Here is a 115343-nt window from a genome sequence, read left to right as displayed (position 1 = left end):
CAGCGCGGTCAGATACCACGCCATGTCTGTGAGGGCCGGCGCTCCGGGGAGGCTTCGCCGGTCGATCGTCGGGATGAAGGAACAGTGCGATCGGCCCGCATGAAAAAGTAGTTGGCCGCCGGTTTCCGCAGTGGAGTGATAGACACAGATGCCGACCTGGTGGTCAATGTTTTCCGGTGAATCCACCGCGGTCAGGATCTCGGCTGCCCGGTCCGCCGAAGCCGACTTCCAGTCGAACAGGCCGTCGCTGTCGACCATGTACGAAACGCCGAGCGGTTCCTCCAGCGACCACCCGTCACCGGTCAGAGCCCGCACCACGGCGCCTACGGTGACGGCACCTGCAAACACGAGATCGATGTCGGCGGTCCTGGACAATGTGGGCACTCTCCCCAGGCTGCTGCGCCTCATCGATGTGACATTGAGCGGCAAGCGTGGCTTCATCCCGTACTGCGAGCCTCCATGAGTCGCCGCTGCACATCCGACACCAGGTGCTGGAGTCGTCCCGGCCGCACGCCCTCGCGCTCCATCCACTCGTCGAAGCGCGGACGCAGATGCCGAACCATGCCCGCTCCATGGCGACGCAGCACTGAACGGCGGATCGAAATCTCTTCCTGAAACTCCCTCCGGAGAACATCGGTCCAGCCCTGGTCCCGGTCAGCCTGCCCCAAAGGAGCCTTGAGAGTGGCCACCGCCTCATCGAGGACCGCAAGCAAGTCCATGACTCCTCCAAGAGATCACAACGCGTGCCCCAGCGCAGGAGAGTACCTTCATTCGCCGCATCGACCTCGGCGGCACCGAGGGGAGACCCGAAGACGTCCCCGGCGCCGCCGTGCCCGCGTCTATGTCGTCTTCGACGGACGCCCCACCCCCGACGTCTTCGACCCACTGCCCGCGAGGAGTTCGCCACTGTGATCCTCGCGCGGGTCGCGGCCGACACCTGGCAGTGCTTCGCCCCGATAGCCGTCCCCGCCCCGAAGTGCGGCGCGCACAAGGGCGCGTCCAGGTCCGCGCAGAAGGCCTACCGCAGCCGTGCGCCTTCATCCGCGCGGTTTCGCTCTCCTACGCCACCTTGTGCGGCACCCACACGGTGGCGTGGAAAGGGCCGTGGGCAGTGAACGGGTCAGCGGACGGAAGTGCCGCGCTGCCTGCGACGACGCCGTGGCAGTTGACCTGCGTCGCGGAGGAGTTGGTGCCGCCGAGGGAGGGCAGGTAGGTGAAGTCGCCGTTGTCGACGCGGGCGACGAAGGCGAAGGAGTTGGGGGCGAAGTTGTCACCGACCATGGTGTTCCCGGTGATCTGCTTGACCTCGGTGGCACCTCGCCCTATCCGCTGAAGCGATGGCCGGAGGCGCTTCCTGTACGGGAAGCGCCTCCGGCCATCGCTTTACGCGTCCCGCAGATCCGCGACGTACGGCTGATGCGACAGCAGTCCGCCGTCGACGCGCAGGGTGTGCCCGGTGATGAAGGCGGACTCGTCGGAGGCGAGGAACACGACCGCCGAGGCGACGTCCTCGGGAAGTCCCAGGCGCGGGGTGAGGTGATGACGCAGCATCGCCTCCCGGATCGCCCCGTGCGCCGAGCCGGAGCTCGCCGGCGTGACGATGAACCCCGGTGCGATGGCGTTGCAGCGCACGCCCTGTTTGCCGTACTGGGTGGCGACGTACTGCGTGAGGTTGATGAGGGCGGCTTTGGAGGCGCCGTACGCCGGGTTGCGCAGATCGCCCGCGAGGCCGGCCCCGGACGAGGTGTTGATCACCGAGCCGCCGCCTCGCGCGATCATGTGCGGTACGGCGGCCTGGATGGCGACCATGGTCCCGCGCAGGTTGATGCGCATCGTGTCGTCCCAGACCGCCGGGTCGGCGTCCAGGACGGCGAGGTCCTGGCGGGCGGCGAGGTGGGTGGCCGCCGCGTTGTTGTGCAGGACGTCGAGGCCGCCGTACGTCTCGACGGCCGTGGCCACCATGGCCCGTACGCTCGCCACGTCACCCAGGTCGACCGGGATCGCCGTCGCGGAGCCCCCGGCGGCGCGGATCTCCTCCGTCACCGCCTTGGCGCCGTCGAGGTTCAGGTCGGCGACCACCGTGTGCGCACCCTCGGCCGCCAGGCGGCGGGCGGTGGCCGCGCCGATGCCGGACGCGGCTCCGGTGACTATCGCGATCTTGTCGTCGAGTCGCCCCATGGCCGAACTACCTTTTCTGGTCGGTGAGTTGACTGCCGACGATCGACACGAAGGAGACGCATTCGCCGGGGCCGCCGCCGAGGTTGTGTGTCAGGGCGAGCGAGCGCCCCTCGGCCACGGACTTGGCGGTCCGCTCGGGCGGTGCCTCGCCGCGCAGTTGGAGCCAGGCCTCGAACATCATGCGCAGGCCCGAGGCGCCTATGGGGTGGCCGAAGGCCTTCAGACCGCCGTCCGGATTGACCGGCAGCGAGCCGTCCAGGTCGAACGCCCCGCTGGTGACGTCCTTCCAGCCCTGCCCGCGCTCGGAGAAGCCCAGGTCCTCCATGAGCACCAACTCGGTTGGCGTGAAGCAGTCGTGGACCTCGGCCAGGGCCAGTTCGGTGCGCGGGTCCGTGATGCCCGCCTGGCGGTAGGCCTCCTGGGCGGAGGCGACGACCTCGGGGAAGGTGGTGAAGTCGTACGCCGGGTCCAGGAGTCCGTCCGCCGGACCGGCGACGAAGGACAGCGCCTTCACGAAGATCGGCTTGTCGGTGTACTTGTAGGCGTCCTCGGCGCGTACGACGATCGCCGCCGCCGAGCCGTCCGACACTCCCGAGCAGTCGAACACGCCTAGCATGCCCGCGACGATCGGCGCGGACCGGATGCGCTCCGGCGACACTTCCTTGCGGAACTGGGCGCGGGGGTTGCGGGCCCCGTTTACGTGGTTCTTCCAGGCGATGCGGGTGATGACGTCCTTCATCTCCGCCTCCGCGAGGCCGTACTTGGCGGCGTAGGCGGGGGCGAGGAGGGAGAAGTTTGCGGGGGCGGTGATCTCGCCGCGGCTGTCGTCGCCCGCGCCCGGTATGACGGTGCCGGACAGCCCGGACATGCCGGAGTCCTTCAGTTTCTCCACGCCGACCGCCATGGCCACGTCGTATGCGCCGGAGGCGACGGCGTAGCAGGCGTTGCGCAGGGCCTCGGAGCCGGTCGCGCACATGTTCTCGACGCGGGTGACCGGCTTGTTGGGGAGGTGGAGAGCCCGGCTCAGGGTCAGCCCGGACACACCGGAGGCCTGGGTGCCGAACCAGTACGCGTCGATGTCGTCGAGGGTGATGCCGGCCGAGGTGACCGCCTCGCCGACTGCGTCGATCAGGAGGTCGTCGGCCGATCGGGTCCAGTGCTCGCCGAAGGGCGTGCAGCCCATGCCGACGATCGCGACCCGGTCCCGGATTCCGTGTGAGCTCATCCGCTTGTCCCCTCGGTCTGGCCGGTGTCGCCCGCGCGCACCGGCCGGGCCTTCCAGAAGTAGTTGTGGATGCCGGCGGCGGTGACCGTGCGGCGGAACGTCATCTCCACCCGGGCGCCTATGACGGCGTCCGCCTCCGTCGCGTCGGTGAGCTGGCAGCGGAACCGGCCGCCGTCGTCGTAGTCGACGACCACTACCAGCATCGGCGGGCTCGGCGTGTGGGCCAGCCGGTCGACGGTGAACGTGGCGACCGTGCCGCGTACGTGTTCCATCGGCTCGTCGGTCATGGCGTCGATGCTCCGGCAGGAGGTGCACACCCGGTCGGGCGGCAGATGCCGGGTGCCGCACTTCTCGCAACGGGAGGCGACGAAGCCGTACTTCCAGGCGGTGCGGCGGTGGGCGGGCGGTGCGTAGGGCGGCTCGGGGTCCGGGCGGCGGGGTGGTTCGCGGTTGAGAAGGCCGCGCCAGGTGAGGTAGGTGGCGTACGGGACGGGGGCGCTGCCCGCGGCGATCTGTGCGGCGACCGGGCGGGCGCTGCGGTGTGCCGGGAGTGCGTCGGTGGCGCGCAGCAGGAGGACTCCGGCGCCGTCGCCGAGCACGACCAGCGCGATGAGCTCGCCGGGCCGGGCCCGGTCGAGGACGTCGGCGAGGAGCAGGCCGGGCTGGGCGGTGCCGGCGTTGCCGATCGTCGCGGCGAGGTCCGGGGTCACCGCCTCGGGCCGTACGCCCGCTGTACGGCGTACCGCCGCGCACGCGCGTGCGTGCAGACCCGAGACCACGAAGTGGTCGATCGCTGCGATGTCGAGGGCGGCGTGGTCGAGGGCCGCGGTGAGCGCCTTGTCGGCCAGGGACACGTAGATCTCCTCGGCGAACCGCTCCTCCCAGACCCGGGAGGTGGGTGCACCCGGCAGGCGCCAGCGGTCGAGGAGTTCGTCGCTGACCGTGTCGTGGGCGAGCAGTTCCGCGATGACGGGTGCCCCGTTGCGGTGCCCGCCGAAGACGAACGCCGCCGCGCCGTCGCCGCCCGTGGTCTCGTCGTTGCCGCCGGGCAGGCCGGTGCGCAGGTCGGACAGGACCGCGAGCGTCGGGACCGGGGAGCGGGCGGCGGTGACCAGCGCGCCGAGGCCGGAGCGGACGGAACCGGCCATGTCGGCGGCGAGGACGTGCTCGTCCAGGCCGAGAGCCGCGTGGACGGCGGTCGCGTTCGTCTTGTCGAGGTAGGCGGGTGCGGCGGTGGCCAGGAAGAGCTGGCCGATGCGAGGGCGCAGGCCGCCGCGGGCGAGGGCCACGCGGGACGCCTCGACGGCCAGGGAGGTGGTGTCCTCGTCGTAGCTGGCGACCGCGCGGGTTCCCTTGCCCCCTCCGGTGCCGAGTACGGCGGCCACGTCCGCCCGGGCGAGGCGGTGGTACGGCACGTAGGCGCCGTAGGCGATCAGTCCGGCCATGTCAGCGTCCTCCAGGAGCGTCGGTGATGTCGGTCGGCCTTTCGAAGACGGCGGCCAGGCCCTGGCCGCCGCCGAGGCACATGGTCTCCAGGCCGTAGCGGGCCTGGCGTCGGTCCAGTTCGCGCAGCAGGGTGGCGAGGATGCGGCCGCCGGTGGCGCCGACGGGGTGGCCCAGCGAGATGCCGGAGCCGTTGACGTTGAACCGCTCGAAGTCGGTCTCGGTCAGGCCCCATTCGCGGGTGCAGGCCAGTACCTGGGCGGCGAAGGCCTCGTTGAGTTCGATCAGGTCGATGTCGGCGAGCTTCAGCCCGGCCCGCTCCAGGGCCCTGGCTGTGGCGGGCACCGGGCCGATGCCCATCGTCTCGGGCGGCACGCCGACGACGGCCCAGGAGACCAGGCGGCCCAGCGGGCGCAGCCCGAGTTCGGCGGCGCGTTCGGGGTGGGTCACGATGCAGAGGGCGGCGCCGTCGTTTTGTCCGCTGGCGTTGCCCGCCGTGACGGTCGCGTCCGGGTCCTGGCGACCGAGGACGGGACGTAGCTTTCCCAGTTTCTCCAACGAGGAGTCGGGGCGCGGGTGTTCGTCGGTGTCGACGACGCTCTCGCCCTTCCGCGTGCGTACGGTGACGGGCACGATCTCGTCGGCGAACCGGCCCTCCCGCTGGGCCGCGAGGGCCTTCTCGTGCGAGCGCAGAGCGAGTCGGTCCTGCTCCTCGCGGGGGATGGCGTACGCCCGGCGCAGGTTCTCGGCGGTCTCCAACATGCCCCCGGCGACGGGGTGGTTGACGCCTCCGGACGTGACGCGCCCGCGTGCCAGCCGGTCGTGCAGCGTGGTACCGGCGCCTCGCACTCCCCAGCGCACGTCGGTCGTATAGAACTCGGCCTGGCTCATGGACTCGACGCCCCCGGCCAGGACGAGGTCGCTCGCGCCGGTCTGCACCTGCATCGCCGCGGTGATGATCGCCTGGAGTCCCGAGCCGCAACGGCGGTCGATCTGGAGTCCCGGCACCTCCACGGGCAGTCCGGCGTCCAGGGCAGCGACGCGGCCGATGGCGGGGGCCTCGCCGTTGGGGTAGCACTGGCCCAGGAGTATGTCGTCGACCGCGGCGGGCGGTATTCCGGTTCTGTCCAGTACGGCGCGTACGAGCGTGGCGGCGAGCTCGGTCGCCGGCACATCGCGGAAGACGCCTCCGTAGCCACCGACGGGTGTACGCACGGGTTCGCAGATCACCGCGTCACGCAGGAGGGCGGGCATCAGGCTTGCCTTTCGTGAGGGGTCACATGTACCGGCCGCCGGTCACCTCGACCACGGCTCCGGTGACATAGCTGGCCAGGTCGGAGGCGAGGAAGAGGACCACCTGGGCGACCTCGGCGGGCTCGCCCGCGCGCCCCAGGGGGATCTCCGCGAGCTTGGCGTCCCAGGCGGCCGGGGGCATCGCCTCGGTCATGGCGGTGCGGATCAGGCCGGGCTGTACGGCGTTGACGCGGATGCCCGCCTTCGCGAGCTCCTTGGCCGAGGCCTTGGTGAGGCCGACGAGTCCGGCCTTGGCGGCGCTGTAGTTCGTCTGGCCGAAGTTGCCGACCTTGCCGGCGATGGAGGAGATGTTGACGATGCTGCCGCCGTGTCCGTGCGCGCGCATCGCCTCGGCGGCGTACCGGGTGCCGTTCCAGGCGCCGGTGAGATGGACGTCGACGACGGCACGGAAGTCGGCGAGGGCCATCTTGCGCAGGGTCGCGTCCCGGGTGATCCCGGCGTTGTTGACCATGACGCCGACCGGTCCGAAGGTGTCGGTGCAGTGGGCGACGAGGGCGGCGACCTCGTCCTCGTCGGTGACGTCGCAGCGCAGCGAGGTGGCGGCCACGCCAGTCCTGGCGAGGTGTTCGGCAGCCTGAGCCGCCGCGTCCTCGTTGATGTCGCCGAGCACGATTGACGCACCCTCGGCGCCCAGGACGCCGGCGATCTCGAAGCCGATGCCCTGTGCGCCACCGGTGATCACCGCGGCCCGGCCGTCCAGCAGTCCCATGTCAGCCCGCCCCTGGCTCGACGCTATTCCTCTCAAATAGATAACCTATTATGCTGAAACAATCAATACAGCGATGAGCTGTGTGAGCGGGGCCGGACGAGGAGAGAAGCCAGGTGGACATCAGTTATCCCCCGGAGGCCGAGGCGTTCCGCACCGAGGTCAGGGAGTTCCTCACCGAGACGCTGCCGCCGGACTGGAAGGGCATCGGCGCCCTCGACGAGGAGACGGCCTGGGCCTTCGCCCGGGACTGGCGCCGACTGCTCGCCGAGCGCCGGTACCTCTCCCTCACCTGGCCCGAGCAGTACGGCGGACGCGGCCTGTCCAAGCTCCATCAGGTCGTCCTGATGGAGGAACTCGCTCTGGCCGGTGTGCCGTTCGGGCTCCCGCAGGACACCTTCGGCGTGAAGATGCTGGCGAACACGCTGCTGCGGTGGGGCACGGAGGAGCAGAAGGCCCACTTCCTGCCCCGCATCCTCAGCGGTGAGGACACCTGGTGCCAGGGCTACTCGGAGCCGGACGCCGGTTCGGACCTGGCGTCGCTCACGACGCGTGCCGTACGGGACGGCGAGCAGTGGGTGATCGACGGCCAGAAGGTGTGGACCTCCGGCGCCCACCACAGCGACTGGATCTTCGTCCTGGCCCGTACGAACCGGGACGCGTCCAGGCACAGCGGTATTTCCTTCCTCCTCGTCCCGCTCGACCAGCCCGGCGTCGAGGTGCGGCCGTTCCGCATGATGAGCGGGCAACTGCACTTCAACGAGGTGTTCTTCAGCGGCGCCCGCACCCGCGCCGACCTCGTCGTCGGCGGAGTCGACAACGGCTGGACCGTCGCCCAGAGCCTGCTGGGTGTGGAGCGCGGGGAGGAGGCGGCGACGAATCCCGTCCTCTTCAAGGCGGAGGTCGAACGTCTCGTCGAGTTGGCCCGTCTGTACGGCAAGGACAACGACCCCGTCATCCGGCAGCGGATCGCCTGGTGCTGGTCCAAGGTCGAGATCATGCGCTACCTCGGCTACCGGATCCTCACCGGCTGGCTCAAGGGCGCCGAGCCGGGCCCCGAGTCGTCGATCGCCAAGCTGTTCTGGAGCGAGTACCACACCAAGGTCACCGACCTGGCGATGGACATCATGGGCCTGCACGGCCAGGTACCGGTCGGCAGGCCGCCCCTGCGCACCTACCGGACCGACGACCCGGGCGCCGCGAACTCCTCGGCGTCCTGGTCGACGACGTACCTCATCGCGCGCTCGGGCACCATCTACGCGGGGACCTCACAGGTGCAGCGGAACATCCTCGCGGAGAAGGTGCTGGGGCTGCCGCGCGAGCCGAGAGCCTGATCAACGGTCGCCGGCCACCGGTCGCCGTCAGCGCAGGGCCCCCTTGGTCGCGTCGGCGATGAACCCGCGTGCGAAGAAGGTGAACACCAGCACCAGCGGGATGACCGACAGCAGAACCCCTGCCATCACCATGCTGTAGTCGGTGGAGTGGCCGGCGTACAGCTGGGCCAGCGCCACCTGGAGGGTGAGGCGGTCGGGGTTCACCAGCATCACGAGCGGCAGGATGTAGTCGTTCCACGCGGCGATGAAGGTGTAGATGCCGAGGAACGCCAGGGCCGGGCGCACGCACGGCAGCACCACGTGCCAGTACAGCCGGAAGAAGCCGGCGCCCTCGATGCGGGCGGCGTCCAGCAGTTCGTCGGGGACGCTGGTGGTGGTGTACTGACGCATCCAGAAGATGCCGAAGGCGTTGGCGGCGGCCGGCACGATGAGCGCCTTGAGGGTGCCCAGCCAGCCCAGCTGCACCATGATCTCGTACTGCGGGATGATCGCCAGCTGGGTCGGCAGGAGGTACATCGACAGCAGCACGCCGAAGAAGAACTTCTTGCCGGGGAAGTCGTACTTGGCGAAGGCGAAGGCGGCCAGCGAGTCGAAGAACAGCACCAGGAGCGTCGTACAGACCGCGACGACCACCGTGTTGAACAGCGACCCGAAGAAGTCCATCCTGTCGAACAGGTGCTGGATGTTGGTCACCAGATTTCCGCCGAACCACAGCTTCGGCGGATAGCTGTAGATGTCCTGCGAGGTGTTCGTCGCCATGACGACGATCCAGTAGAACGGGAACACCGAGATGACCACGCCGAACATCAGGATGACATGGACGCTCAGCCCCCGGACGCGCTTGCGGTTCATGCCGTTCATGGCCGTCGCTCCTTACGCTGCACCAGACGCCAGTTGACGAGGACGATGAGCAGGATCAGCAGGAAGAAGGCCCAGACGATGGCGGCCCCGTAGCCGAAGTCGTTGTTGTCGAAGGCCTGGTGGTAGAAGTACAGCAACGTGGTCAGACCGGCCTGGCCCGGTCCGCCGGAGTTGGGGTTGGTGGCCGCCTCGCTGCCGAACAGCACCTGTGGTTCGGTGAAGCTCTGCAGACCGGTGACGGTGGAGACCACCACGGTGAACAGGATGATGGGCCGCAGCAGCGGGATCGTGATCGAGAAGAAGATCCGGGCCGGGCCGGCCCCGTCCATCCGGGCCGCCTCGTAGACCTCCGAGGGGATCGCCTGGAGGCCGGCCAGGTAGATGATCGCGTTGTAGCCGGTCCACTGCCAGGTCATCAACGCGGCGATCACCAGCTTGATCGTCCACTCGTTGCTCATCCACGGCACGGCCGACACGTGCAGCGACCTCAGGATGGCGTTGATCAGGCCGAAGTTGTTGCTGAAGATCGCGCCGAAGAAGATCGCGATGGCCACCAGCGAGGTGATGCTGGGGATGAAGAGGGCGACCCGGTAGAAGGCCGTGAGGCGCTTGGTGGAGTTCACCAGCACCGCGAGCACCAGCGCGAGGCAGAGCATGGGCACCGTGGACAGCACCCAGATGACCAGCGTGTTGCGGATGGACATCCAGAAGATCGGGTCGTCCCAGAGGAAGCGGAACTGCTGGAATCCGACGAAGTGCATGTCCCCGATGCCGTCCCACTTCTGGAACGCCAGGTACACGGTGTAGATCACCGGGAAGAGCATGAAGACCGAGAAGATCAAGTAATAGGGCGAGATGGCCAGGTACTGCGGCCAGTGCCTGGCGACCCGCCGTCGCGGCCCGGGCCGGGTCCCGGCCGACACCGGCCGGATCCGGCGGCCGGGCCGGCCCGGACCGCCGCGCGGGAGGTCCGGAGCCGGTCGGCGGGCGAGGCCGGTGTCGGGTCCGGAGGTCGGGCCGGTGGGCGCCGGGCCGGCTACCGGGGTTGACGACATGTCACTTCACTCCCTGGCGCTCGGCGATCTGCTTGGCCTGGCTCACCGCGTCCCTCCAGGCCTCGTCGGGGTCCTTGCCCTTGGCCTCGATGCTGGTCAGCTCACTGAAGAAGGGCGCGGAGACCGCCGCGTCGGCCGGCGCCTCGTAGGCCGTGGGGATCTTCTCGGCCGCCGGACCGAAGATCTCGATGGTCTTCTGGCCGCCGAAGAAGGCGTCGCCGCCGGTCAGCGCGGGCAGCTTGTACGCGGCCGGGGCGGTCGGGAACAGCGCGGCGTCGGTGAAGCCGCGGGCCTGGTTCTCCGGGCTGAGGATCCAGCTGATGATTTTGAAGGCCTCTTCGGGGTTGCCGCTGGTCGCGGGGATCGCCAGGAAGGACCCGCCGAGGTTGGACGGCCCTCCCGGCAGGCTCGCCACCCGCCAGTTGCCCTTGGTGCCCGGGGCGGCGTTGCTGATGTCCAGCGCGTGCCAGGCGGCGCCGATCTCGGTGCCCAGAGCGCCGTTGCTGATCGCGGCATTCCACGTGTTGTCGTTGATCTTGGCGTCGATGCCGAGGGTGTAGGGCTTCACGGCGGTGGTCCAGGCGGTGCGGATGTGGTCCTGGTCGCCGATGAACTTGTTGTCCTCGTCGATGAACCGCTGGGTGCCCTGGCCGATCATCATCGAGAAGACCGAGCCGATGTTGTTGATCAGGAAGGTCTTCGGGACCGCCTTGTGCAGTTCGACGCCCGCCTTGAAGTAGTCGTCCCACGTGGACAGTTCGGAGGAGACCTTGGCCGGGTCGGTGGGCAGCCCCGCCTTCGCGAAGAGGTCCTCGCGGTAGAAGGTGGCGCAGGGGCCGATGTCGATCGGGAAGCCGATGAGCTTGCCGTCCTGCGTGGTGGCCTGCTTCAGCTTCCACGACAGGTACTGCGGGACCAGTTTGTCCGCGCCGACGGTCTTCAGGTCGACGAAGCGGTCGGCGTTCGGCAGGAAGGAGGCGATGTCCTCGCCCTTGACACCGGTGATGTCCGGCGCGGACTGAGCGGCCCTGAGGCCGGTGAGCAGCTTGGTCTTGAAGTCGCCGCCGACCGTGGAGGTCTTGAGGCTGATGTCGGAGAAGTGCTTCTTGGCGTCCGCGACGACCTTGTCGCTCAGGCCGCCCGACCAGTACCAGAGGGCCAGGTTCTTGCTGTCCTTGCTGCCGCTCGATCCGGAGCCGCCGCCGCACGCAGCGGTGGCGCCGCCCGCGGCGGCCGTCAGTACGGCGGCCTGAAGGAATCGTCTGCGGGAAAGGTCCACGTTCTTCTCCTGGATTTCGGTGGGTTCGGCGTGTCCGGCATGTCCGGCAGGACCTGCGAGTCGTGGGCCGCGGCGGGGGCGCGGCAGAAGGCCGGGTGGCTGAAGAGCATCGGCGTGGGTGGGTAACCCTTCAGCCACCCGGGGTGTGCGACCTGGTCCTCTCAGACGGTGCCGACGCGTCCGTGACGGCGGTATATGCCGTACGTCCGCTTCGGCCGACCGGAGTGGGGTCCGGACCTGGGCTCCGAATTACGCAAGAGAGTGCACCCGGTGCGCGGGTTTGACAAGGGTCAAGCGAGTATCGAGACATTCATGCGCGACTTTGCTTGAGTTTGGAGAGTTCGCGAGTATGGTCTGCGCATGCTCCCTGACCGAAGACATCAGCTGATCCTGCGCTCCCTGCGCACGGACGGGCCCACGTCGGTGGTCGCCCTGGCCGAGAAGGTCGGGGCGAGTGAGGCCACGATCCGGCGCGACCTCGCACAACTGGAGGACGAGGGACTGCTCAAGAGGGTCTACGGCGGTGCCGCCCCCGTCGTGGGCGAGGACGACCCGTTCGCCGACGTGGCGGGCATCCGGGTCGAGGCGAAGGACGCCCTGGCCGCCTGGTGCGCAAACCTCGTCAGGGACGGCGAGACCGTGCTGCTCGACATCGGCACCACCGCTCACCGGGTGGCCCGCCAACTGCACGGCCGGTCCCTGACCGTGATCACCAGCAACCTGGCCGTCTACGAGGAACTCCAGGACGACAAGGACGTCCAGCTGATCCTGCTGGGCGGCGTGGTGCGGCGCGACTACCGTTCGCTGGTCGGTTTCCTCACCGAGGACAACCTGCGCCAGGTCCACGCCGACCGGCTGTTCCTCGGCACCAGCGGGGTCCGCCCCGACGGGCAGGTGCTGGACACCACCGCCGTCGAGGTGCCCGTCAAACGGGCGATGATCGCCGCCAGCGCCCAGGTGGTCCTGGTCGCGGACGCCGGAAAGTTTCCCGGCACCGGTATGGCCCGGGTGTGCGGTCCGGAGGAGCTCGACATCGTGGTGACCAACGCCCCGGGGGACGAGAAGACCTGCAATCGGCTGCGCGAGGCCGGAGTTGAGGTGATCGAAGTATGAGACTCACGATCCTGTCACTACTACTTCAGCCGCGAGTCGGTGCGCTCCGCGGGAGCCGCCGAGCAGACTCGGGGCGCCTTCCTCCACTCCCAGCAACAGCGTTTCTACGACTCCCTGGACGCCGCCGACGCCGCCCGGCCGGCACCTCGCGTCGCCTGGAACGCCTGGGACGCCACCCGGCTGGAGCGCGAGGTCACCTACATGGCCGAGAACCGCGACGCGGTCGGCCTGGGGGAACGTGACTCCTGCGATCTGGAGTCCGGCGGCTACGAGCAGGTGACCCTCACCCTGATGCGGGTCATCGCCCTGGACGAGCAAGCCACCCTCATCCTCAATGTCCGCAATCGCGGCAGGATCCCCGTCCTGGACGACGACGCCGTCATCGAGGTCCTGCCACGTGGACGGCAACGACGCCCACTCCATCGCCGGAGCCCCGCTGCCGGAGCACGGCACGGGTCTGGTGTGCTCGGTCAAGGCCGTCGAACGCGCGGTGATCCGGGCGGCCACCACCAGCGATCGCGCGCATGCCGTCAGGGCCCTGATCATCCACCCCCTGATCGACTCGTACGCCGTCGCGAGGCGTCTGCTGGACGCCTACCAGGGGCACTTCCCCGAGCTCGCCTTACCTGGGCCGCTGACGTTCGAGGGTCTCGAGCGGCGGGACCGGACGTGGCCCGGTCCCCGGGCGCCAGCCCGCGTCGAGCTTGCGCAGGCCCACCCCGTCCGGTGCCCAGATGTGGCAGCTGTTCAGCACGCCCGCGGTGGGGCTCGGGCCGACGGAGGGGTCACCCGCGTCACGGCGTCGTACGTAGGCGGAAAGGGACGCCTGCACGACCGCGGGGCCGAGCACCCGAGCCAGTTCGTACAGGTGGGTGCACCCGGAGATGCCCCGGAACCGCTCCTGGATCGCCCGGTTGTACCCGGCGGCGACGCCGAGACCGACCAGACCGTCGAAGACCGGTGTGATGAGCGGGCACTCGGCGTGCGGAAAGCGCCGCATGTCCGCTTCGGCGGCCACGATCACCATGTCCGAGAGGCGGACGCGCACCGCGAGCACCATCCGGTGCACGACGGCGGCCGACGGCTCGGCCCACGGGCGCTCGTCGCGCAGCTCCGCCTCGACCGAGATCTCGTCGCCGCCTTTCTCCGCGTAGGCGGTGACGGCGACGGTACGGCGGTGCAGTGGGAGTTCGGTGCGGGTCATGACGAGGTCTCCTCCAGCTCCGACAATTCCTCGCCGAGACCCGCGAACTCCGGCTGCCGGCGCTCGACGAAGCTGAGTACGCCCTCGCGGTAGTCGGGGGCGCGTTTCGCCGTGGCCAGGAGGGCGGCGGCGTGGTCGCGGCTCTCGGTGAAGGTCCTGGCCTGGTCGTCGGCGAGCTGCCGTTTGACGAGAGACATCGCGTACGGGCTGGCCGTGCGGGCCAGTTCGGTCGCGTACGCGAGCGCCGCCGGGAGGAGTTCCTCCGGCTCGGCCAGGCGGTTGACCAGGCCCATCGCCAGGGCCTCCGTGCCGGTGATCCGGCGTGAGGACAGCAGCAGATCGGCGGCGTTGCCGTAGCCGACCAGCCGGGGCAGGATCCAGGACACACCGTCCTCGGCGACCAGGCCACGTGCACTGAAAGCGGCGGCGAACTTGGCGCCCGGCACAGCGAACCGGACGTCGCACATCAGCGCCTGGTTGAACCCGATGCCCGCGCAGGCGCCGTTGACGGCCGCTACGACGGGCTTCGGGAAGGACATGGGACGGGTGCGCGGCGGCAGTCGGTCCGTCGGCCACGGGCGGGCGCCGGAGGACGCCCCGTCCAGCACGCTCATGTCCATCCCCGGACAGAAGCTGCGTCCGGCGCCGGTGAGCACCACGGCCCGGACCTGTGGGTCCTTCTCGGCCCGGTCGAACAGCTCGTTGTAGAGCAGTTCCATCTCCAGCGTCCAGGCGTTGTGCCGCTCGGGCCGGTTCAGCGTGAGCAGCATGACCCCGTCGTCGGTGAGCTCGGTGAGGATCACCGGGGTCGGATTCTCGGTCATCGAGGCGGCTCCCACGGGCCCGTTGGCCTTACAGCCAAGCTTTATAGCTAGATGAATCATCTATATACCACCGACGGTCCGGACACCAGACCTGTTGCCGCGAAGAGAAGATCATCCAACCCTTGACCTGGTATCCTCGATGCACTAAGACGATTCATTTTGCTATATCCCCGAGAAGGAGTTCGCATCGTGGCCGAGGCAGCCCGTGCAGCAGTAACGGCGACCGCGCCCGCCCCGTCCCGCAACCGCGTCGGACGCCAGGTGCGGGTACCGAAGACCGCCGAGCTGGTCGCCGCGCATCTGCGCCGCCAGATCGTCCGGGGCGAGCTGAACCCCGGCGACGCGCTGCCGCCGGAGTCGGGCCTGATGGAGCAGTTCGGGATCTCGCGGCCGACCCTGCGCGAAGCGTTTCGCGTACTGGAGTCGGAGTCTCTGATCACGGTGCGCCGCGGTGCCCACGGCGGCGCCCGGGTGAGCGCGCCGGACTCGGATGTCGCCGCCCGCTACGCCGGCCTGATCCTCGAGTACCGCGGCGCCACGCTCGGCGACATCTACCGCGCGGCGGCCCTCATCGAGCCGCCCTGCGCCCGCCAGCTCGCCACCAAGCACACCGCGGACGACATCACGCGACTGCGTGACGCCGTGGCCGCCGAGAAGGCCGCTCTGGACGACCCGCTCTCCCTGGTCGACGCGCAGGACGCCTTCCACGCGCTCCTGATCGAACTCACCGGCAACCAGACCCTGATCCTGTTGTGCAGCATGCTCCGCAACATCATCGACCGGGCCAACGCCGCGTACACCGTGGGCGCCACCGACGCCAAGGCCCAGAAGACCCAGGCCCTCAAGGGACACCGCGCGCACGTGCGCCTGGTCGGGCTGATCGAGTCCGGCAAGGCGGACGAGGCCGAGAAGCTCTGGCAGCGGCACATCTCCAGCGCCGACGACGTCGTCAACGCCGCCGGGCCCAAGACGGTCCTGGAGCTCATCGACTGACCCGTTCGACCCGCCTTCAGTCGTCATTCCGGGCCCACCCCTTGCCTCCTGGAAACAGTTAGATAATTATAGGAGGCGTACTGAATAGATCCTTGGGGCCCGGAGGCGACGGCCATGGCCGAACAGCGTAAACGCATCTTCGACTGCGACCAGCACATGTACGAGGAGCGGGACTCCTTCACCCGCTACCTCCCGAAGGAGTTCCTCGGTTCGGCAGTCGCACCGGTGACGCTGCCGGACGGACGGGAGGTGATCCTCGCCGGGGACCGCATCGTCGTATGCCTGGAACCGGAGTTCGGGCAGGTCTACCGTCCCGGTTCACTGAAGGAGATGCTCAAGGCGATGGCCTCGGGCAATCCGGAGGAGACCTACCAATTCGAGCCGATGCACGAGTCGTACCAGAACCGCGACGCCCGGCTGCGGGTCATGGACGAGCAGGGCCTGGACCAGACGATCATGTACCCGGGCGGCTGGGCACTGGTCGCCGAGGAGTACGTGAAGGGCGTCGAACCGCTCTACGCCAACTACCACTCGTTCAACCGGTACATGAACGAGGTGTGGGGCTTCAACCACCAGAACCGCATCTACGCCCCCGCCCTGCTCTCGCTGCGTGATCTGCCCAGCGCTGTCAAGGAGTTGGAGTACGTTCTGGAGCAGGGCGCCCGCTTCATCCTGCTGCCCACCGGACCCGTGTACGGCCGCTCGCCGGGCGACCCGTACTTCGACCCGTTCTGGAAGCTGGTCAACGAGGCCAAGGCGAGCGTTTGTTACCACATCAGCGAGTTCTACTACAACTCGCAGGTGGCACCCTCCTGGGGCTACGACCCCCACCCCATCCACTTCCGGATGTCGGCCTGGCAGTGGCAGAACACCTACGGACAGCGCCCCATCGAGGAGACGCTGTCCGCGCTGATCTTCGACAATCTCTTCGGCCGCTTCCCCGACATCAACGTCCTGGTGTCCGAGTTCGGCGCCGAGTGGGTGCCGCACTTCGTGCGCCACATGGACAAGAGCCGCGGCATGGGCCGCAACGGCCCCTGGCTCGGCGGGCAGTTGGACGAGCGCCCCAGCCAGGTCTTCCGCAAGCACATCCGCGTGGTGCCCTACCCCGAGGACGACACCGTGAGCCTCGTCAAGCGTCTCGGCTACCACGAGTCCATCGTCATGGGCTCCGACTTCCCGCACGCGGAGGGCCTGGCCGACCCGGCCGGCTTCCGCAAGCTCATCTCGGAACTCGACGAGTCCGTCCAGGACGACATCATGTACAACAACGCTCAGCAGCTGATCAGCCGCTGAGCGTCGCACCCCCGCCTGGCGGTGGGCCCGGTCAACCGACCAGGCCCGCCGCCAGGTTCGCGATGTCGGAGAGCAGGGCAGTCCCGCGCGGTGAGTGGTCGTAGCCTGCGAGCGGGTAGCCGTTACTCAGGCAGGCGAAGGACAGGCCCGACTCCGGGTCCATGAAACCCAGTTGATAGGCGGCTCCGGCGCTCCCGAAAAGGGCGGTCGAACCGGTGGACGGCAGGTTGCTGCCCGCGTCAGGTCCGGCCACGGTGACGAACAGCCCCATGCTGGTACGGCGGTTGCCGCCACCGCCGTAGATCTGCTCGCCGTACGGATGCTCCGTGAAACGGATCCGGGTGCCCTCCGCCGCCGCGCCCGGTTTCCACAGGCCCGAGTGCTCCAGCGCCTGGAAGTACAGCGCGACGTCGGCTGCGGTGGCGACCAGGGCGTGGCTGGGCTCTCCGGCCGCCAGCACCCTCGGATCGGACAGGTACCACGGCCCCCACGGATCGGGTTCCTGCTCGTCACTCGTGCGGTCGATGGCGAGCATCGGGGCGACCGTGCCGGGCTGACGGTCCACCGGGACCCCGAGCTCGATCGACGGCAGCCCCAGCGGACCCGCGACCTTCTCGTGCAGATAGTCGGCGAAGGGCAGACCCGTGCGCCGCTCGACGATCTCGGCGATCAGCCAGGCGGCCGAGGTGAGGTGGTACTGGAAGCGGCTGCCCGGCGGGTAGTCCAGCCGCCAGCGGCCGAACGCCGCGAGGCGCTGCTCGCGGTCCAGCATCTTGGGGTGGCCGAGCGGCGCGAAGGGGAAGCCGGCGGTGTGCGTGAGCACCTGCTCGACCGTCACCGTCTCCTTACCGTTCGGCGTGAACTCCGGGATGATCGCAGCGACTTGCTCGTCCACGTCCAGCAGTCCCTCGCCGATCAGCTTCCACACCACGCCCGCGACGATCGACCGTCCGACGGACTGCAGCACATAGCGGGTGTCGGGGCGTGCGTCACCGTAGGTCTCGAAAGCCAGCAGACGGCCGCCCCTCGCGACGGCGACCTGCGCGGAAGGCAGGGGGCCGTGTTCGACCTCCCGGCGGATCCGGCGCAGGAGCGTGTCGAGTCGCTCCGGATCCACTTCGTCGGCGTGGTCAGGCACTTGTTCCTCCTTCTTACGGCTCCCACAGCCGACGGCGTACGACCTTGCCGTTCGCGTTGCGCGGCAGATCGTCCACGAACCACCAGCGGACGGGGACCTTGAACCCGGACAGCCGGGCGCGGGTGTAGTGCCGGAGCGTCTCCGGCTCCGGCGGGGCGGCGGGATCGGCCGGCACGACGAAGGCGACGACCGTCTGGCCGAGTCGCTCGTCCGGAACTCCGGTGACCGCCGCGTCCGCCACACCGGGATGCGCGGCCAGGATCGTCTCCACCTCCAGCGGGTGGACGTTCTCACCACCGCGGATGATCATGTCGGTGCGTCGGCCGAGGAGATAGAGATAGCCGTCCTCCGCCATGCGCCCGAGGTCACCGCTGTGCAGCCAGCCTTCGGCGTCGATCCTGAAGAAATGGTCGGCGCGGGCATGGATCTCACCGATGCCGTCCGGGCCGGCCGCGTGGACCTTTACCTCGACGCCGGGGGCAGGCCGCCCCACCGACCGCAGCAGCTCGGTGCGTCCCGCGACCGCCTCCCGGTGGTCTTCGGGAGTGAGCACGCTGATCGGTGAGCCCTCGGTCTGGCCGAACATGTTGAGCATGCGGACGCCGGGCATCGCCTCGTACGTCCGGCGCAGGGTGCCTGGGCGGACGGGCGCGCCGCCGTACTGGAGGGTGCGCAGGGTTTCGTGGCGGGCCTGTCCGGCGGCCAGCAGGGTCTCCAGCATCGCCGGGACCATGCTGGTGTGCGTGGTCCCGAGGTCTCGCAGCAGGGCCCAGCCCTCGACGGTGAAGCGGGGCAGACCGGTGACCAGGGCGCCCGCGGCGAGGGCGACGGCGATGTTACCGAGGCCGGCGATGTGGTGGAAGGGCGCGCTCCCGCCGTAGAAGCTGTCGGGGGCGAGTGCGCACAATCGGCCGTTGACGCGTGCTCGGGCGGCCAGGCGTCGTTGGGTCATGGGGACGGGTTTGGGCAGTCCGGTGGTCCCGGAGGTGTGGAGGACCGCAGCGAGTTCATCGGGTGCTGCTGTCAACTCCCGTGTACTGCTGTGCAGTTCGGGAACCAGGGCGACCCGTCGGCCGGACAGTTCGGCGACCTGCCTGCCGAGGTCGGCGAACTCGGGCTGCGCCAGCAGGACTTGGGCGCGTGTCTCCTTGACCACCGCCGCGATCTCGTACGCAGTCATCCGGACGCCGAGCGGCGCAAGCGGATGCCCGGACCCGGCGCCGCCGATCACCAGCGCGAGCGCGTCGGCGGAGGTGGCGGCCAACGCCGGGACCGGGGTGCCGGGTTCAAGGCCGAGCGTGTCCAGCCAGTCGGCCGCGCCGGCCGCCCGGTCGAGGAGTTCGTGTCCGGTCCAGGTCAGGTCGCCGAACCGGACGGCAGGGCGGACATGGTCGTAGGCGCGGCTCACCATGGCGGTCCAGGTGGCCGCCTGCACCCCTTCCTGCGTGGCGGCCATGCGCTCAGGGCTCCAGGCGGGCTGCAGCGGTGCCGGTGACCACCTCGGCGCCGTCCTGGTTGAGGGTGCGCAGCACGAAGTGGGCGACCGGGCCCGTCGGCATGTCCTCGATCGACTCGACGGTGGCCGTGGCGGTGAGGGTGTCGCCGGGCCAGACCTGGGCCTTGAAGCGCACGCCGAAGCGGAGCAGCGACTCGGTGCCGACCCAGTCGGTGAGGACCCGGCCGGTCATGCCCATCGTCAGCATCCCGTGGGCGAAGACTCCGGGGTATCCGGCTGCCTCGACGGCGAACCTTTCGTCGGTGTGCAGCGGGTTGAAGTCTCCCGACGCGCCCGCGTACTGCACGATCCGGGTGCGCTTGAGGTCGTCCACGAGGATGCTCTCGCGGGTCTCGCCGACCTTGATGTCGTTTGTGGTCAGGCTCATCGGGCGTCGTCCTTCCGGGTGGCGGGGCCCTCGGGTACGACGGCGACGGTCTTGGCGCTGACCACCGGTTCGCCGTCCGCGTCCCGGTACTCGGTGATGCGTTCGCTGAAGAGCAGACGGCCGCTGCGGCCCTGCTTCTCCCAGCTGCGGCCGAAGGCGGAGTGCGCGTAGAGGGTCTCGCCGGCGCGCACCGGGCGGTGGTACTCGAAGTGCTGCTCGGCGTGCAGACCGCCGGCACCCTCGGCCATCTCTCCGGGACCTGCGCCGGACCCGAACCACTCCTCACCGGGCTTGGGCCTCAGGTGGTAGTCGGGGTCGTAGTGAGCGCTCGCCATGGTGAAGGTGGGCGGTGCGAGCGGGGTCTCGCCGTGATAGGCGGGGTTCTCGTCGCCGATGGCTCGGGCGAACATCATGATGTGCCCGGCCTCTACGGGGAACGGCTGCCCTGTCATGTTCGTGTGCTCCTCGGTCAGTACGGCAGGAACGCGTCGCGGGTGGCCTCGTCCGGGTCGAAGTCCGGCGGGAGTCCGTCGAACTTCGGCTCCCGCTTCTCCACGAAGCTCGCCACGCCTTCGCGGAAGTCCGGCGAGCCCGCGAAGAACTCCATGGCGGAGTAGGAGCGGGCGAGGGCGTCGGTGAAGGTGCGGTCGAGGTCGCCGTACACCTGGTGGCGTATGACGGCCATGGCGCGCGGCGAGCAGTTGCGGGCGATGTCCCGGGCGTAGGCGCGGGCGGCGTCGAGCAGGTTCTCCGGTTCCACGACGCGGCTGACGAGCCCGAGATCCTTCGCCTCGTCGGCGTCGAAGACACGGCCGGACAGCAGCAGGTCGAGCGCGTTCTCCAGGCCGATGACGCGCGGCAGCACGTACGGCAGGTTGTACTCGCCGGCCAGGCCGCGACGGGTGAAGGCGGTGGTGAAGCGGGCGCCGCGGGCGGCGAAGCGGACATCGCAGATGAGTGCCTGGACCAGGCCGATGCCCGCGCAGGCGCCGTTGACGGCGGCGATCATCGGCTTGGGCATGTCGCGCCTGCTGTACATGGGCACGCGGGCCTGGAGGTTGAGGGACTGGCCGGGCTGGGCGTTCTGCTCCAGGCGCTGGACGTCCATCCCGGGACAGAAGGCCCGGCCCGCGCCCGTGACGACCACGGCACGGACGGCCGGATCGTGCGCGGCCTCGTCCAGGAGCGCGAAGAAGCGGCGCTCCATGCAGAGGCTCCACGCGTTCTTGCGCTCGGGCCGGTTGAGGGTGACGGTGGCGACGCCGTCCTCGTCGACCTCGTACAGCACCAGGTCCAGGTCCTGTGGCGGGACCACGGGCTCTTCGGGCATCACGTCACTCCTCGTCCAGTGGTTCGATGGGGTCGCCGACGCCAGGCCGCTCCCCGGAGATGGTCACCACCACCTGCCCCCGCGCGCAGATACGGCCGTCGGTCAGCACGTCGACATCGGCGAAGTGCAGCCTGCCCCCGCGCCGCACGCAGCGTGCGTAGGCGACGGCGTTGCGGCCTCGGGCGGGCGCGAGGAACTGCACCGACATCGACACGGTGCTGAGCCGACTCCCCTTCGTGAAGTCGTGCCCGGCGATGACAGCCCCGGCGCCCGCGGTGTCGATGAGCGCCGAGACGACCCCGCCGTGGAAGACGCCCTCGTGGGCGGAGAGGGACTCTGCGTAGGGAAGCTCGATCTCGACGGCGTCCGGATCCCAGCGCGTCACTCGGATGCCGCACAGGCGGTTGAAGGCGACCCCGCGCTCCCAGCGAGCCCTGAACCACGTACGGCGTTCACGCTGCTCCTGGTCGGTGAGGGTCCTCGCCGCGACGGTCATCAGCACGCCCTCCGGTCTCGGCCTGTCAGCCGATCGATATAGTTACATGAATCAGCTAGTTGGGGCAATCATACGGACCCAACGGGAGCGGTGGATGTATTATTTATCTAACTCATTCTACTGTTCGCCGCACAGGGAGGCGCTTCGATGCCGTCGACCGCACTGGCCGGGATCCGTGTCCTCGATCTGTCCCGCATCCTCGCCGCGCCGCTGGCCACCCAGATGCTGGCCGACCTGGGCGCCGAGGTGATCAAGGTCGAGCGGCCCGGAACGGGGGACGACTCACGCACGTACGGCCCGCCCTTCGCGCCCGGGCCCGAGGGCGACCGGACGGACACCGCCGCCTTCTACCTCGCCTGCAACCGCAACAAGCAGTCGGTCACCGTCAACCACTCCACCGCCGAGGGGCAGGAACTGATCCGCGCGCTCGCCGCCCGGTCGGACGTGCTGGTCGAGAACTTCCGGGCGGGGACGCTGGCGAAGTACGGGCTCGACCAGGAGAGCCTGCGGGAGCTCAACCCGCGGCTGGTGTACCTGTCGGTGACCGGCTTCGGGCAGACCGGGCCGTACGCCGGGCGCCCGGGCTACGACGGTATCTTCCAGGCCATGTCCGGGATGATGAGCGTCTCCGGACACCCCGGGGAACCGATGAAGGTCGGCGTCAGCATGGTCGACATCCTCACGGGGCTGTACGCCTCCACAGCCGTGCTGGCGGCCCTGCGGCACCGGGACGCGACCGGCGAGGGCCAGTACATCGACCTGTCCCTGCTGGACTGCGGTCTGGCCTCGCTGTCGCACTTCGCGATGAACTACCTGGTCTCCGGCGAGGTTCCGCAGCGGCGCGGCAACGGCGGGTACGGCGGGATTCCGTCCCAGGCGTTCCAGTGCGCGGACAAGCCGATCTTCCTCGTCGCGGGCAACGACAAGCAGTTCGCGGCGTTCTGTGCGGCGGCCGGCCGCACCGACCTGCTCCAGGACCCGCGGTTCGCCACGACGTCCGCGCGGATCACGTATCGCGAGGCGATTCTGCCGGTGCTGGCGGCGGTGCTGCGCACTCGGACACGGGACGAATGGCTCGCCGTACTGGACGAACACGACGTCCCTGCGGGCCCGTTCAACGAGCTGCCCGAGGTTTTCGCCGACCCGCAGATACAGCATCGGGGGATGCTGGTCGAGGTCGAGGACCCGATGTCGGGGCGGTTGCCGATGCTCGCGAATCCGATCCGGTTGACGGGGACTCCCGTCGAGGGGTACGCCGCGCCGCCCGCGCTGGGCGAGCACACGGCCGAGGTCCTGGGCAGGCTGGCGGGGGTGACGGAGGAGCAGCTGCGGGGGTTGCGGGGGCGGGGGGTTGTGTGAGGTGGGGTGGGGCGGGATTCTCGCCCCCGCCGCCCCTACCCGTCCCATCCTGAACCTGGGGGCTGCGCCCCCAGACCCCCCTTCGCGCTGAACGCGCTCGTCCTCAAACGCCGGACGGGCTGAAAATGCGGGGGTTCGGGGGCAGCGCCCCCGAGGCCCCACACCGCCTCAGCCGAGCAGCGTTCGCCCGCCCTCCAGCATCAGTGTCGCCCCCGTCAGGTACGCCATGTCATCGCTGACGAGCGCCGCCACCGCGCGGCCGATGTCTGTCTCCGGGTCGCCCATCCGACCCAGCGGGATGCCGGCGAGCACGCTCTCGGCCTTCTCCGGGTGATCCGCGAAGAACGCCTCCGCCGCCGGGCTCAGCGCCGCCGGGCAGACGACGTTCACCCGGATCCCGTACGCCCCCCACTCCCGCGCGGCCACCTTCGTCAGCCCCCGGACCGCCTCCTTGGCCATCGCGTACGCCGCGAAGGTCACCTCGCCCTGTATCGCGGCCGACGAACCGAGGTTCACCACACTGCCGCGACTCGCCTTCAGGTGCGGCAGGGCCGCCTGCATCGCGTGGAACGCGGCCAACGGTCCACTGCGGTAGGTGAGTTCGACGTCGTCGTACGTCGTCTGTTCCAGTCGGCGCTGGACCGAGGACTGGGCGTTGTTGACGAGTACGTCCAGGCGGCCGAACTCCCGTACCGTCTCGGCCACCATGCGGTCGACGTCGTCCCGCTCCCCCACATCTCCGACAACGGTGTGCGCCCGTCCGCCGCGCTCGGTGATCTCGTCGGCCGTGTCCTTCAGCTTGTTCTCGGTGCGGCCGGTGATCACCACAAAGGCGCCCGCGGCGGCCAGCGCGAGCGCGATGCCGCGCCCCACTCCCTGCCCTCCCCCGGTGACCAGCGCCGTCTTCCCGGACAACCGTGCCATCACGTCTCCTTCCAGAAGGGTGCCCAGGAGGGGAAGGCCTCGGGCAGCGCCGGTTCTCCTGATCCCTCCCAGCTGTTGAAGCCCACCGTCTGGGGGCGCTCCGTCACGTCCGCCGCATACCAGTGCTGTTCACGGCGCCGCGAGAAGTACCACTCGCCGTCCACGCGCGCGTACTCGTCCCGGTAGCAGATCGCCATCACGATCCACCGGTCCCCCACCTCGTGCTCGGCCCTGCAGTAGACCGCGCCGGTCGCCGTTTCACGGCCGGTGAACTCGATGCGGTGACCGCAGATCTGGTGGACGGAGCGGTGGAAGCCGCGCACCAGGGGATCGATGTGCCGGCGCAGGACCTGTCGGCCGCGGCCATGACGTCCCATGTCCACGTCGGGGCGGAAGCAGCCGACCCAGGCGTCGAGATCCCTGGCATCGACGGCGAGCGCGTAGCGGATGGGCAGTTGCTGGATCGCCAGTTGCGACTCGATGCGGTCGAGGCGCTCCTCGACGGACGTCATGGGCGGGGCTCCTTCGGTAGACCGAGGAACTGCTCACCGATGATGTTGCGCTGGATCTCGCTCGACCCGCCGTAGATCGTCTCCGCGAGCGAGAGCAGGAAGGAGCGCTGCCGGGTGTCCAGGCCGTAGTTCTCGCCGACGATCTGCCCGGCGGGTCCCGCCAACTCCATGGCCAGATAGCCGAGTTGCTGGTGCCGGGTCGAGGCGTACAGCTTCGCGGTCGTGGCCTGCGCGCCCGGAGTCCGGCCGGTGGTCAGTTCGGCGAGGGTCCGCAGGTTGGTGGTGCGCATGATGCGTACGGAGATCCAGGCGTCCACGATCCGCCGGCGCAGCATGGGGTCGTCGAGCGCGCCCCGTTCCCTGGCCAGGTCGATCAGCGACTCCGCCTCCCGCTCGAAGGTGAGCTGCTGGGGAAGCAGCGTGGTGCCGCGTTCGATGCCGAGGGTGGCCATCGCGGTGCGCCAGCCCTGGCCGACCTCGCCCACGACCATGTCGGCTCCGGTGCGTGCGTCGGAGAGGAACACCTCGGCGAACTCGTCCTGGCCGGCGAGGTTGCGGATGGGGCGGATCTCCACGCCCGGCTGGTCCGTGGGCAGGAGCAGCAGGGTCAGGCCCTTGTGGCGCACGGATTGCGGGTCGGTGCGGGTGAGGACGTACAGCCAGTCCGCGTGGACGCCGAAGGAGGTCCACACCTTCTGTCCGCTGACCACCCACTCCTCACCCTCGCGTTCCGCCCGGGTGCGGACCGAGGCGAGGTCGGAGCCGGCGCCGGGTTCGCTGAAGCCCTGGCCCCAGAGTTCCCCGACGGCGAGGATCGGCGGCAGGAAGCGTTTCTTCTGTGCCTCGCTGCCCATCTGGAGCAGCATCGGGCCGAGCAGGTCGAGGGCGTTGACTGTGGCCCGGTAGGGGGCATTCGCGCGGGCGTACTCGTACTCGAAGACGATCTCCTCCAGGAGTCCGAGCCCCCTGCCCCCGTACTCCTGCGGCCAGCCGACGCCCAGCCACCGCCCGGCGGACAACTCGCAGTCCCAGGCGAGGCGGACCTCCCAGGCCGCGCCGTCGGTGGGGCCGCCCACGCCGCGGTGCTCGGCGAACTCGCCCACGAGGTGTGCGGCGAGCCAGTCCCGCAGTTCGTCGCGGAAGTCGCGTACCGCGGGCCCGAAGTCCAGTTCCATGTCTGCTTCTCCCCTTCTCTGTGGGTTCTTCTCTGTGGGGTTTCAGATGCCGAGTCGGGTGGCGAGCAGTTCCCGGTGGTACGACGGTGTGCCGAGCAGCACCTCGCAGCTCTTGGCCCGCTTGAGGTACAGGTGTGCGGGGTGCTCCCAGGTGAAGCCGATCCCGCCGTGGACCTGGATGTTGTCGCCTGCCACTCTGGTGAACGCCTCCGAGCAGAAGGTCTGTGCGAGGGCCGCCGCGACAGCGATCTCTCTCTCGTCGCCCGCGTCCAGCGCCCACAGTCCGCCGTACGCGGCCGAGCGGGCCGACTCGATCTCCATGAGCATGTCGGCGCACTTGTGCTTGATCCCCTGGAACGAGCCGATGGGCCGTCCGTACTGCTCGCGGAGCTTCGCGTACTCCACGGCTGCGTCCAGCGCTGCCGAGGCTCCCCCGACCTGTTCGGCGGCCAGCAGGACGGAGGCGGTGGCGAGGGTGCGTGCGAGGCCCGGCCATGCCGTGCCCTCGGCGCCGAGCAGACGGGCCGGGGTGCCCGCGAACTCCAGCCTGGTCTGTTTGCGGGTCTGGTCGAGAGTGGGGAGGGGGGTGCGGGTGAGGCCCGGCGCGTCGGCGGCCGCGACGGCGAAGAGGCTGATGCCGGAGGGGGTTCGGGCGGCGACCAGGAGCAGGTCGGCGAGGTGTCCGTCGGGGACGTATGTCTTCGCGCCGGTCAGCTGCCATCCGTCCGCCGTCTCGCGTGCGGTGAGCCGGATGCCCTGCTCGTCCCAGCGGCCGCTCTCCTCGGTGAGCGCGAGGGTGGCCACGGTTTCGCCCGACGTTATCCCCGGCAGCAGATCGGTACGGGCGGCCTCGTCGTCGCAGCGCAGCAGCGCCTCGGCGGCCAGGGCGACGGTGGCGAAGTACGGCCCGCACAGCAGCGCGCGGCCCGCCTCCTCGAAGACGATGCCGAGGTCGACGTAGCCGAAGCCGGAACCGCCGTACTCCTCCGGTACGGCGAGCCCCTGCAGCCCGAGTTGGCCGGCCATTCGCCGCCAGACGACGGGGTCGTGGCCCCGCTCATCGGCGGCCAGGCGGCGCACCTCCGCCTCGTCGGAGTGCTTGGCGAGGAACGACCGTACGACCTTGCGCAGTTCGTCCTGTTCCTCGCTGAAGGTGAGATCCATGCCGGGCTTCCCGTCCTCGCCGCAATGTTCCTCGGTGCGATGTTCCTCGGTGCGATGTCACGTGCGGCCTGCTTGCCGCCCACCCCTCGATACAGTTAGATAATTATAGTATCCACACTGAATGCACCAGGAGCGCGACGTGACCGATATCTACGCCCCGTTCACGAGCCTGACCTTCGAGCGGCCCGCGCCCGGCGTGCTCCGTATCGTGCTCGACGCCCCGAACCTCAACGCAGTGGACCCTCGGATGCACGGCGAACTGGCCGACATCTGGCCGGTCGTCGACCGGGACGAGCAGACCCGGGCGGTGCTGGTCCAGGGGGCGGGCAGGGCGTTCTCGGCGGGCGGCACCTTCGACTCCATCGAGGCCATGACCGAGGACTACGCGGTGCGCGCCCGGGTGATGCGCGAGGCCCGGGACATGGTCTACGGCGTGCTCAACTGTGCCAAGCCGGTGGTCTCCGCGATCCACGGCCCGGCGGTCGGTGCGGGGCTGGTCATCGGCATGCTGGCGGACATCTCCATTGCCGCCCGTACGGCGAAGATCGTCGACGGGCACACACGCCTCGGGGTCGCGGCCGGTGACCACGCCGCCATCTGCTGGCCGTTGCTGTGCGGCATGGCAAAGGCCAAGTACTACCTGCTCACCTGCGAGACGCTCACCGGCGAGGAGGCCGAGCGGATCGGGCTGGTGTCGAAGTGCGTGGACGACGAGAACGTCCACGCCGAGGCCCTGCGCGTGGCAACCGTCCTGGCGGCCGGGCCGGTCAGCGCCATCAGCTGGACCAAGCGGTCCCTCAACCACTGGTACCGCACCGCGCAGCCGATTTTCGAGGCCTCGCTCGGGCTGGAGTTCTTCGGGTTCGGGGGACATGAAGTCGTCGAGGGGCTGGCGGCTCACCGCGACAAACGCACCCCGGACTTCGAGGGCATCGCCGACAAGCACCCGCTCGACCTGTGACCACCTGTGACCACCCATGACCGCCGTACGAGAGGAACCGATCATGTCGCCGGAGCAGACCACCACTGAAGTCCGCCCGCTGGTACAGGGGTTGACCTACGAGGAGATGCCGGTGGGCCAGGTCTTCCGGACCGCCCGCCGCACGGTCACGGAGACCGATCTCGTCAACTTCGTCACCTGGGGCGGCTTCAACGAGCCCCTCTTCTGGGACTCCTCGCACGCCGCGGACGGCGGCTACACCGGGCGACTGGTCCCGGGGGCCCTGACGTACTGCATCGCCGAGGGGCTCGTCCTGCAGACGAACGTGCTGCACGGCACGGGCCTCGCCTTCCTGCACATGGAGCTCACGGTCCAGGAGCCGGTGTACGTCGGCGACACCCTGTACGCCGTTGTCGAGACCACGGACTGCCGGCCCTCCAGCAAGCCCGGCCGGGGCGTGGTGACCAGCCGGATCACCGTACGCAACCAGCGGGACGAGGACGTGCTCGTCTACACCCCGGTCCGGCTGATCCGCGGCCAGGACTACGAGGCCCCGGCGCCCTGACCCCGGGACTCGGCCGGCACCAGCCGCAGACCGGCCGCGCGGCCCGCTTCGCGTACGGCCACGTCTGCGAAGGCGCCCCGGTGCAGCCAGTCGGCGGGCATCGGGGGGCACGGCTCGGGCTCGTGGTCCGGGACCGCCATCGCGTACAGGCGGGTGTAGCGGAACTTGGCCTCCAGGTTGTCGAGGACCGACCAGTACTCGTAGCCGCACACGTCCACCCCGGCCGCGACAAGTCCCGCCAGCCAGGAGAGCCGGGCGCGCAGCAGGGCCCGGCGCCGGGTGTCGTCGCTGTGTCCTGTGCCGTCGACGAGGTCCAGGTCGCCCATGCCGTTGTCCACGACGGACAGCGGCGGCAGCAGCTCCCCGTACAGCTCGTACAGGCCGGCGACGGCGTCGGCGAGCCCTTCGGGGATGATCGGCCAGCCGAAAGCGGTGGTCTCCACGTCCTCGAAGGGGACGATCGCGAAGCCGAGGCCCACGAGGACGCGGTTGACCGCGTTGAGGGCGCTCTGGCAGTTCGCGGTCCGCAGCACGCGGGGCAGGTTCTCCGGGGCGGTGACGCGGAACGGGGTGTGCCAGGACAGGCACAGCAGGTCCTGTTCGGTGGCGATGACCTCCAGGTCACCGGGGCGTACGCAGCCGGTGGCCGCCACCGGTGAGACGTCGTCCTCGGTCACCATGTGCTCGCCGAGCAGCAGGGGGTCGAGGAAGAGGCGGTTGGTCCAGCTCTCCAGTCGCTCCAGGGCGAGGCGGTCATAGGGATCGTCGGTGGCCGCGTAGCCGCCGACGAGGGTGACCGTGGTGCCGATCCGGCCGCTTGCGCCGGAGGCCCTGAGGGCCTGGGTCGCGAGGGCGTTGGCGAGCAGGATGTGGTGGACCGCGGGCAGCCCGGCCCGGCCGGCGCCACGGCCCGGTGAGTACATTCCGGCCACGTGGTCCGCGAGCGTGGGACCGGCCAGATCGGTCGAGGTGATCCAGCGTTCCACCCGGTCACCAAAGCGCCGGCCCAGCTCGGCAGCGTACTCGGCGAAGCGTTCGGCGGTTTCGCGGGCGAGCCAGCCTCCTGCCGAGTCCAGCCATGGCGGCAGTGAGCGGTCGAAGAGAGTGAGGCTCGGACGCGTCCCGTGCGCGAGCAGCGCGTCGAGGGCGCGGTCGCAGCGGTCCAGGGCAGCCTGGTCCCAGCTGCCGGGGCCGTCGGGCTGGAGCTGCGGCCATCCGGCGACCATGCGGTGCGTGTCCGCGGCGACGCCGGTCAGTTGCCGGATGTCGTCCGTCCACTGCCGGAAGTGCCCGCCGCGCTCGGGCGGGGGCGGCGGCACAGCCGCGATGGTGTCAGCGGTGGCGACTCCCCAGTCGACACGACGGAGGGATTCATGCAGGAAACCATCACTCATGGTTACCGTCCAGCGGTGAAATGGTTTAGCGCATTCAGCTGAATGGCCGCCCGCCGGACGCTAACACTTCGAGGAAACGACGACAATGTTTCGGCCAGATATCGCCACCTACGACCCCAATGGCCGGAACTCCTCCTCTTGCCACCACGGATAGACGGGCGGCATGTCCTTGCTGACCTTCCCCGGGAAGGCAGGCGGCCGCTTGGCGAGGAACGACTCGACGCCCTCCACGGGGTCGGGGCCGCCGCCGATCTGACTCATGATCCGCGAGTCGAGCCGGTGCGCGGACATGGGGTGGGGCTCGCCGAGCATCCGCCACATCATCTGGCGGGAGAGGGCGACCGAGATCGCCGAGGTGTTCTCGGCGATCTCCCGGGCGAGCTCGTACGCGGCCGGCAACAGCTCCTCCGGCGGGTGCACGGAGCGGACCAGTCCGGCCGCCAGCGCCTCGTCGGGGCCGAAGAGGCGGCCGGTCGCCACCCATTCCATGGCCCGCTGCATGCCGACGGCCCGCGGCAGGAACCAACTCGCCGCGGACTCCGGCACGATGCCGCGCCGCGCGAAGACAAAGCCGAACTTCGCCGACGTCGACGCCAGCCGGATGTCCATGGGCAGGGTCATGCTGGCGCCGACACCCGCCGCCGGGCCGTTGATCGCCGCGATGACCGGCTTGGTGCTGGAGAAGATACGAAGCGCGACCCGGCCGCCGGTGTCCCGGTGCCTGGCGCCCGCCTTGCGGTGGTCGAAGGACGAGCCGCCGGAACTGACGTCGGCACCCGCGCAGAACCCGCGCCCGGCGCCGGTCACCACGATCACCCGTACGCTGTCGTCGGCGTCTGCCGCGTCCAGGACGTCGAGCAGGTCGGCCATCATCCGGGGACTGAAGGCGTTCAGCTTCTCGGGCCGGTTCAGTGTGACGGTGAGGATCCGGTCCGCCACCTCGGCCCGCACGGTCTCGTACTCCTGCTCCGGCATACGTGCCCTCCGTCAGCCTCGTCGCTTCTGTGACCGCTTGCCTGCTAGCGTTCCCCGCAAGCCAAATTAGTTATACCATTCAACTCTACATACTCTTTCTGGATTGCGGCGGTGGGTGTGGACATGGCGGATCTGGTGGTGACGTCCCGTGGGCCGGTCCGGCTGGTCGAGCTGAACCGGCCGGACCAGCTCAACTCGATGAGCGAGAAGCTGCATTCCGCTCTCGCGACGGTCTGGGAGGAGCTCGCCGACGACCCCGGGGCGCGGGTGGTCGTACTCACCGGGCGCGGCCGGGCGTTCAGCGCGGGGGGCAATTTCGACATCATGACCCGGGTCCAGCGCGAGAGCGCCTTCCGGCAGCAGAACGTCGACGAGGCCCGCCGGATCATCACCGGCATGGTCCGCTGCCCGCTGCCGGTGATCGCGGCGGTCAACGGGCCCGCCGTCGGCCTCGGCTGCAGCCTGGCCCTGCTCAGCGACCTCGTACTGATCGCCGACGACGCCTATGTGGCCGATCCGCACGTCCAGGTGGGGCTCGTCGCGGGCGACGGCGGCGCTCTCGTGCTGCCCCTGCTGGTCGGCCTGACCCGGGCGAAGGAGTTGCTGTTCCTCGGCGACCGGGTGAGCGCCGAGGACGCCGTCCGGCTGGGCATCGCCAACCGCGCCGTACCGAAGGACAAGCTCCTGGACGAGGCCATGGACCTCGCCGCACGGCTGGCCGCGCTGCCCGCGCAGGCGCTGCGCGAGACCAAGCGGGCGGTGAACCTGCATCTGGAGCAGGCGCTCGCGACTGTGCTGGAACCGGCCCTGCTCGCCGAGCGGGACAGCATGCGCTCACCGGACCACATCGCTCTCGTCGAGAAGATCATCGCGTCTCGCGAGAGCCGCCGAACCGGCGGGGAGGGCTGAGGTATGGACTTCGCGTTCAGCGAGGAGCAGGAGGAACTGGGGCGCACGGTACGGGCGTTCCTGGCGGCCACCTCTCCGGAGACCGAGGTCCGGCGGCTGATGGAGACTCCGGAGGGCTTCGACACGGCGTTGTGGCGCAGGATGGGCTCGGAGCTCGGTCTTCAGGGGCTGGCCGTGCCGGAGGAGTACGGCGGTGCCGGGTGCGGGCCCGTCGAAGTGGGCGTGGTCATGGAGGAGATGGGCCGTGCGCTGCTGTGCGCGCCGTTCCTGTCCTCGGCCGTGCTCGCGACGACCACGCTGCTGCGCAGCGCCGACGAGGACGCCCGCAAAAGCCTGCTGCCCGGCCTGGCCTCCGGCGAACTCGTCGGCACGCTGGCCCTGACCGAGGACTCCGCCCGCTGGGACGCGTCGGGGATCCAACTCACTGCCCGTGAAAGCAAAGGGAGTTGGCTGCTGACCGGGCACAAGCTGTTCGTCCTGGACGGTGCCACCGCCGATGTCGTCCTCACCATCGCCCGTGCCGACGACGGCATCGGCGTCTTCCGGGTGGACGGCGACGCGGCCGGCCTGACCCGCGAGCCCCTGCCCACGATGGACCCGACCCGCCGGCAGGCGCGCCTCGACTACCACGAGGTGCGGGCGACCCGGTTGCGTACGCACGCCGGCGGCTGGGAACTGGTGGCCGAGGTACTCGACCGGGCCGCCGTGGCGCTCGCCGCCGAGCAGGTCGGCGTGGCCTCGCGGGCACTCGACATGGCGGTCGAGTACGCCAAGGTGCGCCACCAGTTCGGGCGGCCCATCGGCTCCTTCCAGGCCGTGAAGCACCTCCTGGCGGACGTCCTGCTGGAGGTGGAGTCGGCACGCGCGGCCGCGCACTACGCCCTGCTCGCCGCCGAGAACGAGGACCCTGAGCTGCCCGCCGTGGCAAGCCTGGCCAAGGCGTTCTGCTCCGACGCCTGTGTGCAGGCAGCGGAGCAGAACATCCAGGTGCACGGCGGTATCGGCTTCACCTGGGAGCACCCGGCCCACCTGTATCTGAAGCGGGCCAAGACATCACAGCTGCTGTTCGGCGATCCGGCACACCACCGGGAACTGCTGGCGCGGCGCATCGGTATGAGCACAGGAGAAGGAGCGGCATGAAGGTCGACGGCAAACTCAACGTCTGGGGCACCGCCGAGGTGGTCGAGGAGGCCCGGCACCACGAGAAGGCCGGCTACGACGGTCTGTGGGCGTCGGAGTCCAAGCACGACCCCTTCCTGCCGCTGATGCTCGCGGCCGAGCACACCAACCGCCTGGAGGTCGGCACGGCCATCGCCGTGGCCTTCGCCCGCTCCCCCATGCAACTCGCGTACACCGCACACGACTTGCAGACCTACGCCGGCGGACGGTTCTCGCTGGGCCTCGGCAGTCAGATCAAACCGCACATCGAGCGGCGCTTCGACATGCCGTGGAGCCGGCCCGCGGCCCGGATGCGGGAGTACGTGAGCGCGCTGCACGCCATCTGGGCGGCCTGGAACGAGGGCGAGAGGCTCGACTTCCGGGGCGACTTCTACTCGCACACCCTGATGTCCCCGTTCTTCTCTCCCCCGCCCACGCCCGGCGGTCCGCCCAAGGTGTTCGTGGCCGCGGTCGGCCAGGCGATGACCCGGGTGGCGGGCGAGGTCGCCGACGGGCTCCTCGCGCACGGCTTCACCACCGAGCGGTACCTGCGGGAGGTCACCCTGCCGACCGTCGAGGCGGGGCTGGCCACGTCCGGCCGCACCAGGGGCGACTTCTCCGTCTCCCATCTGCTTCTGACCGCGACCGGCCGCACGGAGGAGGAGATGACCCGCGCGATCGACGGCACCCGCGCCCAGATCGCCTTCTACGGCAGCACCCCCGCCTATCGCGGGGTGCTGGAGCTGCACGGATGGGGTGAACTCGGCGACGAACTGCACGCGTTGTCGACGTCCCGGCGCGAGGACAAGTGGGAGGCGATGAGCGGGCTCGTCGACGACGAGGTGCTGCACACCTTCGCGCTCGTGGCGGAGCCGGACCGGGTCGCGGACGAGATTCGGCGCCGGTACGGGGCACTCGTCGACCGGGTGTCCTTCTACGCCGCGTACGAGATCGACGCCGAGGTGTGGGAGCCCATCGTCCGGGAGCTGCGGGACAGTTGACGGGGTGTCAGCCGAGCAGGTCCAGGACGGTGGTCATGGACCTGTTCTGCAGCAGGTAGTCCTCGGCCTCCTGGAGATGCAGGCGCCACAGTTCCTCGGCGGCCTCGGTCCGGCGTGCGGCCACCAGGTCGACGAGCGCGCCATGGGCGCGGAAACCCCGGCGGTTGGCCCGTACGTTCTCGGGGCTGCCGGCGTCGAGGTCGACGTGGGACCAGTTCGCCTGGTCGATGATGTGCCGGACCATGCCGTTGAGGACGCTGAGCGTCTCGTTGCCCGCCAGTTCGACGACGAGGGCGTGGAACTCCATGTGGGCGCGGATGAACGCCGACGGATCGTCCATGAGTGCCTCGGCCTCGGCGACGGCGGCCCGCAGCCGCTCCAGGTCCTCCTCCGTGCGCCGCTCGGCCAGCAGAGCGGCGCACGGGGCCTCGATCACCGTGCGGGCGTCGTACACGTCCTTGAGGGTCGTGCCCCGGTATTCGAGGACCACCCCGGCGTAGCGGGCCGCGACCGTGCCTTCCGGGGTCTGCACCCGTGCCCCGCCCCGGGCACCCCTGCGCACGCTGATCAGCGACTCCGACTCCAGGACACGGAACGCCTCCCTCAGCGTCGGCCGGGACACGGCGAACTCCGCCATCAGCGCGGTCTCGGCCGGCAGTGCCTCCCCCTCCGACAGTTCCCCGCGCACGATCTTGCGGCGCAGCTGTGCCGCCACCAGCTCGGCCATCTTGGGGACCCGCACCGGCGTGTTCGCCACGGCGTCCATCTCCTTCAGTCACCCGCATCCGGTACGAAGTAAGGCAATGTGATCTCGTCGGTGAGCGCCCGGAAGTCCACTCGGACCCGCAGGCCGATGGCCACCCTGTCCGGCTCGCCCGCGTCGACATGGGACAGCAGAGTGCCTCCGTCGTCCAGATCGATCACCGCCAGCGCGAACGGCGTGTCGAACCAGGGCCCCGGCGCACGGTGGACGACGGTCACCGAGTAGACGGTCCCCCGGCCCGCGCTCGGCGCATACCGCCAGTCCCTCGACATGCATCCGGGACAGGCGGGCTCGGGCACGAAGAAGCGCAGGCCGCAGGCTGGGCAGTGCGGGACGACCAGGTCGCCGCGCCGGGCCGCGTCCCAGAAGGGCTGGGACAGTTCGGTGGGGACGGGTACGGGTCGGCTCATCGCATCCTCCCGAGCACGCTCATCTCGTAGTGCTGCGCCCCGGATCCTGCGTTGCCGACGACGGCCAGCTCCGCGCCCTCGACCTGGTGCACGGCGGTGCCACGCAACTGCCGTACCGCCTCGACGACTTTCAGCGTCATCTGCTGGGTCCCGTTCCACGCGTACGCCAGACAGCCGCCGTCCGGATTGACGGGGTGCTTGCCGCCGACGGCGATGGCACCGCTCGCCGCCAGGGGTCCGCCCTCCCCTTCCCCGCACACGCCGAGAACCTCCAACTGCCGGATGATCTCGAAGGAGTTGGGGTCGTAGAGGGAGAAGACGTCCACGTCGTGCGGGCCGGCGCCGGCCATGGCGTAGGCGCGGGTCGCCGCGTCCCGGCCGAGTTGTCCGACCTCCCGGTGCAGCGCCGGGTTGGCGTACGCGGCCTGGTGGTACTCCATGCCGCCGCCGAGTACGGCGACGGGCGGGTTCGGCAGGTCCCGGGCGCGTTCGGCGGTTGTCACGACGAGGGCCGCGCCGCCCTCGCCGACGATGCAGCAGTCCAGCAGGTGGAACGGTGTGGCCACCATGCGGGAGGCAAGCACGTCGTCAGCGGTGTACGGGCCGCGCCCGAACATCATCGCCTCCGGGTTGGTGGTGCCGTTGTTGCGGATCGTGGCGGCGACCTCCGCGAGCTGGCGGGAGGTCGTCCCGTACTCGTGCATGTGCCGTGCGGCCACCAGCGCGAACTGGGCGACGACATAGCTGCCCCACACATCGGCGAACTCCAGCGGCACCCCGGCCCCGACCGGGCCGGCCCCGCGTGAGACCAGCTTGCAGCCTCCGACGACGACGGTGTCCGCGTATCCGGCGCTGATCGCGGCAGCCGCCTTCAGCAGTCCCCGGGAGCCGGCGTTGTCGAGCATCGAGTCGCTGGTCCAGCGCAGGTCGCGGCCGAGCATGCGCGCCCACGAGCTGCCCTCGCCGGGGACACCGCCCGGGCCGGGCCAGTCGACCTGGGCGCCGTCGACGTCCGCCGGGGTGAGTCCGGCGTCGGCGATCGCGCCGCTCACCGCTTCGAGGGCGAGGTCCATGGCGTTCCGGTCGGGGAGCGTCAGCGCCTGTTCGGTGGCGTGGATGCCGACGATCACGGGTTGGCGGCCGTTCACCGGGTCACCGTCCCGCGCCGAGCGTGTCGCCGCCGGGATAGCCGCCGCCGCCGAAGCGCTCGTCGAGGGCCTCGTAGTCCTTGGCGAAGTCCTTGGTGCGGGGCAGCGTCTCGACGAACTCCACCGTCTTCGGCTTCTTGTACGAGGCGATGCGCGCCCGGCAGTGCTCGATGACGTCATCGGCCGTGACCGGCTCGGCGCCTGCCTGGAGCACCACGACGGCCTTGACGTCCTGCGCCCAGCGCTCGTTGGGCACGCCGATCACGGCGGCCTCCTTCACCGCGGGGTGGGACTCGATGCAGTTCTCCACCTCGGCGGGGAAGATGTTCTCGGCCGCCGACTTGAGCATGCGGGTCGTCGTCCCGAGGAAGCTGATCGTGCCGTCGACCTCGCGCCGCCCCAGGTCGGTGGTGTGCCACCAACCGAAGCGGAAGCGCTGCTCGTTGGTCTCGGGCCGGTTCCAGTAGCCGAGGTGGACGAGGTCGCCGCGGACGCAGATCTCGCCGGCCTCGCCGGTCGCGCACTCCTCGCCGGTGCCGTCCAGGACGCGTACGGCGGTGAAGGGCCCCGGGCGTCCCGCGTTGCCGGTGCCCGTGCCGCCGTAGGCGCCGGTAACGGCGAAGCCGGTCACCTCGGTCTGCCCGTAGCCACGGCCCTCGCCGCCGCCGTTGCGGGTGAAGCGGCTGGTGTCGGTGGGGACGGTGCCCTGCCACAGGGGGGCGGCGACGCTGGCGCGCAGGTGGGAGAGGTCGTGACCCGCTTCCCTGTTGAGGGCGACGAGTTGGGCGATGGTCGGCGGCATCAGATAGGCGTGGGTGCACTGTTCCGTCGCCAGCAGCGGGAGCAGTTCCTCGGCGACGACGCGGCGGACGATCACGTTCTTGCCGCCGTGGACGAAGGCGGGGACGCCCCAGAACTGGTAGTTCCCGATGTGGAACATCGGCCCGGCGCCGAGGAAGGCGGTCTCCGTGCCGATGTCGCCCATCCAGGCGGCGCTCGCCCCCATGGCGAGCAGGTTGCGGTGGGAGAGCATCGAGCCGGACTGTCGTCCGGTGATCGCGGCGGTGTAGATGACGAGGAGGGCGGAGTCCGGGTCGACGTCGGCTGTCGGGTCGTCGGGTGAGCCGGCGGCCAGGAAGGCCTCGTACGAGTCCGCGTCCTCGCTGTCGTGCCGCAGCCACAACGCCTGGTGGTCGCTGCCCAGTTCGGCCCTGGCCTTGCCTACGGTGTCGCCGATCTCCTCGTCCTGCCAGACGACGACCTTGGGGTCGAAGTCCTCGACCGCGAAGGCCATTTCGGGGGCGGCCCAGCGCCAGTAGCCGGGGCAGACCATGGCGCCGATCTTCGCGGCGGCGCCGAGCAGTTCCCAGATCCGGAAGGAGTTCTGGCCGAGCCACAGGATGCGGTCGCCGGTGCCGACGCCCGCGTCCGTGAGGGCATGGGCGAGTCGGTTGGTGCGCTCGTCCAACTGCGGCCAGGTCAGGCGGACTTCGCCGTCGACGAGGGCGACGTGATCGAGGTAGGACCTTCGGTGCTCACGGATGAGGTCGCCGAACGTCAGGCGGCGGGCGGGATGCATGCTCTTGGCTCCAAAGGCTTTGGGCGGGCTTTGGGAGGGCTTCGGCAGGGCTTCGGAGGTGCGGTTCAGACGCGGCCGATGCCGACACCCTTGACGCTGATGAACTCGTCCAAGCCGGCCTTGCCGCCTTCCCGTCCGAACCCGCTCATCCCGACACCGCCGAAGGGCGTGGCGGGTGAAGTGATCGGATTCGGGCCTGGGTTGACGTAGACCGTCCCGGCCTTCAGTCGCGGCACCAGCCGGTTGGCGCGCGTGATGTCACGGGTCTGGACGTAGGCGGACAGGCCGTACTCGGTGTCGTTGGCGAGGGCGACGGCCTCCTCCTCCGTGTCGAACGGGGTGATGGCCAGGACCGGGCCGAAGATCTCCTGCTGGGCGAGGTCGCTGCGGTTGTCGACGTCCGCGAAGACGGTCGGGGACACGAAGTAACCGTCGGCGTCGATGCGTTCACCGCCGTACACGAGCCGTCCGGCACTGCCTTCGATCGCGTTGTCGATCATGCCCTGGACGCGGTCGCGGGCGGCTTCGTTGATGAGGGGGCCGATGTACGTCGCCGGGTCGAGCGGGTCGCCCACGGGCAGGTGTGCCACGACCCCGGCGACGCGGGTGACGACCTCGTCGTAGATCGGGCGCTCGACCAGCAGCCGTGTGGGCAGCGCGCAGCCCTGCCCGGTGTTGCTCATGGCGAAGGCCGCGCAGTAGGGGACGACGGTGTCCAGGTCGGTGTCGGCGAAGAGCAGGTTGGCGGACTTGCCGCCCAGTTCGAACACGACGGGTTTGAGGCTCAGTGCCGCGACGGCCATGATGCGGCGCGCGGTGGCGGGACCGCCGGTGAAGGAGATCTTGTCGACGCCGGGGTGGGTGACCAGGGCCGATCCGGCGTCCCCGAGTCCGGTGACGACGTTGACGACGCCCTCGGGGATGCCTGCCTCGTGGGCCAGGTCGGCGAAGAGCAGCGCGGAGAACGGCGTGGACTCGGCCGGTTTGATGACGACGGTGTTCCCGGCGGCGAGCGACGGCGGGACCTTCATCGCCAGTGACAGGGCGGGCGAGTTCCAGGTGATGATGTGGCCGATGACGCCGTACGGCTCGGCGATGGTGTACTCGACGTTCTCGTGCGGGCTGTAGGCGGCGCCGACCATGCCCTCGATCTTGTCGGCCCAGCCGGCGTAGTACTCGGTCCACTCGGCGACGTGCGGTCCGACGTTCTCGGCCCAGCCGCCGATGCAGACGCCGTTCTCCAGCGGGCAGATCGCCGCGAAGTCGGGGATGTGGTCGCGGAGGAGCTGGGCGAAGCGGGTGAGGAGCCGGCGGCGCTCGGCGGGGCGCATGGTGCCCCACACCTCGAAGGCCCGGCGTGCGGCTGCCACGGCCTGGTCCACCTCGGTGGGCCCGGCCAGCGGGATGCGCGCCTGGATCAGGCCGGTCGCCGGGTTGCGGTGCTCGTAGATTCCGCCGCTCGTGTCGGTGACGTCCTTGCCACCGATGACGAGCCGGGGCTGCGGCAAGTCGTGCTCGGCTCGCTTCTGGTGCAGCTTCACATCGACCGTGACCACGGTGCCTCCTGGAGCCCTGTACCGTCACATCCGTACAGCTTAAATAGATAACCTATTTAGCCGAACCAATCAATGCCTGTCGCAGCCCCCTGCAATGACAGCCCCCTGTCACAGCCCCAACGACCGCCCGATGATCTCCTGCATGATTTCCGAGGTCCCGCCGAACACCCGCTGCACCCGGCTGTCGCGCCAGATGCGCGCGATCTCGTACTCGTTGACATAGCCATAGCCGCCGAAGAGCTGCATACAGCGGTCGATGACCTCCCAGCCGGTCTCGGAGGTCCAGTACTTGGCCGCGGCGGCCTCCTCGGGCGTCAACTCGCCCTGGAACAGGGCCATGATGCAGCCGTCCACATAGACCCGGGCGGCGTTCAGCTTCGCCCTGATGTCGGCGAGGGCGAACCTGTTGGCCTGGAACTGCCCGATCGGCTGCCCGAAGGCGGTACGGGTCTTGGCGTACTCCAGCGCGAGTTCGTAGGCCCGCTCGGCGGCCGCCAGCGAGGAGACGGCGATGGCGAGTCGCTCGGTCGGGAGGTTGCCCATCATGTGGTAGAAACCGCGCCCCTCCTGCCCGATGAGGTTCTCGGCGGGTACGCGGACCTCGTGGAAGAAGAGTTCGGCGGTGTCCTGGGCCTTCATGCCGACCTTGTCGAGCTTGCGTCCGCGCTCGAAGCCCACGGCGTCGCGCTCGACGACGATCAGGCTGATGCCCCTGTGTCCGGCGTCCGGGTCGGTCTTGCAGGCGACGATGACCAGATCGGCCAGGATGCCGTTGGTGATGAAGGTCTTGGAGCCGTCGATCACCCACTCGTCGCCGTCCCGCCGGGCGGTGGTGCGGATGCCCTTGAGATCGGACCCGGCGGACGGCTCCGACAGTGCGAGCGCGCAGATCGTCTCGCCACTGATCACTCCGGGCAGCCAACGGGCCCTCTGCTCCGGAGTGGTGAGCGTCGCCAGATAGGGCGGGACGACGTCGTTCTGCAGCCCGAGCCCGATGCCGACCGAGCTGGTGGCCGCCATCTCCTCCGCCATGATCGCGTTGTAGCGGAAGTCCCAGATCCCCTGACCGCCGTACTCCTCGGGGAACTGCCAGCCGATGAGCCCGGCCTTGCCCGCCGCCGCCCAGGCCGCGCGGCTCACCTGTCCGTCCCGCTCCCACTCCTCGGTGTGTGGGGCACATTCCCGCAGGTAGAAGGCGCGGGCGGTCTCGCGGAAGAGGTCGTGTTCCGCGGTGAAGATCGTACGGCGCATGCTCGACTCCACTCATACATCTCGCTTATTTAGCTGAAGTAGTTATACGATAGCGCGGTATCGACGACTGGGCGAGGGAGGGCGCGTGAGCGTACGGGACAAGGTGGCACTCGTCACCGGAGCGGGACGCGGCATCGGCGAAGCGATCGCCGACGCGCTGGCCGCCGCCGGAGCCTCGGTCGCGGTCTGCGACCTGGACGCCGAGGCCGCCGGGAAGATCGCGGCCCGACTCACGGAGCGGTACGGAGTGCGCGCCGCCGGAGTCGGCGCGGACATCTCCGACGGCGCGGCCGTGCGGGCCGCCGTGGAGCGGGTGAGCGCCGAGCTCGGTCCCGTGGACGTCCTGGTCAACAACGCGGCCGTCGACGTCCTGGGCCGCTTCGTCGACAGCACCGAGGACACCTGGGACCGGATCATCGCCGTCAATCTGCGGGGCACGATCACGGTGACCCGGGCCGTGCTCGACTCGATGATCGAGCGCGGCGGCGGCCGGATCGTCCACATCGCCTCGGACGCCGGCCGGGTCGGCTCCTCCGGCGAGGTCGTGTACTCGGCGACCAAGGGCGGCGTCATCGCCTTCGGCAAGGCACTCGCCCGCGAGGTCGCCCGGCACGGCATCACCGTGAACAGCGTCTGCCCGGGGCCGACCGAGACCGCGCTGCTCGGCCAGGTCGCCGAGTACAGCCAGAAGATGTACGACGCGACCGTGCGGGCGATCCCGCTGCGCCGCGTCGCCCAGCCGGCCGAGATCGCCGGTGTGGTCGCCTTCCTCGCGTCCGACGACGCCGCCTATATGACCGGGCAGACGCTCTCGGTCAGCGGCGGACTCACGATGGTCTGAGGTGGGCACCGTGCTGCGCGTCGAACTCCGCGACAGACTCGCCGTGTTGACACTGGACAGACCCGGGCAGCTCAATGCCATCGGCTCCGAGACCGTCGAACGGCTCACCCGGGCGCTGAACGACGTCCGCGACAACGACGACGTCCGCGCCCTGGTCGTGACCGGCGCGGGCCGCGCCTTCTCCGCCGGCGCCGACCTCGGGGAGATCGAGTCGTTCACCACACCCGGGCAGTTCCGTGCCTTCGTGGGGCGGCTGACGGAGGCGTACGCGCTCCTGGAGGACTTTCCCAAGCCCTCGGTCGCGGCCGTCCACGGGTTCGCCTTCGGCGGCGGTCTGGAGCTGGCGCTCGCCTGCGATCTGCGGGTGGCGGAGCGGGGTGCCCGGCTCGGCCTGCCGGAGATGAAGCTCGGCGTTCTGCCGGGCGCGGGCGGCACACAGCGGCTGCCGCGTCTCGTACCGCCGGCGATCGCCAAGCAGATGATCCTCACCGGCGAACCGATCGGTGCCGAGCGGGCTCACGCGCTCGGGCTGGTCAATGAACTGGCCGAGCCCGGTGGGGCGTTGAGTGCCGCCGAGACCCTCGCCACCGCGCTGGCTGCCGGGGCCCCGCTCGCGCTCGCCTCGGGCAAGCGGCTGATCGACTACGGGCTCGGCATGGACTTGGAGGCGGCGATCGCGTACGAGCGCGAGACCGTCTCGGTGCTGTTCTGCACCGAGGACCGGGCCGAGGGACTGAAGGCCTTCCGGGAGCGTCGCCCCGGCGACTTCCGCGGCAGGTGACGGGTGTTCCGGCAAGGACATCGACAGGCAGCGTCAAGCATCGACAAGCAGGGAGGTGCGCCGTGCGGCCACTGGAGGGCATTGCCGTCGTCGAGTTGGGCATGTGGGTGGCGGCACCGGCCGCCGCCACCATGCTCGCGGACTGGGGCGCCGACGTGGTGAAGGTGGAGGCACCGACCGGGGATCCCAACCGGTACACGCTCAAACACGTCGGTCAGGACATCGACAGCGCGCCCCCGTTCGAGTCCGACAACCGCGGCAAGCGCGGGATCGTGCTCGATCTGCGCTCGGAGGACGGCAAGGACGTACTGGAACGGCTGCTGGCGCGCGCCGACGTGTTCGTCACCAATCTGCGCCCCGGCGCCCTGGAGCGGCTGGGTCTGGCTCCGGACGAGCTGCGTGCCCGCCATCCCCGTCTGGTCGTCGGCACGTTGACCGGCTACGGCTGGACGGGCGCCGAGCGCGACCGGGCCGGGTACGACGTCTCCGCCTTCTGGGCGCGCCCCGGAATCGCCGCCATGCTCAACCCGGCCGGCGAGCCGCCGCCGGGCATCCGTCCCGGCCTCGGCGACCGTACGGCCGCGTCCAACCTGGTGGCGGGGGTGCTGGCCGCGCTGCTGCGCCGCGAACGCACCGGCGAGGGCGGTGTGGTCGACGTGTCCCTGCTGCGTTCCGGGACGTACGCCAACGGCAACGACCTCGCGCTGCAGAACTTCTTCGGCAAGCGCGGCCGTACCCGGCACCGCACCGAACACGAGTCCCCGCTCTACAACAGCTACCGGGCCGCCGACGGCCGCTGGTTCTGGCTCGTCGGCCTGGAGGGCAACCGGCACTGGCCCGGTGTCGTCAAGGCACTCGGCCGCGAGGACCTGGCGACGGACGAGCGGTTCGCGACCGGAAAGGCCCGGCGCGGGCACGTACGCGAACTGATCGCCGAGTTCGACGAGGAGTTCGCCAAGCGGCCGCTGGACGAGTGGGCGGAGCGGTTCGACACCGAGGGCGTGTGGTGGGCGCCCGTGCAGACCCTGGCGGAGGTGGCTGCCGATCCACAGGCGGAGGCCATCGGGGCGTTCGTCGAACAGCCCGGTATGGGTGACGCTCCGCCGCTGCGGACAGTCGCAACTCCCGTCAGCTTCTGGGGAGTCGACGACAAGCCGCGCACCGGCGCGCCGACCCTCGGCGAGCACACCGACGACGTACTCCGCGAACTCGACTAGACATCCCCCTTTCCCCTTATAGGAGGCAGGACGTGGGCATCCTCGACGACAAGGTCGCCATCGTGACCGGTGGCGGCAGAGGGCTGGGCCGGGCGCACTGTCTGGCACTCGCCGAGGCGGGGGCGACCGTGGTCGTGAACGACCTCGGCTCAGGCGTGCACGGCGAGAGCACGGGCGACTCCCCCGCCGACGACGTGGTCACCGAGATCACCAAACTCGGCGGCCGTGCGGTCGCCAACCATGCCTCGGTGACGGACTGGGCGGCGACCGAGGAGATGGTGGCGGACACGGTCGCGGAGTTCGGCCGCCTCGACATCGTGGTGAACAACGCGGGCATCGTGCGCGACAGGATGCTGTTCTCGATGAGCGAGGCCGAGTTCGACGCCGTGATCGCGGTGCATCTGAAGGGCACGTTCGCGCTCACTCGGCACGCGTGCGCGTACTGGCGCGAGGCGTCGAAGCGGGGTGAGCGGGTCGCCGGCCGCGTGATCAACACGACCTCCGGGACCGGCCTGTTCGGCAACCAGGGACAGTCCAACTACGGTGCCGCGAAGGCCGGGACAGCCGGACTCACCGTCCTCACGGCACTGGAGATGCGCCGGTACGGCGTCACCGCGAACGCCATCTCACCGATCGCGGCCACCCGGATGACGGACGGTCTCGACGTCGGCGCGTCACTCCAGGCCGTCGACGGCTTCGACCCGCGCGATCCCGCCAACGCCTCCGGTGTCGTCGTCTACCTGGCCTCCGACAGCTCGGCCTGGCTGACCGGCCAGGTCCTGCGTATCGAGGGAAACAGACTGAACCGACTACAGGGCTGGACCGTCGCGGGCGTCCACACCGGCGAGTCCGGCCAGGCCCTCACCTACGACGAACTCGTCGACGCCGTACCGCAGTTGTACGGCGTGGCGCCCGCCGGCCGGGCCACGGGAGTCGGCCAGTGAAGGGCCACGACGCAGCGGCACTCGTACTGCGCGCGACGCTCGGCCCGATGCTCTTCGCCCACGGCTGGAACAAGGTCGCCGGACCGGGCGGGCTGAAGGGCACGACGGGCTGGTTCGAGGCGCTCGGTCTCCAGCCGGCCGGGGTGCACGCCCGTATGGCGGCCGGCACCGAACTGGCGGCGGGCGTGGGCATCACTCTCGGCGCGGTGGGCCCCCTGCCGGCGGCGGCGGCCGTCGGCCTGATGACGGTGGCGGCCCGCACCGACCACCGCGGCAAGGGCTTCTTCGTCTTCAAGGGCGGCTGGGAGTACGCCGGTGTCGTGGGCGGCGCGGCCGTCGCGCTGGCGGCGCTGGGCAACGGCCGGTACTCGCTCGACGGGCTGCTGCGGCGCCAACGCGCGGGTGCGGGGCCCGCGTTGCTGGCTGCGGGCCTCGGCACCGTGAGCGCGGCGGCGCTGCTGGCGATGTGCTACCGGCCGGAGGAAAAGCCGGACGAATCTCAGGACGAAGAACCCCCAACAGATCACTAAGTACAACCAGAGCTATCAGAACATCAGGGAGTCGACATGGACGCGGCTGACTTCAGCGCGGTGCTGTCCGAGGTCCGGCGCTTCGTCAGAGAGCGTGTCGTGCCGCTCGAAGCGGAGATCGACGAGAAGGACGAGATGCCCGCGGACATCCGCGAGGCGGCGAAGAAGATGGGCCTGTTCGGCTTCGCACTGCCCGAGGAGTACGGCGGGCTGGGCCTGTCGATGTACGAGGAGGCCCAGTTGATGTTCGAGCTGGGCTATACGACCCCGTCGCTGCGGTCGATGTTCGGCACCAACAACGGCATCGCGGGCCATGTCCTCATGGTCGGCGGCACCGAGGAACAGAAGGCGCAGTGGCTGCCGAGGATCGCCTCGGGCGACGTACTGGCGTCGTTCGCGCTCACCGAACCCGAGGCGGGATCCGATCCGTCGACGCTGACGACACGGGCCCATCGGGAGGGCGACGACTGGGTGATCAACGGCGCCAAGCGGTACATCACCAACGCTCCGCTCGCCGACGTCTTCATGGTCTTCGCCCGCACCAACCCGGATGCCCCGCGCACGCGCGGCATCTCCACGTTCCTGGTGCCGGCCGGCACCCCCGGTCTCACCGTGGCTCCCAAGGACCACAAGATGGGCCAGTTCGGCGCCTGGACGGCGGACGTGTACTTCGACGACGTACGGGTCCCCGCATCCGCCCTCGTCGGCGGGGACGCCGGCCTCAACCGGGGCTTCTCCACGGCGATGGGCTGCATCGCCCACGGCCGGGTGCACATCTCCGCGCTGATGGTCGGCATGGCCGAGCGCCTGGTCGACGAGTCGGTCGCCTACGCGAGCACCCGCAAGCAGTCCGGGAAGCTCATCGGCTCCTTCCAACTCGTCCAGGGCCTGATCGCCGACTCGCAGACCGACTACTACGCCGGACGCGCCACCGTGCTGGAAGCCGCCCGCGCGTTCGACGCCGGCACCGACACCAAGGTCGGGCCGTCCTGCACGAAGTACTTCGCCAGCGAGATGGTGTGGCGGGTCGCGGACCGCGCCGTGCAGATCCACGGCGGCGCGGGCTATATGCGCGGGGTCGCCGTCGAGCGCTTCTACCGCGACGCCCGGCTGTTCCGTATCTACGAGGGCACCAGCCAGGTCCAGCAGGTCATCATCGCGAAGGCGCTGCTGGGCGAGGCCGCACGCGGTTGATCGACACAAAGGTGAGCAGAAAAAGGGTGAACGCCCCGGGGAGACCGGGGCGTTCACCCTTTGTCGCGCCTGTCAGATCCCGAGCCGGTCCAGCAGCCGCTCGTGGTACACGGCCGGGCCCCCGAACAGCAGCTGCGAGGACTTGGCGCGACGGAAGTACAGATGGGCGGGGTGCTCCCAGGTGAAGCCGATGCCACCGTGGACCTGGATGTTCTCCATCGCGGCGAACATGTACGCCCGTGAGCAGCACGCATGTGCCACCGCCGCGGCGACCGGGAACTCCGCGGCGCCTTCGGCCGCCAGCCGCGCCGCCTCCCTCGACGCCGCCTCCGCAAGTTCCACCTGGACGAGCATGTCGGCGCACTTGTGCTTGACCGCCTGGAAGGAGCCGATCGGCCGCCCGAACTGGTGCCTGACACGGGCGTGTTCGGCACTCGCTTCCAGGCACCGGCGTGCCCCGCCCGCCTGCTCAGCGGCCAGCCCCACCGAGGCGATGTCGAGGACCTTGGCCATGATCCGGCCGCCCGCCCCGTCCGCGCCGACGAGTGTCGCCGGCACGGCGTCGAACGTCAGCCGGGCCATGGCGCGGGTCGCGTCCAGGGTCTCCATCGGTTCCGCCGCCAGCCCCGTGGCCTCCCGGTCCACGGCGAAGAGCGCGGGGCCGGCGACGGTACGGGCAACGACGAGGATCAGATCGGCCGTCGTACCGTCGATGACGAAGGACTTCCGGCCTCGCAGCTTCCACCCGCCGTCCCCGTCCCCGTCCGGCACGGCACGCGTAGAGACCAGGGCGGGGTCCCAGGAGCCGCTGTCCTCGGCCACGGCGAGGGCGGCCGTGGTCCGCCCGGCCGCGATACCGGGCAGATGCCGTGCGCAGGCCGCACTGTCGCCCGAGGCCAGCAGGGCCTGAGCTGCCAGGACCACGGTGGCGAAGAAGGGCGCGCACAGGAGCGCGCGGCCCATCTCCTCCAGTACGACGCCGAGTTCGACCGGTCCGAAGCCGTCGCCGCCGTACTCCTCCGGGATCGCCAGGCCCGGCAGGCGCAGCTGGTCGGCCGCCTGCGCCCACACCGCCGGGTCGAAGCGCGGTTCGCTGTCCATGAGCTTGCGCACGGCTTCCTCGGGCGACTTGGCCGCCATGAACTCCCGTACGGAGGCGCGGAGTTCGCGCAGTTCACTGTCGTCTGCGGTCATGACCGCACCTCCTTGGGCAGACCGAGGACGCGTTCCGCGAGGATGTTCTTCATGATCTCCTCGGTGCCGCCGAGGATCCGCAACGCCGGGGTGGCCAGGAGTAGTTCGGTCCAGGCGTAGGTGCCCCACTTGCCGGTGTCGGCGATGATGCGGGGTCCGAGTACGTCGGACACGAAGTGCGCCGCGCAGGTGAGGTTCTGGCCGTACATCAGCTTCGAGACGGACATCTCGGGGCCCGGCGCGGTCCCGGCGCGGAGCTTGCGCAGGGCACGGGCGTTGAGGTGCTCGGTGGCCATGGCGTCCACGAGGAGTTCGGCGAGGCGGGCGCGCAGGGCGCGGTCGTCCCAGGTCCAGGTGGCGCGCATGAGTGCGGAGAGGTGGTCCGGGGACAGGGCGGCGGCCACCGGGCCCGCGCCCTCGCTGCCGACGGTGGCGCGCTCGTTCATCAGGGTGGTCAGGGCGACCGTCCAGCCGCCGTCGACCTCGCCGAGGCGGTGGTCGTCGGGAATGCGTACGTCGGTGAGGAAGACCTCGTTGAAGTCGGCGCCGCCGGTCATCTGCCGCAGCGGCCGGACCTCGACGCCGGGGGCGTCCATGGGGACCAGGAAGGCCGTGATGCCGCGGTGCTTGGGCGCGTCCGGGTTCGTTCGGGTCAGCGCGAGGCCGATCTGACTGTGCTGGGCGACGGAGGTCCACACCTTCTGCCCGTTCAGCACCCAGTCGTCGCCCTCCCTCACCGCCCTGGTCGCCACGCTCGCCAGGTCGGAGCCCGCACCGGGCTCGCTGAACAGCTGGCAGGCGATGGCATCCCCCCGGTACATCGCGGGCAACCAGCGCTCCCTGACCTGGGGTTGGGCATGGGCCAGGATCGTCGGCCCGATCATGCCGAGGCCGATCACACTGAGCACGCCGGTGTCGGCGACGTCGTACTCAGCCTCGATGGCGTCGTAGAGCAGGTCGTGGACGGCGGTCAGGCCCCGGCCGCCGTACTCCACCGGTCCGGTGATCCAGCCGAAGCCGTTCTCGTGGCGGATGCGCTGCCACTCCCGCGCCCGCCGCACGAACTCCTGTTCCTTCTCCGGCGGAAGGCTGCTGAAGTACGCCATCGAGTCGTCGCCCTCGCCCCAGGGGCGGGCGGTGCGGTCGGGGGCCCTCGCCACGTGTGCGTCGAGGAACCGGCGCACCTCGGCGGCGAAGTCCTGCATGTCCTGGTCCATGAGCCTGTTCCCTCAGGTCGAGAGGATCGTCACCGCCGACGCGCCGGGCGCGCCGTACAGGTGGGTGAAGCCGACGCGGGGCGTGCCGGGGATCTGGCGCGTGCCCGCCGTACCCCGCAACTGGAGCACGATCTCGTGGATCTGCCGCAGCCCGGAGGCGCCGATCGGCTCCCCGTTGCCGAGCAGACCGCCGTCGGTGTTGACCGGGAGCCGGCCGCCGATCTCGGTGGCGCCCTCCGCGATGAGGCGCTCCTGCTCGCCGTCCTTGCAGAGGCCGCTCTCCGCCATGTGGATGATCTCCGACCCGGCGTCGGTGTCCTGGAGTTGGGCGACGTCGACGTCCTCAGGGCCGATGCCCGCGAGCTCGTAGGCCGCCCGGAAGGCGTCCACGGTCGGGCTCTCGACGGGCTCCCCGACGGGGAACGACGGGCTCTGCACCTCGAAGGCGCCGAGCCTGCGGCTGCGCAGGGCGGTGGCCCGGACGCGCACGGGGGTGGACGTGTACTTGTGGGCCTGGTCGGCGCGGCACATCACGACGGCCGCGGCGCCCTCGTTCGGGCCGCAGTACATGAACTGGCGCAGGGGGTAGTTGAGGACGGGGGAGGCGAGAACCTCCTCGGGCGAGAGCGGTGTACGGCGCCAGGCCTTCTCGTTGCCGGCCGCGTTGCGGAAGTTCTTCGAGGCGACGCGGGCGAGTGTCTCGTGGGAGATGCCGTGGTCGTGCATATAGCGGTTGATCTTCATGCCGAAGAAGTGGGTGGTGAGGAAGAGCCCGGTCTGCCCGTACCAGGAGGGGATGCCGGCCACGGACGGATCGGCGGCGAACGCGCCGCGCGGGTGCTTGTCGAGGCCGATCGCGATGGTCAGGTCGTGTTCGCCGGTCTCGATGGCGCGGGCGGCCAGTGCGATGGCGGTACCGGCCGTGGCGCAGCCGTTGAAGACTCCGCGCAGGGGTACGCCGGTCAGGCCCAGCCGGCCGACGATCGCGTCCGGGTTGGCGACCTCGTAGCTGCCGATGTAACCGCCCTGGATCTGCGGCCAGTTGACGCCCGCGTCGGCCATCGCGAGCCGTACCGCGTCCGCGCCCATGTCCAACGCGGGCTTGCCGGCGAACCGGCCGAAGGGATGGAGTCCCACGCCGATGATGACGGCCTCGGTCATGATGTCTCCTCCTCGACAGCTACGAAGTCGGCTGGGGCGAACGCGAACGTCATGACCTCGGTCCCGTCGTCGAGCACGGTGTAGGGCACGAGCGTCAGCCGCATGTCCTGTCCGATGCGGAGCCTGTCCGGGTCGGGCTCGGTGAGTCGGGCCTCGACCAGCAGCTCGCCGGGCAGCTCGATATATCCGACCGTGTAGGGCTCGAAGGCCACCGGCCCGTCGTACGGCGGGGACGGCGGACGGAAGTTCTGAGTCGTGTACGTCCACAGGGTGCCGTGGTCGGACAGCAGCCGTTCCTTCGACTCCGTGCTCGCGCACCGCACGCAGTCCGGGGCGGCCGGGAAGCTCACCAGGCCGCAGTCCGCGCACTCGGAGCCGATGAGGCGCGGGGGTGAGGACGGGTCGGCGGGCCAGGTGAACAGGCCCTCGGCCACTGATTTCTGAGTGATCGTCATTTCACGCGCCCTTCCGCTCACCCATCGCGTCCGCGTTCGGAGCCGCCTTGGCCACGAGGTTCGGGACGACGGAGGACAGCTCCTCCGGTGTCCACCGCGACTCGGCGCTCGCGCCGGGGCCGTTGACCCAGCCCTCCAATACGGTGATGCGGTTGCCGACGACGCCGAACACCCGGCCGGTGACCTCGCGCGAGGCGGCCGAGCCGAGCCACACCACGAGCGGCGAGATGGCCTCGGGGGTGAGGTCCTGTGCCTCGGCGGCCCGCTTCATCATCTCGATGTCCTCGGTCAGCCGGGTGAGCGCGGTCGGCGCGATGGCGTTCACCGTCACGCCGTAGCGGGCGAGTTCGGCGGCGGCGATGAGGGTGAGGCTCGCGATGCCGGCCTTGGCGGAGCCGTAGTTGGACTGTCCGGGGTTGCCGAAGATGCCGGAGGGTGAGGTCGTGTTGATGACCCGGGCGTCGTTGGCGTGACCGGACTTGGCGCGCTCCCTCCAGTACGCGGCCGCGTGGTGCAGGGTGGCGAAACCGCCCTTGAGATGGACGGCGAGCACACTGTCCCAGTCCTGCTCGGTCATCGACACGATCATCCGGTCGCGCAGGATGCCGGCGTTGTTGACCAGCACGTCCAGGCCGCCGTACGTCTCCACGGCCTGCTGGACCAGGTGACCCGCGCCCTCCCAGGTGGAGATGTCGTCCGTGTTGGCCACGGCCTCGCCGCCGGCCGCGACGATCTCGTCCACCACGCTCTGGGCGGGCCCGGCCGAGGCACCCGCCCCGTCGCGCGAGCCACCCAGGTCGTTGACCACGACCTTCGCGCCGTGCGCGGCGAACGCCAGGGCGTGCGCCCGGCCGATCCCGTTGCCGGCGCCGGTGACGACCGCTACGCGGCCGTCGACCACTCCTTCGGACATCCTCAACTCCTCGATGATGGCGGTCAGTTCGCTTCGGCGAGCAGAACCCGGGGGTTCTCGCTGCCGCAGGCGCACCGGCCGGTGATGACGCGGCCCTCAATGCCGAGTGGTGTCTCGGGCAGCGGCGAGGTGCGCCCCTCCCCCGCCGCCACGGTCAGCTGTCCGTCCCGCTCGCCGAGCCGCCATTCGGCGGCGTTGACGTGTGCGCCGGCCCGCTCGGGACACTCCAGCGCGAGGGCCGGCCCCACGGCCGAGATCAGGGCGGCGTGAACGCCCGCTCCGCGCAGGTGCGGTACGGCGGCGGGCCGGGCCAGGACGACGGACGTCGAGCGGAACATCTCGCCGATGTCTGCGCTGCCGGCCAGCCCCTCCAGGGTTTCGGCGGACAGACCGATGACCGCGTGCGGTTGGAGCTCACGGTGGAAGACGGAGGTACGGCGGTGGTCCCAGCCCATCGCCTCGGCGATGCCGTACGTCACCTTCAGGGTGCGTAGGGCGCCGATCACCGCGCGGCCCCAGAAGCCCTCGAAGCCGGAGGTGGTCAGCAGCGCCCGCTGACCGGCGGCGAGGCCGTGCTCCCGCAGGCGTTCGGTGACCCATTCGGTGTCCCGGGCGAGTTCCGCCCAGGTCAGCTCCATGTCCGTCATGCCGTCGGCGGCGGGGAAGCGCACCAGGTAGGCGAGTTCGGGTCGGTCGAGTTTCCTGGCCCGGGCCAGGGTGTCGGCGCGGGCCATCAGTTCTTCACCACCCGGGGGAACTTGGCGACGCTGGTCATGGTCTTCAACAGGTCCTCCTCGGTGCGCATGTCGAGCACCGGTTTGACGCCGGTCCGCTCGCGCACGGCTTCGCTCAGCCGCCCGGCCAGGGCGTCGACATCACCGGTGAGTGCGGGGTCGTAGCCGACGCGCAGCCGCAGTTCGTCGACCTCTCGGCCGTCCCGGACGATCTGGAACACCCCGGCCACGGTCTCCGGCTGGTCCTCCACGGCCTGCCAGACGTCCCGCAGGACCACGGAACGCCCCTGGACCAGGGTCTCGTCGCCGCGCCGCCCGGCCACCCACATCTTGGCGTGCGTACGTCCGCAGCCACAGGTGTCCCGGGAGAGGCGGACGAGGTCCTCGCTGCGGTAACGGATCAGGGGCGCCGCCCTGTTGTCCAGGTCGGTGGCGATCAGTTCGCCGAGGTCGCCCTCCGGGGCGTCGCGCCATCCGCCGTGTTCGTCGACGTCGACGCACTCGGCGAAGACGGTGTCCTCCCAGAGGTGGAAGCCGTCGTGCTCACGGCACTCCCAGGCGGTGCCGGTGTCGGCGGCGCTGGTGTACTCGTAGACGTCGATGCCCCAGTCGTCGCGGATCCGCTCGCGCATCTTCCGGCTGAGCGGCTGTCCGGCGCAGGAGGCGCCCTTGAGGGAGGAGAACGCCTCCCTCAGATCGGTCCGCTCGGCCAGGTGCTCCAACTCCACCATCTGCGGATACATCATCTGCAGATAGGCGGGCCGGTAGGTGCGCAGGGCCTCGACGACCTCGTGCATCTTCCCCATCCAGGTGTCCACCTCGATGACCACCGCGCCCAGCGCCTGATAGCCGGGGTCCATGAGGTTGCGGAACGTGCCGGGCGGGCTCAGCACCCGGTCGCCCGGCCGCAGGCCCAGCTCCCACAGGTCACGCACCTGCGCGGTCACCAGGGGCGGGGCGTCCTGCCAGATCTCGGGGAAGAACTCCGGGTCGCCGGTGGTGCCCGAGCTGGAGGAGACCGAGGTCAGTTCCTCGACCGGAACGCAGAGCAGACCGCCGAAGGGGTCGCCCGTGCGGGCCCGGTAGGCGCGCACCATGTCCTTGGTGATGAACGGCACCCGTGCCCGGAAGTCCTCCAGGGATCGGATGTCGCGCGGATGTGCCCCGTGTGCGTCCCAGAGTTCGCGGTAGAAGGCCGAGTTGCCGTAGGCGTACTCGACGAGCTCCAGGACGCGTTCCTCCTGCTGTGCCCGCAGCTGTTCGCGGGGCATGGTCTCCACCTGGGGCTCGAAGTACCTGTCACCGGGGTCCTTGTCACCCACCATGGCGCCTCCTCGCGGCTCGGTGCCCAGATCTTCCAGCTATCAGCGCAATCAGTCAACCAATTCGACGGATTCAAGACCAGGCCTCGCGATCCGTCGATCGATATAGTTAACTATTAGCACTCATTTAACCAACAGGGGGCCCAGGAGGTCGCCGTGAAGATCATTGTCTGTGTGAAGCACGTGCCCGACGCGACGGCGGACCGCACCTTCACCCAGGACGGCACCACCGACCGCGCGTCGGTCGACTCATTGCTGTCCGAACTCGACGAATACGCGGTCGAGCAGGCACTGCGGATAGCCGAGTCGGACGACGACACCGAGATCAGCTACCTCACCGTCGGCCCCGACGACGCGAAGGACGCACTGCGCAAGGCGCTGGCGATGGGCGGCGACTCGGCGATCCACGTCAACGACGACTCCATCGGAGGCAGCGACGCGTTCGGTACGTCACTGGTCCTGGCCAGGGCGATCGAGCGGCACGGCTTCGATCTCGTCCTGTGCGGGATGGCCTCGACGGACGGCACCATGGGCGTCGTACCGGCACTGCTGGCCGAGCGACTCGGCGTCCGGGCCGTCACCCACCTCGAGGAGCTCACGGTCGAGAACGGAACGGTGACGGGCCGCCGCGAGGGCGACGGCGCGACCGTACGGATCCAGGGCAACCTTCCGGCCGTCGTGTCGGTGACCGACCGCTCCGGGGACGCCCGTTACCCGTCCTTCAAGGGGATCATGGCCGCGAAGAAGAAGCCGCTGGAGACCCTCGCCCTCGCCGACCTCGGGATCGAGGCCGCGCAGGTCGGCGCGGCCGGCGCACGGTCGGCCGTGGACACCGCGACCAGGCGCCCGCCGCGCACCAAGGGCGAGATCGTCGTCGACGAGGGTTCGGCCGGCGCGGGACTGGCCGCCTTCCTCACCACCCGGAAGTTCATCTGACCGCGTCCGTCTCGAAGACCTGAAGGAGTTGCATCACCGTGGCCGAGATCCTCGTCCTCGTCGACCACGTCGACGGTGCCGTACGCAAGCCGACACTCGAACTGCTCACCCTGGCCCGCCGGTTGGGCGAGCCCTCCGCCGTCCTCCTCGGGCCGGGCGCGGACGCCGCGACCGAGGCCCTCGGCCGGTACGGCGCACAGAAGATCTACGTCGTGGACGCCCCGGAGATCGACGAGTACCTCGTCACCCCGGCCGTCGACGCCCTCACGCAGATCGCCGAGCGCACCGGTCCGGCGGCGATCCTGCTGCCGTCCGGACCGGACGGCAAGGAGATCGCCGCGCGGGTCGCGCTCCGGCTCGGCTCCGGGCTGATCACCGACGCCGTCGACGTCACCGCCGGGCCGGACGGACCGGTGACCGAGCAGTCGGCGTTCGCGGCGACGCACCAGGTCACCGCGCACGTCACCCGAGACGTGCCGGTGATCACGGTCAAGCCGAACGCCGCCGCCCCCGAACCCGCCCCGACGGACCCCGTCGTCGAGAAGCAGGACATCGCCTTCGGTCCGGCCTCCGCCGGCGTCCGGGTCCTCTCCCGCACCCCGCGCGAGCGCGGTGACCGTCCCGAGCTGACCGAGGCGGACATCGTGGTCTCCGGTGGCCGGGGCGTCAACGGGGCCGAGAACTTCGCCCTCGTCGAGCGGGTCGCCGACGCCCTGGGCGGGGCCGTCGGGGCGTCCCGTGCCGCCGTGGACGCGGGCTGGTACCCGCACAGTCATCAGGTCGGCCAGACGGGCACGCAGGTCTCCCCGCAGCTCTACCTCGCCGCCGGTATCTCCGGCGCGATCCAGCACCGGGCGGGCATGCAGACGTCCAGGACCATCGTGGCCGTCAACAAGGACCCCGACGCCCCCATCTTCGAGCTCGCCGACCACGGCGTCGTCGGGGACCTCTTCGCGGTCCTGCCCCAGCTGGTGGAGGAGATCGAGCGACGCCGGAGCTGATCTCCCGCCCGCCCGGCCTTCCCTTCGACCGTCCATACAACTAAAATCGCTAACTGATTGCATCCATTACCCCGAAGGGGCGTCATGTCGAAGATCTGGGTCAACTCGGGCGACTCCCACGTGATGGAGCCCGCCGACGTGTGGACCGAGCGGCTGCCCGCACGGCTCGGCGACCGCGCCCCGCGCAGCGAGCGCGGCGAGAAGTACGAGATGCTCTACATAGACGGCGAGCGCATCGACCGCCAGCTCGGTGACTTCATGGACGCCATGCGTCCGCCGGGCGCGTGGGATCTGAAGGTCCGTCTCAAGGACCTCGACCAGGAGGGCGTCTGGTCCCAACTGGCCTTCCCCTCCATGGGGTTCTGGCTCGTTTCGATCACCGACCGCGAGCTCGCCCGGGAGACCGTCCGGGCCTGGAACGACTGGGCGCACGAGGAGATCCTCAGCAAGAACAAGCGTGTCATCACCACCGCGTGCGTCTCGACGGCCGACATCGGCGACGCGGTCGCCGAGCTGGAGCGGGCGGCGGAGCTGGGCTTCAAGACGGTCTTCCTGCCGTGTTCGACACGGGAGGGCGAGGAGTACGCGCTCGACCGCTGGGAGCCGCTGTGGACGGCGGCCGAGCGGGCGGGCATGGTGCTCGGCTTCCACATCGGCACGGGCGGTCAGAACGTCGTGTTCCGCGGGCCCGGCGGCGCGGTCGTCAACTACATGGAGACGACCTACCCGGGGATGCGCGTGGTGTCCCACATGGTCGCGGGCGGCGCCCTGGACCGTCACCCGGACCTGAAGATCCTCATCGCGGAAGGCGGTGCGGGCTGGGTGCCGGCCATCGGCGACCGGATGGACGAGGCCTACCGCCAGCACGGCATGTTCGTGCGGCCGAAGCTGAGCCGGCTGCCCAGCGAGATCATCAGGCAGCAGGTCTACGCGTCCTTCCAGCACGACAAGAGCTCGGTGGAGATCGTCGAGTCGACCGGCTACCGGAACGTGATGTGGGGCGACGACTACCCCCACCTGGAGGGCACCTACGGCCACACCCAGGCCACGCTCCACGAGCTGTTCGACGGTGTGTCCGACGAAATCCGCGACCGCGTCACTCGCGGCACCTTCAACGAACTCTTCAACCTGCCGGAGCAGACTCCCCAGGAGGCGGCCGTCTGAGCGGCCCCGACGGCGGAACTCCGGTGACCACTCCCCCGTACCCCGAGGACCTGGAACGGCCCGGACTCGTCAGGACCGGCCGGTCGACCTTCGTCCGGCCCATCCGGCCCGCGGACGCCGACCGTCTGGTGGCGTTCGTCGGCGGTCTGTCCCGGGCCACCCTGGCCTACCGCTCGCTCGGCCCGGTGGTCCGGGCCCGCGACGACGTCATCCGGCGCGGCGCGCACGTGGACTACCTCAACGAGCTGGCGCTCGTCGCGCTGGCCGGTGACGAGATCGCCGGTCTGGTGCGCTACCTCCGCGACCCGGAGGAACCGGAGCACGCCGAGGTCACGTTCACCATCCGGGACGACCACCAGAGCGAAGGCTTCGGCCGGCTGCTCCTGGAGCACATCGCCGCTGCCGCCCGCGCCCGGGGCATCCGGGTGCTGGAGGCCGACGTGCTCGCCGACAACACCCGGATGATCAATGTGTTCCTCGGCTCCGGCTACCGGATCGAGGCCGGGCCGCCCGGTCAGATCATCCACTTCGAGATCGCCATCGACCCGCAGGCCCAGGCCGTCGCCCGGGCCGAGCGCCGCGAGCACACAGCCGTACGGAGGTCACTCAAGCCCCTGCTCGAACCGCGGTCGGTCGCCGTGATCGGCGCCAACCGCGACCCCCTGACGATCGGTCACGAGATCGTGGCCAACCTGCTGCGGGGCGGCTTCGGCGGCAGCATGTTCCCGGTCAACCCGCGGGCGGAACAGATCGCCGGGATGCGGGCGTACGCGAGCGTCCGGGACCTTCCCGAGTCGCCGGACCTGGCGCTGGTGGCCGTACGGGCCGGGGCGGTGCCCGAGGTCGTACGGGAGTGTGCGGACGCCGGCGTCAAAGCGGTGGTCGTCGTGTCTACCGGCTTCGGCGAGACCGGAGTCGAGGGGCGGGCGACCGAGTTGGAGCTGGCTCGGTTCGCCCGTGCCTCCGGGATGCGGCTGGTGGGCCCGAACTGTATGGGCGTGGTCAACACGACGCCCGCCGCGCGGCTGGCCGCGACCTTCTCGCCCGCCCTGCCGATGCCCGGCCGGGTGGCGATGTCCAGCCAGTCGGGGCCGCTCGGGCTCGCGGTGCTCGACTTCGCCAAGCGGCTGCGGCTCGGCTTCTCCGGCTTCGTTTCGGTGGGCCACGCCGTGGATGTGTCCACCAACGACCTGTTGCAGTGGTGGGAGGAGGACCCGGGGACCTCGGTGATCCTGCTGCACGTGGAGACCTTCGGCAATCCGCGCCGGTTCGCCCGCGTCGCCCGCCGGATCGCCCCGCGCAAACCGATCGTCGCCGTCCACCCGGGCCACGCGGACTCGGCGGTGAGCTCGCTGTTCGCCCAGTCCGGCGTGATCCGCACCCGCGGTCTCCAGGAACTCTTCGACGTCGCCCTGCTGCTCGCCCACCAGCCGCCCCCGCCCGGCAACCGGGTCGCGGTGATCACCAACGCGGGCGGCCCCGCCGCGCTGACGGTCGGGGCGTGCGCGGCGAGCGGACTGTGCGTACCGGTACTCGGTGAGCGCACACGGCAGACGCTCCGTACGGCGCTGGCACCGCGCGCGGACGTCGCCAACCCGGTCGACCTGACCCCGACGGCCACCGCCGCGCACTACCGGCAGGCCCTGGACGCCGTCCTGGCCGACGACGAGATCGACGCGGCCGTCGTCCTGTTCATGCCGCCGCTGGCCGACAAGCCCGACGAGGTGGCGTCGGCGATCCTCGACGCTGCCGCGGCCCGGCCCGACAAACCGGTGCTGGCCAGTTTCCTGGGCGGCGCGGGCGTCGCCGATCTCCTGCACCGGGGCGAGCTGGTGGTGCCGACGTACACGTTCCCCGAGGCGGCAGCCGTCTCGCTCGGACACGCGGCGGCGTACCAGGCCTGGCGCAGCACCCCCGCGGGCGTCGTACCGGACCTCGCGGGTATCGACACCGAGCGCGCCCGGTCGCTGATCGCCGCCGGCGCTCCCGGCCCGGTCCCGGCAGCGGTCGCCGCCGAACTCCTGGCGTCGTACGGAATCGCCGTACACGACCCCGACCCGCACACCGATTCGCACACCGGCCCGGACGCGTTCCTCTCCGTCCGCGCCGACCCGGTCTTCGGCCCGGTGATCGCCTTCGGTCTCACCGGGGACTACGCCGACCTCATGGCGGACGTCGCGCACCGCGTCACCCCGCTCAGCGACCGCGATGCCCGGGAGATGGTCCGCTCGTTGCGGGCGGCCCCGCTGCTGGACGGCCGGGCGGGCGGCCGGGGAGTGGATCTGGCGGCGCTGGAGGAGACCGTCCTGCGGATCTCCGCGATGGTCGAGGACCTGCCCGAGATCGAGGCGCTGGAACTTCGCCCGGTACGGCTGCTGCCGCCGGGGGACGGAGTGGCCGTCGCCCACGCGACGGTCCGACTGACCGACAACACCAAGGGAGGTGGCCGCTCGTGAGAGTCGGCATCTACTTCGACCTGCGCAATCCCCCGCCGTGGCGGCAGAGTTGGTCGCGGCTGTACGGCTTCACCCTGGAGATGTGCGAGGAGGCGGACCGGCTGGGCCTCGACTCGGTCTGGTTCTCCGAACACCACGGCTTCGAGGACGGCTATCTCCCCCAGCCGCTCACCATGGCCGCCGCGGTCGCGGCCCGCACCCGCCGGGTGCGTCTGGGTACGGCTGTCATCCCCGCACCGCTGCACGCGGCCCCCGAGATCGCCGAACAGGCCGCGATCGTGGACATCATCAGCGACGGCCGGCTCGACCTGGGTCTCGGCACCGGCTACCGGGTCCCGGAGTACCAGCTGTACGGCGGCGACCTCACCAGGCGCTACTCCACCACCGACCAGCGGGTACGGGAGATCCGGGGCCTGTGGGCGGAGTCCCTGGTCACCCCGGGCCCGGTCCAGGACCCGCTGCCGATCTGGCTCGGCTACCAGGGGCCGCAGGGCGCCCGGCGGGCAGGGCGGCTCGGCACCGGACTGCTGTCGCTCAACCCCGCGCTCCTCGATCCGTACCGCGAGGGCCTCGCCGAGAGCGGGTACGACGCGTCGACGGCCCGGATGCAGGGCTCGTTCACCACGTTCGTCACCGAGGACCCGGACGGCGACTGGCCGGTGGTCCGCAAGCATCTGTCGTACCAGTGGGACAGCTACCGCCGATACATGGTGGAGGGCACGGACCAGCCGGCGCCCCGCCCGATCGACCCCGAGAAGTGGCGGGAGCGCGGTCTGGAAGCGACCGGCGTCGGCCAGTTCCTCTACGGCACCCCACAGAGCGTCGCGGACGCCATCAGGAAGTACGTGAGCGGGCTACCCGTCGAGGGCGTGTTCCTGTGGGCGTCCCTGGCCGGCATGCCCGAGGAGATGATCGCCCGCCAAGTGCAGCTGATCGCGGGGAAGTTGCGTCCGCTGCTCGCCGACGTCTGAACAGATTCCACAGATTCCGAGGAGCACATCATGTCGACTGCGGGAACCGGCGAGACCGGAGTGACGGCACCGAACGGGCACTGGGCGGGCACCGGAATGCCGGAGCCGCCCCGAACCGCCGGGGGCGTGACCCTCTGCGGTGGGTGCCGCGTCCTCGGGGCCTGCCGACTGGGGGTGGAGCGCGAACGGCTCGGCGAAGACGGCGTGGCGTGGTTCGAGCTGAGCTGCCCGCGCTCCCACGAGGGCGGGCCCGACGTCGCGCACGGCGGCTGGACGGCGGCCGTCCTGGACGACTGCCTCGGCCATCTCCCGCTGCTGCACGGCGTGATGAGCGTGACGGCCGAACTGACGGTGAGCTTCCTGAAGCCGGTGCCGGTGGAACGGCCGCTGGAGCTACGGGTGTGGGCCGACCGGCGGGAAGGCTCGCGCTGGTACATCACGGGCGAGATGACCCTCTCGCCGGGCGGGGCCGTATTGGCCCGTGCCTCCGGAATCTGGGTGACCCGCGACCAGAGCCACTACGCGCGGCACGCGAAGTGGCTGGCTGGTCAGGTCGGGGACACCGAAGGCAAGTAATGAGGAACCGAAGGTCAGTAGGACCGCAGCCCCATGCTTCGCGCGATCCCGTTGCGCTGGATCTGGCTGGTCCCCCCGGAGATCGTGGCCACGATCGACTCGCGGTAGCGGAAGCTCATCACACTCTCGGTCGAGAAGCCGTGCCCCGCGCAGACCTGCATCCCGAGCCGGGCGGCGGCCACGTACGTCTCCGACCCCTTGAGCTTCGCCATCGAGCCCTCCCGCGTGCACGGCTTGCCCTGGGCGAGCAGCCAGGCGGCGCGATAGGCGAGCAGCCGGGCGGAGTCGATCTCCGTCTGCAGGTCGGCCATGGCGTGGGCGAGTGCCTGGAAGTTGCCGACCGGACGGCCGAAGGCGTGCCGGGTGCGGGAGTATTCGAGCATCTCGTCGAGCGTGGCCTGAGCGGCTCCCAGATAGCCGCCGCTGATGATCACCTTCTCCAGTTCGATGTTGGAGAGCATCACCTTCCAGCCCTCGTCGCGCGGGCCCACGAGGTTTTCCTTCGCCACCAGGGCGTCGTTGAAGAACACCTCGTTGGTGCCCAGGATGTGCCGGGCCAGTGTCGGCGTCCGGCGCACCTCGACGCCCTCGGTCGCGGGATCGACGAGCAGCAGGCTGATGCCGCCGTGCTTGGGCTCGCGCGGCCCTGTGCGCACATAGGTGGCGATGGTCGTGTCGGGCAGTCCGCCGCCCGTGCACCACGCCTTCTGGCCGCGGACGAGGAAGTGGTCCCCGTGGTCCTCGGCGGTGGTTCGCAGCGCCGCGGCGTCGGATCCGCTGTCCGGCTCGCTGAGGCCGACGGCGAGCCGGTGGCGCCCCGTCATCACCTGGTCCCGGATGAAGTCGCGCTGCGCCTCGCTGCCCCAGCGGAACACCGTGATCCCGGGGATGAGCACCCCGATGTAGCACATGGCGACGTCGAAACTGGCCCGTCCCAGTTCCTCGGCGATGAGGACGAGTTCGAGCGGTCCGCCGCCGTCGCCGCCCTCGTCCTCGCTGAACGGCAGCGAGAACCATCCCAGGTCGGCCATCCCGCGAAACAGTTCGGGCGGTACGACGCTCTGCTCGTCCCACAGCTTGGCCTTCTCGGCCGGACAGACGTCGGCGACGAACTGCCGTGCCGTCGCGCGCAACAGGTCCTGCTCGTCACTCAGCCCGAAGTCCATGGCCACTCCTCGCCAGCACTAGCCTATTCATCTATCTAATTATTCTATGTTAGCGGATAGAGGGCGGGCATCACATGCCTCGGGATCAGCCGCCAGGGCTTGCGGGGAGAGTGCGCGCTTTTGCTCGTTTCGCGACCAAAAAAACCCAATCAAGCGCTGTGGTTTCATGGAGATGCGCACTCTGTGGCGCACACCACCGACAGAGAGTTGTGAGAGATGGCGGCACCGCAGGTCCGGTGGAGCGCGCTGCTGGAAATGCTGACGCGCGACGGCCGGATCGAAGTCGAGGCGGCTGCCGAAGAGTTGCGGGTCTCCGCCGCGACGATCAGGCGCGACCTCGACGAGCTGGCCCGCCAGCAGATGGTCACCCGCACGCACGGCGGAGCCGCGCTCAACGCGGTCGCCTACGACCTGCCGCTGCGCTACAAGGCCGCGCGCAACGCTCCGGAGAAGGAGCGGATCGCGCACGCGGCCGCCGGACTGGTGAAGGCCGGCGCCGTGGTCGGGCTGAACGGCGGCACCACGACCACCGAAGTGGCGCGGGCACTGGCCACTCGCGCCGACCTGAGTTCCGGCGGCGGGGAGACAGCGGTCACCGTGGTGACCAACGCCCTGAACATCGCAAACGAACTGGTCGTACGGCGCCACGTCAAACTCGTGGTCACCGGCGGGGTGGCCCGGCCTGCGTCCTACGAGCTGATCGGGCCGCTGGCAACCGAACTGCTCGCGGAGATCGCACTGGACCAGGTCTTCATCGGGGTGGACGCCATCGACGTGACCCACGGGGCGACCGCGCACCACGAGGGCGAGGCCAGCATCAACCGGGCACTGGCCCGCCGCGCGCAGCAGGTCGTCGCGGTCGCCGACTCCACCAAGCTGGGCCGGCGGACCTTCGCCCGCATCTGCCCGGTGGAGGACATCGACGTCCTGGTGACCGACAAGGCCGCCTCGGACGAGCTGACCAAGTCGTTCACGGCGGTCGGCGTGGAAGTCATCCGCGCCTGACCCTCGGGCAGAATTTACCCGCCCGTTATGAACGGTTTCCGGGCCCGTCGAGGTCTCTCAGCCGACCCCCGGACCAACTGTCACCAGGGACAACAACCGCTCCCCGAGGGCCCTCAGGGCCCTCGGGGAGTCTTGCGTCCCGCATGTTGACAGGTGGTGGCTTACGCAAGAACATGAGCGAAATCGCTTCAAATCTTGCATCAACACGCAGCATCAAGCAGATTGCAAGCGCCCCGAGCACCACGCTTTTCCGCGACCGGGCACTCCGCACTCCGCACGCCACCTGCACCACGCACCGCAGCTCCTGAGTCACCGTCACCGTCCTGTCCGACTGGAGGACACGAGTGCACGCCCGACTGAGCAGTCCCGCCGGTCTGTTACTCGCTGCCGCCCTGACCGCCGCCATGCTGATGGCGCCCGTCACCGGCTCTACCGCGGCAGCAGCCGCCGCCCGCCCAACCGCGACCGCCACCGCCACCGCTGGCGGGCCGAAGGTGACCCGCGCCACGGACGCCGTCACGGTCTCCGTGCCGGCCTCGGCAGGCGCCCCCGGCTACACCCTCGACGTGGCCACCGACGAACTCGCCCTGACCACGCGCCGCGCCGGCAAGATCGTGCTCGCCACCGCCTCCGCCTCTGGCGACACCGGAGCCCTGCGCTTCACCGCGGCCGACGGCACGTGGCAGCACGCGACCGGCGTCACCGGCTGGACGTGGCAGAACGGCGTCCTGACCGTCACCGCCGCCAGCACGCTGGCCGGCGCCACGGTGGAGGCCCGGATCACCCCCGCCGCCGACCGCTACCAGCTGGACTGGGACGTACGCGGCGGCGCACCGAAGCAACTGGGCCTCGCCTACGACCTGTCGTCGGCCGGCCACTGGTACGGCCACGGTGAGGCGGAGACCCCGCAGGGCGGTCCCGGTGTCAACCAGCCCTGGCCGCTCGACGCCGGCGAGGTCGACCACAAGTCCTTCGGTCCGGCGTCGTACAACATGATCGACCCGTTCTGGTACACCTCGAAGTCGACCGGTCTGCGCGTGGACACCGGCAACGTCATGGACGTGGCTCTCAACAAGGGCAAGGACGGCCTCGGCACGTTCACCGTGGGCTCGCCCGACACCTACAAGGCCACCGTGTTCGTCGAGTCGACGCCGCTGGCGGTCTACCGCGACTACATCGGCATCGTCGGTAAACCGCTCAAGAGTGACGCCCCGTACGAGCAGTTTGCCAAGCCGCTGTGGAATTCCTGGGCGCAGTTCTACACCAAGGTCGACCAGGAGAAGCTGCTCGACTACGCCACCGACCTCCACCACAACGGTCTGGACGGGCACACCATCCAGCTCGACGACAAGTGGGAGTCGAACTACGGCAATCTGACCTGGGATCCCAAGACCTTCCCCGATCCCAAGGGCCTCTCCAAGAAGATCCACGACATGGGGTTCGACTTCGGTATCTGGGTCACCCTCTGGATCAACCTGGACTCCGACAACTACCAGTACGCGGTCGACCACGGCTATCTGCTCATGGACGCCGACAACACCGCCAAGCCGTGTGAAGTGACCTGGTGGAACGGCCAGGCCGGGATCATCGACCTGGCGAACCCCGACGCCAAGGCCTGGTACGAGGGCAACCTCAAAACGCTGATGGACACGTACGACATCGACGGCCTGAAGTTCGACACCCGCTTCTTCGACGAGAAGTGCGCACCACGCGAGGGCCACCAGGCCACGGACTACCAGAAGCTCGGCACGCAGCTCGCCGACGAGTTCGACCTCCAGGGCGCAGGCATCCGGGTGCACTGGAACCGGACGGCCCACGAGGCCGGCTTCGTCACCCGTCAGGTCGACAAGGGCACCGGTTGGGACTCCCTGCGCGCCTCCGCCACCCAGAACCTGGCCATCTCCACCATCGGCTACCCGTTCGTCGAGTCCGACATGATCGGCGGCTCCGGCGGCCAGCCCGCCCCCTCGAAGGACGTGCTGGTGCGGTGGGCGCAGTCCGCCTCGCTGATGCCGCTGATGTACGCCTCTACGTCCCCGGTCGACACCTTCGACACCACCACCGGCCAGAAGGTGGACTACGACCAGGAGACGGTCGACCTCTACCGGCAGGCGATCAAAACGCACGAGAAGCTCGCCCCGTACATCTGGGACCAGGTGCAGAGCACCCTGAAGACCGGCGATCCGATCATGCGGCCGTTGTTCTTCGACTTCCCGAAGGACGAGGCGAGTTACACGGTCACCGACGAGTGGATGCTCGGCCCGGCCGTGCTGGCAGCGCCGAAGCTGAGCACCGGCGCCACCCGCTCAGTCCATCTCCCGCCGGGCACCTGGTACGACGTCAACCAGGGCACCGTGATCCGCGGCCCCAGGACCCTCAAGGGGTACGCGGCACCGCTCGGCGTCACCCCGGCCTTCGTGAACCTGAAGGCCAAGGGCGCTGCCAAGGCCGTCAAGGCGCTCAAGCGCGACGACGCTCCGGCCGCCGCCGTCCTGATCACCCCGGACGCCCCGTCAACCGACGCCGGCACCCCGTTCGAGGTGACGACCGAGGTGACCAACTGGGGCACGCGGACCCTCAAGAACGCCAAGGCCGCGCTGGATCTGCCCGCCGGCTGGAGCGCCAGGGCGACCGGCCCGACCGCCGCGAAGTCCCTCAGGAACGGCGCCACCCTCACCACCACCTGGACGGTGACCCCGGCCGTCGACGCCCGCTGGGGCAGCCACGACCTCACCGGCACCGCCACGTACAACAAGGCCACAAAGGTGTCCGACACCGTGCAGGCGCAGGTGAAGGCCGCCCCGGGCAGCGTGCAAGCGCCGTACTTGACGGCCGACACCACCTCCGGGGACTCCCAATACGCCCAGGCCGGCGACCAGTTCGCCATCTGGGCGGGCGGCCAGGACCTGTCCGGCTGGAAGGACGAGAAGGGCCTCATCTACCGCGACGACGCGGCAGGCGAAAAAGCTACCGTGCAGGCCCAGTTGGTCTCCCAGAGCAGCGCCTCACCGGTCGGCAAGGCCGGCGTCGCCCTCGCCAACGACCTCACGGCTCCCGAGAAGGGCGGCTACGCGGTGCTGGTCATGACCCAGAGTTACGGCCTGGAGTTCATGACCGACAGCGACGGCGACGGAAGGCTCGACACCTGGGCGGGCGGTGGCTCCACCTACCACCCGGCGTATCTCAGGCTGACCCGCGACGGCGCCACCTACACCGCGTACGCCAGTAAGGACGGCGAGACCTGGTCGCAGGTCGGCACCGCCCAGGTGCCGTCGGCCACCGGCACCGGCGACGCCGGGATGGTCGCCAGTGCGGCCAACGTGAACTACCCCGGCGAGAACATCGAAGCCGTGTTCAGCGGATTCTCCGTCACCTCCTGACATCGCAGGCGCCACTGATCCCCAAGAGAGGGACCCCAGCCCCATGGCACGTACGTCCTCAGCTGTCGCCGGCTTCGTCGCGGGCGTGGTCGTGGCCGCGAGCACCACCGCGATCGCGGTCACGGGTACGACGACCACCGGCACCGACCTCAACTCCAAGGCCACCACCACCTGGCTGACCGTCAAGGTCGCCGACGCCATGGGCACCAGGGACACGATCACCTGGGTCCCCACCGGCTCCTTCGCCGGTTCCGCGGAGGAGCGGGTCCCGCGCTATCCGATGACCGCCATCCAGGGCAAGGACACCAAGGAGCTGAGGCTCGCCGCCGTCCGCAACGAGCAGGTCTCGGCGCAGTTGGCGATCGCTTCCGGCCACCCCCTCGACGACGTCAGGGCCGTGGTCGGCGACCTCACCGGCCCCGGCGGCGCGAAGCTGTCCGGTGCCGGCACCCAGGTCCGGTTCGTCAAGTACGTGCCTGTGCAGCGGTCCAAGAGCGAGGTCGACTGGTCCGCCACCATCGACCAGGTCAGCTCCGGCAAGGAGGTCTCCGGCGACCGCAACCCCGACGTGGTGGGCGACCCGCTGGAGGAGCGGGACTCCGTGGACGTGCCCGCGTACGCGGCGCAGCCGCTGTGGTTCACCTTCCACATCCCCAGGACGGCCAGGCCCGGCACCTACACCGGCACGGTGAAGGTCGACGCCGACGGTCGTACCCAGAGCACGTACCCGCTGACCATCGAGGTCGCGGACGCGAGCGTGCCCGACCCGAAGGACTACAGCTTCTTCCTCGACGTGTGGGCGCAACCGGAGACGATCGCCAAGAACCACGGCGTCAAGCTCTGGTCCGACCAGCACTGGAAGCTGATCGACAAGTACAACCGCGACCTGGCCTCGCGCGGCCAGAAGGTCATCAACACCACCATCGTCGACAACCCGTGGCACCACCAGTGGTCGCTCGGCACCCGGGAGTCGCAGACGGCCACGCCGTACACCAGCATGGTGGGCTGGAAGTGGAACGGAAAGACGTTCTCCTTCGACTTCGACCGCTGGGACAAGTACGTCCGGACCGCCAGACGCGCCGGGCTCGGGCCCGACATCGGTGCCTTCTCCATGCTGGCGTTCCAGGACCAGGAGCACCTCACCTACACCGACACCAGCACCGGCAGGACCGTCTACGAGAACGTCGATCTGGGCGGCGACCGCTGGCGGGAGGCATGGGGAGCGTTCCTCCCCGCCTTCGAGAAGCACCTGAAGGCGAAGGGCTGGCTGGACACCACCTGGTTGTCCTTCGACGAGCGGCCCATCAACACGATGACGGTCGTCCGGGACTTCGTCCACGAGGTCGCGCCCGCCTTCGACGACCGTATCTCCGTGGCCGGTTCGATCAGCACCGAGGGCGTCGCCGCCAACCTGTCCGTCGACTGGGGCGGCATCGACGCGATGACGAAGGAGAAGGTGGCCGAGCGGCGCAAGGCCGGCAAGATCACGACCTTCTACGTGTACGGGGCGCCGGCCCACCCCAACACGCTGTCGTACTCGCCCGCCGTCGAGTCGCGGATGCTGCCGTGGATCTCCGCCCAGCGGAATCTGGACGGTTTCCTGCGCTGGTCGTACAACAGCTGGACCAGCGACCCCTTCAAGCAGCCGGTGCACATCTTCACGCAGGGCGACGAGTACCTGGTCTACCCCGGCAAGGACGGCCCGATGTCCAGCATCCGCTGGGAGCAGCTGAAGGAGGGCATCGAGGACTACGAACTCATCGCCCAGCTACGGAAGAAGGACGGCGGCACCGACACCGACGCGCTGGCCGAGGCCCTCACCACCGCGACCCGCGACCTCGACGGCCGGACGAAGGACGTGGGCGACATCGAGACCGCACGGGCAGCGGTCGTGAAGGGGCTGACGTCATGAGGGTGAAGTGGAAGTCCCTGGTGCTCGCCACGGCCCTCTCTGTCATGCCCTTGACCAGCACGCACTCCGCTGGGGCATCTGTTGGGGCACCTGTCCAGGCGGAGCCGAAGGCCCCGCACACCGTCACCTACGACCAGTACTCCGTACAGGTCGACGGCAAGCCCCTGTACCTCTGGGGCGCCGAGTTCCACTACTTCCGGCTGCCCAGCCCCGACGCATGGCGCGACGTCCTGCAGAAGATCAAGGCGGGCGGATTCAACGCGGTCTCGCTCTACTTCGACTGGGGCTACCACTCCCCCAAGCCGGGCTCGTACGACTTCACCGGCATCCGCGACGTGGAGCGGCTGCTGGACGAGGCCGAGCGCGCGGGCCTGTATGTGATCGCCCGCCCCGGCCCTTACATCAACGCGGAGGTCTCCGGCGGCGGCATGCCCGCCTGGCGCAAGACACAGGCCGGCGTGAACCGCACGTCCGAGCCGGAGTACCTGAACGCGGCCCGGGAGTGGATGAGCCGGATCAACCCGATCATCGCGCGCCACCAACTCACGCGTGGCACAGGGTCGGTGATCCTCTATCAGGTCGAGAACGAGTACCAGGGCGGTCGCCACGACGCCGACTACATGCAGACCCTCATCGACTGGGCACGCGTGGACGGCATAGACGTGCCGACCTTCGTCAACGACGGCGGCGCCAACAAGAACTGGGTCAGCGGCAAGGGCGCCCCCGACATCTACGGCTTCGACGCCTATCCGCAGGGCTTCGACTGCAAGGACCCCGACACCTGGAAGAACCTGCCCGACTATTCGTACGTCAACGAGTGGAAGCCCGAGTCCCCGCTGATCATCCCGGAGGCCCAGGGCGGCGCCTTCGACCCCTGGGGCGGCACCGGGTACCAGGACTGCGCGAAACTCACCGGCACCGACTTCACCCGGGTGTTCAGCAAGATGAACATCGCCGCCGGGGTGAGCGGCCAGTCCTTCTACATGACGTACGGGGGCACCAACTGGGGCTGGCTCGCCGACCCCAACGCGGTGTACACGTCGTACGACTACGGCGCCCCGATCAACGAGTCCCGTCAACTGACGGACAAGTACCAGGAGTTCAAGCGCCTCGGGTACATGCTCAACGCCGTCACCTCACTGGCGCGCACCGACAAGGCCGAGGCGCCCGTCCCGTCCGACGACTCCCTGCGCATCGACCGGCGTGTCAACCCCGACGACGGCACCCAGTTCTTCACCGTCCGGCACGCCGACACCCGCGTTGAGGACAGGGACGAGACGACCCTGTCGCTGACCGGCGCGGACGGCGACTACCCGCGTGTGCCACAGCAGGGCACGATCACCGTCGACGGCCGGGACGCCAAACTCCTCGTGGCGGGCTACGACTTGGGCGAGAGCCAGCGGCTCGTCTACTCCACCTCGGAGATCATGACCCACGCCCGGATCGGTGACCGGGACGTGGCACTGCTGTACGGGCGGGCGGGGGAAGCCGGCGAGACCGTGCTGCGGTACGCCAAGCGGCCGAAGGTCACCGTCCTCGACGGTGATGTCACCGCCACCTGGGACGCCGAACGCGGCGACCTGCGCCTCAACTACACACACAATGGCCTCGCCCGCGTGCTGGTGAACGGCCTGGAGCTGCTGATCGCCGACACCGCCGAGACCGCCCACTGGTGGCGGCAGGACACCGCCGCGGGCCCCGTCCTCGTCCGCGGTCCGTCCCTCGTCCGTACCGCCGAACAGGCGGGCGGCACCCTGAAGTTGACCGGCGACTCCACCAAGGCCGCGAAGATCGAGGTCGTCGCGGACGCCAAGAAGGTGACCTGGAACGGCAGCAGGGTCTCCGTCACCCAGGCGCCGCGCCCCATCCGGCTGCCCGCACTGACGACGTGGAAGTACAAGGAGGAGGCACCGGAGTCCGCCCCGGGCTTCGACGACTCCGCCTGGACCACCGCCGACCACCTCACCGCCGCCAACCCGGAGTTGGCCGGGTCGCTGCCGGTCCTCGCGATGGACGAGTACGGTTTCCACCACGGCAACGTCTGGTATCGCGGCCGGTTCAGGACGACCGGTACCGCGACCGCGCTAGCACTCGACGCCAAGACCGGTAACACCGGCCAGTACGCGGTCTGGCTGGGCGGCCGCTACCTCGGCAGCTCCGGCAACGGCGCACACACCTTCGACATCCCGGCAGGCACGCTGAAGGCCGGCGGAGACAGCGCGGACAACGTCCTGTCCGTCCTCGTGGAGAACGCGGGCCACAACGAGGAATGGGGCCACGACTACTCCAAGGAGCCGCGCGGTCTGCTCGGCGCCGAGGTGATCGGCGGGGCCTCCACCTTCACCTGGAAGATCCAGGGCAACCGGGGCGGCGAGAGCCCGGTCGACACCGCCCGGGGCCCCTACAACAACGGCGGGCTTTACGGAGAGCGGGCCGGCTGGTCGCTGCCGGGACATCCCGACGACAACTGGAAGCCGACCTCCCTCTCTCAGCGGTCCGCCAAGACCGGGCCCGGCGTGCGCTGGTATCGCACCTCCGCCCGGCTCGACCTGCCGCAGGGCCAGGACAACGCGCTCGCGCTCGATCTCGCCGAAGCCGAGGGTGGCGGCAGCACCGGCTACCGCGCCCAGATCTTCGTCAACGGCTGGCTGATCGGCCGCTATCTGCCGGGCACCGGGCCGCAGACACGGTTCGTCATCCCCAAGGGCATCCTGCGCGAGCAGGGCAACAACACCATCGCCCTGGCCGTGTGGTCCACCGAGGCCGGCGCGGGCCCGGGTTCGGCGAAGCTCGTCGACGTCGGCGCCTCAGCGGGCGGAATCAAGGTCGCCGCGGTGTCCGCACCGTCGTACGACGCCAGGACCTACGCCATGGCGGACTCCGGCGCCCGTGTCACCGTCGACGCCGAGCCGTTCCTGAGCACCTCCACCGCCGCCGAGGTCCCCGTCTCCGTCAGCGTGCCGAAGGATGCGCCGACCGCCCGGAACGTCGAGCTGACTCTGGAGGTCCCGGACGGCTGGACCGCGTCTACCGACGCCCGCACCCGTTTCGACCGGGTCCGGCCGGGCGGGAAAGTGACCGCCGTCTACACCGTCACCCCGCCCGGCGAACCGGTCCACTACGCCGTCCTGTCCGCGACCGCCAAGCTCACCCAGCCCGGCCGTCCCAGCACCGTCACAGGTGTGCGGGCCGTGCAGGTGCCGCCGCCGGGGCTGTCCTCCGACGCCTATCTGAGCGACCTGACCCTGGTCAAGGCGGTCAACGGCTGGGGTCCCGTGGAGAAGGACGCCTCCAACGGGGAGTCGGCGTCCGGCGACGGACGTCCCCTGAGCATCGGCGGCACCGTCTACGCCAAGGGCCTCGGCGTGCACGCGAACAGCCAGGTCCGGGTCTATCTCGGCGGCGGCTGCACCCGCTTCACCTCGATCGTCGGGGTGGACGACGAGGTCGGCGACAACGGCAGCGTCTCCTTCCAGGTGATCGCCGACGGCCGCTCCCTCACCACAACCCCGGTGGTGCGCGGTTCCGACGGCGGCACCGAAGTCGACGTGGACGTGACCGACGCCCGCTGGCTCGACCTGCTGGTCGACGGGGACGGCGATGTCTCCACGGACCACGCCGACTGGGCCGACGCCAAGCTGACCTGTACGGGAGGCGCTTCTTGAATCCTCCCCCAGCTGAAGCAGGGGGATTCCTGGCTCACGCTGCCTGCGGGTCAGCGACCCAACAGGTCTTCCACGATCAACACCAGCGAGTTGAAACCAGCCCGGTTTGATACGGCAAAGCTTGGAGGTGCATGTGCTGTCTTGGCTCTCGATCAGCACGGTGTACGCGCTTGGTTCTCGCAATGCACGGCGTGCAGCTTACCCGATCAGGTGGACGGTGTTTCGCCCTGGGGGCGTAATCCCGCTTCCGGCCCTGCTCCGCAGAAGTCCGATTCCTCCCCGGCCTGAAGGACGAGGCATCCTCGGAGGAACGCAGTGAACCTCACCGGAGTCGGACGAGTGCGTACGGCACTGGCCGGAGCGTTGGCCGCCGTACTGCTGGCAGTCCTGACCGCGGCGGTGCCCGCCCACGCCACGGCCCCGGCTGCCGCCACAGCCGCCAAACCCACTCCCCACAAGGTCAGTTACGACAAGTACTCCGTCAAGATCGACGGCGAGCGGCTCTTCGTCTGGTCCGGGGAGTTCCACTACTGGCGGCTCCCCAGCCCCGACCTGTGGCGCGACGTGCTCCAGAAGATCAAGGCGAGTGGCATGAACGCCGTCTCGATCTACTTCGACTGGGGCTTCCACTCCCCCGCGAAGGGTCGTTACGACTTCACCGGCATCCGTGACGTCGACAAGCTCCTCGACATGGCCGAGGAGGCCGGGCTCTATGTCATCGCCCGGCCGGGCCCGTACATCAACGCCGAGACGGACGGCGGTGGTTTCCCCGGCTGGCTGATGACACAGAAGGGACAGGCCCGCTCCACCGACCCCGAATACCTCGACGCCGCCCGCGAGTGGCTCAAGGAGATCGACAAGATACTCGCCCGCCGCCAGGTCACCGACGGCACCGGACCGGTGCTGCTCTACCAGGTCGAGAACGAGCTGTACGACCCGCAAGGCCGCGACCACATCGTCGAACTCTCCAAGCAGGTAAGGGCCGACGGCATCACCGTGCCCCTGGTCGGCAACGAGCCGATGCCGCAGTACGCGGGCGGCGAGGGTCTGGACTTCGTCGGGGAGCTGGATCAGTACAACTCCTTCTGCAAGGGCGAGTGGTGGCTGCCCACCCTCAAGCGGCAGCAGGACGATGCTCCGCTGGCGATCTTCGAGGCGGGCACCGGCTGGTTCCAGACCTGGGGCGACACCGGCTACGAGAAGTGCCCGCAGAAGATGGGCCCCGCCTACCAGAAGATCGTCAACAAGCACGAGGTCATGCAGGGCACGACGATCGAGAACCTGTACATGACCTACGGCGGCACCAACTGGGGCTGGCTCGCCGACCCGCGCCAGGTCTACACCTCGTACGACTACGGCGCACCGATCAGCGAGCCCCGCCAGACCGGTGCCGACTACGACGAGATGAAGCGGCAGGGCCTCTTCTACACCACCACAGGACCGCTCACCGCGACCGATCCGGCCGACGCCCCCGCCTCGTCCGACACCGCCGTGCACATCGAGGCCCGCGCCAACCCTGAAACCGGCACCCAGTTCCTCTACCTCCGGCACAGCGACCCGATGGCCGACGCCGACGCCACCACCACCTTCGACTGGAAGACCCCGGACGGCACCTATCCGGTCACCGCACGCCTCAACGGCAAGACCGGCAAGATCCTCGTCGCCGGCCACGACCTCGGCGGCGGGCAGCGACTCGTCTACTCCACCAGCGAGCTGCTGACCAGCGCGCGAACCGGTGACCGCGTACAAGCCGTGTTGTACGGCGCCGAGGGCGACCCCGGGCAGACGATGCTCCGCTACTCCGCCGAGCCCAAGGTCACCGTGCTCGACGGCAAGGCGGACGCCACCTGGGACGCCGAACGCGGCGACCTGAAACTGGACTACACCCACGCCGGCCTCACCCGGGTCCTCGTCCAGGGCGGCGGCCGCCCCGATCTGCTGCTGCTCATCGGCACCGACGACGAGGCCGCCGGCTTCTGGCGTCAGGACACGGCGGCCGGTCCCGTGCTGGAACGCGGCACCGAGCTGGTCCGCACGGCGTCTGTCACCGGCCGGACGCTCGCCCTCACCGGCGATGCGAAGAAGGCGGGCCCGCTGGAGGTCTTCGCCCCGCCCGGCGTACGGAAGGTCACCTGGAACGGCGTACCCCTGAAGGTGAAACCGACCTCCTCGGGCAGCCTGCTCGGCACCGTGCCCGGCCCGAAGGCCGTCGAGCTACCCGAGCTGACCGGCTGGAAGACGTCCGCCGAAACCCCCGAGGCCGACCCCGGCTTCGACGACTCGTCCTGGACGTACGCCGACAAGCTGACCACCAACAACCCCACCACGCCCGGGACTTGGCCGGTGCTCTACCAGGACGAGTACGGCTACCACTACGGCTACGTCTGGTACCGCGGCCGCTTCAAGGCCACCGGCACCGAGAAGTCCCTCTCCCTGACCGCCTACGCCACCAACCCGGACACCGGCTCGGCAGCGGTGGGCGCGTACTCGGTGTGGATCAACGGGAAGTTCGCCGGGACGAGTCAGACCGGCCGCAGGACCTTCCCCCTGGCCGACGGGTTGCTGCGCAAGGGCAAGGAGAACGTGATCTCCGTCCTGGTCGGCAATATGGGCCACAACGAGGACTTCACGTGGAACAGCGACGACCACAAGCAGCCGCGCGGTCTGACCACGGCGTATCTCGCGGGCTCCGACGCCCAGATCACCTGGCGCATCCAGGGTGCCCGGGGCGGTGAGCAGCCCGTCGACGCCGTACGCGGGCACATGAACAACGGCGGTCTGTACGGGGAGCGTTCGGGCTGGACCCTGCCCGGATACCCGGACCGGTCGTGGGACGGCGCCACGCTGCCGGTCGGTGACACCGCTCCCGGGATCGCCTGGTACCGGACCACCTTCAACCCCAAGCTGCCCAAGGGCCAGGACGTCTCCGTCGGCGTCACCATCACCGACGACGCCGTCCGGAACTACCGCGCCCTCATCTACGTCAACGGCTGGTTGCTGGGCCACTATGTCAACGACACCGGCCCCCAGCACACCTTCCCCATCCCGGGCGGCATCCTGCGCGCCGACGGCAGGAATACGATCGCCATCGCCTCCTGGAGCGAGGACGCGAAGAGCGGCGGCCTCGGCAAGGTCGGCCTCACCACGCTCGGCAACGTCACCTCCTCGCTGCGGGTCGGCAATGTGACCGCCCCGGCGTACGACGCCACCACCTACGCCGACCCGACCACCCCGGCGCGGGTGGCCGTCGACGGCCCCGACACCGTCGAACCGGGCCACAGCTATCAGGTCACGGCGACGGTTTCCGTACCGGACGACGGCAGGACGCTCCGCGGCCTCGCCCTGAGCCCGAAGCTGCCGGACGGCTGGACCGCGAACCCGGCCGGCCCGCTGCGGGTCGGCACCCTCAAACCGGGTGCCTCGGCGAAAGTCCGGTGGACCGTCACCGTGCCCGCCGACCAGAAGACCGGCACCGTCGCGATTGTCCGCGTCACCGCCGACTTCGCCCGCGCCGGAAAGACCGGTTCGGTGACCGGGGAGCAGGTCGTGGCGGCGCAGCCACCACCGCTCGCGGCCGGCGAACACTACGTCAGCGAGCTGCCGTTCGCCTCCAGCAGCAACGGCTGGGGGCCGGTCGAGCGCGACCAGTCCGTGGGCGAGAACGCCGAGGGCGACGGTCTGCCACTCACTCTCCACGGCACCGTCTACGCCAAGGGCCTCGGCACCCACGCCGCCGGCAGCGTGCAGGTGTGGCTCGGCGGCACTTGCTCCACCTTCCATGCTGCGCTCGGTCTCGACCAGGAGACCTACGGCCGCTCCGACGGCCCGGCCACCGTCGCCTACACCGTCCTCGCAGACGGCATCCCCGTCTACGAGAGCGGCACTGTCGACCGGGACACCGCGACGAAGGAGATCGACGTCGACGTGTCAGGTGCCCGGCGGCTCGAACTCGTCGTCTCGGACGCCGGGGACGGAAACGCCCTGGACCACGCGGACTGGGCCGACGCCAAGCTGACCTGTGGGGACGGTGCCTGATGCCTCTGCAAAGAAGACGCGCATGTCTCGTGGCAGTCGTCGCGGCCGTCCTGGCGGCCCTCCTGCCGACGGCTCCAGCCGCGGCCGGGGCCCAGCAGCAGCGCTGGACCGGGACTTGGGCGACCGCACAGCACGCGTCGTACGACCCGGGCACCTCGGAGGTGACCGTGCGGATCCCGGTGCACGTCAGTGCGGGCGGGACGAGCGTCCGGATCCGGTTGACCAATGAGTTCACCGACCAGCCGGTGACGATCGGACACGCGACCGTGGGACGCCGCACGAGCGGCTCCTCCGTGTCCGGCCCGCGCGATCTGACGTTCGGCGGGAAGGGGGAGGTGACGATCCCGGCCGGGGGGCAGGCGGCGAGCGACGGGGTACGGATTCCCGTGGCCGCCCGCAGCGACCTGGTGGTCAGCCTGTACTTCCCCGGCAGGCTCACCCACGTCAGCCAGCACTGGATGGGCCTCCAGACCGTCTACTGGACGCCCGACGGCGGCGGCGACCACGCCGGGGACGCCGGTGGCGGCGCGTTCACCACGACCGACGCCACCTTCCCGTTCCTCACCGGTGTCGACGTGCGGGGCGGGCCGGCGCAGGGGTCGGTTGTCGCACTCGGCGACTCCATCACCGACGGCGCCGCCTCCACCTCGAGCGCCAACCGGCGCTGGCCCGACTATCTGGCGGCCCGGCTGTCGGCCTGCACCATCCCCGCCGGAGTACTGAACGCGGGCATCAGCGGTAACCGCATCACGGCCGGCACCGACGGCAACCCATCGGCACCGGAGCGACTGGAGCGCGATGTGCTGTCCCAGCCGGGTGCCCGGACGGTGGTCCTCTTCGAGGGCGTCAACGACCTCAGCTGGGGCGGCGCCACCGGTGACCAGGTGATCGACGGGATGAGGGAGATCGCGCGGCGGGCCCACGCCCGCGGGCTGCGGGTGATCGGCGCGACCGTGGTGCCGTACCGGGGCTGGGGCGACTGGTGGAACGAGGCCAAGGAGGCCGACCGGCAGAAGGTCAACACCTTCGTACGCCACGGCGGCGTCTTCGACGGCTACGCCGACTTCGACAAGGCGGTCCGGGATCCGGACGATCCCACCCGCTACGGAGCCGCGTTCGACTCGGGTGACCATCTGCACCCCAACGACACGGGGATGAAGGCGTTCGCCGACGCGGTCGACCTCGCCGGTCTCGGGGCGGCCCGTGGCTGCCCCTCGGCCCGCGTCCGGCTCACCCCGTACCACCCGAGCCTGCAGACCGGCCGCGCCACGGAGATCACCGCGACCGTCACCAACACCGGCCCCGAAGCGGTCAACCGGGTCAGCACTCGTCTCGATCTACCCGGCGGCTGGTCCGCCGAACCGGCCGGCGGCACGCGGACACGCTTCCTCGCATCGGGCGACAGCACGACCGTCACCTGGACGGTGACCCCTGCGGCCGACACGACCTGGGGCACCCATGAGATCGGCGTACACACGTCCTTCGTCCAGGACGGCCGGACACGGCGCGACTCCGACAGCGTGGACGCCACGGTGACCCCCGCTCCGTCCGAGGTGCGGGCGCCGTATCTGACGACCGCCAGCACCACCGAGAAGGCCCAATACGCCCAGAACAGCGACCAGTTCGCCATCTGGGCAGGCGGCCAGGACCTGTCCGGCTGGAAGGACGAGAAGGCGGCGGTCTACCTCCCCGACGCCGCGCCGACGTCCGGCACTGTGACCGCCCGGGTCGTGGGCCAGACCGGCAGCGGCCCGTCCGCCAAGGCGGGGATCGCCGTCGCCAACGACCTCACCGCGCCCGAGGCCGGCGGCTACGCGGTGCTCACCATGTCCGCGCAGTTCGGCCTGGAGTTCCTGACCGACAGCGACGGCGACGGAAGGCTCGACACCTGGGCCGGCGGCGGCAGTTCGTACCACCCCGCCTGGCTGAAGCTCGTCCGCGACGGCACCGCCTACACCGCGTACGCCAGCGCCGACGGCACCGCCTGGCAGCAGGTCGCCGCCGCCACCGTGCCGTCCGCGAGCGGTACCGGCGACGCCGGGCTGGTCGCGAGCGCCGTCAACCTCAACTATCCCGGCCAGATCACGACAGCGCTCTTCGACTCCTTCTCCACGCACGAGTTCTCCACGCACGAGTGAGAGGCACATCCATGGCAGTCGACCGCCGACACTTCATGACCACCGCGGCAGCCCTCGGCGGCGCGGTGCTGCTCGCCCCACCCGGCACCGCCCAGGCACTCACCGGGGCCGCCCCGTCCGGAGTCCCGGGCATTCCCGACTACCAGGCCACCAAAGCCTCCCTCGACACCCACCCGGTGCCGCGCTGGTACAAGGACGCCAAGTTCGGCATCTTCGTCCACTGGGGCATCTACTCGGTGATCGCCGGCGCGACGCCGAGAAGTGCCTCCGAGTGGTACCTCTGGTACCAGAGCACCAAGGACACCGCCGAGTGGAAGTACCACCGCGACACCTACGGCGAGGACGTCACCTACGACGACCTCATCCCGCAGTTCAAGGCCGAGAAGTACGATCCCGATGCCTGGGTGAAGCTGTTCGAGCAGGCAGGCGCCGAGTACTTCGCGCTGACCAGCAAGCACCACGACGGATTCGCCCTCTACCCGAGCCAGGTGACGGACCGTCACGCCATGGCGTACGGCCCGAAGCGTGACCTGGTCGGCGAGCTGATGACCGCGGCCCGCAGACGAGGCACCGTGCGGCCCGGGCTGTACTACTCGCTCGGCGAGTACTTCAACCCGGCGATCGGCCGGCCGATGCGCAACTTCTACACCGACCAGGAAATCCCCATGACCGGCTACAAGCCGGTCCAGGACTACGTCGGCGACTACGAGCTCAAGCAGCTGTACGAGATCATCGACCGCTACGACCCGGAGCTGCTCTGGGCCGACGGACAGTGGTTCCGGCCCACCGGCAACCCGCCGTGGCGCAGCGAAGAACCCATGGCCCACTACTACAACCAGGCCAAGAACCGTAAGCACCCCAAGGGTGTCGTGATCAACGACCGGTTCGACACCCACTTCGACTTCGCGACGTACGAGCAGCGCACCAACCCCACGATGGACCCCCAGAAGTGGGAGTGCTGCATGACCATCGGCTACTCCTGGGGCTACAACAAGCATGAGCCGGACGAGGACTACAAGACCTCCGAGTTCCTGATCCAGCTGCTCGCCGACGTGGTCAGCAAGAACGGCAACCTGCTGCTCAACATCGGCCCCAGGGCGGACGGCACGATCCCCGAGATCATGCAGGAGCGGCTGAAGGACATCGGCGCCTGGCTGAAGGTCAACGGCCCCGCGATCTACGGGTCGGCGCCCTGGGTGCGGGCGGAGGAGGAGGGCAGTCCGCTCGGCATCCGCTACACCGTCTCCCCGGGCAAGTTCAACATCATCGTGCTGGGCAAGCCCAGCGGCACCCTCTCCGTGCCCGGGGACATCCCCATCAGCGCCACATCCCGGGTCCGGCTGCTCGGCACGAGCGGCAGTCTGCGGTGGACCCGCCGTGACGGAAAGATCAACATCACCGTCCCGTCCTCCCTGCCCAGCGACATCGCCAACGTCTTCACCGTCGACTGGGCCCGGTGAGCGGCATGGGAATCCGTACCGGTACGCGGTTCGACACCCTGGGGCCCACGCTCACCGTCACGACGGAACCCGCCGAGCCGGCCGGTGGTGACACGGTCACCGCCACCGCGGTCCTCACCAACGACTGCCCCTTCCCGCTCCGCAACGCCGTGCTCCACCTGATCGACCCCGGCGCCACCGCGGCGGCGAAGACCATCCCGCTCGGCGACCTGCGGCGCGGCGCGAGGACGACCCGGCGCTGGGAGACGGCGATGCCGGCCGACGTGGCCGGGAACGTGTCGTTCACCGCGCACGTGGTCTTCGATGTCGACGGGCACAGCAGCGACTGCGCGCGGTCCGCGAAGACGTTCACCGTGCCCTACGAGCCCAATGAGGTGCGGGACCCGTACCGGACGTTCGCCACCACCGATGACGCCGAGTTCGGCCAGTACGGCAGCCAGTTGGTGATCTGGGCGGGCGGCCGCGACTTCTCCGGCGGCACCGACGAGAAGGGGGGCATCCTCCTTCCCAGCGCCGCCGCCGAGTCGAGCGTGGTGCAGGTCAAGACGGTCAGCCTCACCGGCAGCGACAACCCCACCGCCAAGTACGGGATCGCTGTCGCCAACGACCTCACCGCCCCGGAGAAGGGCGGCTACGCCGTATTCACCATGTCGAAGTCGTTCGGCCTGGAGTTCATGACCGACAGCGACGGCGACGGACACCTCGACACCTGGGCCGGCGGCGGCGGTTCCACCCACCCCGCCTGGCTGCGCCTGGTCCGTGACGGCACGACGTACACCGCGTACAGCAGCACCAACAACGGTCTCTCCTGGAACGAGATCGCGACCGTCACCGTGCCGTCCGCGAGCAGCGCCCTGGACGCCGGCGTGGTGGCGAGCGCCGTGAACCTCAACTACCCCGGCACGAGGGTCCAGGCCGTGTTCGACCACTTCACCGTGGAGGAGTCATGAACACCTACCGCCCCGAGGAGGACTTCCTCGCGCCGCCCGTCTCGCTCACCTTCACCCCGCCCGCACCCGAGCCGGGCAAGTCCGTGACGCTGACAGCCACCCTCACCAACACCACCAGGATCGTGCTGCGCGGCACCGTGCTCTACCTCGCCGTGGACGACACCGGCGAACAGGACAGCCTGGGCAGCCTCGCGCCCGGCCGGTCGGTGACACGCACCTGGCGGACCCGGCTCGCCGACGACGCCGAGGGTCGGATCGTACTCACCGCGCACGCCCTCTTCGACGTGCACCGCCACGGCTCCGACTGCACCCGCGCCACCACCACCGTCCTACTGCCGTACCGCTCGCTGTCCGGAGCCTTCGACAACGCCGGGATCGCCTCCGACGACGCACTCACCGTCGCCAACTTCGACGGCTCGAACTCCAGTCTGTCCACCGAGGCGCTGGCGTCGGTGGGCCTGACTCCGGGTGCCACGGTCACGTACGACGACGTGCCCTTCACCTGGCCGGACACCCTCCCCGGGAGCCCCGGGAGCAAGGACAACGTCATCTCCTTCGGCCAGAGTGTGCTGCTGTCCGGCTCCGGTTCCCGGTTGTCCTTCCTCGGCACCAGCACCTGGGGCGAGGGCAGGGGAGACGGCAAGGTCGTCTACGCCGACGGCACCGAGCAGGCGTTCTCGGTCGCCGTGCCCGACTGGTACGGGGCGAGTTCCTCCGCCGCGGTGGTGCTCCCCTACCGCCACGTCGCCTCCGGCCGGGACGACAACCCCGTCAGCCTGTTCACCTTCGGCGTCGATCTGGCGGCCGGCAAGGAACTGCGCTCCGTGGTCCTGCCCAAGGTCAGCGACGGCATCCAGTCGGGCGCCCCCGCCCTGCACATCTTCGCCATGACGCTCACGACGAGCACGGCGACCACGACGAGCAACTGAGCTCTGCCGGAAGGACGTTCATGCACGACAACCAAGGCGATCTCGGCATCATCGGCATCACAGGTGTCACCCGCAGACGTGTCCTCACGGGTACGGTCGCGCTGGGCGGCGCCTCGCTGCTGGCCCGGCCGCAGGGCGCGTACGCGGCCGACGGCGCCCCCTTCGACACGGGTCACGCCGCAGCCGCGCTGAAGCGTCTGCTGCCCGGTCACCACCGGCAGGTCACCCTGCGGGCCGTCGGCGGCGACACCGACCGCTTCCGGGTCACCGGCCGGGCCGGGCACATCACGGTGGAGGGCACCAGCCCCGCCGTGCTGCTCGCGGGCCTCCACACCTATCTGCGGCGGACGGCACACGCCTCCGTCTCCTGGACCGGCGAGCAGCTGAACCTGCCGCGCACCCTCCCCGCGCCCACCGAGGAGATCGCGGGAACGGCCAATGTGCCGCACCGCTTCGCCTTCAACGACACCAACGAGGGCTACACCGGCGCCTACCGCGACTGGGACGCCTGGCAGCGCGAGTTGGACGTGCTGGCCGTGCACGGCGTCAACCGGGTACTTGTCTACATCGGCGGCGACGCCGTCTACTACGACATGTTCCGCCGGTTCGGCTACTCCGACTCCGAGATGCGCGCCTGGATCCCGGCCCCGGCTCACCAGCCCTGGTGGCTGCTGCAGAACATGTCGGGCTTCGGCGGGCCGGTCTCCCGCCAGCTCATCGAGCGACGTGCCGTACTCGCCGAGAAGATCGTCGACCGGATACGCGACCTGGGTATGACGCCCGTCCTGCCGGGCTACTACGGCAGCGTGCCGGACGACTTCCCCGCCCGCCACGGCGGGGACGCGGCGGTGGTGGCGCAGGGAAGCTGGGGCGCCTTCAAACGCCCCGACTGGCTCGACCCGCGCACGACGGCCTTCGACGACGTGGCCGCCGCCTTCTACCGGGCCCAGACAGAGCGATTCGGCGACAGCACGATGTACAAGATGGATCTGCTGCACGAGGGCGGCAACCCCGGTGACGTGCCGGTGGGCGAGGCCGCGCGGGCCGTCGAGGCGGCGCTGCAGAATGCCCATCCGGGGGCCCTCTGGGCGATCCTCGGCTGGCAGACCAACCCGTCCAAGGCGCTGCTCGACGGTGTCGACAAGAGCCGGATGCTGATCGTTGACGGTCTGTCGGACCGCTACACCACGGTCACCGACCGGGAGAGCGACTGGGGCGGCACCCCGTACGCCTTCGGCAGCATCTGGAACTTCGGCGGCCACACCCCGATGGGCGCGAACGCCCCCGACTGGGTGGAGCAGTACCCCAAGTGGCGCGACAAGGAAGGAAGTTCGCTCGCCGGTATCGCGGCGATGCCGGAGGCCGCCGACAACAACGCGCCCGCCCTCGCCCTCCTCACCGACCTGGCCTGGACGCCTGGCGTCATCGACCTGGACGACTGGTTCGCCGCGTACGCCCTCTCCCGCTACGGCGGCCCCGACCGGCACGCCGCCGCGGCCTGGCAGACGATCCGCGACACGGCGTACAACATGTCCCGCGCGGACTCCTGGAGCGAGGCTCCCGACGGCCTGTTCGGCGCCCGCCCGAGCCTGGGCGCCAACAAGGCCGCTGCGTGGGGCCCGGAGGCCGACCGTTACGACACCACTGCCTTCGACACCGCACTCACCGAACTGCTCGCCGTGCGCGCGGAGTTGAGGGACAGCTCGGCCTACCGCTACGACGTCGTCGATGTGGCGCGGCAGGTCCTGTCCAACCGCAGCCGTGTCCTGCTGCCACAGATCAGGGCCGCGCACCAGGCGGGTGACAAGGCCTTGTTCGGCAAGTTGGCGAGGACCTGGCTGGAGTGGATGGACCTCCTCGACGACCTGCTGGCGGCCTCCGGCCCGCACCTGCTCGGACGATGGCTCGCCGACGCACGTTCCTGGGGCGCCGACCGGACCGAGAAGGACCGCCTGGAGTACGACGCCCGATCCCTCATCACCACCTGGGGCGGACTCGCCAGCAGTGAGGAGGGTCTGCACGACTACGCGAACCGGGAGTGGGCGGGGCTGGTCGGTGGCCTGTACCGCACCCGCTGGAAGACGTACTTCGACGCGCTCGCCAAGGGACTCGCCACGGGGAAGGACCCGGCGACGATCGACTGGTTCGCCCTGGAGGACCGCTGGGCGCACGCGCACGAGACACACCCGACGGAGCCCCACGGTTCCCCGTACGCCCTGGCCCGGCGCGTACGCGACCTGCTCGCCGCCACTCCCCATCAGGGCACCCTCACCGCCGGTACCGACCGGGGAGCGGTGGCCGAGGGCACGCCCGCGACGGTGACGGTGACCTTCACCAACAGGAACGGCTTCGCGGCGGCACGCGGCGTGACGCTCTCCGTCACCGTCCCCGAGGGCCTGGCGGTGACGCCGCTGGATCCGGTGCGCACGGCGTCGGTGGCGTCCGGCGAGACGATCACCGCTCGCTTCGAGGTCTCGCTGACGGGTGAACCGACGCAACTGGTCGGCCGGGTCGTCGCGGCCGCGGTCTACGCCGGTGGCGGGAAGGCGGTCGCGCCGGTACGACTGGTGGCCGCGGCCGGGGTCGGCGACCCGTACCGCACGGTCTCCTTCAACGACGCCGTGTTCGGCCAGGCCGGCGACGAGTTCGCCGTCGAGGGCGCGGGGGCCGACCTGTGGGGCGCCACCAACGAGTTCGGGGCGGTGTACCGGGCGGGCGCCTACGGCGACGCAGCCGTGGCCGAGGTGACGGTCACCTCGCAGGACGCGACCGGGGGCTGGGCACGGGCGGGCCTCGTCGTCCGCAACGACCTGGGCACCCAGGGAAGCGCGGGCTATGTGAACCTGGCGGTCACTCCGTCCAACGGCTGCGCGCTCAGCTGGGACGCCGACGGCGACGGCCGTTTCGACTCGATCGCCCTGTCGGGCTCCTTCACCGCGCCGGTACGGCTGCGACTGATGAGGTCGGACGCCTCGTACACCGGCCAGGTCAGCACGGACGGCGTCACCTGGACGACAGTGGGCACAGCCACGCCGGGAGGCGCGGCCACCGCACAGGACGTCGGGGTCTTCATGACCGCGGCCAACGGCTGGACCGGCACACGGGGCATCGCCACGTTCGACGGGTTCACCGTGGCCTGATCACCGTGCCAACGCCGGCCGCGGTCAGCGCGCCCGGGTCGCGCCCGGCAGTCCGGGCGCGACCCGCAGGCCTTCCCGCCACGGCGGCACGGTCCAGCACCGCCCCGACGGGCGACGCTCCGGCTCTTCTGGCCAACCTGGCGACGCTCGCCCTGCCGGCCGGTACGACAGCATGGCCCTGGCGGGTCCGCCGCGCCTGGGCGCGGCCCGCCGGACTCCGGCCGCCGACCCCTCGGAGCCGTGCCGCCTGCGGCACGGCTCCTTCCCGTACCCGCATGGACCCCGCGTTGATGCACAGCGCTACCCGAACAGGCGCCGCTGGATCTCGCGCCGGTAGTCCTCCAGGGTTCTGTCGAGGTGTACCGCGGTGGCCTGCGCCGCTTCCTCGGCGTGGCCGTCACGGATGGCCCGGTAGATCGCCTCGTGTTCCTCGACCGCCGCCCCGGTGTGCTCACTGAACGTGTCATGGATACCGATGGCGCTGGACTGGCGCTGCAGACGTCGTGCGTCGCGCACGGCGCTGGCGAGGAAGGTGTTGTGCGAGGCCGCGGTCACGGCCGCGTGGAAGTCGTCGTCCGCCTGGTTGAAGACGTCGACCTGACCGTGGACGAACCCGTGCCGGCACTGCTGCATGGCGAGCTCGATGGTGCGCAGTTCGGAGGGAGTGGCACGGGTCGCCGCCAGGCTGCTGGCGGCCATCTCCTGGACCCGGCGGAACTCGAACAGCATCAGAACGTGGTCGAGATCGACGGGCCGGAAGAAACCTCCCCACCGGCTGGTGATGAGCATGCCCTCGTCGTCCGCAACGAACAGGCCTCGCCCCTTGTGGGCCCGTACGCGGCCGAGCGCCGAGAGGATCTTCACGGCTTCCCGCACCACCGCCCGGCTGGTGTTCAGCGTCTCGGCCAGATCGATCTCCGTGGGCAGCCGGTCCCCCGCCTCGAGCCGTGACTCGGCGATGTACTCCAGGATCCGCTCCGCCACGATTTCGTACCCCGGGCGGTAGTCACGCCGCTCGTCCGAGCCGTTCACCGCTGGTGCCGCAACGGGAAGGGCCTGCACCGGCAGGGCCGCTTCGGTCGCTGGCGTGTCGTTCATCTGTGCTGCCTCCGGGGTGACTGCGGCGAACGCGACTGATCGCTGGGGAGCGTGCTCATCGTACCTCAGACCAACAATAAGTCGTACTCATTGTGAGAGCGAACCGCACCGTAGGCCTCCTGGACGGAAATGAATAAAAGGGATCTCAGCTGTCATAACACCGCACGACACTCACCTGATTGCTCATAGATACACCAAGAGAACGGTGCACAACCCCTTGACGAATCCCTCGATAAGGCGGCTAATTTCATCGCGAAGGTGTTGGTCCAGTCACCTTCAGCGCCCGACGCCCGCCCGGGACGGCTCGGTGTCACCCCATTCACGCGCACTCAGTGGAGCCACTCATGACCCTCAACAAGCCTTCGTCCAGCCAGGAAAGCGCGGTCAGTCGCAGACGTGCCGCGTTGCTGGCCGGGTGTGCGGCGACCGTGGTGCTGACCGTGGCCGCCTGCGGCGGCGGCACGGCCGGTACGACCAACAAGGACGGCTTCGCTCAGGCGCCGCAGAAGGACGGTGCGTTGACCGTCTGGGTGGACGCGACCCGTATGGACGCCGCGAAGCTGTACCAGAAGCTGCACCCTGAGGTGAAGCTGGACATCGTCAGCTACGACGGTGACGCCAACGGCTCGAACTACCTCCAGACGAAGGTCCAGCTCTTCAACCGCACCGGCAAGGGCTGGCCGGATGTCGTCTTCAGCTCCCAGAACAACGAGGCCAGCTGGGCGGTCGACGCGGGCTTCGCCGCTCCGCTCAACAAGGGCCTGGTCGACGAGGCGACCCTGGGGCAGTTCGCGAAGGGAGCCAACGACGTCTGCACGGTGGGCGGCACCGTCTACTGTCTGCGCAACGACCTCTCCCAGGCGGTGCTCTGGTACGACGCGCCGTTGCTGAAGAAGTTCGGGTACACGGTGCCGACGACCTGGGAGGAGTACCAGCAGCTCGGTGAGAAGGTTGCCAAGGAGCACCCGGGTTATCTCGTGGGCGACGCCGGTGACTCCTTCACCCCCGAGATCTACCTGTGGGCGAGCAAGTGCGGCGCCAACCACATCACGGGCCCGAAGGCCGTGTCGGTGAACACCACCAGCGAGGCCTGCACCAAGATGGCCAAGCTGCTGGACGTACTGATCAAGAACAAGTCCATGTCCATCAGCGGCGTCTTCAGCACCGACTTCGGCAAGAACCAGGCCGACAAGGTCCTGCTCATGCCGGGCCCGGCCTGGTTCGGCGGCGCGGTCTTCAGGGACACCCTCAAGGTTCCGGCCAAGCAGATCGCGGCGGCTCCCATACCGCAGTGGCAGGGGGACAGCTCACCCGCCACCGGCAACGTCGGCGGCGGCACCTGGCTGATGTCCCAGCACTCCACGCACATCAAGGCGGCCACCGACTTCCTGAAGTGGGTCACCACCGACAACGCCTACCAGGGCGAGAAGGCGCCCGGCTTCCCCGCCTACACGCCCGCGGCCGAGGCCTGGCTGAAGGGTCAGGACACCGCCGGCTACTTCGCCAGTGACCTGAGCGCACTCAAGGACGCCGCCTCCCAGGTCTGGCCGGAGTGGGGTTCGGGCCAGTTCAGCCAGGAGGCGATCTGGGCGGCCACCGTCAAGCCCGGCATCACCCAGGGCAAGTCCATCGCCTCGATGCTGCCCGCCTGGCAGGACTCCATCACCAAGTACGCCAAGTCCAACGGATACAAGGTCTCCCAGTGACCGAGACGCACCCCTCGGCCGGTTCTGCCCGGCGGCGCCCTCGCGGCACCGCCCGGCAGAGCCGGGCCGGTGTCGCCTTCGTCGCCGTCTACGTGCTCCTGCTGATCGCGTTCGGCATCCTGCCGACCGGTTACGCCGTCTACTTCGCCTTCACCGACGCCGGGGGCAGTTTCAGCGGCTTCACCAACTTCATCACCACAGCGCAGGACTTCCGTTTCCTGGACGCCGTGGGCCATGTCGCGCTGTACCTCCTCTTCTGGCTGGTCTCGCTCGTGGTGTTCGTGGTGGCCCTGGCTCTGCTGCTGCACCGTCTCGCCTCGGGCGGTGTCAGCAAGTCCCTGCGCTTCCTCTACTACATCCCCGGAGCCCTCGCCGGCGCCGCGAGCGTGCTGGTGTGGCTGTTCATGCTCGACCCGGCGGTGAGCCCGGTCAGCTCGCTGCTGGGCATGCTGGGATTCCACACGTTCGGTGAGGTCATCGCTCCCGGCAACCTGCCCGTGCTGTTCACGATCATCGCGTTCTGGACCGGCGCGGGTGGCTGGATCGTCGTCATCTACGGCGCGCTGAACAACATCCCCCAGGACGTCATGGAAGCCGCGCGCATCGACGGTGCGAGCGCCTGGCAGACCGCCTGGCGTGTGCAGATCCCCATGCTCCGCAAGTGGATCGTGTACATGGTGATCCTGGCCTTCGCGGGCGGCGCCCAGCTCTTCGTGGAGCCGCAGTTGCTCTCCCTGGCCAGCGTGGGCGTCGCCGGACGCGACTACTCGCTGAACCAGCTGACGTACGACTTCGCCTTCCAGATGAACAACATCAACGGCGCCGCCGCGGTCTCGGTGGAGCTCCTGGTCGTCAGTGTGTCGGCCGCCGCGGTCTTCGTCGCACGGTCGGGGTTCTTCGATGCCGACTGAGACCTCTGCCGTACCGGCCACCGTCACACCACGCACGGAACGGGAACCAAGCGTCATGAGCCGAGCGCACCACCAGGCCACCGAGCGGCGGCGCACCTTCTCCCCGCGTCGCCTCGCGCCCCGCCTGCTGATCGGCTCCGTACTGGCCGTGTTCATGGTGTTCTTCGTGCTGCCGGTGGTGTGGCTCGTCCTCGCGGCGACCAAGACCGACCAGCAACTCGTCCACGGCAGCCCGCTGTCCTTCGGCTCCTGGCACGCCTTCAAGGCCAACTGGGACGCCCTCACGGCGTTCCAGGACAACGCCATCATGCAGTGGCTGGGCAACTCCACGCTCTACGCGGTGATCTCGCTGGTCATCACGCTCTGCGTGGCCATCCCCGCGGGGTACGCCCTGGCGATGACCGAGTTCCGCGGCCGTCACACGCTGCTCGTCTCGACCCTCGTGGTGATGCTCATGCCGACCGCGACGCTGGTGGTGCCGCTGTTCCTGGAGATCAACGCGGTGCGTCTGATCGGCACGATGTGGTCGATCATCCTGCCGTACTCGTTCTACCCGTTCGGCGTGTACCTGACGTACATCTACTTCACCACCGCCGTACCGAAGGACCTGCTGGCGGCGGCACGGATGGACGGCTGCTCGGAGTTCGGCGTCTTCCGGCACATCGCGCTGCCGCTGGCGACGCCGGTGATCGCCCTCGTGGGCTTCTTCAGCTTCGTCGCCAACTGGACCAACTACTTCCTGCCGTACGTGATGCTTCCCGAGAGCGACCAGATGCCGATCCAGGTGGGCGTCGGAAGCCTGCTCAGCAACGTGCCCTCCTTCAACCCCGCTGTCGGCGACCTCGCGATCGAGCGCCCGCAACTGGCGCTGGCCACGCTGCTGGCCATCACACCGGTGCTGGTCGTCTTCCTGTTCGCCCAGCGCTTCCTGGTCAGCGGGATGCTCGCCGGAGCCACCAAGGAGTAGGCCCCGGCCTGCAGCTCCACGACATGACGTCCGCAGCCGGCACCCGTCCGCCCGGCCGTCGTCCCCGGTACGCGCACCGCGCCGCCACCCCCGAACGGAGATCCTTCCCATGCCCTCCAGCTCTTCCGACCGCACGTCGGGTGAGGACGCTCCGGCCCTCGTCCGACCCACCGCGCCGCCCGAGGTCCAGGCCCGCGTGCCGGTACTCGAACCACCCGGATGGGCCGTCGCCCAACGGTCCCTGTTCGAGCTCCTCGACCACGCCTGGCGCCGCTTCGCCCGCGACTTCACCGGCCCGGACGGCCGGCTGAACTACACCGGCCCGCTCACCACCCGCGACGGTGTGGACGACTTCTACGAGGTGTTCTTCAACTGGCCCCAGTTGTACCTCCTCGGCGGCGCCGACGACCTGCTGCCCGCCAGTGAGAAGCATTGGGAGGGCGTGACCCGCCAGCTCACCGAACTGGACATGCTGCGCGACGAGTACGAACGCGGCTACGACTGGTTCCACCAGGGCGAGAGCCTGCTCCTGCTCTACTTCCTGTGCATGGCCGCCCCCGAGCGCTGGTCCGAACGCGCCCTGCGCTTCGCCGAGTTGTACGTCGACCCGGCCAAGGGCAACTACGACCCCGACCACCGTGTCATCACTCGCCCGCACAACGGCAGCGACCCCGACCGCCACGGCGTGTTCGACGGCGACGTCTATCCCTGGATGCAGAAGGAGGCCGAGACGTACGGCTTCCCGCTCGAGTGGATCCCCGAGGCGGACGGCGGTCCGTTCCCGCTCTCCGCGGATCCTCGTCTCGGTGCGCAGATGCGGGACCGGACGGGCGTCGGCGACACCGCGGTCAACCTCGCCGCGGCGGGACTGGTCCTCAACGCGTGGATCCTGACCGGCGAGGACCGCTACCGCGACTGGATCGTGGAGTACGTCGGCGCGTGGCGGGAGCGCACCGAGGCGAACGGCGGTCTCATCCCGGACAACGTCGGCCCGGACGGTGTCGTCGGCAGCCTGCTGGAGGGCCGCTGGTACGGCGGCCACTACGGCTGGTCCTGGCCGCACGGCTGGCACAGTGTGGGCCACGCGGCGACCGTGGCGGCGCTGGCGGCGGCCACGGTCACCGGGGACGACGACTACCTCTCCATGGTCGCGACCTCACTCGACGCCCTGATCGAACGCGGCAAGGTGATGCCGCACACCGAGGCGGACTCCAGCCTCCCCTCCAAGTGGGTGGTCGAACTCGGGCCGGACGCCCACACGCCCACGCCGCATCTGCCGTTCCGGCACAACGACTCGGGCTGGTTCGACTACAACCCGGCCACGCCGCCCGTGCCGGTGGCCCTGTGGCACCACACCGCCTCCGACGCCGACCGCGCCCGACTGGAGGGACTGCGCGAGGTCGACGGCATCGACTGGCGGACCGTCCGGCCGTTCCGCGCCAAGGAGGAGTCCGGCCACGAGAAGGCGTGGTTCGCCTTCCTCGCCGGTGACGACCCCGGCTATCCCGAGCGGATCCTCGCCACCGCCCAGGCCCAGATCCGCCACCGCCTGCGGCGCATCGACCGCTACCGCGACCTGGACGTGCCCGAGGCCGACATCCACGTATGGCAGCAGTGCAACCCCGTGGCCACCGAGGCCCTCGTCCAGCTAACCTGGGGCGGCCCCCAGGTGCTGTACAACGGGGGCCTGCAGCAGGCCAGGCTGCGCTACCACGACGCCGAGGCGCGCCGCGCCGGCCTGCCGCCGGACGTGGCCGCGCTGGTCACCTCCATCGCCCCCGAGGCGACCACTGTCGAACTCGTCAACCTGTCCCCCGGGACGGACCGCGCGGTGATCGTCCAAGCGGGCGCCTTCGCCGAGCACACCATCACCGCCGTCCGCTACACGACCTGCGCGGACGACGGCTGGATCGGTGACATGTACGACTACGGCCACACCGAGCCCGTCGTCACCGAGTCGGAGCAGGTCTGCGACAGTGCCTTCCTGACGGTCCGGCTGCCCGCGTCCACCCGCATCAAGCTCGTCCTGCGGCTCGGCCTGCGCACCAACACTCCCAGCTACCGCACCCCGTTCGACACCCCGGCCGACGAGCCCTCCCCGGGCGCGGAGGAGACCACGGCATGAAGCGCATCGCCCAGACCATCAAGCTCCGTCCCGAACACCGGGAGGAGTACCTCGAACTCCACTCCGCCGTCTGGCCCGGCGTCCAAGCGGCCATGCACCGGGCACAGATCCGCAACTACGGCATCTTCCTCCAGGGTGACGTCCTGTTCGCCTACTTCGAGTACCACGGCGACGACTTCGAGGCCGACATGGCCGTCCTCGAAGCCGATCCCGAAACGCAGGAGTGGTGGAAACTCACCGACCCCTGCCAGGAACCGTGGCCGGACCGGGGAGACTCACGCCAGTGGACGGAACTCACCGAGGTCTGGCACCTCGACCCGCCCGGCGAGGACTCCACCGTCTGACGCGACGCCCACCAGACCGACCGACTTGGAACCCGCCGTGACCTCTGCCCCCGCCCCCGTCCTCATCGACGCCCACCATCACCTCTGGGACCTCGACCGGCGTCCGCAGTCCTGGCTCGACGACCCCGCCCTGTCATCGATCAGCCGTACCTTCACCCCCGGCGACCTGCGCTCCACCGCAACTCACCCCATCGCGGGTCGTCATCTGCACAGCACGGTGGTCGTGCAGTGCATGCCGGACGTGCCCGAGACCGAGGACCTGCTCGCCCTCGCGGAGCAGGAACCGCTGATCGAGGCAGTGGTCGGCTGGGCGGACCTGACATCGCCGGTGATCGGCGAGATGCTGGACCGACTGCTCGCCGGCCCGGGCGGCGCCTATCTGCGCTCCCTGCGCCATCTCGTCCAGGGGGAGACGAACCCACGCTGGCTGCAACGCCCGGATGTGGAGCGGGGGTTGGCGGCGGTCAGGGACCGGGGGCTCTCCTACGACGTACTGGTCCGCAGCCACCAGCTCGACCAGGCGACCCGCCTGGCCGAACGGTTTCCCGAGCTGCCACAGGTGCTCGACCACGCGGGCAAGCCGCCCATCGCCCGGGGCGAACTGGCGGACTGGCGACGCCAGGTGCAACAGCTGGCCGCGCACCCGCAGGTGGTCTGCAAACTGTCGGGACTGATCACCGAAGCCGACCACGACGCCTGGACGACCGCCGACATCCGCCCCGTCTGGGACACCCTGCTCACCGCCTTCGGACCCGATCGGCTGATGTTCGGCTCCGACTGGCCGGTCGCGAACCTCGCGGGCGGCTGGAACCGCTGGGCCGCCACCATGGACGAACTGCTCACCGACTGTGCCGAGAACGAGATCGACGCACTCCTCGCCGGCACCGCGACCACCTTCTACCGCCTTCCCGCCCGCAGTTGACTATCGGCGTCCGCGCTGAAGGGACCCTGACGACACGATGACTCTCGCCGTCCGTTACATGTCTGCCCGCACTCTGGACACGGCTTCCGCCGAGACCCGCTCGCCCGGTCCGGGTGAGGTGGAGCTGGCGCCCGCCTATGTCGGTATCTGCGGCACCGACCTGCACATCTTCCACGGCGACATGGACGCCCGGGTGTCCACGCCCGCTGTCCTGGGACACGAGATGTCCGGCCGTGTCGTCCGTGTCGGCCCGGACGTCGAGGGCTGGGCGCCCGGTGACGCGGTCACGGTGATGCCGCTGCGCTGGGACGACACCTGCCCGGCCTGTCTCAAGGGCCACCAGCACATCTGCCAGCACCTCGACTTCATCGGCATCGACTCCCCCGGCGCGATGCAGCAGCGCTGGACCGTACCCGCCTCCACCCTGATCCGGCTGCCCGACACCCTTGCCCTGGACCGGGCCGCACTCGTCGAACCCACCGCCGTGGCCGTGCACGACGTCGGCCGGGCCGGGGTCGTCGAGGGCGAGAAGGTCGTCGTGGTCGGCGGCGGCCCGGTCGGCATCCTCATCGCACTGGTCGCGCGGGCCGCGGGCGCCGATGCGCGGGTGGTGGAGCTGAACGCCCACCGGCGCCTGCTCGCCGAGGAGCTGGGCCTGACCACCTGGAACCCGGCCACCGCAGACGTACCCTCGTTGGCCGGTGAGTGGACCCGGGACGCGGGCGCGGACGTCGCCTTCGAGGTGTCCGGCGCGGCGGGCGGTGTGGACAGCGCGGTCGACGTGCTGGGTGTGCGCGGGCGGCTGTGCCTGGTCGCCATCCATCCCCGGCCCCGCGAGATCAACCTGCACCGCTTCTTCTGGCGCGAACTCACCCTGGTGGGCGCCCGCTTGTACGACCGCACCGACTTCGAAAAAGCCGTGACCCTGGTCGCCGACCGCACCATCCCCGCCGAACGGCTGATCAGCAAGATCGTCCCCCTCACCCAGGCGCCCGCCGCGTTCGAGGCCCTGGAAGGCGGCGGCAACGTGATGAAGATCCTCGTGGACTGCACCACCGACACCGACACCACCGACACCGACGCCACCACCAACACCGACGCCGACGCCGACGCCGACGCCGACGACGCTCAGGGAGTCGCCGTATGACCGCCTTCGACCTCACCGGGAAGCTCGCCGTCGTCACCGGGGCCCGGCGTGGCATCGGCCGGGCCATGGCCCGCGCACTCGCCGAGGCCGGCGCGGACATCATCGGCGTCAGCGCCACCCTGGAGGAATCCGGCAGCGCGGTCGACAAGGACGTGCGTGCCGCGGGGCGTACCTTCGAGGCGATCCGCACCGACTTCGCCGACCCGGCGGCCGTACGGGCGCTGGGCGCCGACCTCGCCGGACGCGCACGGCCGGTGGACATCCTCGTCAACAACGCGGGCACCATCCGCCGCGCCCCGGCCGCCGAACACACCGACGCCGACTGGGAGCTGGTCCTCCAGGTCAACCTCACCGCCCAGTTCGCGCTGACCCGTGCCGTCGGCGCGGCGATGGTCGCCCGAGGACAGGGAAAGATCGTCTTCACCGCGTCGCTGCTCAGCTTCCAGGGCGGTATCACCGTCCCCGGCTACACCGCCGCCAAACACGGCATCGCCGGCCTGACCAAGGCACTGGCCAACGAGTGGGCCCCGCACGGCGTCAACGTCAACGCCATCGCGCCCGGCTACATCGCCACCGACAACACCCAGGCCCTGCAGGCCGACCCCGTCCGCAGCAAGGCCATCCTCGACCGCATCCCCGCCGGCCGCTGGGGCAGCGCCGACGACCTCGCCGGCGCCACCGTCTTCCTCGCCTCCGACGCCGCCGCCTACCTCCACGGCGTCGTCCTGCCCGTCGACGGCGGCTGGCTCGGCCGATGAACGACACCGACGTGACGTCGGTAGGGGCGGAGCGCGGCCCGGCCTGCACAGCCTGGACCGCATCGGCCATGCCCCCCGAAGACGTCTCCATGGCCGCGCTCGCCGACGTCGAGGCGCTCATGGCCTGCGCCTCGGCCCACGCGCGGCGCTGACCATACGCCGATCGACCTCCCCGAGGAGAACGTCTTGCAACGCCGGAAGATCCACAACACCCGCGTCGAACTCACCGAACTCGGTTTCGGCGCCGCGGTGATCGGCAACCTCTACCGGACCACCTCGGCCGAGGACGCGTCGGCCGCCGTCCACGCGGCCTGGGACGCGGGCATACGGTACTTCGACACCGCCCCGCACTACGGGCTCGGCCTCTCCGAACACCGTCTCGGGGCGGCCCTGCGGGAGCACCCCCGAGACGACTACGTCGTCTCCTCCAAGGTCGGTCGGCTTCTCGTCCCCAACGAGCAGCCACGAGGCGTCGACAGCGACGGCTTCGTCGTACGCGACGACCTGCGCCGCCAGTGGGACTTCAGCCGCGACGGCGTACTGCGCTCCATCGAGGACTCCCTACGCCGCACCGGCCTGGACCGGCTGGACATCGTCTACCTGCACGATCCGGACGACCACTGGCGGCAGGCGGCCGAGGAGGCCATGCCCACGCTCGCGGAGCTGCGCGACCAGGGCGTGATCGGCGCGATCGGCGCCGGCATGAACCAGTCGGCCATGCTCGCCCGCTTCCTGCGCGAGACCGCCGCCGACGTGGTCATGCTCGCGGGCCGCTACACACTCCTCGACCAGTCCGCCCTGGACGACGTCCTGCCCGCCGCGTACGAACTCGGCAAGAGCGTGGTGGCGGTCGGCGTCTTCAACTCCGGCCTGCTCTCCCTCAACCGGCCCGCAGAGGGGATGAAGTACGACTACCAGGAGGCCCCACCGGAACTGATCGCCCGCGCACGGGCGATCGCCGAGGTATGCGAAGCGCACGGCACCACCCTGCCCGCCGCCGCCATCGCCTTCCCGGCCACCCACCCCAGTACGGTCAACGTCACGCTCGGCATGCGAGACCGCGCACAGGTGACCCGCAACGCGGAACTCCACCGGAGCACCATCCCCCAGGCGCTCTGGGACGACCTCCGCTGCCAAGGCCTGATCAGGCCCGACGTCCCCAGCGGAAGTTGAGGCCGTAACGATGTGGCGAGGTCCCTGCCTCGTCATTGCACCGAGGAGACCGGCGCGATCACACTGTCCCGCATGGGGGACTGGATAGGGCTGTTCAGCGTCTGGGGCGTTTTCTACGCGCTGTACAAGTCAACGGAGTGGAACGATTTTCGACGCGACAGACAGATCAGGGCCGAGGCAGTTGAGCGACACCTCGAAGCGGAACGGCAACCCGAGGACGCCGCCCCGGGCAGACAACCCTTGCTCGGGACGACTTCACTCGCCCTGATCGCCTATCACCACAGCTGGGCACGGGACACGCTCGTCGTCGACATGCTCCTTCACGGCCTTCTGCAGCGGTCGAAAGCACTCGGCTCCAGCTATCTGGAAGTGCGTCAGCCGAGATCCCGCGGCCGGGCCGCATCATCCCGGGCCATCGCCAAAATGGGCGAGACGTGGACCCGTGAGCAGCAGATCATCGCCAAGGCAACCGGCAGTGACGGCTCCCCCCTGCGCCTCGACAGCGACACAGCCATGGGGGCTCTCTACCAGGAACTCGTCACCGACGGGTACATCCGCCCCGCCGACGCCCTGACGATCGAGGTCGAAAACCCTCCTCATCGCACGACGCTCGCGGCCGGCATCGTCGGTCTGCTCCTCACTGGCCTCCAAGCCCTGTGGTGGGACCCGAACAACCACCGCCTCGTGTCGTGCCTCCTCCTCGGCATCGTCATGAGCGCGTTCTGGAGCGCGGCGATGCTGACCAGCGGGCTCACGTCCGCCACCGTGAAAGCCAAGCTTCCCAGCGCGACCGCACGCGGCGAACGGGCGATCGCCGAGGCTCGCGCTCACTGGGCAGCCGTGGACCCGGCCGGCCGCACGGAGCCGTACACACCGGACGAGGCCGTGCGCGCCATGGCCGTGTTCGGCCCGGAAGCACTCGGCCATCTCGAGCGGTCCAACTCCACCGTCAAGGCTATCTTCGATGACCAGCGCGCCTACTTCCAACGGCTCAACGACCGGCGCATGAGCCTCGAACACGGGGATCGCGTGGGCTGGTGAGGCTCAGGGCCCGCACAGTCCCACCTAGTCTTCTGAGTCAGGAATTCTGTTATCAGGTCAGCGGATCGAGGGGAGACAGCGGCGATGAGCGCCACGTAAGGCGACGCCCAGTTCGGCTGCGAGATCAGCTCCTCACCCGGCGGCCAGACCCGACAGTGGGGCCGGGGACCGCTGCCGCGGTGAGCCTGTCCCACAGCGGACCCCCGTAGCCTTCGCCTGTGCTGCTGCTCTCGACTCAGGTGATCAAGTCGCCCAGCGGCAGGGCACACAGGGGGTTCTGGCGGCGGGTAGCAGTCCCTGACCCGGTTCACGGGTGGCCACGTCCCTTACCATCCCGTCGGCAGGCTCCTGAGGAACGGGGCAAGCCGGCCGGCGATCACCCGGTCGTCGTGAGCCGAGGTGTGCCCGTCACATCCGAGGAAGTCCAGGCCCGACTGTTCGAGGAACCAGTAGTGGACCCGGCTGTCGCCGGCGTCGTTGCGCGCCTCGACCACCTGCCGCACATGCTCGGCGTTTCTGTCGAAGCCGACGGCTACGAGGGTGGTGCCGGCACCGTAGCGAGTCCGCAGTTTCCGGAGGAACTCGCCGTAGGCGGTGCAGTAGGCGGCCGCGAGGCTGTCGGGCGTCCACGGTTCACCGGGGGTGAGGTCGGAGAAGTCGTTGGAGCCAAGGTTGACCACCACGATCTGGGGGCGCCACGTTCCCGGGTTCTGCCAGACGTCGCCGTCCATGTTCAGCAGGGCGCGGTCGTAGTAAGTCCGGTACGTGACGTCCGGGCAGATGCCGGCGACGTTGCGCACCATGCCGAGGCCGGAGAAGCCGTTGATCTGGTAATCGGCGTCCAGCTGCTGGGCGGTGAGGGCGCCGTGGCTCACGTCGCTGTTGGTGTTCCGCTTGAGGTGCTCCGGATTGCAGTCGCTGGTGCCCGACACATTGCCATAGCCCACCGTGATGGAGTCCCCGATGAACTCGATCTGGCGGTCCCGGGGCGCCGGCTTGCTCAGTACGGCGCCCCCGGGCGCGGCAACGAAGCCTCCGAACGTGCTGGTGTCCCCCGGGGTGTCGTTGCGTTTGACGACCCGGACCGTGTGCTCGCTGTCCCGCAGGCCGTTGATCCAGTGCGTGGTGTCGCCGGGTGTGACCAGGGTTGCGACGGTGGCCCCGTCGACCTGGACGTCGTAGTCGGCGGTCGCGCAGTCGAGTACCACCCCGATCCCGGTCCCGCGGAAGCGGCCCTCGAAGTACACCCCGGGCCAGCTGAACTGCACCGTCTTCCCCAGGTTTTTGACCCGCCCTGCGGTGTGCACCTGCTCCGAGACGCTCTTCATGGGGACCAGTTGCCTCAGCTCATACCGCGGGCCCGCGTCCACCGCGGCAGGCGCTGCCGGGCGCCTCCCGCGCCCTGGCTTCGGGTTCCCTCCTCTGAAAGTCATCTGTGTGCCATCTCTCCGTCCCTGTGGCGCATCGGTGGGTAACGGCTGAACGTCCGACGTTCCACCCCTGAATGTCAACCAATTTGAAGGGAAGAAATAGATCAACGGGCGCCCGATTTGCGCGACTTGTAAGGTGAACCTTGGCCAGCGCGCGCGCCAGTTCTTGAGGTGCGCGAAGCCCGTGCTCGACCAGGGCCTGGACGGCGGCCCAGGGCCTAGGTGTATTCACCCGCAGCGTCGCGACGCCCGGCATGCCGAGAGCACGCACCGAATGCCGCTCCCTCTTCCACGGAGACTTCTGAAACACGGCCTAGTCTTCTGAGTCAGGAATTCTGTTCAGATATGAGGCGAGGCGTTCGAGGATTTCGTCTGCGGTCTTCGTCCAGACGTAGGGTCTCGGCTCGGTGTTCCAGGCGGCAATCCAGTTGCGGATGTCCTTCTCGAGAGCCTGGACGGTCTTGTGGACGCCTCGCCGTATCTGTTTGTTGGTGAGTTCGGCGAACCACCGCTCGACGAGGTTGAGCCAGGATGACCCGGTCGGGGTGAAGCGAAGGTGGAAGCGAGGGTGGGCCAGCAGCCAGGTCTTGATGGCCGGAGTCTTGTGGGTGGCGTAGGTGTCCAGCACGAGGTGGACATCGAGACCAGCGGGAACTTCGCGGTCGAGCTTGATGAGGAACTTCTTGAATTCCTCGGCGCGATGGCGGCGGTGGAGAGAGCCGATCACTTTTCCCGTGGCGACCTCCAGGGCGGCGAACAGTGTGGTGGTGCCGGCGCGGACGTAGTCGTGGGTGGTCCGCTGGGGAACTCCGGGCATCATCGGCAGCACCGGCTGAGAGCGGTCGAGTGCCTGGATCTGCGACTTCTCGTCGACGCAGAACACCAGAGCTCTCTCAGGCGGGTCCAGGTAGAGGCCGACGACGTCGTGGACCTTGTCGACGAAGTACGGATCCGTCGACAACTTGAACGTCTCCGAGCGGTGCGGCTGCAGGCCGAACGCCCGCCAGATCCGCGACACGGTCGACTGCGACAAGCCCAGTTCCTTCGCCATCGAACGCGTTGACCAGTGGGTGGCGTGATTCGGTGTGGACTCCAGCGTTCTGGCGACCAGCGCGGCGACCTGCTCGTCCGTCACCGTCCGCGGCCCACCCGGACGCGGCATGTCACCCAGCCCGGCGATTCGATACTGCACGAACCGGGCCCGCCAGCGGCCCACCGCATGAGGCGTGGACCCGAGTTGAGCAGCCACGTCCTTGTTCGAAGCACCCTGGGCGCAGGCCAGGATGATCCGACACCGCAGGGCCCATGCCTGCGGTGTCGAACGGCGCCGCACCCACCCCTCGAGAGCGGCCCGCTCCTCGTCCGACAACGTCAACTCGACCTTCGGCCGCCCCGTCCGTGCCATAGGGCAAGCCTACACATCTGAATGGAATTCCTGACTCAGAAGACTAGCCCCCCTAGCCCCCTAGCCCTCGCAGTCCTCGCAGTCCTCGTAGAGGAAGTCGCTCACCGCGGGTCCGGCGGTGCCAGGGTGCCGGATGGCGTCCGGACCGCCGATGCGCAGCTGCCACGGGTGTGGGCTGTCGGTCGTCACGCGGAGCCGGTCGCCCTCGCGGCGTACCTGGAAGCGGGCTGTCTCGCCGGGGCCGTCGGTACGCGGGACGACGACCGTGCGTTCGGCACCGTCGGTGAAGGCGTGCACCCGCAGTTCGACGTGCTCGGCCCGGGCGGAGACCGGACGCTGGTCGTCGGCCGCCAGCGGGATGGTCGCCATGGCCCCGACGTGTCCACGCGCAGGGTCAGTTCGCCGGAGGTGAGCTCCAGCAGCGAGCCGTCCCGGTGGACCTTGGCCGCGGCCTCCTCGGAGCCGGGCAGCGCGAACTCCGGGCCCGGATGCACGGATCCGGCGTGGTGGGTGGTGCGCACCCCGATCACGCCCTCGGCCGGGGACCAGCACTCCACGGTCAGCAGCGGGCTGTTGAGGGTGCCGCCGCGGCGGGTGACGTGCTTGACCGGGGCGTAGAGGGTCATCCGGTGTTCGTCGGCGCGGACGTCCGCGATCTCGGTGGCGTAGCGCGTGCGGTGCATCCCGGGCGCATCAGCCAGTAGCCGTCCGTGAACTTCATCGGGCGTCCTTCGTCCGGGCGCGGTGTGCTGTGATCAGGTCCCGGTACCAGCGGTAGCTGTCCTTGGGCGTGCGGGTCTGGGTGTCGTAGTCGACGCGGACCAGGCCGAACCGCTGGTCGTAGCCGCGCGCCCACTCGAAGTTGTCCAGCAGCGACCAGACGTAGTGGCCGCGCACATCCACGCCGGCGGCGATCGCGTCGGCGACCGCCTGGAGGTGGTCGGCGAGGTAGCGGGTCCGGTCGTCGTCGTGGACGTGGCTGTCGGGTGCGACGGTGTCGGCCTCGGCGGATCCGTTCTCAGTGATCCAGATCGGGGGCAACCGCGGGTAGCGGTCGTGGAGTTGGCGGAGCAGTTCGGTGAAGGCGGAGGGGACGACCGGCCAGCCCATGGTGGTGTGCCGGGTGCCGTACGGGTCCGTCTCGGCCACGCCGATGTCGACCGCGGTGCGCTGTTCGGGATCGGGCGCCTGGTGCGGTGCGGCGGTCACACATACCGGCCGGTAGTAGTTCAGGCCGACGAAGTCCAGCGGCGTGCCGATCACTGTCAGGTCGTCCGCCTGCCGCCAGGGGCCGTCGGCGAGGTGGGCCCAGGTTTCCGCCTCGTGTGCGGGGTAGCGTCCGGCGAACAGCGGCTCGGCCCAGATGTCGTTGTGCAGGGTCTCGGCGCGGCGGCGGGCCGCCGTGTCCTCGGGCCGGTCCGAGGCGGCGTGGATTCGGTCCAGGTTGAGGGTGATGCCGACTTCCCGGACACCCGCCGCGCGCAGGGCGCGTACCGCCAGGCCGTGGCCGACGAGCAGGTGGTGGGCGGCGGCCAGGGCGCCGCTGCCCTCCCGGGTGCCGGGCGCGTGGCGGCCCTCGGCGTGGCCGACGAAGGCGGAGCAGTACGGCTCGTTGAGGGTGATCCAGCGCTGCACCCGGTCTCCGTAGCGCTCGGCGGCGAGGGCCGCGTATGCCGCGAGCGCCTCCGCGGTGTCCCGGACGCGCCAGCCGCCACGGTCTTCCAGAGCCTGCGGCAGGTCCCAGTGGTAGAGGGTGACGGCGGGGGCGATGCCGGCGGCGAGCAGCTCGTCGATCAGCCGGTCGTAGAAGTCCAGGCCCTTGGGGTTGGCCTGGCCTGTTCCCTCCGGCAGCAGGCGGGACCAGGAGATCGAGAACCGGTAGCTGTCGACGCCGAGGTCCCGCAGCAGCGCGATGTCCTCGGGGTAGCGGTGGTAGTGGTCGGCGGCCGTGTCGCCGGTGGCGCCGTCGAGCGTACGGCCCGGGGTGTGGCTGAAGGTGTCCCAGATGGAGGGGCCGCGGCCGTCCTCGTCGTGGGCGCCCTCGATCTGGTAGGCGGCGGTGGCGGCGCCGAATCGGAACCCGGCGGGGAGCATCGGGAAGGCGGGGGTGTTCATGCGGTTCCGTTCTCGGAGGCGCCGAAGGAGAAGGTGGCGAGGCGGAAGTCGCCGTGCAGGGTCAGCCGTAGGTCGTGGATGCCGTCGGCTGACGGGGTCGTGTCGGCGGTCGCCGTGGTCCACGTGTAGCGGCTGCCGGTGACCGGTGGGGCGAGCTCCGCGAGGAGCCGGTCGCCGAACCTGACCTCAAGGCGGGCCTCGCCCGACCCGGCGCTCTCGCGGGCGACCTCCGCCTCGACGCGGGTGACGCCGGACAGGTCGACGGACTGGAACAGCAGTGTCGCGGGCCGGGTGGGATCGGTCGGGGTGACCGCGTCGCCGGCGGCACGGGTGGCGTCGACGAGGGTGACGTCCGTGCAGTCGTCGAAGTCGGCGGCCCGGATGCGCCGGCCGGCTACGACGCGGGGTGCGGGGGCGGTCCCGGTCACCGTCAACGGTGCGGCCTCGACGATGTGTTCGGCGGAGCGGGCGACGAGGACCTCGTAGGCGCCTGGGTCCACGGTGAAGGCGCCGGTGGTCACGTCCCAGTGGGCGAGCTGTTCGGCGGAGAGCCGGAAGTCCACTTCCCGGCTCTGCCCGGGCTCCAGGGGCACCTTGCGGAAGTCGGCGAGCTTCAGCCGGGGCGCCTCGTACCGCGCGTCCACGGCCCGGACGTAGAGCTGGACCACCTCGGTACCGGGCCGTGCGCCGGTGTTGGACAGCGTCACCGAGACGTCGAGCGTGCCGTCCTGAGACACCGTCGGCGTGGACAACCGCAGGTCGCCGTAGTCGAATTCGGCGTAGGACAGGCCGTGGCCGAAGGGGTACAGAGGTGCGCCGCGGTGGTACTGGTAGGTCCAGCCGGCCTTGATGATGTCGTAGTCGAGCGGGTGCGGAAGCTCGTCGTCGCCGAGGTACCAGGTCTGCGGCAGCCGGCCCGACGCGTCGACCTCGCCGAGCAGTACGGCGGCCAGCGCCCGGCCTGTCTCCTGCCCGCCGTGGGAGGTCCACACCACGGCGGGCAGGTGTTCGTCCGCCCAGTCGAGGGCGTACGGGTAGCTGCTCATGACGACGAGCGCGGTCTCCGGGCGGACCGCGGCGACCTCGCGCAGCAGGGCCTCCTGGGTGGCGGGCAGGGCGGTGCCCGTACGGTCCTCGGTCTCGCGGCCGTTGATGAGCGGGTGGTTTCCGAGGACGACGATGGCGATGTCGGCCGCCGCGGCTGCGCTGCGGGCGTCGGCGTGGCCGTCCCGCAGCAGCTCGCGATGCCAGCGTTCGGCCTTCTGCGGGCTGTCGGCGGTGGTGGTGACCCTGCCGTCGTCCGGGTCGACGACGGCGTAGCGGCCGGTGAAGACGTTGCGCAGGAGGACGGTGTCGGCGTCGCCGAAAGGATCTGTTTCCAGGAGGAAGGTTTCGTTGACGAACCAGGTCTTGATCATCTCGTGGTCCGCGACGAGCGAGTCGTCGTCCTTGCGGGTGAGGTAGCGGCCGGTGTCGGCGTCGCGCAGGGTCAGCACGCCGTCGCCCCACTCGGTGACGTCGTAAGCGGCGTTGCCGAGTGGTTCGCCCGTGGTGTGGGAGCGCAGGGCGATACGGTCGGCGGCCTCCACGGCGACGACGTCACCCGCCGCCGCGCGCAGTCCGGACGCGATGCCGACCCGGTAGGGCAGGGTGCCGCTGTACCAGTCCTCGTACAGGGCGTCGGCGTGCGGGCCGATGACGGCGATGCGCGGTGCCCGGTCCGCCCGGAGGGGCAGCAGGCCGTCGTTCTTGAGCAGTACGACCGACTCGGTCGCGGCGCGCAGAGCCAGGGCGCGGTGCTCGGCCGAGTCGATCACCTCCGGGCCGGTGCCGGCGTACGGGTCGAGCTCGGGGTCGAACTCACCGAGACGGAAGCGGAGTTGCAGCTGGCGGCGCACCGCCCGGTTCACGTCCTCCTCCTCGATCAGTCCGCGCTCCAGCGCCTCGCGCAGTCGGCCGATCACGGTCGCGCTGTCCTCGCGGTGATCGGTGAAACTGTCGATGCCGGCTTTCAGCGCGGCGGCGTGGGACGTGGCGTGGTCCTCGAAGTAGTGCTCCAGTTCCACCAGGTTGCAGGGCGCTTCCTCGTCGCTGACCACGAACAGTTCGTGGCCGGCCTGCCGAGCCCAGCGCCGCAGCTCGTCCTCGATGAGCGGACTGACGTGGCAGGGGCGCCCGTTGACCAGGTTGTAGGCGGCCATCGCACCGGTGGCCGCGCCGGAGGCGATGATCGGGCGGAAGGCGGCCAGGTCGTACTCGTGCAGCACGCGGGGGCGCAGACCGGAGGAGGTGACGCAGCGGTCGTTCTCGTTGTTGTAGGCGAGGAAGTGCTTGAGCACCGGGGCGGCGCGCAGGAAGTCGGGATGGTCGCCGGCCAGGCCCTGGCAGTACGCGATACCGAGGCGCGCGGTGTGCACCGGATCCTCGGAGTAGCCCTCCTCGTTGCGGCCCCACCGCGGGTCGCGCAGCAGGTTCACCACGGGCGCCCACGCCTGCAGACTGTTGACGCCGATGCCGTTCGCCGTCGGACGGTGCTGGTGGAAGGCACGCAGTTCGACCGAGACGGCCTCGGCCACCTCGCGGACCAGATTCTCGTCCCAGGTCGCGCCCAACCCCACGGCCTGTGGAAAGACCGTCGCCTCGCCGAGCCAGGACACACCGTGCAGCGCCTCCGTGCCGGTACGGAACGAGGCGATGCCGAGGCGCTCGACGGCCGGCGCGTACTGGTGCAGCAGCGCGGTCCGCTCGTCGAGCGTGAGCCGCCCGAGCAGGTCGTCGACGCGCTTGTCGACCGGCAGCGCCGGGTCACGGAACGGAACGCGGTGGGCGGCGGACAGGGACGGAGAACCCACGAGGCAGACCCCTATGCAGGCTGGCAACGGACTGTTGAAGCGCTTCGACGCTGCCATCGCCGTCGCAGGCTGTCAATGATGCAAGGGAAAGTAAGTTTCTTGGCTTTCACGCCTCTTGTTTCGTGAGAAACATGTCATTAACGTTCGCCGCCAGGTGAAGCGCTTCGACGATCAATGGGGAGGTCCCCGCCACCGGACCGCGACAACCGCACCCCCGAAAGGACTTGAGCGAGTGTCAGACAATCAACAGGCGGACGCCACCTTCCCCAACCCCGTCATTCCCGGCTTCCATCCCGACCCCAGCATCTGCCGCGTGGGCGACGACTACTACATCGTCTGCTCCAGCTTCGAGTACTTCCCCGGCATCCCCGTGTTCCACAGCCGCGACCTGCTGCACTGGACGCAGATCGGCAATGCCCTCGACCGGCCGACCCAGCTCCGCCTGACCACCACCGGCACACGGTCGTCCGGCGGCATCTACGCTCCCACCCTGCGTCACCACGACGGCCGCTTCTGGCTGATCGTCACCAACGTGACCGAGGGCGTCGGCAACATCCTGTTCACCGCCACCGACCCCGCCGGACCCTGGTCCGACCCGATCCACCTGCCGGAGGTCCCGAGCATCGACCCGGACCTCGCCTGGGACGAGGACGGCACCTGCTGGTGCACGGTCGCCGGGATCTCGCAGGTCCGCATCGACCCGTACACCGGGGAGACGTTCGGACCGCCGCACAAACTGTGGTCCGCCGGCGCCGACGCCAAGACCCCGGAAGCACCGCACCTGTACCGGATCGGCGACTACTGGTACCTGCTCATCGCCGAGGGCGGCACCGAGCGCTGCCACGGCGTCTCGATCGCCCGCGGCCGTACGCCCACGGGGCCGTTCGAGCCGTGCCCGGACAACCCGATCCTCACGCACCGCGGCACCGACCGTCCCGTCCAGAACACCGGCCACGCGGACCTGGTCCAGCGGCCCGACGGCTCGTGGTGGATGGTGTGCCTGGGAGTCCGGCCGGGTGGTGGAAGCCCGGGCTGGCACGTACTGGGCCGCGAGACCTTCCTGACGCCGGTCGAGTGGGTGGACGGGTGGCCCGTCGTCGGCGAGGTGACACCCGAACTGCCCGCCCCCGCCTGGCCGCTCGTCCCCGGCCCCGTCGAGGCGGTTCGGGACGACTTCGACCTCGGCGAACTGCGGCCCCAGTGGATCTCCGTGCGCGACCGTCCGGCAGAACACTGCACCACCAAGGAGCGGTCCGGCTGGCTGACGCTGCGCGCCCGGGGCGGCTCCCTGGACGAGCCGGACATCGTGTTCGTCGGCCGCCGCCAGCAACACCTGACGTGCGAGGTGCGCACCCGGATCGACCCGGCGGAAGGACGCGGCGGCCTTGCCGTGCGCCTGGACGAGGAGCACCACTACGAGATCGAGGCGTCCGAAGGAGAGGTACGCGTCCTCAGCCGTATCGGTCCGCTGCGCAGCGTCGTGGAGTCCCGGTCCGTGCCCGCCGGGCCCGTGGTCCTCGGCGTCCGCGTCTTGGGCATCCCTCTCCGGGACGCCCTCACCGGTCCCGACGTCCTCGCGCTCGGCATCGAGGAACCTGACGGCGCGTTCACCGAACTCGCCACGCTCGACGGCCGATATCTGTCGACCGAGGTGGCCGGCGGCTTCACCGGCCGGGTCTTCGGCATGTACGCCGCGTCGGGCACCGTCCACTTCGACTGGTTCGACTACGAGCAGTCCGCCTCCTGAACCACAGTCACGTCACCGTCCGAGGACGACCTGCCCTGCCCCCCATGACTGTCCGCTCTCACCATCCCCCCACGGGCGGAACCCCCGCTCGGCCAACAGAGAAGGATCGAAGATGAAGGGAACGCAACACCCCACCCGGCGCCGCAGTCGCGGCCCCGGCCGTCTGTTCGGCCTCGTTCTGGCGCTGGTCGCCGCGATCGGGCTGACCAGCACCACCGCGTTCGCCCTACCGAGCCACCAGGACGCGTCCCTGATACGGCTCCCGCTGCCCAGGCTCGCCGCCGCCCCGGTGGACACGGTGGCCGCGATGCAGCCCAGCTGGAATCTGGGCAACACCCTCGACGCCATCCCCGACGAGACCTCGTGGGGCAACCCGCTGACCACCAAGGCCCTCTTCGACACCATCAAGGCCCAGGGCTTCCGCAGCGTCCGGATCCCCGTCACCTGGAGCGGCCACCAGTCCGCCACCGCCCCCTACACGATCGACGCGACTTGGATGAACCGCGTCAAGCAGGTGGTCGACTGGGCGCTGGCCGACGGTCTCTACGTCGTGCTCAACGTCCATCACGACTCATGGCAGTGGATCGCCACCATGCCCACCGACCACGACAACGTTCTGGCCCGCTTCAAGGCCACCTGGACCCAGATCGCCGCCAAGTTCCGTGACTCCCCGCAGGCGTTGCTCTTCGAGAGCAACAACGAGCCCCAGTTCAACAACACCACCGACGCCCAGGGCAACCAGTACAACAACGAACTCAACACCGCCTTCCACACCCTGGTACGCCAGTCCGGCGGCAACAACGCGACCCGGCTGCTCATGCTGCCCACCCTCCACACCAATGCCGGCCAGGACTTCCTGGACGTCCTGGTCAGCGAGATGAAGTCGCTGAACGACCCCAATCTCGTGGCCACCGTGCACTTCTACGGCTGGTACCCGTTCAGCGTGAACATCGCCGGCGGCACGCAGTTCGACGCCACCGCACAGAAGGACATGACGGACACCTTCACCCGGATCCGCAACACCCTCACCTCCAAGGGGATCCCCGTCTACCTGGGCGAGTACGGCCTGCTGTCGTACCCCGACTACAACCACCCGCCCCGTGTCGAACCGGGCGAGGGGCTCAAGTACTTCGAGCAGTTCGGCTACGAAGCCCGCGCGGCCGGCGTGACCACGGCCCTGTGGGACGCCTTCAACTTCCTGAACCGCACGACGCTGCAGTGGCGCGACCCCGCCATCGTCAACCAGATCAAGTCGAGCTGGACGACTCGCTCGGGGACCGCCTCCTCGGACCGGATCTTCCTGGCGAAGTCGAGCGCGATCACCGCCAAGACGCTCACCCTGAACCCGAACGGCGGTACCTTCCTGGGGCTCTGGCAGGGCAACACCATGCTCGCCGCGGGCCGGGACTACACCGTCTCCGGCAACCAGCTCACGCTCACGGCCACCGCCCTCACCCGGCTGGCCGGCAACCGTGCCTACGGGGTCAACGCGACCATCGAGGCCCGGTTCAACCGGGGCCTGCCCTGGAAGATCTACGTGACCACCTACGACAGGCCGGCACTCTCGAACGCGACCGGCAACACCAGCGGTGTCACCGTCCCCACCCAGTTCCGCGGTGACCAGCTGGCGACCATGGAGGCCACGTACGCCGACGGCAGCAACGCCGGCCCGACGGACTGGACTCCCTACCAGGAGTTCAACGAAGCCTTCTCCCCCGACTACCCGGGCAACGCTCTCCTGCTCACCTCGAAGTTCGTCAACTCTCTGCGGGACAACGCGCAGGCGACGCTCGTCTTCCACTTCTGGAGCGGAGCCACCGTGACGTACCGCGTCACGAAGTCCGGAAGCACGGTGACCGGCACCGTCGGCTGACGGACGGTCGGTCCCTTGGCCCGGGTGCCCGGTCCGGCACCCGGGTTCTCCCCCGCTCCGCTCAGCTCTTCGGCGGGGCCGTGCTCTCGCGGATGGTGAGGGTGGTGGCGATCTCCACTCCCATCTGGGGCACGTCCTCGCCGCGGCCCAGTGCCAGTGCCATTTCGGTAGCGGCCACCGCCATCTCCGCCAAGGGCTGGTGGACCGTGGTCAGGGGCGGATCCACCCAGGCCACGGCCGGTACGTCGTCGAAGCCCACCACGCTCAGGTCCTGCGGGATACTCAGCCCGAGCTCGCGCGCGGCCCGGTAGACGCCCATGGCCTGCATGTCGTTGGCAGTGAAGACGGCGGTGGGACGCTCGGGCCGGGAGAGCAGGTCGCGTGCCGCCGTGCAGCCGTCCTCTCGGGTGAGGAGGGTCTTGACCACCAGGTCCGGGTCGACCGGTATCCCGGCCTCTGTGAGTGCGGAGGTGTAGCCGGCCATCCGCGCGAGACAGAAAGGATGATCAGGCCCGCTGATCATGGCGATACGCCGGTGCCCCAGTCCGACCAGGTGCCGGGTCGCGGCGTGGCCGCCCCTCCAGTTGGTGGCGCCCACGAACGGCACGTCGTCGGGGAGCTCCTCATTGGGGTCGAAGACGACGAACGGGATGCCCTTCGCCGTCAGCTGGGCCCGCTCCTTCTCCGACAGCTGTGCCACCGACAGGACGCACTGCGGGCGCCGCCCCACGGTGTCGTCGATGTTCCTGGCCGGCGTGTCCTGGAGACCGAACTCCGACACCAGGACACTGACCTTGTTCCTCCGGGCCACCCGTTCGACACCGCGGATGATCTCCACGGCCCACATGTTCTCCAGCTCGCGGAAGACCAGCTCCACGAGTTTGCTGCGGTTCTTCGGCGGCTTGCGGTAGCCGTACCGCTGGATCAGTTCCTCGACGCGGGCCCGCGTCTCGTCCGACACACCCGACCGGCCGTTGAGCACCTTCGACACCGTGGGCACCGAGACGCCGGCGGACTCGGCGATGTACGCGATGGTGACCGCTGCCGGTCCTTCACCCCTCGTGCTCCGCTCTTCGGTCGCGTCCGTGGAAGGTCTGTCTGATCGGCTGTCCGGCACGGTGGTCGGCCCCCATCCCCTGGCCAAATGAAGCGGCGCTTCACCGCCTCCGCGGGTCACGAAAGCATACAACCGACTTTCGCACCCTCACAGGACGTCGGCCAGCGCTCCCTGGACCCACTCCGACCAGTCAATTGACAGACTGAAGACTCTTCCCGCAACGCGCATTCGGCAGTCCGGTCAACAGCGATACTTTCGCGCGCGGATGAGTCAGATGCCGTACGGCCAAAGGCAGCCAGAAGCCTCTGGCCTAGACCACTCGGTCAAGTTTCGATCTCCCCTGACCGAGCCGGCGACAGAAGCGGGTTACCAGCGGTAAGTTCCCGCTGCCCCCCTCCACTTCACAGGAGTTCCGCTTCATGCGCCGTCTTCTCACCTGCCTCACGGCCGCGGCCATCACCTGCGGTGGGTTCGTCACCACCGCGTCCCCCGCCGCTGCCGCGGACCCGGCCTCCGGGTCCTTCAGCACCCTCACCTACAACGTCGCGGGCCTGCCGGAGATCCTCTCCAGCGCGTCCACGCCGCGCGAGTCCAGTACCACGACGATCGGCCAGCGCATCGCGCCGTACGACATCGTGCACGTCGAGGAGGACTTCAACTACCACTCCTACCTCTACGCCGGCGACACCGCGCACGCCTACCGCACCCCCACGAGCGGCGGAGCCGCTATCGGCAGCGGGCTCAACACCCTGTCCAAACTCCCCTACGACACCGACGACTTCGAGCGGGTGCGCTGGAACTCCTGCCAGTACGACTCCGGTGACTGCCTGACGCCCAAGGGCTTCACCTTCATGCGTGAGCGGCTGGCGGAAGGCGTCTACGTCGACTTCTACAACCTGCACACCAACGCCGGCACCAACGACGGCGACCTGGCCTCACGCGCCGACAACCTCAACCAGCTGACGTCCTTCATCAATGCCCACTCCGCCGGCAACGCCGTCGTGGTGATGGGCGACACCAACACCCGCTACACCCGCTCCGGCGACACCATCGCCGAGTTCGCCGCCGCCAACGGCCTCACGGACGCCTGGGTGAAGCTCATCCGCGGCGGCACCCCGCCCGCCAAGGGCAGCGACGCCCTGGTCTGCGACCAGACCGGGACCACCGTCCCCAACACCTGCGAGGTCGTCGACAAGATCCTCTACCGCGGCAGCAAACTCGTGTCGCTCGACGCCACGTCCTACAACAACGAGCACGCCAAGTTCCTCACCGACGCCGGCCTCATGCTCTCCGACCACGACCCGGTCGCGGTCGGCTTCTCCTGGTCGCGCAACGCGGACTTCCAGCTCAGCGACCAGTACGGCGGACCGCACGGCGACTACTACAACGACATCGACGCCGTACCGGCGGGCGCCCGCCCTGTCAGCCTCTCGCTGCGCAGCGGCTCCCGCGTCGACAGCGTCGGTCTGACCCTCGACAACGGCAAGGTCCTCACCCACGGCGGCACCGGCGGCACCGCCTCGTCCCTGACCCTGGGCAGCGGGGAGTACGTCACCTCCGCCCAACTGTGCCAGGGGGACAAGGACGGCCACACCCGGATCTTCTACGCCAAGTTCTCCACGAACCTCGGTCGCACCCTGGCCGGCGGATCCACCACGTCCGACTGCGTGACACGCACCGCGCCGTCGGGATGGCAGCTCGCCGGGTTCCACGGCCGCGCCGCCGACGAGATCGACAAGCTCGGCCTCATCTACACGAAGCGCTGAACCTCCCTCTGCACCGGACACGCGGCGGCGGCCTCAGGGCCGTCGCCGCTTGTGCAGTTCCGCCTGCGAATCCGGCCCACCTGGCATCGATGCGTTTCGCCGTCAGGTGGGTGAGAGCGGAACGCGGCGGGCGAGTTCGGCGGTGACGGTGAGCCTGCGTTGCCCTCGCCCCGGCTCAGCGCAGACCTCGGCGGGACCGGCGGCTCCGGTTCGGGCCGTGCGAGCGAGGCGGCGACCGCGGTGCGAGTGCTCGGGCATCCATCAGTGCGGTCGACTGCCTACCCAACTGGCTTGCGCGGAAAGGCGGTTGACAGACCCGTCAGGAATCGCGCGATCAGCCGGCCGTCCGACACAGCGCGGCGGCAACGCGGACGAGATCCACGGCGCGGCGGCGGGTCAGAGGCTCTGCCAACGGCATGGCGGGATGCAACCACGTGGGGTGGATGGTGTCGGCGGAGCGTTCGCGTCACTTGCCCTTGACGCGTGCGTCAGGGGTTAGCGTCTGCGCGCCGACGGCCGGACCGGAACGGCCGTCGCAGCCCGCGCTCACCCACGAACCCGTTCAGGAGCCCCGACATGGCCACATTCCCGCCCTTCACGACCCGCGAGATCCTGTTGGCCGAGAACCCCGGCGGGCTGCCCGGGCCGGAGCACTTCACGATCGCTCGGAAGCCGGTGCCCGTCCCCGGTCCGGGACAGGTCGTCGTCCGGAACCGGTACTTCCTCGTGTTCCCCGGGCTGCGCACGCTGATCGGCGGTCAGGCCGACGGCGTACCGCTGCCCCCCATCCATGTCGGCGACTCCCTGTTCGGTCCCGCTGTCGGTGAGGTCGTCGCCGCCGCTCCCGGCAGTCCGTTGCGGCCGGGGGACGCGGTCACGCATCAGCTCGGGTGGCGCGAGCACGCGGTGGTGGCGGTGGCCGACTGCACTCCGCTGGGCGATGTCCTGCCCGATCCGGTGGCGCATCTGTCGTCCGGTTCGGCCGCCTACGGCGCACTGACCCGGCTCGCCGAAGTCCGCTCCGGCGACACCGTGTTCGTCACGGGCGCGGCGGGAGCAGTGGGGACGCTGGCGGGCCCCGTCGCACGTCTGCTGGGCGCCGCGAGGGTCATCGGGAGCAGCCGGTCGCCGGACAAGGCCGGCCGGCTGCGAGCCGAACTGGGCTATGACGCGGTCGTGGTGCCGGGATCCCGAACAATCGACGAGCAGTTGGCCGCTGCGGCGCCGGACGGCATCGACGTCCTGCTGGACACCGTTGGTGGTGAACAACTGGCCGCGGCTGTGCGCGCCGCACGCCGAGGGGCCCGCTTCGCCCTGGTCGGCGCGCTGGCCGGACAGTTGTCGCCGCACCGGGACGGTGGCAGCGCCCCCGCGGAGATCGACACCTTCCGGTTCGTCAACCAGGGCGTCTCGCTGTACGGCTACAGCGGCCAGGACCATCCCGAGGTGGCGGCGGAGTGGACCAGGCGCTTCGGTGACTGGCTGCGCTCCGGCGAGATCACTTTCCCGCAGGTACGGATCCCGGGCATGGATCAGGCGCCGCGCGCGTTGCAGGAACTGTTCGAGGGGCGGCACTTCGGAACCGTCGTCGTGGAGTTGCCGCCGGCGTGACGCGTCGTCGCGCCCGGTCACGGCGACGGAGGCTGAGGTGCGGAGGCGATGATGCGGATCGGGGATGCGGCGGCAGCGGCGGGGACCACCCCGCGGGCACTGCGGTTCTACGAGGAGCGCGGCCTGCTGCCACCACCGCGGCGCACCGCCACCGGGCAACGCGATTACGGACCGGGCGAGGTGGCCCGCGTCCGTGTCATCCGTGAGCTGTTGACGCTCGGGCTCACCGTCGAGGATCTGCGCAGTTTCGCCGACCGGATCGGCCTGCTGGTCGAGAATCCGCAACGCCGGTGCGGGCGCCCCGATTCCGATGTCCCCGGCGCCGGCGGCCCCGGTGCCGGGGTCGTCGACCGCAGGATCGCGGCCCTCGACGCCGAGATCGACCGTCTGACCCGTCTGCGCACCGGCCTGGCACAGCGCACGTACGGACAGCTATGACGACCCGTCTTCGGCAGCGGAACCGGCAGGATCACGGAATGCTCATCGTCATCGGCGGGCTGCCCGGCACCGGCAAGACCACACTCGCGCGACTCCTGGCCGCACGGATCGGCGGGGTCCATCTGCGGGTCGACACCATCGAGCAGGCGATCGTCCGTTCCGGCCTGGCGCGGCACCCCGTCGGGCCGGCCGGCTACGTCGTCGGATACGCCTTGGCCGAGGAGCATCTCCGTCAGGGACTGACCGTGGTCGCCGAGTCGGTGAATCCCCTGGCCATCACCCGCGACAGTTGGCGGGGCGCGGGGGCCGGGGCAGCCGTCCCCGTCGTCGAGGTGGAGGTGATCTGCTCGGATCCCCTGGAACACCGACAGCGCGTGACCTCCCGAGCAGTCGACATCCCCGACCTGCCGTTGCCCGACTGGCAACAGGTTCTGGAACGCCCCTACGAGCCGTGGGACCGAGAGCGCATCGTCGTCGACACGGCCGGACAGAAGCCGGAGGAGTCGCTCGCCTCACTGCTCGGCCGCCTTGCCCCGTCGGACAACCACCAGTTGCGCCCTCAGAGCAGGTCGAGGGCGTCGAAGCCGTAGCTGGGGCTGAGGTAGCCCCCGCCGCCAGCCGAGCCGCTGGCGGCGTCGATGCGCAGGGTGTTGGTGCCGGTCAGCAACTGGGCGGCGGGGATGACGTATTCGTATGTGTGGTTGTTGCCGCGGTAGCTGCCGACGGTCAGGGTGCGGGTGGAGGGCTCGGTGGCGGCGGCCGGGATCGCGGAGGTCCAGGTGTTGTTGACGGTGGTCTGGGGGCGGCCGCCCGCCTTGGCGGTGGTGATGCCGATGCGCAGGGTACGGTCGGCGGCGGCCTGGGCGGCGGTGAGGGTGAAGGAGACCAGTAGGCCCTGGTTGATCTCCTTGAACTGGTAGGCGGGCCAGGCCGAGGTTGCCGAGCTGCCGATGACGTAGGTGCCGGCGGTCCAGGCGGCGGCGCGGGAGTCGGAGGGGTGGGCGTAGGTGACGAGGGAGGCGTTCTTGAAGCCGGCCGGGGTGCCGTTCCAGTCGCCTATGCGCCAGACGGCCGGGGCCGCGGTGGGGTCGCCGGTGATCGTGATCGTGTGCAGGGTGGTGGCGGCGCCCGCGGTGACCGTGACGTCCTGGGTGTGCACGGCGAGTTCACCCTTGTAGACGGTGAGGGTGTAGGTGCCGGGAAGGACGCCCTTGACCGTGTACTTGCCGGTGGCCCCGTCCACCTTCCCCCAGTACTGGGCCTGGGAGTTGGCCACCCCCACGACGTAGGGGTACGAAGTGTCGCGCCCCGCGAGCCCGTTGCCGACGACGCGCCCGCGACCGCCCGCGCCGGTCCAGCCGGTGAGGCCGAGGGTGTCCACCCAGGCGGTGTTGTCGCGCCCGGACACGGCGGCGGTCGGCGCGGACCCGTCGGTGAAGGCGAGGACGTACGGGCCGTGCAGACCGAAGCGTTCGGCTTCTGTCTGGCCCTCGGCGTAGTAGAGGTGCTCGTAGAGCCCGGCGCCGGACTCGTTGCCGTGGCGCAGGAGTTGGCGGACGAAGGGGCCGCCGGAGTCCTTCTCCTTGGTGGAGCGTACGACCCAGATCGAGGCGGCGGAGGAGCTGAAGCCGAAGTAGTCGTAGTCGATGGTCCGCAGGTTGGCGAAGTGCTTGGACCTGGTGGTGCCGTCGGTCTTGGCGAAGACGTCGGCGGACTCGATGACGGTGTCGGAGTTGGACCAGGTGTCCGGGTAGGTGGTGGGGAAGATGCCTGGCTTGAGGCGCGCGATGTAGCGGCTGGCGGTGACGGTGGTGTCCGGCTTGTAGGTGAAGAGGTAGATGTTGTTCTCGCCGCTGCGCGCCGCGTAGTAGTGGATCAGGGTGCCGTGGACGACCTTGATGAGGACGACTCCGGTGGCGGGCGTGGAGATGGTGACCGTCGAGGCGCCGAGCCCGCTCTCGATGTGGGAGTTCTTGCCGTCGTAGCCCTGGTACTGGGTGCCGTTGTAGTCGAAGGACGAGAGGTCGCCGTTGCTGTGGTTGACCTTGAAGACCAGACCGGCGCCGGTGTCGACGACGTAGTTGGTCCCGTCGTCGGTGTAGCCGAAGCTCGCGGCCGATGCGGTCACAGGAGTGGCGAGGGCCAGGGCGAGTCCGGCCGCCGAGGCGAGGACGGTTCGGCGGGAGAGCGGGCTGTCGAACGGCATGCGGACAACTCCTGTGGTGCGAGGGGGGTTGGGGAGGGCGCCCCCAAGCCTGCCCGCCCGATCGGCAGCGCACGAAGATCGACGGCCAGTGATCATGAAGATGTAACAGCAGGTCACACTGGGTCCCACCATGTGGGATTCGGCAGCGAATCCGCTTGATCATGAACGTTTCTTTTCACTTCTATGGCATTCGGCGATCGGAAGGGTTGGTTTCCGTACGCTTCTGGCCGTCCATAGAAAGGGATCTTCCGATGCGCTACACCTGGGCCACCGTTGTGGTGAGCCTCGCCGCCGCGGTCAGCACCGCACTGTCCACCGGCGCCGCCGCCGCACCGAACCGTCAAGGCCCGCACCAGCACCGCCAGTTGCTGGCCCGCGACGACTTCCGGCACGGCACCGGCCAGTGGTCGGCCGAGCTGGAGAAGGGCGGTAGCGTCACGGCGAAGCACGGCGTCCTCGACGTCGACGTGCCCGCCGGGGCCTCGGTGTGGTTCAAGCGGCCGTTCTCCGGCCGGTACGAGATCGACTTCACGGCCACCCCGGTCTCGGCGGGCGGTGTCAACGACCGGGTCAGCGACCTGAACTCCTTCTGGAACGCCCGGGATCCACGATCCCCGGGGAACCTGTTCGCCACGGCCCGCAGCGGCGCCCTCGCCGACTACGACCAGCTCACCACGTACTACGCGGGCCTCGGCGCGAACTCCAACACCACCACCCGCCTTCGCCGTTACGTCGGCGTGGCGGGCTCCCGGCCGCTGATCTACGACTACACCTCGCCGCTGCTCACCGCGAACGAGCCCAACCGCATC

At 69.8% G+C, this 115343-nt stretch carries 98 protein-coding genes and 2 pseudogenes (2 of these 100 running past the window's edge); 51 read left to right on the top strand and 49 right to left on the bottom strand.

Annotated features, from left to right (window positions below):
• From OG734_RS46055 to fabG, 8 genes are all read right to left on the bottom strand, one after another.
• Positions 1-375 carry the 5' portion of a hypothetical protein gene (locus OG734_RS46055; protein WP_330293348.1) on the bottom strand. 60 nt of this gene lie to the left of the window's left edge, so the window shows 375 of its 435 coding nt (coding positions 1-375); it begins with the start codon at positions 373-375; its stop codon lies beyond the left edge, outside the window.
• A gap of 62 nt (positions 376-437) precedes the next feature.
• Complete coding sequence (locus OG734_RS46050; RefSeq protein WP_330293347.1) at positions 438-719, bottom strand: hypothetical protein; 282 nt, start codon at positions 717-719, stop codon at positions 438-440.
• 340 nt (positions 720-1059) lie between these two features.
• Positions 1060-1281, bottom strand: a complete 222-nt coding sequence (locus OG734_RS46045) for a hypothetical protein (protein ID WP_330293346.1) — start codon at positions 1279-1281, stop codon at positions 1060-1062.
• Between the two features lie 102 nt (positions 1282-1383).
• Positions 1384-2178, bottom strand: coding sequence for an SDR family NAD(P)-dependent oxidoreductase (locus tag OG734_RS46040; protein WP_330293345.1), 795 nt, complete (start codon positions 2176-2178; stop codon positions 1384-1386).
• 7 nt (positions 2179-2185) lie between these two features.
• Positions 2186-3403, bottom strand: coding sequence for an acetyl-CoA acetyltransferase (locus OG734_RS46035; protein WP_330293344.1), 1218 nt, complete (start codon positions 3401-3403; stop codon positions 2186-2188).
• Positions 3400-4848: an OB-fold domain-containing protein gene (locus OG734_RS46030; RefSeq protein WP_330293343.1), complete on the bottom strand. Its 1449-nt coding sequence runs from the start codon at positions 4846-4848 to the stop codon at positions 3400-3402. The genes OG734_RS46035 and OG734_RS46030 overlap by 4 nt, the downstream gene beginning before the upstream one ends.
• 1 nt (position 4849) lies before the next feature.
• Positions 4850-6100: an acetyl-CoA C-acetyltransferase gene (locus OG734_RS46025; protein ID WP_330293342.1), complete on the bottom strand. Its 1251-nt coding sequence runs from the start codon at positions 6098-6100 to the stop codon at positions 4850-4852.
• Between the two features lie 22 nt (positions 6101-6122).
• A complete protein-coding gene (fabG, locus tag OG734_RS46020; protein WP_330293341.1) occupies positions 6123-6869 on the bottom strand; it encodes a 3-oxoacyl-ACP reductase FabG in 747 nt (248 codons plus the stop codon).
• A 113-nt stretch (positions 6870-6982) separates the two neighbouring features.
• On the opposite strand from fabG, the gene OG734_RS46015 reads away from it, so the two are divergent.
• On the top strand, positions 6983-8200 hold the full coding sequence (locus OG734_RS46015) for an acyl-CoA dehydrogenase family protein (RefSeq protein WP_330293340.1): 1218 nt from the start codon (positions 6983-6985) through the stop codon (positions 8198-8200).
• A 27-nt stretch (positions 8201-8227) separates the two neighbouring features.
• Here OG734_RS46015 and OG734_RS46010 read toward each other — a convergent pair whose 3' ends face one another.
• From OG734_RS46010 to OG734_RS46000, 3 genes are read right to left on the bottom strand one after another with little or no spacing between them, the layout of a single operon-like run.
• A complete protein-coding gene (locus OG734_RS46010; protein ID WP_330293339.1) occupies positions 8228-9061 on the bottom strand; it encodes a carbohydrate ABC transporter permease in 834 nt (277 codons plus the stop codon).
• Positions 9058-10116, bottom strand: coding sequence for a carbohydrate ABC transporter permease (locus tag OG734_RS46005; RefSeq protein WP_330293338.1), 1059 nt, complete (start codon positions 10114-10116; stop codon positions 9058-9060). The genes OG734_RS46010 and OG734_RS46005 overlap by 4 nt, the downstream gene beginning before the upstream one ends.
• 1 nt (position 10117) lies before the next feature.
• Positions 10118-11395, bottom strand: a complete 1278-nt coding sequence (locus OG734_RS46000) for an extracellular solute-binding protein (protein ID WP_330293337.1) — start codon at positions 11393-11395, stop codon at positions 10118-10120.
• A gap of 360 nt (positions 11396-11755) precedes the next feature.
• Between OG734_RS46000 and OG734_RS45995 the strand changes: the two genes are divergently transcribed.
• A complete protein-coding gene (locus OG734_RS45995; RefSeq protein WP_330293336.1) occupies positions 11756-12508 on the top strand; it encodes a DeoR/GlpR family DNA-binding transcription regulator in 753 nt (250 codons plus the stop codon).
• A gap of 15 nt (positions 12509-12523) precedes the next feature.
• A pseudogene (locus tag OG734_RS45990) lies at positions 12524-13130 on the top strand (6-phospho-beta-glucosidase); the annotation flags it as partial.
• Here OG734_RS45990 and OG734_RS45985 read toward each other — a convergent pair.
• Together OG734_RS45985 and OG734_RS45980 are read right to left on the bottom strand one after the other, a co-directional pair.
• Positions 13131-13712, bottom strand: a complete 582-nt coding sequence (locus OG734_RS45985) for a DUF2889 domain-containing protein (protein ID WP_330293335.1) — start codon at positions 13710-13712, stop codon at positions 13131-13133. It abuts the pseudogene before it with no gap.
• Positions 13709-14536: an enoyl-CoA hydratase-related protein gene (locus tag OG734_RS45980; RefSeq protein ID WP_330293334.1), complete on the bottom strand. Its 828-nt coding sequence runs from the start codon at positions 14534-14536 to the stop codon at positions 13709-13711. The genes OG734_RS45985 and OG734_RS45980 overlap by 4 nt, the downstream gene beginning before the upstream one ends.
• Positions 14537-14725: 189 nt before the next feature.
• Here OG734_RS45980 and OG734_RS45975 point away from each other — a divergent pair, with 189 nt between their 5' ends.
• Positions 14726-15529 carry a FadR/GntR family transcriptional regulator gene (locus OG734_RS45975; RefSeq protein ID WP_330293333.1) on the top strand — a complete coding sequence of 268 codons (804 nt, stop codon included), beginning with the start codon at positions 14726-14728 and terminating at the stop codon, positions 15527-15529.
• 114 nt (positions 15530-15643) lie between these two features.
• A complete protein-coding gene (locus OG734_RS45970; protein WP_330293332.1) occupies positions 15644-16825 on the top strand; it encodes an amidohydrolase family protein in 1182 nt (393 codons plus the stop codon).
• A gap of 31 nt (positions 16826-16856) precedes the next feature.
• Here OG734_RS45970 and OG734_RS45965 read toward each other — a convergent pair whose 3' ends face one another.
• Genes OG734_RS45965 through OG734_RS45940 form a run of 6 tightly spaced genes read right to left on the bottom strand, consistent with a single transcriptional unit; the run spans position 16857 to position 21672 of the window.
• The gene (locus OG734_RS45965) at positions 16857-17963 is read right to left on the bottom strand and encodes a serine hydrolase domain-containing protein (protein WP_330293331.1); all 1107 of its coding nucleotides are present in this window, start codon (positions 17961-17963) and stop codon (positions 16857-16859) included.
• A 13-nt stretch (positions 17964-17976) separates the two neighbouring features.
• A complete protein-coding gene (locus OG734_RS45960) occupies positions 17977-19419 on the bottom strand; it encodes a class I adenylate-forming enzyme family protein (protein ID WP_330293330.1) in 1443 nt (480 codons plus the stop codon).
• A gap of 4 nt (positions 19420-19423) precedes the next feature.
• The gene (locus OG734_RS45955; protein ID WP_330293329.1) at positions 19424-19846 is read right to left on the bottom strand and encodes a MaoC/PaaZ C-terminal domain-containing protein; all 423 of its coding nucleotides are present in this window, start codon (positions 19844-19846) and stop codon (positions 19424-19426) included.
• Positions 19843-20298 carry an FAS1-like dehydratase domain-containing protein gene (locus tag OG734_RS45950; protein ID WP_330293328.1) on the bottom strand — a complete coding sequence of 152 codons (456 nt, stop codon included), beginning with the start codon at positions 20296-20298 and terminating at the stop codon, positions 19843-19845. The genes OG734_RS45955 and OG734_RS45950 overlap by 4 nt, the downstream gene beginning before the upstream one ends.
• Positions 20299-20315: 17 nt before the next feature.
• Positions 20316-21176 carry an enoyl-CoA hydratase-related protein gene (locus tag OG734_RS45945; protein ID WP_330293327.1) on the bottom strand — a complete coding sequence of 287 codons (861 nt, stop codon included), beginning with the start codon at positions 21174-21176 and terminating at the stop codon, positions 20316-20318.
• A gap of 4 nt (positions 21177-21180) precedes the next feature.
• Entirely contained in the window at positions 21181-21672 is a 492-nt protein-coding gene (locus OG734_RS45940) for a PaaI family thioesterase (protein WP_330293326.1), read from the bottom strand.
• Between the two features lie 147 nt (positions 21673-21819).
• On the opposite strand from OG734_RS45940, the gene OG734_RS45935 reads away from it, so the two are divergent.
• Positions 21820-23031, top strand: coding sequence for a CaiB/BaiF CoA transferase family protein (locus OG734_RS45935; RefSeq protein ID WP_330293325.1), 1212 nt, complete (start codon positions 21820-21822; stop codon positions 23029-23031).
• 168 nt (positions 23032-23199) lie between these two features.
• Here OG734_RS45935 and OG734_RS45930 read toward each other — a convergent pair whose 3' ends face one another.
• From OG734_RS45930 to OG734_RS45915, 4 genes are read right to left on the bottom strand one after another with little or no spacing between them, the layout of a single operon-like run.
• Positions 23200-23955, bottom strand: coding sequence for an SDR family NAD(P)-dependent oxidoreductase (locus tag OG734_RS45930; protein ID WP_330293324.1), 756 nt, complete (start codon positions 23953-23955; stop codon positions 23200-23202).
• Entirely contained in the window at positions 23955-24467 is a 513-nt protein-coding gene (locus tag OG734_RS45925) for a nuclear transport factor 2 family protein (protein WP_330293323.1), read from the bottom strand. Before OG734_RS45925 ends, OG734_RS45930 begins: the two co-directional genes overlap by 1 nt.
• Entirely contained in the window at positions 24464-25642 is a 1179-nt protein-coding gene (locus tag OG734_RS45920; protein ID WP_330293322.1) for an acyl-CoA dehydrogenase family protein, read from the bottom strand. Before OG734_RS45920 ends, OG734_RS45925 begins: the two co-directional genes overlap by 4 nt.
• Before the next feature lie 42 nt (positions 25643-25684).
• The gene (locus OG734_RS45915) at positions 25685-26806 is read right to left on the bottom strand and encodes an acyl-CoA dehydrogenase family protein (protein WP_330293321.1); all 1122 of its coding nucleotides are present in this window, start codon (positions 26804-26806) and stop codon (positions 25685-25687) included.
• 139 nt (positions 26807-26945) lie between these two features.
• Between OG734_RS45915 and OG734_RS45910 the strand changes: the two genes are divergently transcribed.
• Both OG734_RS45910 and OG734_RS45905 read left to right on the top strand, forming a co-directional pair.
• Entirely contained in the window at positions 26946-27767 is an 822-nt protein-coding gene (locus tag OG734_RS45910; protein ID WP_330293320.1) for an enoyl-CoA hydratase/isomerase family protein, read from the top strand.
• A gap of 43 nt (positions 27768-27810) precedes the next feature.
• Positions 27811-28311, top strand: a complete 501-nt coding sequence (locus OG734_RS45905) for an FAS1-like dehydratase domain-containing protein (RefSeq protein ID WP_330293319.1) — start codon at positions 27811-27813, stop codon at positions 28309-28311.
• Here OG734_RS45905 and OG734_RS45900 read toward each other — a convergent pair.
• Together OG734_RS45900 and OG734_RS45895 are read right to left on the bottom strand one after the other, a co-directional pair.
• Entirely contained in the window at positions 28290-29705 is a 1416-nt protein-coding gene (locus OG734_RS45900) for a glycoside hydrolase family 1 protein (protein ID WP_330293318.1), read from the bottom strand. The genes OG734_RS45905 and OG734_RS45900 overlap by 22 nt on opposite strands.
• 108 nt (positions 29706-29813) lie before the next feature.
• On the bottom strand, positions 29814-30680 hold the full coding sequence (locus OG734_RS45895; protein WP_330293317.1) for a crotonase/enoyl-CoA hydratase family protein: 867 nt from the start codon (positions 30678-30680) through the stop codon (positions 29814-29816).
• A 123-nt stretch (positions 30681-30803) separates the two neighbouring features.
• Between OG734_RS45895 and OG734_RS45890 the strand changes: the two genes are divergently transcribed.
• The 3 genes from OG734_RS45890 to OG734_RS45880 are packed head-to-tail and all read left to right on the top strand — an operon-like array spanning position 30804 to position 33748.
• The gene (locus OG734_RS45890; protein WP_330293316.1) at positions 30804-31589 is read left to right on the top strand and encodes an enoyl-CoA hydratase/isomerase family protein; all 786 of its coding nucleotides are present in this window, start codon (positions 30804-30806) and stop codon (positions 31587-31589) included.
• A gap of 3 nt (positions 31590-31592) precedes the next feature.
• Positions 31593-32729 carry an acyl-CoA dehydrogenase family protein gene (locus OG734_RS45885; protein ID WP_330293315.1) on the top strand — a complete coding sequence of 379 codons (1137 nt, stop codon included), beginning with the start codon at positions 31593-31595 and terminating at the stop codon, positions 32727-32729.
• Positions 32726-33748 (top strand): TIGR03617 family F420-dependent LLM class oxidoreductase, encoded by a 1023-nt coding sequence (locus tag OG734_RS45880; protein WP_330293314.1) that lies wholly within the window; start codon positions 32726-32728, stop codon positions 33746-33748. Before OG734_RS45885 ends, OG734_RS45880 begins: the two co-directional genes overlap by 4 nt.
• Positions 33749-33755: 7 nt before the next feature.
• Here the strand turns inward: OG734_RS45880 and OG734_RS45875 are convergent, their stop codons facing one another.
• The 6 genes from OG734_RS45875 to OG734_RS45850 form a co-directional block, all read right to left on the bottom strand.
• Positions 33756-34514: a FadR/GntR family transcriptional regulator gene (locus OG734_RS45875; protein WP_330293313.1), complete on the bottom strand. Its 759-nt coding sequence runs from the start codon at positions 34512-34514 to the stop codon at positions 33756-33758.
• Between the two features lie 5 nt (positions 34515-34519).
• Positions 34520-34921 (bottom strand): Zn-ribbon domain-containing OB-fold protein, encoded by a 402-nt coding sequence (locus tag OG734_RS45870; protein ID WP_330293312.1) that lies wholly within the window; start codon positions 34919-34921, stop codon positions 34520-34522.
• Positions 34918-36069 (bottom strand): thiolase family protein, encoded by a 1152-nt coding sequence (locus OG734_RS45865; protein ID WP_330293311.1) that lies wholly within the window; start codon positions 36067-36069, stop codon positions 34918-34920. Before OG734_RS45865 ends, OG734_RS45870 begins: the two co-directional genes overlap by 4 nt.
• A gap of 4 nt (positions 36070-36073) precedes the next feature.
• A complete protein-coding gene (locus OG734_RS45860; protein ID WP_330293310.1) occupies positions 36074-37648 on the bottom strand; it encodes an AMP-binding protein in 1575 nt (524 codons plus the stop codon).
• A gap of 65 nt (positions 37649-37713) precedes the next feature.
• Positions 37714-39204 (bottom strand): aldehyde dehydrogenase family protein, encoded by a 1491-nt coding sequence (locus OG734_RS45855; protein ID WP_330293309.1) that lies wholly within the window; start codon positions 39202-39204, stop codon positions 37714-37716.
• Between the two features lie 108 nt (positions 39205-39312).
• Positions 39313-40455 carry an acyl-CoA dehydrogenase family protein gene (locus OG734_RS45850; protein ID WP_330293308.1) on the bottom strand — a complete coding sequence of 381 codons (1143 nt, stop codon included), beginning with the start codon at positions 40453-40455 and terminating at the stop codon, positions 39313-39315.
• An 85-nt stretch (positions 40456-40540) separates the two neighbouring features.
• Here OG734_RS45850 and OG734_RS45845 point away from each other — a divergent pair, with 85 nt between their 5' ends.
• From OG734_RS45845 to OG734_RS45820, 6 genes are all read left to right on the top strand, one after another.
• Entirely contained in the window at positions 40541-41296 is a 756-nt protein-coding gene (locus OG734_RS45845) for an SDR family NAD(P)-dependent oxidoreductase (RefSeq protein ID WP_330293307.1), read from the top strand.
• A 1-nt stretch (position 41297) separates the two neighbouring features.
• Positions 41298-42077: an enoyl-CoA hydratase/isomerase family protein gene (locus OG734_RS45840; RefSeq protein WP_330293306.1), complete on the top strand. Its 780-nt coding sequence runs from the start codon at positions 41298-41300 to the stop codon at positions 42075-42077.
• A gap of 62 nt (positions 42078-42139) precedes the next feature.
• Complete coding sequence (locus tag OG734_RS45835) at positions 42140-43294, top strand: CaiB/BaiF CoA transferase family protein (RefSeq protein WP_330293305.1); 1155 nt, start codon at positions 42140-42142, stop codon at positions 43292-43294.
• Positions 43295-43326: 32 nt separating this feature from the next.
• Positions 43327-44238 (top strand): SDR family NAD(P)-dependent oxidoreductase, encoded by a 912-nt coding sequence (locus OG734_RS45830; protein WP_330293304.1) that lies wholly within the window; start codon positions 43327-43329, stop codon positions 44236-44238.
• Complete coding sequence (locus OG734_RS45825) at positions 44235-44768, top strand: DoxX family protein (RefSeq protein ID WP_330293303.1); 534 nt, start codon at positions 44235-44237, stop codon at positions 44766-44768. Before OG734_RS45830 ends, OG734_RS45825 begins: the two co-directional genes overlap by 4 nt.
• Positions 44769-44804: 36 nt before the next feature.
• Positions 44805-45962 (top strand): acyl-CoA dehydrogenase family protein, encoded by a 1158-nt coding sequence (locus tag OG734_RS45820; RefSeq protein ID WP_330293302.1) that lies wholly within the window; start codon positions 44805-44807, stop codon positions 45960-45962.
• Between the two features lie 72 nt (positions 45963-46034).
• Here the strand turns inward: OG734_RS45820 and OG734_RS45815 are convergent, their stop codons facing one another.
• Genes OG734_RS45815 through OG734_RS45785 form a run of 7 tightly spaced genes read right to left on the bottom strand, consistent with a single transcriptional unit; the run spans position 46035 to position 52961 of the window.
• The gene (locus OG734_RS45815) at positions 46035-47156 is read right to left on the bottom strand and encodes an acyl-CoA dehydrogenase family protein (RefSeq protein ID WP_330293301.1); all 1122 of its coding nucleotides are present in this window, start codon (positions 47154-47156) and stop codon (positions 46035-46037) included.
• Positions 47153-48373: an acyl-CoA dehydrogenase family protein gene (locus tag OG734_RS45810; protein ID WP_330293300.1), complete on the bottom strand. Its 1221-nt coding sequence runs from the start codon at positions 48371-48373 to the stop codon at positions 47153-47155. The genes OG734_RS45815 and OG734_RS45810 overlap by 4 nt, the downstream gene beginning before the upstream one ends.
• Positions 48374-48385: 12 nt before the next feature.
• Positions 48386-49534 carry a thiolase family protein gene (locus OG734_RS45805; protein ID WP_330293299.1) on the bottom strand — a complete coding sequence of 383 codons (1149 nt, stop codon included), beginning with the start codon at positions 49532-49534 and terminating at the stop codon, positions 48386-48388.
• On the bottom strand, positions 49531-49989 hold the full coding sequence (locus tag OG734_RS45800) for a Zn-ribbon domain-containing OB-fold protein (protein ID WP_330293298.1): 459 nt from the start codon (positions 49987-49989) through the stop codon (positions 49531-49533). The genes OG734_RS45805 and OG734_RS45800 overlap by 4 nt, the downstream gene beginning before the upstream one ends.
• Before the next feature lies 1 nt (position 49990).
• Complete coding sequence (locus tag OG734_RS45795) at positions 49991-50902, bottom strand: SDR family oxidoreductase (protein ID WP_330293297.1); 912 nt, start codon at positions 50900-50902, stop codon at positions 49991-49993.
• A gap of 23 nt (positions 50903-50925) precedes the next feature.
• Entirely contained in the window at positions 50926-51636 is a 711-nt protein-coding gene (locus OG734_RS45790; RefSeq protein ID WP_330293296.1) for a hypothetical protein, read from the bottom strand.
• Positions 51636-52961 (bottom strand): phenylacetate--CoA ligase family protein, encoded by a 1326-nt coding sequence (locus OG734_RS45785; RefSeq protein ID WP_330293295.1) that lies wholly within the window; start codon positions 52959-52961, stop codon positions 51636-51638. The genes OG734_RS45790 and OG734_RS45785 overlap by 1 nt, the downstream gene beginning before the upstream one ends.
• A gap of 153 nt (positions 52962-53114) precedes the next feature.
• Between OG734_RS45785 and OG734_RS45780 the strand changes: the two genes are divergently transcribed.
• From OG734_RS45780 to OG734_RS45755, 6 genes are all read left to right on the top strand, one after another.
• The gene (locus OG734_RS45780) at positions 53115-53894 is read left to right on the top strand and encodes an electron transfer flavoprotein subunit beta/FixA family protein (RefSeq protein ID WP_330293294.1); all 780 of its coding nucleotides are present in this window, start codon (positions 53115-53117) and stop codon (positions 53892-53894) included.
• Between the two features lie 38 nt (positions 53895-53932).
• On the top strand, positions 53933-54895 hold the full coding sequence (locus tag OG734_RS45775; RefSeq protein ID WP_330293293.1) for an electron transfer flavoprotein subunit alpha/FixB family protein: 963 nt from the start codon (positions 53933-53935) through the stop codon (positions 54893-54895).
• 84 nt (positions 54896-54979) lie between these two features.
• Positions 54980-56059, top strand: coding sequence for an amidohydrolase family protein (locus OG734_RS45770; protein ID WP_330293292.1), 1080 nt, complete (start codon positions 54980-54982; stop codon positions 56057-56059).
• Between the two features lie 23 nt (positions 56060-56082).
• A complete protein-coding gene (locus tag OG734_RS45765; RefSeq protein WP_330293291.1) occupies positions 56083-58515 on the top strand; it encodes a bifunctional acetate--CoA ligase family protein/GNAT family N-acetyltransferase in 2433 nt (810 codons plus the stop codon).
• Positions 58512-59486: an LLM class flavin-dependent oxidoreductase gene (locus OG734_RS45760; RefSeq protein WP_330293290.1), complete on the top strand. Its 975-nt coding sequence runs from the start codon at positions 58512-58514 to the stop codon at positions 59484-59486. Before OG734_RS45765 ends, OG734_RS45760 begins: the two co-directional genes overlap by 4 nt.
• Before the next feature lie 30 nt (positions 59487-59516).
• Positions 59517-60062, top strand: coding sequence for a PaaI family thioesterase (locus tag OG734_RS45755; RefSeq protein WP_330293289.1), 546 nt, complete (start codon positions 59517-59519; stop codon positions 60060-60062).
• A gap of 14 nt (positions 60063-60076) precedes the next feature.
• On the opposite strand, the gene OG734_RS45750 is transcribed toward OG734_RS45755, so the two are convergent.
• Positions 60077-61228, bottom strand: a complete 1152-nt coding sequence (locus OG734_RS45750) for an acyl-CoA dehydrogenase family protein (RefSeq protein WP_330293288.1) — start codon at positions 61226-61228, stop codon at positions 60077-60079.
• 216 nt (positions 61229-61444) lie between these two features.
• Here OG734_RS45750 and OG734_RS45745 point away from each other — a divergent pair, with 216 nt between their 5' ends.
• The 10 genes from OG734_RS45745 to OG734_RS45700 all read left to right on the top strand — a co-directional run bounded on the left by OG734_RS45745 (position 61445) and on the right by OG734_RS45700 (position 83842).
• Complete coding sequence (locus tag OG734_RS45745; protein ID WP_330293287.1) at positions 61445-62233, top strand: DeoR/GlpR family DNA-binding transcription regulator; 789 nt, start codon at positions 61445-61447, stop codon at positions 62231-62233.
• 404 nt (positions 62234-62637) lie between these two features.
• Positions 62638-65613, top strand: coding sequence for a TIM-barrel domain-containing protein (locus OG734_RS45740; RefSeq protein ID WP_330294028.1), 2976 nt, complete (start codon positions 62638-62640; stop codon positions 65611-65613).
• 43 nt (positions 65614-65656) lie between these two features.
• A complete protein-coding gene (locus tag OG734_RS45735) occupies positions 65657-67525 on the top strand; it encodes a DUF4091 domain-containing protein (protein WP_330293286.1) in 1869 nt (622 codons plus the stop codon).
• The gene (locus OG734_RS45730) at positions 67522-71190 is read left to right on the top strand and encodes a beta-galactosidase (protein ID WP_330293285.1); all 3669 of its coding nucleotides are present in this window, start codon (positions 67522-67524) and stop codon (positions 71188-71190) included. Before OG734_RS45735 ends, OG734_RS45730 begins: the two co-directional genes overlap by 4 nt.
• Before the next feature lie 315 nt (positions 71191-71505).
• Entirely contained in the window at positions 71506-75225 is a 3720-nt protein-coding gene (locus tag OG734_RS45725) for a beta-galactosidase (protein WP_330293284.1), read from the top strand.
• A 29-nt stretch (positions 75226-75254) separates the two neighbouring features.
• Positions 75255-77363 carry a GDSL-type esterase/lipase family protein gene (locus tag OG734_RS45720; protein WP_330293283.1) on the top strand — a complete coding sequence of 703 codons (2109 nt, stop codon included), beginning with the start codon at positions 75255-75257 and terminating at the stop codon, positions 77361-77363.
• 11 nt (positions 77364-77374) lie between these two features.
• A complete protein-coding gene (locus OG734_RS45715; protein ID WP_330293282.1) occupies positions 77375-78823 on the top strand; it encodes an alpha-L-fucosidase in 1449 nt (482 codons plus the stop codon).
• A 5-nt stretch (positions 78824-78828) separates the two neighbouring features.
• Entirely contained in the window at positions 78829-79773 is a 945-nt protein-coding gene (locus OG734_RS45710) for a hypothetical protein (RefSeq protein ID WP_330294027.1), read from the top strand.
• On the top strand, positions 79770-80702 hold the full coding sequence (locus OG734_RS45705; RefSeq protein WP_330293281.1) for a beta-glucosidase: 933 nt from the start codon (positions 79770-79772) through the stop codon (positions 80700-80702). The genes OG734_RS45710 and OG734_RS45705 overlap by 4 nt, the downstream gene beginning before the upstream one ends.
• A 20-nt stretch (positions 80703-80722) precedes the next feature.
• On the top strand, positions 80723-83842 hold the full coding sequence (locus OG734_RS45700; protein ID WP_330293280.1) for an alpha-N-acetylglucosaminidase: 3120 nt from the start codon (positions 80723-80725) through the stop codon (positions 83840-83842).
• A 300-nt stretch (positions 83843-84142) separates the two neighbouring features.
• On the opposite strand, the gene OG734_RS45695 is transcribed toward OG734_RS45700, so the two are convergent.
• Entirely contained in the window at positions 84143-84940 is a 798-nt protein-coding gene (locus tag OG734_RS45695; RefSeq protein ID WP_330293279.1) for a FadR/GntR family transcriptional regulator, read from the bottom strand.
• A gap of 344 nt (positions 84941-85284) precedes the next feature.
• Between OG734_RS45695 and OG734_RS45690 the strand changes: the two genes are divergently transcribed.
• The 11 genes from OG734_RS45690 to OG734_RS45640 all read left to right on the top strand — a co-directional run bounded on the left by OG734_RS45690 (position 85285) and on the right by OG734_RS45640 (position 96034).
• Positions 85285-86646 (top strand): ABC transporter substrate-binding protein, encoded by a 1362-nt coding sequence (locus OG734_RS45690; RefSeq protein ID WP_330293278.1) that lies wholly within the window; start codon positions 85285-85287, stop codon positions 86644-86646.
• A complete protein-coding gene (locus tag OG734_RS45685) occupies positions 86643-87557 on the top strand; it encodes a carbohydrate ABC transporter permease (protein WP_330293277.1) in 915 nt (304 codons plus the stop codon). The genes OG734_RS45690 and OG734_RS45685 overlap by 4 nt, the downstream gene beginning before the upstream one ends.
• Before the next feature lie 55 nt (positions 87558-87612).
• Positions 87613-88524, top strand: coding sequence for a carbohydrate ABC transporter permease (locus OG734_RS45680; protein ID WP_330293276.1), 912 nt, complete (start codon positions 87613-87615; stop codon positions 88522-88524).
• Positions 88525-88633: 109 nt separating this feature from the next.
• On the top strand, positions 88634-90649 hold the full coding sequence (locus OG734_RS45675; RefSeq protein ID WP_330293275.1) for a hypothetical protein: 2016 nt from the start codon (positions 88634-88636) through the stop codon (positions 90647-90649).
• Positions 90646-90993 (top strand): L-rhamnose mutarotase, encoded by a 348-nt coding sequence (locus OG734_RS45670; RefSeq protein WP_330293274.1) that lies wholly within the window; start codon positions 90646-90648, stop codon positions 90991-90993. Before OG734_RS45675 ends, OG734_RS45670 begins: the two co-directional genes overlap by 4 nt.
• A gap of 37 nt (positions 90994-91030) precedes the next feature.
• Complete coding sequence (locus OG734_RS45665) at positions 91031-91915, top strand: amidohydrolase family protein (protein WP_330293273.1); 885 nt, start codon at positions 91031-91033, stop codon at positions 91913-91915.
• A gap of 37 nt (positions 91916-91952) precedes the next feature.
• Entirely contained in the window at positions 91953-93062 is a 1110-nt protein-coding gene (locus OG734_RS45660) for a zinc-dependent alcohol dehydrogenase (protein ID WP_330293272.1), read from the top strand.
• A complete protein-coding gene (locus tag OG734_RS45655; RefSeq protein ID WP_330293271.1) occupies positions 93059-93820 on the top strand; it encodes an SDR family NAD(P)-dependent oxidoreductase in 762 nt (253 codons plus the stop codon). Before OG734_RS45660 ends, OG734_RS45655 begins: the two co-directional genes overlap by 4 nt.
• Complete coding sequence (locus tag OG734_RS45650) at positions 93817-93972, top strand: hypothetical protein (protein ID WP_330293270.1); 156 nt, start codon at positions 93817-93819, stop codon at positions 93970-93972. The genes OG734_RS45655 and OG734_RS45650 overlap by 4 nt, the downstream gene beginning before the upstream one ends.
• A gap of 34 nt (positions 93973-94006) precedes the next feature.
• Entirely contained in the window at positions 94007-94993 is a 987-nt protein-coding gene (locus OG734_RS45645; protein WP_330293269.1) for an aldo/keto reductase, read from the top strand.
• 72 nt (positions 94994-95065) lie between these two features.
• Positions 95066-96034 (top strand): hypothetical protein, encoded by a 969-nt coding sequence (locus OG734_RS45640; protein ID WP_330293268.1) that lies wholly within the window; start codon positions 95066-95068, stop codon positions 96032-96034.
• Between the two features lie 326 nt (positions 96035-96360).
• On the opposite strand, the gene OG734_RS45635 is transcribed toward OG734_RS45640, so the two are convergent.
• The 6 genes and pseudogenes from OG734_RS45635 to OG734_RS45610 all read right to left on the bottom strand — a co-directional run bounded on the left by OG734_RS45635 (position 96361) and on the right by OG734_RS45610 (position 103836).
• The gene (locus OG734_RS45635; protein ID WP_330293267.1) at positions 96361-97362 is read right to left on the bottom strand and encodes an SGNH/GDSL hydrolase family protein; all 1002 of its coding nucleotides are present in this window, start codon (positions 97360-97362) and stop codon (positions 96361-96363) included.
• Between the two features lie 415 nt (positions 97363-97777).
• On the bottom strand, positions 97778-98869 hold the full coding sequence (locus tag OG734_RS45630; RefSeq protein ID WP_330293266.1) for an IS630 family transposase: 1092 nt from the start codon (positions 98867-98869) through the stop codon (positions 97778-97780).
• Between the two features lie 60 nt (positions 98870-98929).
• Positions 98930-99058, bottom strand: coding sequence for a hypothetical protein (locus OG734_RS45625; RefSeq protein WP_330293265.1), 129 nt, complete (start codon positions 99056-99058; stop codon positions 98930-98932).
• Positions 99059-99234: 176 nt separating this feature from the next.
• Positions 99235-99590 (bottom strand): annotated as a pseudogene (locus OG734_RS45620) (alpha-xylosidase); the annotation flags it as partial.
• Entirely contained in the window at positions 99587-100984 is a 1398-nt protein-coding gene (locus tag OG734_RS45615) for a GH1 family beta-glucosidase (RefSeq protein ID WP_330293264.1), read from the bottom strand. The gene OG734_RS45615 and the pseudogene OG734_RS45620, both read right to left, overlap by 4 nt.
• On the bottom strand, positions 100981-103836 hold the full coding sequence (locus OG734_RS45610; protein ID WP_330293263.1) for a glycoside hydrolase family 3 C-terminal domain-containing protein: 2856 nt from the start codon (positions 103834-103836) through the stop codon (positions 100981-100983). Before OG734_RS45610 ends, OG734_RS45615 begins: the two co-directional genes overlap by 4 nt.
• A 232-nt stretch (positions 103837-104068) precedes the next feature.
• On the opposite strand from OG734_RS45610, the gene OG734_RS45605 reads away from it, so the two are divergent.
• On the top strand, positions 104069-105583 hold the full coding sequence (locus OG734_RS45605) for a glycoside hydrolase family 43 protein (RefSeq protein WP_330293262.1): 1515 nt from the start codon (positions 104069-104071) through the stop codon (positions 105581-105583).
• A gap of 112 nt (positions 105584-105695) precedes the next feature.
• Positions 105696-107456 carry a cellulase family glycosylhydrolase gene (locus OG734_RS45600; RefSeq protein WP_330293261.1) on the top strand — a complete coding sequence of 587 codons (1761 nt, stop codon included), beginning with the start codon at positions 105696-105698 and terminating at the stop codon, positions 107454-107456.
• 61 nt (positions 107457-107517) lie between these two features.
• Here the strand turns inward: OG734_RS45600 and OG734_RS45595 are convergent, their stop codons facing one another.
• The gene (locus OG734_RS45595) at positions 107518-108573 is read right to left on the bottom strand and encodes a LacI family DNA-binding transcriptional regulator (RefSeq protein ID WP_330293260.1); all 1056 of its coding nucleotides are present in this window, start codon (positions 108571-108573) and stop codon (positions 107518-107520) included.
• Positions 108574-108932: 359 nt separating this feature from the next.
• Here OG734_RS45595 and OG734_RS45590 point away from each other — a divergent pair, with 359 nt between their 5' ends.
• Positions 108933-110279, top strand: coding sequence for a jacalin-like lectin (locus OG734_RS45590; protein WP_330293259.1), 1347 nt, complete (start codon positions 108933-108935; stop codon positions 110277-110279).
• Between the two features lie 334 nt (positions 110280-110613).
• Here the strand turns inward: OG734_RS45590 and OG734_RS48240 are convergent, their stop codons facing one another.
• Positions 110614-110697 (bottom strand): putative leader peptide, encoded by an 84-nt coding sequence (locus OG734_RS48240; RefSeq protein ID WP_443065132.1) that lies wholly within the window; start codon positions 110695-110697, stop codon positions 110614-110616.
• A gap of 158 nt (positions 110698-110855) precedes the next feature.
• Between OG734_RS48240 and OG734_RS45585 the strand changes: the two genes are divergently transcribed.
• The 3 genes from OG734_RS45585 to OG734_RS45575 are packed head-to-tail and all read left to right on the top strand — an operon-like array spanning position 110856 to position 112918.
• Entirely contained in the window at positions 110856-111890 is a 1035-nt protein-coding gene (locus OG734_RS45585; protein WP_330293258.1) for an MDR family NADP-dependent oxidoreductase, read from the top strand.
• A gap of 51 nt (positions 111891-111941) precedes the next feature.
• The gene (locus OG734_RS45580) at positions 111942-112328 is read left to right on the top strand and encodes a MerR family transcriptional regulator (RefSeq protein ID WP_330294026.1); all 387 of its coding nucleotides are present in this window, start codon (positions 111942-111944) and stop codon (positions 112326-112328) included.
• Between the two features lie 38 nt (positions 112329-112366).
• Positions 112367-112918, top strand: coding sequence for an AAA family ATPase (locus OG734_RS45575; RefSeq protein WP_330293257.1), 552 nt, complete (start codon positions 112367-112369; stop codon positions 112916-112918).
• Here the strand turns inward: OG734_RS45575 and OG734_RS45570 are convergent.
• Positions 112888-114534: a rhamnogalacturonan lyase B N-terminal domain-containing protein gene (locus tag OG734_RS45570; protein ID WP_330293256.1), complete on the bottom strand. Its 1647-nt coding sequence runs from the start codon at positions 114532-114534 to the stop codon at positions 112888-112890. The two genes, OG734_RS45575 and OG734_RS45570, sit on opposite strands and share 31 nt — an antisense overlap.
• A 251-nt stretch (positions 114535-114785) precedes the next feature.
• Between OG734_RS45570 and OG734_RS45565 the strand changes: the two genes are divergently transcribed.
• On the top strand, positions 114786-115343 hold the 5' portion of the coding sequence (locus tag OG734_RS45565; protein ID WP_330293255.1) for a DUF6250 domain-containing protein. 174 nt of this gene lie beyond the right edge of the window; only the first 558 of its 732 coding nucleotides appear in the window; the start codon lies at positions 114786-114788; its stop codon lies off the right edge, out of view.

The sequence above is a fragment of the Streptomyces sp. NBC_00576 genome (assembly GCF_036345175.1).
In the GTDB taxonomy this organism is placed as follows: Bacteria; Actinomycetota; Actinomycetes; order Streptomycetales; family Streptomycetaceae; genus Streptomyces.
This window is presented reverse-complemented; position numbering and strand designations above follow the sequence as displayed.

Excerpts from the sequence above, each read along its gene's own strand:
- OG734_RS45590 (WP_330293259.1), top strand. The coding sequence starts at position 108,933 with ATGCGCCGTCTTCTCACCTGCCTCACGGCCGCGGCCATCACCTGCGGT.
- OG734_RS45895 (WP_330293317.1), bottom strand. The coding sequence starts at position 30,680 with ATGCCGGAGCAGGAGTACGAGACCGTGCGGGCCGAGGTGGCGGACCGG.
- OG734_RS45985 (WP_330293335.1), bottom strand. The coding sequence starts at position 13,712 with ATGACCCGCACCGAACTCCCACTGCACCGCCGTACCGTCGCCGTCACC.
- OG734_RS46040 (WP_330293345.1), bottom strand. The coding sequence starts at position 2,178 with ATGGGGCGACTCGACGACAAGATCGCGATAGTCACCGGAGCCGCGTCC.
- OG734_RS45935 (WP_330293325.1), top strand. The coding sequence starts at position 21,820 with ATGCCGTCGACCGCACTGGCCGGGATCCGTGTCCTCGATCTGTCCCGC.
- OG734_RS45955 (WP_330293329.1), bottom strand. The coding sequence starts at position 19,846 with ATGAGCCTGACCACAAACGACATCAAGGTCGGCGAGACCCGCGAGAGC.
- OG734_RS45755 (WP_330293289.1), top strand. The coding sequence starts at position 59,517 with ATGTCGACTGCGGGAACCGGCGAGACCGGAGTGACGGCACCGAACGGG.
- OG734_RS45815 (WP_330293301.1), bottom strand. The coding sequence starts at position 47,156 with ATGACCGCAGACGACAGTGAACTGCGCGAACTCCGCGCCTCCGTACGG.
- OG734_RS46045 (WP_330293346.1), bottom strand. The coding sequence starts at position 1,281 with ATGGTCGGTGACAACTTCGCCCCCAACTCCTTCGCCTTCGTCGCCCGC.
- OG734_RS45905 (WP_330293319.1), top strand. The coding sequence starts at position 27,811 with ATGTCGCCGGAGCAGACCACCACTGAAGTCCGCCCGCTGGTACAGGGG.
- OG734_RS45580 (WP_330294026.1), top strand. The coding sequence starts at position 111,942 with ATGCGGATCGGGGATGCGGCGGCAGCGGCGGGGACCACCCCGCGGGCA.
- OG734_RS45945 (WP_330293327.1), bottom strand. The coding sequence starts at position 21,176 with ATGCCCGAAGAGCCCGTGGTCCCGCCACAGGACCTGGACCTGGTGCTG.
- OG734_RS45820 (WP_330293302.1), top strand. The coding sequence starts at position 44,805 with ATGGACGCGGCTGACTTCAGCGCGGTGCTGTCCGAGGTCCGGCGCTTC.
- OG734_RS45790 (WP_330293296.1), bottom strand. The coding sequence starts at position 51,636 with ATGGCCCGCGCCGACACCCTGGCCCGGGCCAGGAAACTCGACCGACCC.
- OG734_RS45770 (WP_330293292.1), top strand. The coding sequence starts at position 54,980 with ATGTCGAAGATCTGGGTCAACTCGGGCGACTCCCACGTGATGGAGCCC.
- OG734_RS45850 (WP_330293308.1), bottom strand. The coding sequence starts at position 40,455 with ATGCGCCGTACGATCTTCACCGCGGAACACGACCTCTTCCGCGAGACC.
- OG734_RS45600 (WP_330293261.1), top strand. The coding sequence starts at position 105,696 with ATGAAGGGAACGCAACACCCCACCCGGCGCCGCAGTCGCGGCCCCGGC.
- OG734_RS45805 (WP_330293299.1), bottom strand. The coding sequence starts at position 49,534 with ATGACCGAGGCCGTCATCATCGGCGTGGGACTCCATCCCTTCGGCCGG.
- OG734_RS45730 (WP_330293285.1), top strand. The coding sequence starts at position 67,522 with ATGAGGGTGAAGTGGAAGTCCCTGGTGCTCGCCACGGCCCTCTCTGTC.
- OG734_RS45735 (WP_330293286.1), top strand. The coding sequence starts at position 65,657 with ATGGCACGTACGTCCTCAGCTGTCGCCGGCTTCGTCGCGGGCGTGGTC.
- OG734_RS46010 (WP_330293339.1), bottom strand. The coding sequence starts at position 9,061 with ATGAACGGCATGAACCGCAAGCGCGTCCGGGGGCTGAGCGTCCATGTC.
- OG734_RS46025 (WP_330293342.1), bottom strand. The coding sequence starts at position 6,100 with ATGCCCGCCCTCCTGCGTGACGCGGTGATCTGCGAACCCGTGCGTACA.
- OG734_RS45890 (WP_330293316.1), top strand. The coding sequence starts at position 30,804 with ATGGCGGATCTGGTGGTGACGTCCCGTGGGCCGGTCCGGCTGGTCGAG.
- OG734_RS45800 (WP_330293298.1), bottom strand. The coding sequence starts at position 49,989 with ATGACGATCACTCAGAAATCAGTGGCCGAGGGCCTGTTCACCTGGCCC.
- OG734_RS45570 (WP_330293256.1), bottom strand. The coding sequence starts at position 114,534 with ATGCCGTTCGACAGCCCGCTCTCCCGCCGAACCGTCCTCGCCTCGGCG.
- OG734_RS45915 (WP_330293321.1), bottom strand. The coding sequence starts at position 26,806 with ATGGATCTCACCTTCAGCGAGGAACAGGACGAACTGCGCAAGGTCGTA.
- OG734_RS46050 (WP_330293347.1), bottom strand. The coding sequence starts at position 719 with ATGGACTTGCTTGCGGTCCTCGATGAGGCGGTGGCCACTCTCAAGGCT.
- OG734_RS45740 (WP_330294028.1), top strand. The coding sequence starts at position 62,638 with ATGCTGATGGCGCCCGTCACCGGCTCTACCGCGGCAGCAGCCGCCGCC.
- OG734_RS45635 (WP_330293267.1), bottom strand. The coding sequence starts at position 97,362 with ATGAAGAGCGTCTCGGAGCAGGTGCACACCGCAGGGCGGGTCAAAAAC.
- OG734_RS45700 (WP_330293280.1), top strand. The coding sequence starts at position 80,723 with ATGCACGACAACCAAGGCGATCTCGGCATCATCGGCATCACAGGTGTC.
- fabG (WP_330293341.1), bottom strand. The coding sequence starts at position 6,869 with ATGGGACTGCTGGACGGCCGGGCCGCGGTGATCACCGGTGGCGCACAG.
- OG734_RS45920 (WP_330293322.1), bottom strand. The coding sequence starts at position 25,642 with ATGGAACTGGACTTCGGGCCCGCGGTACGCGACTTCCGCGACGAACTG.
- OG734_RS45885 (WP_330293315.1), top strand. The coding sequence starts at position 31,593 with ATGGACTTCGCGTTCAGCGAGGAGCAGGAGGAACTGGGGCGCACGGTA.
- OG734_RS46005 (WP_330293338.1), bottom strand. The coding sequence starts at position 10,116 with ATGTCGTCAACCCCGGTAGCCGGCCCGGCGCCCACCGGCCCGACCTCC.
- OG734_RS46035 (WP_330293344.1), bottom strand. The coding sequence starts at position 3,403 with ATGAGCTCACACGGAATCCGGGACCGGGTCGCGATCGTCGGCATGGGC.
- OG734_RS45675 (WP_330293275.1), top strand. The coding sequence starts at position 88,634 with ATGCCCTCCAGCTCTTCCGACCGCACGTCGGGTGAGGACGCTCCGGCC.
- OG734_RS45860 (WP_330293310.1), bottom strand. The coding sequence starts at position 37,648 with ATGCATCCCGCCCGCCGCCTGACGTTCGGCGACCTCATCCGTGAGCAC.
- OG734_RS45995 (WP_330293336.1), top strand. The coding sequence starts at position 11,756 with ATGCTCCCTGACCGAAGACATCAGCTGATCCTGCGCTCCCTGCGCACG.
- OG734_RS45710 (WP_330294027.1), top strand. The coding sequence starts at position 78,829 with ATGGGAATCCGTACCGGTACGCGGTTCGACACCCTGGGGCCCACGCTC.
- OG734_RS45715 (WP_330293282.1), top strand. The coding sequence starts at position 77,375 with ATGGCAGTCGACCGCCGACACTTCATGACCACCGCGGCAGCCCTCGGC.
- OG734_RS45795 (WP_330293297.1), bottom strand. The coding sequence starts at position 50,902 with ATGTCCGAAGGAGTGGTCGACGGCCGCGTAGCGGTCGTCACCGGCGCC.
- OG734_RS45575 (WP_330293257.1), top strand. The coding sequence starts at position 112,367 with ATGCTCATCGTCATCGGCGGGCTGCCCGGCACCGGCAAGACCACACTC.
- OG734_RS45655 (WP_330293271.1), top strand. The coding sequence starts at position 93,059 with ATGACCGCCTTCGACCTCACCGGGAAGCTCGCCGTCGTCACCGGGGCC.
- OG734_RS46030 (WP_330293343.1), bottom strand. The coding sequence starts at position 4,848 with ATGGCCGGACTGATCGCCTACGGCGCCTACGTGCCGTACCACCGCCTC.
- OG734_RS45585 (WP_330293258.1), top strand. The coding sequence starts at position 110,856 with ATGGCCACATTCCCGCCCTTCACGACCCGCGAGATCCTGTTGGCCGAG.
- OG734_RS45630 (WP_330293266.1), bottom strand. The coding sequence starts at position 98,869 with ATGGCACGGACGGGGCGGCCGAAGGTCGAGTTGACGTTGTCGGACGAG.
- OG734_RS45785 (WP_330293295.1), bottom strand. The coding sequence starts at position 52,961 with ATGGTGGGTGACAAGGACCCCGGTGACAGGTACTTCGAGCCCCAGGTG.
- OG734_RS45880 (WP_330293314.1), top strand. The coding sequence starts at position 32,726 with ATGAAGGTCGACGGCAAACTCAACGTCTGGGGCACCGCCGAGGTGGTC.
- OG734_RS45925 (WP_330293323.1), bottom strand. The coding sequence starts at position 24,467 with ATGACGTCCGTCGAGGAGCGCCTCGACCGCATCGAGTCGCAACTGGCG.
- OG734_RS45670 (WP_330293274.1), top strand. The coding sequence starts at position 90,646 with ATGAAGCGCATCGCCCAGACCATCAAGCTCCGTCCCGAACACCGGGAG.
- OG734_RS45970 (WP_330293332.1), top strand. The coding sequence starts at position 15,644 with ATGGCCGAACAGCGTAAACGCATCTTCGACTGCGACCAGCACATGTAC.
- OG734_RS45875 (WP_330293313.1), bottom strand. The coding sequence starts at position 34,514 with ATGGACGCCGTGGCGAACACGCCGGTGCGGGTCCCCAAGATGGCCGAG.
- OG734_RS45930 (WP_330293324.1), bottom strand. The coding sequence starts at position 23,955 with ATGGCACGGTTGTCCGGGAAGACGGCGCTGGTCACCGGGGGAGGGCAG.
- OG734_RS45680 (WP_330293276.1), top strand. The coding sequence starts at position 87,613 with ATGAGCCGAGCGCACCACCAGGCCACCGAGCGGCGGCGCACCTTCTCC.
- OG734_RS45750 (WP_330293288.1), bottom strand. The coding sequence starts at position 61,228 with ATGGACTTCGGGCTGAGTGACGAGCAGGACCTGTTGCGCGCGACGGCA.
- OG734_RS48240 (WP_443065132.1), bottom strand. The coding sequence starts at position 110,697 with ATGCCGTTGGCAGAGCCTCTGACCCGCCGCCGCGCCGTGGATCTCGTC.
- OG734_RS45745 (WP_330293287.1), top strand. The coding sequence starts at position 61,445 with ATGGCGGCACCGCAGGTCCGGTGGAGCGCGCTGCTGGAAATGCTGACG.
- OG734_RS45900 (WP_330293318.1), bottom strand. The coding sequence starts at position 29,705 with ATGAGTGATGGTTTCCTGCATGAATCCCTCCGTCGTGTCGACTGGGGA.
- OG734_RS45690 (WP_330293278.1), top strand. The coding sequence starts at position 85,285 with ATGACCCTCAACAAGCCTTCGTCCAGCCAGGAAAGCGCGGTCAGTCGC.
- OG734_RS45615 (WP_330293264.1), bottom strand. The coding sequence starts at position 100,984 with ATGAACACCCCCGCCTTCCCGATGCTCCCCGCCGGGTTCCGATTCGGC.
- OG734_RS45640 (WP_330293268.1), top strand. The coding sequence starts at position 95,066 with ATGGGGGACTGGATAGGGCTGTTCAGCGTCTGGGGCGTTTTCTACGCG.
- OG734_RS45705 (WP_330293281.1), top strand. The coding sequence starts at position 79,770 with ATGAACACCTACCGCCCCGAGGAGGACTTCCTCGCGCCGCCCGTCTCG.
- OG734_RS45950 (WP_330293328.1), bottom strand. The coding sequence starts at position 20,298 with ATGACAGGGCAGCCGTTCCCCGTAGAGGCCGGGCACATCATGATGTTC.
- OG734_RS45960 (WP_330293330.1), bottom strand. The coding sequence starts at position 19,419 with ATGGCCGCCACGCAGGAAGGGGTGCAGGCGGCCACCTGGACCGCCATG.
- OG734_RS45650 (WP_330293270.1), top strand. The coding sequence starts at position 93,817 with ATGAACGACACCGACGTGACGTCGGTAGGGGCGGAGCGCGGCCCGGCC.
- OG734_RS45870 (WP_330293312.1), bottom strand. The coding sequence starts at position 34,921 with ATGAGCCGACCCGTACCCGTCCCCACCGAACTGTCCCAGCCCTTCTGG.
- OG734_RS45980 (WP_330293334.1), bottom strand. The coding sequence starts at position 14,536 with ATGACCGAGAATCCGACCCCGGTGATCCTCACCGAGCTCACCGACGAC.
- OG734_RS45810 (WP_330293300.1), bottom strand. The coding sequence starts at position 48,373 with ATGGACCAGGACATGCAGGACTTCGCCGCCGAGGTGCGCCGGTTCCTC.
- OG734_RS45940 (WP_330293326.1), bottom strand. The coding sequence starts at position 21,672 with ATGACCGTCGCGGCGAGGACCCTCACCGACCAGGAGCAGCGTGAACGC.
- OG734_RS45695 (WP_330293279.1), bottom strand. The coding sequence starts at position 84,940 with ATGAACGACACGCCAGCGACCGAAGCGGCCCTGCCGGTGCAGGCCCTT.
- OG734_RS45660 (WP_330293272.1), top strand. The coding sequence starts at position 91,953 with ATGACTCTCGCCGTCCGTTACATGTCTGCCCGCACTCTGGACACGGCT.